Below are 114,378 nucleotides of genomic sequence, written 5' to 3'. Positions count from 1 at the left end.
ACGGTCGAGCATGATGGACGTGGAGCGAGCAGGCAGCACCGGCGCGCATCCCGGCGCCCTGCGGCCCCGGGTGCGGGCGGGCAGTGCTCGCCTCGCCGGTCTCCTGGTGGCCCTCCTCGCCGTCCTCGTGCCATTGCTGACGGCGTCACCGGCGGCCGCCGAGACCCCGGCGCCCGCGACGACGTCTGACCCGCAGCAGCGGGTCGTCCTGCTCGGCATCCCGGGCCTGTCCTGGCCCGACATCACCGCCGAGGGCATGCCGACGCTCTACGGCCTGGCCGGGTCCGAGGCGGCCGGATCGCTGACCGTGCGCACCGTCAGCGACCGCACCTGCGTGGTCGACGGCTGGCTGACGCTGAGCTCGGGGCGCCGCTCCACCGACCTCTACGACTCCGACGGCGACGGCGACGGCGACCGCTTCTGCCGTCAGCCGCCCGAGCCCACGTCGGCGCCCGACGGACCCGGCGTCGTCGTGCCCGGCTGGGAGTTGCTGCAGGAGCAGCAGGACGACAACTCCTACAACGCCGAGATCGGCCTGCTCGGTGACCGGCTGGCCGAGGCCGGCGTGTGCGCCACGGCGATCGGTCCCGGCGCCGCGATGGCGCTGGCCGACTCCACCGGGCGCGTCCCGGCGTACCACCAGTACTCCGGCGACCTCGGCGGCGGCCTGCTGAGCCAGTGCCCGGTCACGGTCGTCGACCTCGGCGGGTTGCCGAACCCGGCGCCGCGCGGCAGCGACGATGTCGCCGTCCAGGCCGCCCTCGACGCCCGGCGCGCGACCGCCGCGACCGTCGACCAGCAGGTCCGGCGCGTCATCGACCAGTTGCCGCCCGACACCGCGCTGCTGATCGCCGGGCTGGCCGACAGCGCCGCCACCCCGGTCCCGCTGCCCGACGAGTCGTCGCCGATCCCGCCGGCCGGGCTCCGGGCGGCCCTGGCGCTGGGTCCGATCGCCGACGGCGGCACGTTCGGCCCGCAGTGGCTCACATCGTCGTCCACGCTGTGGCCGGGGCTGGTCCAGCTAACCGACCTCGCGCCGACGCTGCTCGCCTACGCCGGCATCGACGAGCCCGCGCGCGACATCGTCGGCCGGCCGTGGCGGGCGGCGGGTCCGCACCCGGGCAGCTCCGCGGCCACGGTGTCCGAGCTGATGGGCGTCGACCAGGCGGCGGACATCTACCGCGACCAGTCCGGGCCGTTCTTCCAGATCCTCGGCGGGCTGCTGGTGGTCGTGTGCGCGGCGGCGCTGCTGGCGCTGCGGCGCGGCGTCTGGTTCCGGCCGGCCGTTCTGCGCGTCGTGCAGGTCGTGGCCGTCATGGTGGCGGCCGCCCCGGTGGCCTCGTACCTCGCCAACATCACCCGGTGGTGGCGCTACGACCAGCCCAACACCGTCCTGTGGATCTCCATCGTCGTGGGCACGGTGGCGCTGACGATCGTCGCGCTGGCCGGGCCGTGGCGGCGCCGCGTGTACGGGCCGCCGGGCGTGGTGGCGGGCGTGACCGCGACGGTGCTGGCGGTCGACGTCGCCAGCGGGTCGAGTCTGCAGCAGTCCAGTCTGCTGGGGCTGTCGCCGCTGGTGGCCGGGCGGTTCTACGGCTTCGGCAACATCCCGTTCGCGATCTTCGTGGTGGCTAGCCTGGTCGCGGCCGCGGCGCTGGGCCAGTGGCTGCTCGACACCGGCCGGTCCCGGCGGTTCGCCGCGGGGGCGGTCGCCGCCGTCGGCATGATCGCCGTGGTCATCGACGGTGCGCCGCAGGCCGGCGCCGACGTCGGCGGCATCCTCGCCGCGATCCCCGGCTTCGCCGTGCTCGTGCTCGGCACTTACGGCGCCCGCATCACGATCGCCCGGCTGGCGCTCGCCGCCGCCGGCGCGACGGTGCTGTTCGGGCTGTTCGCGTTTCTCGACTGGCTGCGGCCGGCCGGCTCGCGCACCCACTTCGGCAGCTTCTTCGCCGACGTGCTCTCCGGCGACGCCCTGACGGTGATCCTCCGCAAGGGCGAGGCGTCGCTGGGCACGCTGGAACGCTGGCCCATCTACGGCTGGCTGGTGCCGGCGGCGTTCCTGCTGATCCTCTGGCTGACCCGGCCCGACGGCGAGACGGCGGTCAGCCGCACGGTGCAGCAGTGGTCGCTGTTCCGGTATCTCGTGTGGGCGGCGCTGCTCACCGGCGCGGCCGGGTTCGCCGCCAACGACTCCGGCATCATCGTGCCGGCGCTGCTGCTGACGGTCGGCGTGCCGCTGGGCATGGCGGCGGTCGCGGCGGCCCAGGGCCTGACGCCGTCCCCGTCGCCCGCCGAACGCGAACTGCTGACGCCGTCGCAGTAGCGGCGCGTCAGCCCAGGACGGCGACCCGCTCGAGCAGACGGGCCTCTTCATCGGCGTCGAGCGGCACCTCGAGCGTCCGCAGCCACTCGCTCAGCTCGCCGTCGCGCAGCGGCCGGTGCTCGGTCGGCTCGCCCGGACGGCGGACGGTCACCGTCTGGTGCGTGACCATGACGTGCCGGCCGGGCAGGTGCTTGCCGAGCATGAGGCCGGACCGGAAGTGGATGCCGGGGAACGTGCTCGTGTAGTGGTGCGCCATGACGACGTCGATCGGCTTGACCTCGTACTCGTCGGTGATGTGCGCCAGCTCCCAGCCCGCCTCGCGGAAGCGCTGCAGACCCCACAGGCCGTCGCCGGTGCTGACGACGCGGTAGGGCCAGCCGTCCTGGTCGGACTCGGCGCCGTCGGCCAGCGGGATCGGCCGCAGCAGGCTCATGCCGAACCCGGGGTCGCAGAGCAGCCGCTGACCGTCCAGCACCACCTCGACGACCATGTGGCTGCGCCCCTGCTGAGTGCCGGCAGCGGGGTCACCGACGCGGCCGAGGTGCCGGCGGACGTCGTAGCCGAGCCGCTCCAGCGCCGCGGCGACGATCGTCGAGTGCTCGAAGCAGTAGCCGCCCCGGCCGCGGCCGGCGAACTTCGCCTGCACGGCGTCGAGGCCCACGCCCGGATGCTGGTCCAGCAGCACGTCGACGTTGTCGAAGGTGAACGCGCGCACGTGCGCCTCGTGCAGCTCGTCGAGCGCGTCGCGGCTCGGCGCCCGCGCCGGGATGCCGAGCCGCTTCAGGTAACCGGGCAGGTCCAGCCGGTCGATCTCCCAGGGGTCCGCAGCCATGGCGACACCTTAGGGCGTCAGACGCGGCGGAACCGGGCCGGGGCGGACGGGCGGATGCCGCGGGTGACCAGCGCCCGCATGACGTGCGCGTACTGCTTGCCGCGGTGCAGCTGGGCCTTGAGGTCGGTTCCGGTGACGCGGTGGTGGAACTCGACGTCGACCTCGACGACGCGGAAGCCGGCCCGCAGCAGGTCGATGGTGAGCCCGGTCTCGACGCCGAACCCCTCGGCCAGCGGCAGTGCGGCCTCGAACGCGGCCCGGGTGAGGCAGCGCTGGCCGGACAGCGGCTGCGTGGCCGTCCAGCCGGTGGCCCGCTCGATGCCGTTGCGGGAGAGGTCGACCACCAGGCCGCGTCCGCCGCCGTCGGTGCGCTGGGCGGGCAGCACGCCGATGGTCATGTCGGCCTCGCCGGCCAGCACCGGGCCGATCAGCGGCCCCGCGTTGCCCGCCGTCGACTCCAGGTCGGCGTCGAGGAACAGCAGCGCCCGCGGCACCGTGCGGCCGGCCTCGCGCGCCTCGATGGCGGCCAGCGCCGTCGCGCCGGTCTCCATGGCGGCGGCCTTGCCCCGGTTGCGCGGATGCCCGACGACGACGGCGCCGGCCTCGGTGGCCGTCGCGGTGGTGCGGTCGGTGGAGCCGTCGTCGACCACGACGACGAGGTCGACCCCCGGGATGGCCTTCGTGGCCTCGACGGTGGCCGCGATGCGGTCCTGCTCGTCCTTGGCCGGGATGATCGCGGCCACGCCCTCGGCGCGACGGTCCTCGGTGGTCATGGGCGCTAAGCCTATGGGCACGGGTGTCGTGGCGACCGGGCAACCGTCCCGCCGCTCGCGTAGCCTCTGGTCTCGATGACCACGCCCACGTCCACCGTCGACGCCGCCGACTCCGAGGTCGGGCGGCTGCGCACCGTCATGCTGCACCGTCCCGGCCCGGAGCTGCAGCGGCTCACCCCGCGCAACAACGACAAGCTGCTGTTCGACGGCATCCCCTGGGTCGGCCGCGCGCAGGACGAGCACGACGCCTTCGCCGACGCACTGCGTGCGCACGACGTCGAGGTGCTGTACCTCGCCGACCTGCTGACGCAGACGCTGGCCGGCGACGCGGCGCGGCACGCGTGCATCGAGGCGACGCTGGCCGACCCGCGCCACGGCGACACCCTGCGCGACGTGCTCCGGTCGCACCTGGGCGGGCTGCACCCCGACGACCTCGCGCAGGTCCTCATGGCCGGCCTGGCGCACGACGAGCTGCGCGGCGGCCGCGGGCTGCGGTACCGGCTGATGGACCCGCACGACTTCGTCGTCGACCCGCTGCCGAACCTGTTGTTCACCCGCGACTCCAGCGCGCGCATCGGCGACCACGTCGCGGTCACCAGCCTCGCCATGGCCGCCCGGCGGCGCGAGACCAGCCTGACGTCGGCCATCTACCGGCACCACCCGCGCTTCGCCGGCGTGCCGGAGGTCTACGGGCCCGAGCTGGAGAACCTCGAGGGCGGTGACGTGCTGCTGCTCGGGCCCGGCGTCGTGGCCGTCGGCACCGGCGAGCGGACCACCCCGGCCGGCGTCGAGCGGCTGGCCCGCAACGTCCTGAGCGCCGGGCTCGCGCACACCGTCCTGGCCGTGCCGATCGCGCAGGACCGCGCGACGATGCACCTCGACACCGTCCTGACGATGGTCGACCACGACGCGATCGTCATGTACCCGAACGTCGCCGACGAGCTGACGGCGGTCGCGCTGCGCTGGGCCGGCGGCGACCTCGTCATCGACGCCGAGCCGGCGCCGTTCGTCGAGGCGGCCGCGGCGGCCATGGGCATCGACGCGCTGCGCATCGTCGAGACCGGCCTCGACCCCGTCACCGCCGAGCGCGAACAGTGGGACGACGGCAACAACACGCTGGCCATCGGCCCGCGGCTGGCGGTCGCCTACGAACGCAACACCGAGACCAACGAACGGCTCGAGGCCGCCGGCATCGAGGTGCTGCGCATCGCCGGCAGCGAACTGGGCTCCGGACGGGGCGGTCCGCGGTGCATGTCGTGCCCGATCCGCCGCGACCCCGCGACGCCGGCCGGCCGCTGAGGACGTGCTTACCTCGTGCCAAGGCAGAGTTCCGCCGACGGTACAGACCAGTCGAGACCGGACCGTAACGGAGTGAATCTCAAGAAGTCGTCATTCGGTGGAACTTCTGCCCCTCGAAGACGGTAAGCTCCAAAGAGGCCCCGGTCGCTCGTGTTCCCCCGTCGTGAGCGGTCGGGGTCTTCTCTATGCGAGCCCTCGACGGCTCAGCGAATGGTGACCTGACGGTTGGCCAGACCGGCCCGCGCGCGGCGCTGATCGGCCGTCAGCGGCGCCTTCTCGGCCACCGCCTCGGCCAGCCGTTCGCCCAGCGCGGCAGCGGGTTCCTCGACGGCGTCGGCGGGCGTGCCGTCGACCAGATCCCACACCGGGACGAGCAGTCCGGCGGCGCGGAACGTGCCCAGCAGCCGGGTGCCCTCGCCGAGGGTGTCGGCGCCGGCGGCGTGCAGCCGGGCCAGCCCGTCCAGCAGCGGCTCCTCGTCGTGCGGAAGCACCCAGCGGACCTGGTCGCGGTCGCCGAGGCTGCACCAGTACGCGGCTTCGACCGACTCCAGCCGGGCCGCCGGAACGACGGCCGAATTGGCCTCTTCCAGCGCCGCGCGGGCCTCGGAACCGGTGTCCGACTCGGGGTCCAACCAGTAGTCGAATCCGTCGTGAACCGTCACCTGGAATTGCGCGTCGGTGTCGATGAGGTCGTGCAGACGCGGCGTGCTGGAGGTCCGCGGCGCCGGGTTCACCGTCGTGCCCGGCTCGGCCTCGAGCGCCGCGGCCAGCGTGTGCCCGAGGTCGGCGGCGGGGTCGCCGGTGGACGTCATGGTCTGCAGCGCCAGCAGGATCTCGCCGCTCTCGCGCACCAGCGCCGGGAACGCGCCCGGCAGCAGGGTGCACACGACGACCGAGCGGTCGTCGCCGGAGGTCAGTCGCAGCGGCGCCGTCGCGGCCGAGACGATCTCGCGCATGGCCACCCAGTCGCATTCGCCGGGCAGGCCGGCGAACGGGCGGACGACGTACTGCCGCTCGGCCTCGCGGGCCTGCTTGCCGTGGCAGACCTTGTAGCGCTTGCCAGAGCCGCACGGGCAGGGCTGGCGAGGGCCGACGACAGGGATCTCGGTAGCTGCACTCACGACAGGCGAGGGTAGCCGGTTCCGGCGCCGAGGTGGGAGCCGGACGTCGTCACGGCGTCAGACGGCGGGGTTCCACGGGCCGACGACGGCGTGCACCGTCACCCGGCCGGGCTCGGACCGCACCCGCCACTCGCGGGCGATGGCGTCGACGATGGACAGGCCGCGACCCTCGTCCTCAGTGGACGCGGGCTGGCGCACCTGCGGGCGCTCGGAGCCGCCGCCGTCGCTGACCTCGACGAGGACGTCGTCGCCCAGAACCGCCCACTGCAGCACAACCCCGGTGCGGGTGCCGCTGAGCGCCAGCGGCTGCGCGTGCAGGATGGCGTTGGTGACGAGCTCGGTCACGACGATGAGTGCGTTCTCGATGACCGTCGGCGAGACGTTGGTGTTGCGGAGATCCTCAGCGACCAGGTGGCGGGCGTGTGGCACGTTGCTGACCTCACCGGTCAGCTCGACGGAGCGTGCGCTGTTGGATCGGGCCTCACGCCTCGTGGCCACGACTCGACCCACTGGTAGATCTCCCTTCACCAGACCCACGCCACCCGCATCCAGTGGTGCCCACTGGACGACTCTGCCAAACCTCCCGACAGTGAACCATTCGCCACGCGATCACGTCCATATGTTGAGATGAGAGTTAGCGGGATCTCCGGTTTCGTGGTCGAGTGCCCTGGTGACCGGCCTTTCGTCGTCGCACCGTTGATCACCAGCGCGTTTACCTGATCTTGCGCTGCCAGCAGGCCCGCGCACCCATGATCGGGATGCCCTCATCGCACGGATATGTCCGGACCGTGACTCTTCCTTCCGTGCCGAACTGGCGGATCGACCGCTAGGTTAGAGCGGGGCGGAGAGGATGACGATGTGGACTCACTCCCGGTCTTCGGGACAACGTGGGGCGGAAGGGGATCGGACCGGGGGAGCGTCGGGCGACGCCATGGTCGACGCTACCGGCGCCGACGCGCCCGGCCTCGCCAACACGCATGCCAGCGTGTCGTGGTTCGAGCCGGGCCTGCCCGTGCCGCCGGCGTCGTCACGGAACAACGGCGAGGGCGCGGTTGCGGAAGCCGGCAGCGAGAGTGACACTCTGTCGGGTCCGGATGGTGAGGACGCGCCGTCCGCCGACGGCGAGTCAGGGGCTGAAGCGGCAGCAGGAACCGAGGCAGAGCCGGAGCGAGCACTGGAACCTCACCCAGCCAACACGACGGGGCTCGACGGCGAGGCTCTGCGCGAGAGCATGGCGCTCGTCGAGGACCACCTCGAAGCGGTCGGCGTCGACTTCTACGCGCAGCTGTTCGCCATCGCTCCCGAGGCGCGCGATCTCTTCGGCGCCGGCATGGCCGTGCAGAGGTCCCGCCTGGTGGGCGCGCTGGTGCGCATCGTCGGCAACGCCGACGACCGCGAGGTTCTCGCCCCCTATCTCGAAGGGCTGGGTCGCGACCACCGCAAGTTCGGCGTCATCGACCAGCACTACGCCCCGGTCGGCACCGCGCTCGTGCTGGCCATCCGGCGGGCGCTCGGCGACGCCTGGACCCCGCGGTTCGAGAAGGCCTGGGTCGACGCCTACGACATGATCGCCTCGATCATGGCCGGCGCCGCCCGCCGCGACGCCGTCATCTCGCCGCCGTGGTGGGACGCCGAGGTCGTCTACCACCGGCGCATCCTCGACGATCTCGCGATCATGCAGGTCCGGCCGCACACGGACTATCCGTATCGGCCCGGCCAGTACGCGTACCTGACGACACCGCGGCGGCCGAAGATCTGGCGGGCCTACTCCATGGCCTCCGCCCCGCGCGACGACGGCCTGCTCGAGTTCCACGTCCGCACCGTCGGGGCCGGCTGGGTCAGCAGCGCCCTGGTTTGGCGCACCGAGCCCGGCGACGTCCTGCACCTCGGCGCGCCCCAGGGCAACGACGTCGCCACGCCGCGGTCCGAGCACGACCTGCTCTGCATCACCGGCGGCACCGGCATCGCGCCCGTGCTGGCCACGCTGCAAGAGCTGGAGCAGCGCCAGGACGGCCGCCGCGTGCACGTCTTCTACGCCGGCCGCGACCGCGACCACCTGTACGCGCTGCCGCACCTCGAGTCGATCGGCGTGCGGTACCGCCGGCTGACCGTCGTTCCCGTGGTCTCGCCTGACGGGCCGACCGACCGCAGCCCCGACCTCATGGGCAACATCGTCTCGGCCTACGGCGACTGGCGGAAGCACCGCGTCTACGTGGCCGGCCCCACGACCATGGTGGCCACCAGCCTCGAGCGGCTGCGCGACCAGGGCGTGCCCGACGAGCAGATCGTCGTCGACGATTACGGTCTCTGGTGAGGTCTAGCGCTCTCTAGCGCTGAGGCTAGACGGCCGTAGAAGGTGCGATTCGGCCGCTCGGATCGGTGACCGCGCGCAGCGCCACGTCGACGACGGCGTGCAGGCGTTCCGGATCGGCGCCGCTCGCCGCCTGCACCGACATCCCCTCGCTCACCGTCGAGATGAAGTCGGCCAGGGCCTCGGGGTCGAGCGCACAGCTGGTGTCGCCGTCGCGGCGGCCCGCCTCGAAGCGATCGCGCAGGCGCTGGGTGGTCTGGCGGCGCAGCTGCGCCAGCGAGTCGGCGATCGGGGCGTTCTCGGGCCTGCAGCGCAGCGCGCTCTGCACCACCAGGCAGCCGCGCGGATGGGCGGGGTTGGTGATGGCGTCGACGTTGCGGTGCAGGTACTCGCGGATGACATCGCTGATGGTCGGCTCGTCGAGGGCCGCGGCCGTGTGCGCGGCGTCGCCCGCGTAGTAGCGCTCGATGGCGAGCCGGAACAGGTTCTCCTTGTTGCCGAACGCCAGATAGAGCGACGGGCGGTTGATGCCCATGGCCGCCGTCAGCTGGGCGAGCGACGCGCCCTCGTACCCGTGCTCCCAGAACACGTCGAGGGCTCGTTCGACCGCCTGCTCGACGTCGAACTCGCGCGGCCGGCCTCCTGCCATGCCAACAACATACCGATCGATACACAAGCCCTGGAGAACGCCATGGCGCAGCGCCGCCGGCTGGGAACGTTCGGCATCTGGAGCGGGGTCTGGAGCGACGCGCAGCGCGGTGTCCAGCCCTACACCGCCGAGTTCGACGAGGCCGCCGCGGAGCTCGACGACCTGGGCTTCGGCGCGCTGTGGATGGGCGGCAGCCCGTCGGTCGCCTGGGCGCGCACGGTCCTGGACGCCACCTCGCGGATCCCGGTGGCCACCGGAATCCTCAGCATCTGGGAGCACGACGCCGCTGACGTGGCCGCCCAGCGGGCCGAGGTCGAGAAGCTCCATCCGGGCCGGTTCCTGCTCGGGCTCGGCGTCAGCCACGGCCACTTCACCGACCGGTACGCCCAGCCGTACTCGGCGATGCGGTCCTACCTCGACGCCCTGGACGCGGCGGCCGAACCCGTCCCCGCCGACGCCCGGGTGCTGGCCGCGCTGGGGCCGAAGATGCTCGCGCTCTCCCGCGACCGCGCCGCCGGCGCGCACCCGTACCTGGTGACCGCCGAGCACACCGCGAGCGCCCGGGCGATCCTGGGACCGGACGCGCTGCTCGCCCCCGAGCTGAAGGTCGTTCTCGACACCGACCTCGACCGGGCCCGCGCCACCGCGCGTGGCTTCCTCGCCCGCTACCTGCTGATGCCGAACTACACCTCGAGCCTGCGGCGGCTCGGCTTCGCCGAGGACGACCTGCGCGGCGGCGGCAGCGACCGGCTGGTCGACGCGCTCGTCGCGCTGGGCGACGCCGACACCGTGGCAGCGCGGGCGGCCGACTTCGTCGCGGCCGGTGCCGACCACGTGGCGCTCCAGCTGGTCACCGACGACACATACAACGTCCTGCCCCGGGCCGGCTGGCGCCGGCTCGCCGAAGCACTCCCGCTGTGAAGGAGAAGGTGGAACAACCCATGAAGGCACTCGTGTCCGCGTCCTATGGTCCGCTCGAAGCCCTGGAGGTGACGGACCTGCCGGCGCCGCGGCCCGAGCCGGGCGAGGTTCTGCTGCGCACCGAGGCGGTGTCGCTCAACGGGGTCGACCCCAAGCTGGTCACCGGCGCGATGAAGGACTTCGTCCCCGTCCGCCACCCGTTCGTCCCCGGAGCCGACGTCGCCGGCGTGGTCGAGGCGGTGGGGCCGGACGTCACGCGCTTCGCCGCCGGCGACCCCGTCATCGCCGCTCTCGGCGCCCCGTCGGGCGGGCTGGCAGAGCTGGTCGTCGTGAAGGACGACGCCCGGCTCGCCGTGCGGCCCGCCGGACTCGACGCGGTGCGTGGCGCCGCCCTCGTCACCGGCGCGGCCACCGCGCTGACGGTGGTCGACGCGGCCGACGTCGGGCCCGGCGAGACCGTGCTGGTGGTCGGCGCCACCGGCGGGGTCGGCTCGTTCACCGTCCAGTTGGCCCGCCGGACCGCCGGTCAGGTGTTCGCCACCGGGCGGGCCGACGACGAGGCGTTCCTGCTGGGCCTGGGGGCGCACGCGCTGATCGACCGCGAGGCCGACCTGGCGGCGCAGATCCGCCGGCTCGTCCCGGCCGGCGTCGACGTGGTGCTCGACGTCGTCCAGGCGGGTCCGGCTCTCGCGTCGTCGGCCGCGGCGGCCCGGCCCGGCGGCCGGCTGGTGTCGGTCCTGGGCGGCCCGCCGGCCTTCGACCGCGGGGTCGGCGCCAGCTACGTCAGCACGCAGTTCCCGCCCGGCCGGCTGGCCGACCTCGCAGCGCAGGCCGCCGACGGCCGGTTGGACGTGCCGGTCGGCGCCACCTACCCGTTCGCCGACGTGCGCTCGGCCTACCTCGACTTCACCACCAAGCACGTCGCCGGCAAGTACGTCGTCACCTTCTGACTCTGGTCCCCGGAGCCTGTGGAGCAGCCATGACCCAGATCGACCCGAGCGAGGCGGCCAAGGCCGTCGTCCGGCGCAACACCATCGAGGTGCAGGGCGGCGGCGACTTCGCCGTCTTCGACGAGCTCTTCGCCGACGACTTCGTCGACCACACCCCGCAGCCGGGCGTGACCGCCGACAAGGCCGGCGTGAAGATCCTCTACACGACGCTGCGCCAGGCGTTCCCCGACTTCCACGCCGACATCCAGTGGCAGTCCGCTGACGGCGACCTCGTCACGACCTACAAGATCTACCGCGGCACGCACCGGGGCGAGTTCCTCGGCATTCCGGCGACCGGGCGCACCATGGGGTTCGAGACGGTCGACGCCATGCGGGTGGTCGACGGGCGGATCGTCGCGCACTGGGGCGTGGGCAACCTCTACTCGCTCGTCCACCAACTCGGCGCCCGGCTGACCGCCGGCTAGACCGTCCCCGTCAGACGGTGGCGTGCTTGCGCAGGTAGATGCCGAAGTGCGGGACGGTGAAGGCGATGGTGCCGCGCTCGGCCGAATAGACCAAGCCCTTCTTGATCAGCGAGTCGCGGGCCGGCGACAGCGACGACGGCTTGCGGCCGAGGAACGTCGCGACGTCCGAGGTGGGGACGACGCCGTGGGTGTCGTCGGAGAGGGCGGCCATGGCGCGCAGATACTCGCGCTCGGCCGGGGTGGCCCGCTCGTACCGCGAGCCGAAGAAGCCGACCGCCAGCTCGGCCTGGGCCTCCGGCGCGGCCATGCGCACGTCGTCGGCGCCGATGGGGTCGGTGGGCGCGTTGTCCCAGGTGACCTTGCCGTAGGCCTGCACGAAGTACGGGTAGCCCTCGGTCGCCGCGTACAGCGCGTCGAGCGCCGCCGGCTCGTACGTCACGCCCTCGTCCTCGGCCGGCGCCTCCAGTGCGCGGTCGGCGGCCGCGCGGTCCAGCCGGTCGATGCGCACGTAGCGGAACAGCCGCTCGGAGTACGACTTCGACGCCGACAGGACGGCGGGAAGGTGCGGCAGCCCCGCCCCGACCACGACCAGCGGCAGGCCCTGCTGGGACAGCTCGTGGCAGGCGGCGCACAGCGCGGACACGTCCGGCGCGGGGATGTCCTGCATCTCGTCGACGAACAGCGCGATGCCCACCCCGACGTCCCGCGCGACCCCCGCCGCGTCGACCAGCAGTTCCACCAGGTCGACCTCGATGTCGCCGGTGTCGGCCCGGCCCGTCGCCGCCGGCACGTCGATGCCCGGCTGCCAGCGGTCGCGCAGCTTCGCGTCGTCGCCGGCCGAGCGCAGCGCGAACGCCTTGAGCACGCCGAGGAAGCCGTCGACGCGGTCCGGGTCGCGGTGCCGCGGGGTCAGCTCGCGCACCGCCATGTGCAGGGCGCTGGCCAGCGGCCGGCGCAGCGACTGGTCCGGCCGGGCCTCGATCTTCCCGGTGCCCCACAGGCGCCCGATGGCCTGCGACCGCAGGGCGTTCAGCAGCACCGTCTTGCCGACGCCGCGCAGCCCGGTGAGGACGAGCGAGCGCTCCGGCCGCCCCCGCGCGATCCGCTCCAGCACGACGTCGAACTGCTGCAGCTCACGGTCGCGGCCGGCCAGCTCGGGCGGGCGCTGACCGGCGCCGGGGGCGTAGGGGTTGCGCACCGGGTCCATGATCGGACTCTATGGTGTCGTCTAGCGGGAGCCGTAGATTTGGCTAGACGACCGCATAGGCGTGTCGCGAGTGCTGGGTTCAGACCGGTTCGCGGAACGGGTCGTGCTCGGCGATCAGCTTGTCGACCCGGGCCTGGTCCAGCCGCTTCGTCAGCGCAGTGTCCTCCTGCTGGTCGCGGATGCACTTGGCCAGCGTGAACGCTGACGTCACGAGGTAGATCGTGCCGAGGCCGAGGAAGGCCTGGGGCCAGGGATCGATGTCGATGTACAGGATGCCGGTGACGACCGTGACCAGGGCGATCGAGAACGACAGGATCGCCTGGACGTAGAACGCGGTGGTGTTCCTCGTGGCGGGCGGCGCGGTGGTCATGACAGCACTGTGCCGCCCTGCAGCAGGCCCGTCCTGAGCGCCGGCGCTCAACCGGCCTGGGTACGCGTACTCAGACGTGCTGGTTGATCCGGATCTGGTTGCCGAACGGGTCGCGCAGCGTGCAGTTGATGCCGTACGGGTGCTCGACCGGCTCCTGGGTGAACTCCACGCCCTTGGCGGACAGCTCCGCGAACGCCTTGCGGCAGTCGTCGGTGGTGATGACGCAGGCTACGCCGAGCGCTCCCTTCGTCAGCAGGTCCCGGACCTGGCCGGCGACCTCCTCGCTGAGCGCGGGCGCGCCGGGCACCTCGAGGAGGAGATGCCGCTCGGGGTCGTTGGGCAGGGCGACGGTCAGCCAACGGGTGAAGCCCATGTCGACGTCGTTGGCGACCTCGAAGCCGAGCTTGCCCACGTAGAAGGCGACGGCTTCGTCTTGGTCGAGCACGTGGATGGTGGTGATCTTGATGGCGGTGAACATGCCACCCACGCTAAAGGCCGGCCGCGAGTGCCGCTTCTCCGAAACCGCTCGATGACGCGGGCCGCGTCCAGGCGTGGACGAAGCAGCCCGGCGCCTGTAGCGGCCGGCTCCGGGCGCGGTACGCCGACGGCGGCACGCCCACCACCGACGCGAAAGTCCGGCTGAACGTCCCGGTGCTGGCGAACCCGACCGCGAGGCCGACGTCGGTGACGCTCGCTGCGGAGTCGCGCAACAGCGCCATCGCCCGCTCGAGACGGCGGCGCTGCAGGTAGCGGTGCGGCGGCTCGCCGAAGACGGCCTTGAACTCGCGGGTGAAGTGGGCCGGCGACATCAGCGCCACGCGAGCCAGCGCGGGCACGTCCAGCGGCTCGGCGAAGTGCCGGTCCATCGCGTCACGTGCGCGCAGCAGCCGGCGGTTGGCGTCCTCGGCCGGGCTCAGCCTCACTCGCCGAGCATAGAGCCCGCCACCGGCAGCTCGATCGAGGTCGCGGCGAGGTCGACGGTGACGGTGGGCAGCTGGCTGGGTGCCCCCGACCGCCAGTAGTCGGTGCCGGCGAGGATCAGCCCGATCCGGTGACCGGCCGGCACGACGTGGTCCATGGCGGTGAGGTCGAACGTGATGGTCTGCGCTCGCCCCGGACGCAGCGGCAGCTGCCGCCACAGCGTCGCCCAGTGGCCGAGGTCGCCGGTGCCGCTGGCGACGACGTGGTGGTCGACGTCCTGGAGGGAGAGGGCGGTGTCGAGGTAGCAGGCGCTGTCGGCGGGCGTGCTCTCGCCCACGCAGGACCGGGTGCCGAGGTTCTCGATGCCCCAGCCCGGGTTGAGATAGTCGTGGATGGTCGCCGGGCCGTAGTCGACCAGCGCCGCCGACACCACCGCCTCCGGAGTCGACGACGACGCGCGCACCGTCACCGAGGCGGTGCCGGACAACCGCAGGTCCGACGCCAGCGGCGCGGTGCGGAACAGCACCCGCGCCGGCGACGGCTGGTCCGGGTTCTCGGCCCAGACCCAGCGGTCCTGCTCGGGGTCGTCGGTGTAGGCCGCGGTGTCGCCGGCCGGCGCCGGTCCCGTCGAGAGCAGACCGGGCGACGACGGGTGCAGCGCGACGGGGTGCGCCGCGGCCGCGGGCCAGTCGGCCTCGTCGGTCCACGAGCCGGGCGCGTGCTCGATCGTCACCATCGGCTCGTCGTCGATGCCGTTGTCGACGTCCAGCAGCCAGCGGTCGAACCAGCGGTGCAGGGTGCCGACCCAGCGCTCGCGGTCGAGGTCGAACGGGTCGACGTGCCCGGCCTGGGTCAGCCACAGCTTCCGCGGCACACCGGCCTCGGACAGCGCGGACCACCAGCGGGCCAGGTGGTCCGACGGCACCGCCTGGTCGGTGAACCCGTGCACCAGGAAGACGCTGGCCTCGACGTCGTCGGCGCGGCGGGTGTAATCGCGCTCGGTCCAGTAGTGCGTCCAGTCGCCGTCGTCGCCGAACCGGGTCTCCAGCTCCTGGAAGAACGGTTCGCACAGCTCGTACGCGCGCGGCGTCAGCAGGTTCGGCGGCCCGCTGCGCAGTGGCGGGTAGCCGCCCCACGCGCCGTTCGAGTTGTACTGGTGGTAGTACGAGCTGACCGCGCCGATCGGCACGACGGTGCGCAGGCCGTCGACGCCCAGGGCGGCGACGCCGTTGGCGACGGTCCCGTCGGCGGACTTGCCGATCATGCCGACCGCGCCGGTCGACCAGTCCGCGTCGGCGGTCTCGTCGCCGGTGGCCGACGTGTACGCGGTGGCGCGGCCGTTGAGCCAATCGATGACGGTCGCGCTGGCCGCCGTCGTGGCCGGGCCGCCGCCGTCCGGGCAGCTCGTCGACCGGTTCGTCCCCAGGTCGTCGACCAGCACGATCGCGTAGCCGCGGGGCACGAAGTAGTTGTCGTAGTAGAGCGGGAAGCCGGCCGGGTCGCCGTTCTCGTCGTAGGTCTTGCGCTGCGACTCGTTGCCGCGGCCGCAGCACAGGTAGTACGGGCTGGTGTCCATGATGACGGGGACCCGCTGCCCGGCCGCCGCGGGCTCGGCCGGCCGGATGACGTCGACGGCGACGCGGTCCGAGGCGCCGTCGTCGTCGAGGTCGGTGCCGAGGTCGACCCACACCGACTCGCGGATCGCGTCGGCGTAGGAGTAGACCGGCTGCGTCACGCCGTCGGCCAGCACATAGGGCGGCGGCTCTGGCGCGGGGACCGCCTGGCCGGCCGTCGTGAGCGCGGCGACGGCCAGGGCCGCCAGAGCGGGAACGGACAGACCACGCATTCGACGCGCCATCATGATCGTGGGACCTTACCGGACGTCGTCGAGGCCGTGCTCGATCGCGTAGCGGGTGAGCTGCACCCGGTTGTCGAGCTGCAGCTTGCCGAGGATGTTCTGCACGTGGTTCTGCACCGTGCGGTGCGACACCACGAGCTGCTCGGCGATCTGCCGGTACGACCGCCCGGTGGCGACCAGCCGCAGCACCTCGGTCTCGCGCGGCGTGAGGACCGGCCGCTCCGGCGTCCCCGACGCGAGCTGGCGGAACTCGCCGAGCACGAGTCCGGCCAGCCCGGGCGTGAACACCGGCTCGCCGCGGCCGGCCCGGTCGACGGCGGCCAGCAGCTCCTCGCGGGTGGCGGACTTGGTGAGGTAGCCGGTCGCGCCCGCCTTCATCGCGTCGAGCACGTCGCGCTGCTCGCCGCTGGCCGACAGCACCAGGACGTACGGCACCGGCGGCGGCCCCGAGCACAGTGCGCGGGTGACGTCGACGCCGCTACGGCCGGGCAACTGCAGGTCGAGCAGGACGAGGCCGGGCCGCGTCGCCGCCGCGACGCGCAGCGCCTGGTCGCCGTCGCCGGCGGTGCCCACGACGGTGCAGCCGGCGTCGGCGAGGTCGCGGGCGACGGCGTCGCGCCAGAGCGGGTGGTCGTCGACGACGAGGACGCGGGTCACGGCGCACCCCGCCGGGACAGGGCGGCGGTCCGCCGCGGCAGCCGGAGGGTGACCTCGACGCCGTCGCCAGGTGCGCCGGTGACCTGGGCGGACCCGCCGAGCGACCGGAGCCGCCCGACCACCGACCGCGCGACCCCGAGCCGCCCCTCGGCCGCGGCCGCCGCCAGCCGGCCGGGCGCGAACCCGGCACCGGTGTCGCGGACCACGACGGTGACGTCGGCGCCGTCGTCGTCCAGCAGGACGTACGCCCGCGCCTCCGGTCCGGCGTGCCGCTCGACGTTGTCCAGCGCGGCCGCGACGGCGGCGGCCAGCTCGTGCGCCGCGGCGGCTGGCAGCAGCACCGGCGCCGGTGGTACGGCCACCGACACCCGCGGCGTGGCCGCCGCCCGCAGCAGCTCGCCGAGGTCCAGCCGGCCGGGCGAGCGTGACGCCGCCGGTCCGGCGGTGATCAGCGCCCGCAGCGCGATCTCCTGCTCCGCCGCCAGCCCGGCCAGCTCGCCGGCGTCGCCGCCCAGCTCGCGGCCGCGCCGCGACACGTACGTCAGTACCTGCAGCACGCCGTCGTGGACCACCCGGGCCAGCCGGTCGCGTTCCTGCGCGGCCGCCTGATCCCGCAGCGCCGCCGCCAGCCGTCGCTCGGACCGCCAGGCCAGCCCGCACACGTACCCGACGGTCGCGCCGGCGACCAGCACGAGGACGGTGTTGTGCAGCAGCGCCGGGGTGACGGCGCCGCGCTCGGCCACGTAGGCCAGTCCGATGACCGCCGAGGCCGGCACCGCGGCGCCCCAGCCGTACACCAGCGCCCAGGCGATGACCGGCGCGCCCACCCAGATCACCGGCAGCGTCTGCGCGCCGGCGTCGGAGTCGAACTGCAGCGGCCGGGTCGCGACGACGGCGGCCGCGGCGATCAGCAGGTCGACGCTCAGCAACGGCCAGCGCCGGGCGGCCGGTCGCCGGTACCAGAGGTACGTCAGCACGGTCCAGACGACGAGTCCGGCCAGCACCAGCCAGCCGGCGGTGACGTGCTCGTAGTCGTCGCGCGCGAGCGCGTAGAGGACGGCCGCGTAGAGGACGGAGAACGCGCGGAACACCGCCAGGGCACGCCACCACTGCTCCTCGTACCCCGGCAGCGCGGCGTCCACCAGGTCAGCGTAGAGAGCGGTCCGGACGTTTCCCAGACCTGTCGGTGCCCGGGCCTAGGCTGATAACTCATGTCCTGGTACCGCCCGGTGGCTGTGGCACCCGAGCTGCGCGACGCGCTCGTGTGCGGCTGGTCGGCGCAGGTCGACGGCGTCGAGCTGCTGGTGCCCGACGGCTGCATCGACGTCATGTGGCTGGCCGACGGCCGGGTCATCGTGTGCGGACCCGAGACCGCGGCGTGGCCGGTCACGACGCCGTCCGGCACCGAGGCGGTCGGCGTCCGGTTCCGCCCCGGCGTCGCGCCGGGCCTGCTGGGCACCCCGGCGCACGTGCTGCTCGACACCCGGGTCGGGCTCGACGACCTGCTCGGTCCGGGTGCGAAGGAGCTGGCCGGGCGGGTCACCGACGCCGGGACGGCGCACGCCCGGCTGGCCCTGCTGACGGCGGCGGCGCGGAGTTGGCTGGCCGAGACCGACGGGCCCGACCCGCTGGTGTCGTGGACGGTCCGGGTGCTGAGCCGGCGCTCCAGCAGCATCGCCGAGCTGGCCGACGCCGCCGGGCTGACCGACCGCCAGCTGCAGCGCCGCAGCCGCGCCGCGTTCGGCTACCCGCCGTCCATGCTCCGGGTCATCCTGCGGCTGCAGCGCTTCATGGCGCTGGCCCGCTCGCCCGGCAACGCCGCCCTCGGGTTGGCCGGGCTGGCCGTCCTTGCCGGCTACAGCGACCAGGCACACCTCTCCCACGACTGCCGCCGCATCGCGTCGTGCACGCCCAGCGAGCTGCTGCAGAGCCAGGTCCCCGACTGGCACGGTCCCGGCTCGGTGGTCGACGAAGCGCCCGCGCCGGCCGGCCGGGCGGCCTGAGTCACCCCGATGTCGCATCCGTACAAGCGCGACCGCCCGCTGTCGCGGCAGGGTGGAGACATGACCGACATCGCTGACCGCTACCGCCGGCTGGCCGCCGTGCTGGACCACCGCATCGAGTCCGTCCCCGCGGACCGCTGGGAGTCGCCGTCGCCGTGCGAGGGCTGGACCACCCGCGACGTCGTTGCGCACCTGATCGACTGGCACGGCGGGGTCGCCGAGCTCGGTGGCCTGACGCTGCCGCCCGGCCCGCCGGTCGAGGACGACCCGGTCGCCGCCTGGCGGCACACCCGCGACGCCATGCAGGAGCTGCTCGACGACCCCGAGCGGGCGAACACGTCGTACGAGGGCATGTTCGGCCCGACGACGGTGGCCGCGACGGCCGACCAGTTCCTCGGCCTCGACCTCATCGTGCACGGCTGGGACATCGCCCGCGGCGCCGGCCTCGACGACACCATCCCGCCCGAGGACGTCGCCGAGCTGCTGCCGACGATCCGCCAGCTGGGCGACAACCTGCGCCGGCCCGGCGTCTGCGGTCCCGAGGTCCCGGTGCCCGACGACGCCGACGACCAGACCAAGCTGCTCGGGCTGCTCGGCCGCCGCCGCTGACCCGGGAACCGCGCAGAGGTAGACAATGGGGGCATGATCTCCGTCGAACTGGCCCGGAAGCTGCGCGAGGCGGGGCTGCGGTGGGAGCCGCGCCCCGGTGACCGGTTCGTCATCGCCGACCGCGGCATGGACGACGAGGTCTTCGTGGTCAGCCACATGGTCGTCGACGTCCTCGAGTTCCCGAGCGGCGGCCGGGTGCTCGGCTTCAACGGCACCGTCGAGTGGGCGCTGGACAGCGTCGAGCAGGAGGCCGCGCTCTGGCTGCCCGGCGAGTCGCGGCTGCGTGAGCTGCTCGGCGGCGCGTTCGTCCGGCTGGACCGCACCGGCGACAGCTACCGGGTGACGCTCGACGTCGACGGCCGGCCGGTCGAGGTCGACGACGACCAGGCCGAGGAGGCGTACGGCAAGGCGCTGCTGTATCTCGCGATCGGCGACTGACGCCGCAGGCGTGCCGCCCTCACTCCTCGATGGCGCCGCCGATGGAGCGCAGGTGGGCGCGGAACGTGAGGTCAGGCTCCGTGCGGCGACGAGCCAGGTAGTCGGCGAAGCGGAGCTGGTCGCGCAGCGTCGTGCCGGCGTGGACGAGGTCGGCCTGCTGCCGCTCGGTGTCGCGGATGGCGGCGGCCAGCACGGTCAGCTCCCCGGCTCGGTCGAACGGCACCACGACCACGCCGTCGTCGTCGGCCAGAACCGCGTCGCCGCGGGTGACGTCGAAGCCGGCCACCGCGGCCAGCACCAGCCCGCCGTCGGCCGGGCGCGGGTCGAGGCGCTGCGGTCCGGTGGGCAGGGCGCCGAGGCTGAACACCGGCAGCCCAATGGCCCGGATGTCCGCGCTGTCGCGATGCAGCCCCCAGATCACGACGCCGGACAGCCCGGCGCCGCGCGCCTCGAGCACCGCGAGGTCCCCGACGCACGCCTCGTCGCTCCGGCCGCCGTTGTCGACCACCAGCACATCGCCCGGCCCGGCCGCCTCGTACGCCTCCAGGAACACGTCGACGCTGCCGACGTGCACGCACGGCAGCGCCCGCCCGGCCGCCCGCCACCCGGGCACCACCGGCGGCACCGACGCGCAGCGCACCGGCACCCCGGCCCGCACGCACGCGTCGGCGAGATGGGCCGTCGTCAGGTTCTCGAACATCCTCTGACTCTAGTCAGAGTTGGTCAGTGACAACAGGCAGCCAGACCCGCATCGTCGACGGGCCGCGGGAGGCCCAGGAGTGGTAGGGCACGAGGCGGATCCGGGCCGGCGTCGTCGCGGTCGCCGCGCCGGCGTCGGGGGTGTAGGGCCAGTCGCGATCGCCCGGGGTGGCCAGGGCGCCGGACGCCACGACCGCGCCGTCACCGTCGGCGACCAACGGGGCGTCGACGTCCACGCGGACGGCGTCGACGTGACGGCCGGCGGGCAGGTCGGCGGACTCGGCGCACAGCACCAGCGGGCCCTGCTCGGCGGCGACGGTGCCGCGCAGCGCGTCGATGCGCGGGTCGGCGCGGACCCAGCGCGGTTCCATGGGCAGCTCGAGCCGGACCTCGTCGCCGACGGCGAACGCCGCGGTCACCGACGCGACGCCGGGACGGACCGGGCGCCGGGCACCGGACGGCTCGACCAGCACGGCGCCGTCGCCGGCCCACGCGGGCACCCGCACGGACAGCGTCCACGGCGCCGCCGACGTCTCTGTCACCCGCAGCACGACCGCGCCGTCGGACGGATAGCCGGTCGACATCTCGAACCCCGCCGGCCGGCCGCCGGCGAGCCGCGTCGACACCGAGGCGTCGGCGAACTGGTGCACCTGCAGGCCGTCCTCGTCGGCGGTGACGAGGTACGCGGCCAGGCTGGCGAACGTGCGGGCGAGGTTGTTCGGGCAGCACGACACGTCGAACCAGGGCGCCCGGACGCCGGACTCGGCGCGCGGGTGCTGCCGGTCCACCGCGGGCAGCCCGCCGATCCGGCGCCGATGCAGCGTGTTGACGTAGAAGAAGGACCGGCCGTCGTCGGCCGGTGACGTCGCGATGACGTTGTAGAGCGTCCGCTCGGCGAGGTCGGCGTAGCGCGCGTCGCCGGTGGCGAGCAGCAGCCGCCACGACAGTTGCACCGACGCCACCGCGGCGCACGTCTCGGAGTACGCGCGGTCCGGTGGCAGCACGAAGTCGTCGCCGAACGCCTCGTCCATGTGCCGGGCGCCCATGCCTCCGGTGATGTACGTCCGCCGCGCGACGGTGGCGGCCCACTGCCGCTCGATCGCGGCCAGCAGCTCGTCGTCGCCGGTCTCGACCGCGACGTCGACGGCGCCGGAGGCCAGGTAGAGCGCCCGGACGGCGTGCCCGTGGAACGCGTCGGCGGAGCGCACCGGCACGTGGTCCTGGAAGTAGGCCCGGCCGAACTCGACGTCGGCGAGCGTGCCGTGCCCGCGGCGATCGACGAACAGCGCGGCCTGGTCGAGGTAGCGCCGCTCACCGGTGACCCGGTACAGCTCGACCAGCGCCATCTCGACGACCGGGTGCCCGCAGACGCCCTGGTTGCCCGACGGCCCGAACGCCGCGCACACGTGGTCGGCGGCGCGGAGGACGACGTCGACGAGCGGGCTGTCGACACCGGCCCGCAGCAGCGCGACGCCGGCCTGGATGAGGTGGCCGTAGCAGTACAGCTCGTGGCCCCACTCGAGATCTGAGTACCGCGAGCCCTGGCCGGCGTGGCCGAACGCGGTGTTGAGGTAGCCGTCGGGCTCCTGCGCCCGCTCGATCACCTTCGACAGCTCGTCGATCGACGCCGCGGCGAACGCGTCGCCGGTGCGCGCGACCTCCCAGGCCATGCCCTCGATCAGCTTGTAGACGTCGGAGTCGGAGAACTCGCGGCCGCGGCGGTCGTGGCTCACCCGGCCCTCGACGACGGCGGCGAAGTTGTCGATCCAGCCGACCCGGCGCTCCCAGCTCAGGTTGTGCTCCAGCGTGGCCGCGGCGTTGACGGACTGCCGGTGGCCCCAGAAGCCTCCGGTGATGCGCACCTCGCGCAGTCCGAGCGGGCGCAGCCGGCCGGTGCTCGGCACCACGGGCCGGCCGCCGGTGTCGTCGCGGGTTCCGGCATCGGCGGTCAGGTCGGCGGGCACGATGCATTCACCTCCAGGAGGGATCGGTGGGACGGCGGGACGGGGAGAGCCGCGCTGCGACTCATCCCTTCAGTGCTCCGGACATGAAGCCGCGCACGTAGTGCCGTTGCAGGAGGACGAACAGCAGCAGGCAGGGCAGCGCCATGATCACGACGCCGGCCTGCGTGGCGCCGAAGTCGACGGCGCCCATCGTCTGCTGCCGCAGCGTGGCGATGGCCAGCGACAGCGGGTACCGCGAGCTGTCGTTGATCATGAACAGCGGCGCGATGAAGTCGTTCCACGCGTGCAGGAACGCGAACAGCCCGACGGTGATCATGCCGGGCCACACCGCGAACACCAGCACCCGGCGCAGCACGCCGAACGTGCCGCAGCCGTCGACCAGCGCGGACTCCTCGATCTCGCGCGGCACCGCCTCGAACGAGATGCGCATCATGAACATCGAGAACGGCAGCTGGTACAGCGTCAGCACCAGCGCCAGGCCCGTCAGCGAGTTGCGCAGCCCCAGCTCGCCCATCAGCACCCACAGCGGCACCAGCAGCGTCGCGTACGGGACCATGAGGATCGCGATGATCAGCAGGAACAGCGCGTCGCGCCCGGGGAACCGGAACCGGGCGAACGCGTACCCGCCCAGCAACGACAGCACGAGCGTGAACACGACCGTCAGGATCGAGACGTACGCGCTGTTCCACAGGTACGTGGGCAGCCCGGCGTCGTACTCGGTCAGCGTCCGGTAGTTGTTGAACCCGTAGCCCTCCTGCTGCGCCGTCGCGCCGTGCGGCGACACCGACGCGACGGCCGTCCAGATCAGCGGGACGAGGAACATGATCGCCAGCCCGCCGCCGAACACCCAGAACGACGTGCGGCCGATGGCCTGCTGCAGTCTCATCGGTCGCCCCTCAGTCGTCCGCGCCGCGGCGCAGGTAGCGGAACTGGGCGATGTTGATGACCAGGAGCACGAGCAGCACGACCACGGACAGCGCGGCCGCCGAGCCGAGGTCGAACCGGCGGAACGCCTCCCGGTAGATCATCATCACCACGGTGGTGGTGGAGTTGTCCGGACCGCCGTTGGTCAGGATGAAGAACTGGTCGAACGCCAGCAGCGACCCGGTGACCGAGATGATCAGGCACAGCGCGATCGACGGGCGCAGCAGCGGCAGCGTGATGCGGAAGAACGACTGCACCTTGCTGGCGCCGTCGACCCGGGCGGCCTCGTAGACCTCGGTCGGGATCGACTGCAGCCCGACCATGAGGATCAGCATGAAGAACCCGGCGAACTTCCAGACCACCAGCACGATCGACGAGAACAGCGCCATGTTCGGCGTCCCGATCCAGCGGATCGGCTCGTCGATGATGCCCAGCCATTCCAGGATCGGGTCGATCGGGCCGATCTGCGGGCTGTAGAACCCCCAGAACAGCAGCGACGCCGACGCCAGGCCGAGCGAGACCGGCAGGAAGTACGCGGTGCGCAGCAGCCCGACGCCGCGGCGGCGCTCCTGCACCAGCAGCGCCATCCCCATCGAGAGGACCAGCAGCACCACCACGACGATGAGGGTGTACTTCAGCGTGAAGCCGACCGCCGGCCAGAACAGCCGGTCGTCGGCGATGCCGGTGTAGTTGTGGGGCAGGTTGATGCCCTGGCCGCCCTGGAGCAGCGGCCACTCGCTGGCCGACATCTGGCCCACCAGCAGCAGCGGGACCACGAACAACAGCAGCACGAAGAGGGCGGCCGGCGCGGCGTACATCGCTCCCTGGAACGTCCGGGTGCGCCACCAGACCCGGGAGCTCGGGGTCTGGTGCGCCGGCGGAGCCGCGGGCTCGCGCAGGACTGGGCTGGCCAAGCGTCGGGTCCTTCCTCTGGCAGGGTCGGGCGGACGGGGTGCCGGTGGGGCCGCGGGTGGTCGCGGCCCCACCGGACCCGGTCAGCTCTGCAGCGACGCGTCGACCGCCTCGTTGTCCTGCTCCAGCGTCGAGCCGTCGCCGAACACGTAGTTGCGCACCAGCGGCAGCCACGGGCCCTGCGGGTCGTTGAACGTCTCACCGAACCGCATCGAGTACGGCGTCCGGCCGACGCCGGCGACCTCGTTGATGGTCACCAGCCGCGGGTCCTGGTCGGAGTACTCGTTCGACGCGAGGTCCGTGCGGGCGACGACGTCACGGTTCTGCGCGAGCACCTCGACCTGCGCCTCGTCGCCGAGCGTCCAGGCGATGAAGTTCCACGCCGCGTCCGGGACCTCGCTGTTGCTGGAGATGCCGACGGCGTCGCCGCCGACGAACGTCGACTCGCCGCCGCCGACGCCCGGGATCGGCGCGACGCCGGTCTCGAACGTGTCGGGCATGAGGCCGAGCGTCGTGGACGGCATCGGCATCACGCCGATGTTGCCCTCGGGGAAGACGCCGGTCCACGTCGGGCCGGCCTCGTCCTGGGTGCCGGGCCCGACGATGTCGTCGTCGACCAGGCCCTTCCAGATGTCGTAGACGGCCTGCGCCTCGGGCTCGGCCAGGAACGACTCGGTGCCGTCCTCGTTCATGACGTCGGCGCCGCTGGCCCAGATGCTCGGCCACCAGGTGAAGACGAAGCAGCCGCCGCAGTTGCCGCCGAAGAACGTGCCGCTGACATCGCCGCCCAGGGCGTCGACCGCGCGGGCGTGCTCGGCGAACTCTTCCATCGTGGTGGGCGGCGCCTCGGGGTCGAGACCCGCCTGCTCGTAGAGGGTCTTGTTGTAGAAGAGCACCGACAGGTCCATCGCGTGCGGCACGACGTACTTGGCGCCGTCCTGCGTGCCGACGTCGATGTGCGACTGCGCGAGGTCGTCGGCGAACGGCAGCGCGTCGATGCGGTCGGTGATGTCGAGATACGCGCCGGCCGTGGTGAACTGCGGCACGAACACGACGTCGAGGCTGAGGACGTCGGGCAGCTCGCCCGCGCCCGCCGCCGTGCCGACCCGTGGCAGGTAGTCGTCGGTCGGGATGACCGTCAGCTCGACCTGGTTCTCGTGGCTCTCGTTGTAGGCGTCGACGAGCCGCTGGGACTGCGCCTCGGTGGCCGCCCTGGTCCACATCGTGATGGTGCTGCCGTCGTCGACCCCCTCGGCCAGCGACGCCTCCGGCGAGGAGTCGCCGTCGCTGCCGGCGGTGTCGGTGTCGTCGCCGTCGTCACCGCCGCAGGCGCTCACCACGAGCGCCAGCACAGCAGCGGTCACGGCCGTCGTCGCCCGTGTCCTGGTACTACGTCGCATCGTCCGTCTCCCCGGTGGGACCGAATCTGATGGGATGCCTTCCGTTTGCCGGCACCAGGAACGAAAGTGCCGAAAAGGCTTTCTGCGAAGGTAGGAGTTCGACTGGGCGACGTCAACCCTCTACAGCGCGCAGATTCGCCCAGCAGAGCAAGGCGCCGAAATCGATCACGAAACTCGCTCTACCTGTTTTCGGGGCGCTCGGGTACGCTGTGCCGAAATGTCGTCAACGGAGGCGCTCGCAGCATGAACAACGCCGTGCCATCGTCGGCCTCGCGCAAGGTGACGTTGAACGACGTCGCCCGCCTGGCCGGTGTCTCGGTCGCCACCGCGTCCAAGGCGCTCAACGGTCGCAAGCAGGTGCGCGCCGAAACCCGCGCGCGCGTCGTCGAGGCGGCCGAGCAACTCTCGTTCTCACCGAACGAGCTGGCCCGCAGCCTGCTGGCCGACCGCACCGGCACGGTCGGGCTGCTCACGAACGACCTCGAGGGCCGGTTCTCGATCCCGATCCTCATGGGCGCCGAGGACGCGTTCGGCGCCGACAGCGTAGCCGTGTTCCTCTGCGACGCCCGCGGCGACGCCATCCGCGAGAAGCACCACGTCCAGGCGCTGCTCAGCCGCCGTATCGACGGCCTGATCGTCGTGGGCAGCCGCACCGACCCGCGGCCGTCCCTGGGCCGCGAGCTGTCCGTCCCGGTCGTCTACGCGTACGCGCCGTCCGAGGACCCCGAAGACCTGTCCATCGTGGTCGACAACGTCGGCGCCGGCCGCAGCGCCGTCGACCACCTCGTCTCGACCGGGCGTACCCGCATCGCCCACATCACCGGCGACCCCACCTACGGCGCCTCGCAGGAACGCGCCCAGGGTGCGCTCGCCGCGCTCGCCGGCCACGGCATGGAGCTGGTCGGCGACGTCCGGTTCGGATCCTGGACGGAGAGCTGGGGCCGCGCCGCGGCGTCCATGCTGCTCGGCCAGCACCCCGAGCTCGACGCCATCCTCTGCGGCAGCGACCAGGTGGCCCGCGGCGTCATGGACGCGCTGCGGGAACACGGCCGCACCGTGCCCGACGACGTCGCGGTCATGGGCTTCGACAACTGGGAGATCTTCACCAGTGGCGCCCGTCCGGCCCTGACCAGCGTCGACATGAACTTCGAACGGCTCGGCCGGGTGGCGGCGCAGCGTCTGTTCGCCGCCATCGACGGCGAGCCGCGGTCCGGGGTCGAGGCGCTGGACACCCGGGTGGTGATCCGCGGCTCGACCGTCCCCGGGTGACCCGTGCGGCACTCGGGCCGGAGTTCCACCGGCGGTGATGTGAACGCTAACAACGCCGCCGGCCGTCATGCATTTCCTGGTTCCCGATGGAGAGGACACGGTGATGTCGGGACGAACAGTCAGACGAGCCATCGCGACCGCGACCTGCGGCGTGATGGCCTGCGGCGGCCTGGTGCTGTTACCGGGCTCCGCGTACGCGGATTCGCATGTACTGCCGGGCAACGAGAGCGACGTCGGCCTCTACACCGACGGCCTGACCGACACGATGGACATCGGCGACCCCACGTACCTCAACGAGGACCAGGTCGCGACCGTGCTCGAGCCGGGCGTGCCGTACACCGCGGGGAGCATGCACCAGTCGATTTTCGACCGGGACCTCGCCGCCGGCGGGACCGACTACTACCTCGACCGCATCCTGGGCGTGCGCGGGACCAGCGGCAACGGCGTGCTGCAGACCCGTGGCCGCACGCTGTACATGCGCGGCAACAGCCAGTTCGGCACCATGGGCTTCGCGGGCAGCGCGTACGCCGGCGGCCCGAACAACCTGGGCAACTTCTACACCGTGACGGTGCCCGGCCAGACCGTCGCCGAGGTGGGCGCCGAGCGGTTCAACGCGCCGAGCCACGCGCGCGGGCGCTACACCGTCGGCACGACAGGCGTGGTCGCCGAGCAGACCAAGCTCATCACCTACGACAACGTCGCGGTCACCCGGCTCGCGTTCAGCAACCCGGGCGCCGAGGCCGTCACGTTCACCGTCCGCGCCGCCGCGCCGCTCGCCACCACGTCCACCGACGCGGCCGACGAGCTGACCGGCACCCGGACGCTGACCAGCGGGGCCAACAACGGGCTCATCGACACCCCGTGGTCGCGGGTGACGGTCGGCCTCAAGGCCGATGGTTTCACGCGAAACGGAACCAACCTCGACCGCGAGATCACCGTGCCCGCTGGCGGGTCGGTCGACCTGTCCGTCGTCGGCGTGCTCTACTCCGACGCGCTGCCGGACTCGCGGGCCAGCTTCTACGAGTACGCGGAGCTGGCGCCGGCCGAGGCCACGCGCACCGCGATCACCGAGTTCAACCGCCGCTGGGCGGCCGACATCCCCTACATCGACGTGCCGAGCCCGGCGGTCGAGAAGGCGATCGTCTACCGCTGGTGGGGCGAGCGCTACAACAGCCTCGACGCGAACGAGCCGGGCTACGTCTACCAGTACCCGACCACGATCGAGGGCGTGAACCTGTACCAGAACGCCGTCGCGCTCACGCAGCCGATGCACCTGCAGGACACGAAGTGGATCCGCAACCCGTACCTCGCCTACGGGCAGATCCTCAACATCGGCGAGCTGTCCGGCTCGTCGGCGTTCCTCGACAGCCCCGGCCACACCAGCTGGAACAACCACTACTCGCAGTACCTCGGCACCGCCGGGCTGGAGGCGTACAACGTCCACGGCGGCGGCCCCGCGGTGGCCGAGCGGTTCGGCCACTACTTCGAGTGGGACGGCAAGGGTCAGCTGGAGCACTACGACGGCAACGGCGACGACCTCATCGCCTACGACAGCAACTTCATGCCGGGCAACGACTCCGACGCGATCAGCTTCGGCTACCCGAAGGTCGGCAGCGGCGCACCGGGAGCGCGGACCATCGAGCGGCCGGAGTCGGCCTACGTGTGGGGCGACTTCGACGCGGCCCGCCAGCTCTACGCGATGGCCGGGGCGGACCCGGCGAAGGTCGACGAGATGGGCGACAAGGCCGACGAGCTCCGCGAGTCGATCCTCGGCCGGTTGTGGAGCCAGGAGATGCGGATGTTCCTCGCCGGCACCTCGCATGGCGCGACGTCGGGCGGGACCCAGAACCCGCTGAGCGCGGCCGAGCGGGACCTCATCCCGGCGCGGGAGTCGAACCTGTACGACGTCTACGCCCAGAACCTCATCCCGTTCGACCAGGCCAACACCTACGTCGACGGCTTCCGGTTCCTGCGCTACGGCGACAACTTCCCGATCTTCCCGTTCTACACCGCCAACCAGTGGGACAAGACGAAGTTCGGGATCGGCGGGTCGAACAACTTCTCCAACATCAACTTCACGGTCCAGTACCGCGCCGTCCGGTCGGCATTGCGGCACTACGACCCGGAGCAGAAGTACGTCACGCCGGAGTACGCCGCGCGGCTGCTGGACTGGATGGCGTGGAGCATCTACCCGAACGGTGACGCCCGGGTGGCGAACCAGGCCGAGTACTACTCGAACTGGAACCCGGCGACGCGCACCTACAACCGCAACAACCAGAACCACATCATGCTCGGCAACATGAACTACATCTACGTCGAGGACATGGGCGGCATCCAGCCGCGCTCCGACGACGTGATCGAGCTGTCGCCGATCGACCTCGGCTACGACCACTTCATGGTCAACAACCTGCGCTACCACGGCAAGGACGTCACGATCGTGTGGGACGAGGACGGCTCCCACTACGGCCTGGGCGCGGGCTACAGCCTGTTCGTCGACGGTGAGCGCAAGGCGACCGCGAACGCGCTGGGCGGGTTCGTCTACGACCCGAACAGCCACGAGATCGTCGAGTCCGACGAGGGCCTGACGGTCACCGTGGCCGGTGCCGAGGGCGCCGAACTCCCCGCCGCGGTCGACACCGCCATCGAGGACGAGCGCGTCGCGTCCTACCTGCGCACGGCCGGCATCGACCTCGGCGAGGACGCGCCGAACCTGGCCGACGGCGCCGAGCTGTCGTCGTCGTTCACCCAGCAGGGCGCCCGTCCGACGCCGTGGCGGCAGTTCCACACGCCGGGCTGGACCAGCGGCGCGATGAACTACACGCCGGGTGCGATCAAGGAGACCGAGCGCCCGGTCACGCTCGCCGCGGTGACCGACGGCGTCACCGTCAACGAGCCGTACTGGGGCAACTACGGCACGACGGAGCCAGGCGGTTACGTCGAGCTGGACCTCGGCGAGCCGGTCCGGTTCGACAACCTCAAGGTGTGGTTCGTCAGCGACCGCCAGACCGGCGGCTACCGCGAGCCGCAGCGCTACACGATCCAGATCCCCGACGGCAGCGGCGGCTGGGTCACCGTCCCGGACGCGTTCAAGTCGCCGAAGATCCCCGGCGCCAAGTTCAACGAGGCGCTGTTCGACGCCGTCACGACCGACCGGGTGCGGCTGGCGTTCACCAACACGCCGTCGTTCTCGACCGCGATCTCGGAGATCCAGATCTTCGACTCCGGCCGCGAGGTGCCCGACGTCGTCAATGACCCGCCGTCGGTGACGGTCACCGTCGACCGGACGCGGGACGGCAACCTGTCCACGAACCTGGTCGGGATCATCACCGACGACGGCGCCCCCGACACCGGCGAGCTGACCTACAGCTGGTCGGCGGTCTCGCGGCCGGCCGGCGCCGGGGTCATCTTCGGCAACGCCAACGCACTGAGCACGACGGTCACGGGCACGGTCGCGGGGACCTACGTGTTCCGGCTGACGGCGTCCGACGGCGAGCTCACCACCCAGCGCGACGTCGAGGTGCAGCTGACCGAGAAGCCGACCTCGGCCGAGTTCGGTGCGCTGGCCACGATCACCACCAGCGGCAGCGCACCTTGGGAGAACCCGCTCCGGGTGAACGAGCCGACCACGCCGGCCAGCTCCAACCCCGGCGCCGGCAACGGCTGGGGCTCGTGGGGTCAGCCCGCCAACGGCACGTCGCCGGCGAACGCCGCGTGGCTCCGGTACAGCTGGGACTCGCCGGTGCTGATCGGGTCGACCGACATCTACTGGTACGACGACAACGGCGGCACCCGGATGCCCCGGGCCGACACGTACGTCGTCGAGAGCTCGAACGACGGCCAGACCTGGACGCCCGTCACGCTGACCGGGACGTCGACGTACGCGGGCGCGCTGACCCGCAACGCCTACAACCACCTCGACTTCCAGGCCATCACCACGAGTCACCTGCGCATCCGCATCACTGGCGTGCAGGGCAGCGGTGCGGGCACGGGTGTGCTGAGGTGGCGGGTCAACGGCGACACCGTCGAGACGGTGGACAGCCCGGTCCTGATGCGCACGGTGGTCGGCGAGGTGCCGACGCTGCCGGCCGAGCTGGACGTCGAGTACGCGAGCGGTGCGCGCGGTTCGCTGCCGTTCACCTGGCAGCCGATCACCGAGGAGATGGTGGCCGAGACCAACGTCGACCCGTTCGTCGTCTACGGCACGAACACGACGTACGGCCTGATCGCCGAGGCGCGCGTCTACGTGCGGCCGGAGAACTCGCCGGGCGGCATCTCGATCCAGGGCGCCGAGCAGTTCGAGCAGTCCGTCGACGTGGGCGAGCTGCCGCACCTGCCGACGAAGGTCGAGGTCTCCTACAACGACGGCTCGCGCGACAATCAGGCGATCGGCGTGGACTGGAACTTCAATCCGGCCGTCGTCAACACCCCGGGCGCCTACACGATCACCGGTGACCTGATCCTGCCCGACTACGTGAGCGACGCGGGCACCCGGTCCACGACGCTCAGGCTGACGGTGGGTGACGGCGGGACGCCGCCCGCGGTGACCGTGGCCACCGAGGTGCGCTGCCTCGGGCGGCGGGCCGTGATCGATGTCCGGGCGACGAATGGTGAGCCCGTCGAGCTCGACATCACGCTCGAGACGCCGTACGGCACCCGCCAGCTGGACGGCATCGAGCCCGGTGCCGCCGCGTTCCAGCTGTTCGCCACGAGGCAGGCGAGCATCGCCGCCGGTCAGACGACGGTCACCGCGATCGACGCCAACGGCAGGACGGCGGAGATCGTCAAGCCCTACCCGGCGATCACCTGCGGGTAGCGCACCGCCACCTCCCAGCCCTCGGGTGCAGGCGCCAGGCCCGAGGGCCGCGGAGGGGGCGGAGGATGCGGAGCCGGCGTCAAGAGCGCACGCGGCATGCTTCACCGCCGCGAAGCGGAGCCGGCGCAGCATCCTCCGCCCCCACCGCTCCTCAGGACCGTAAGCCTGACGCGAGGAGACCCCATGACCGCCACTCGACGCCGCAGCCTGCTTTTCCGCAGTGGGCCGGCTGCCGTCGCCGCCGTACTCGCCGCCGGCCTGCTCGGCCCGGTCGCGCCCGCGGCCGCCGCCGACCCCGTCACATTCACGAACACCGAGAACCCGATCCTCGGCGACGGCAGCTACTACTCGGCCGACCCCGCGCCGATCGTCGTCCCGGCCGGCACGCCGGGCAACGACACCGGCGCCGACCAGCTCTACATCTTCACCGGCCACGACGAGGCCGGCCCGACCCGCAACGACTTCATCATGAACGAGTGGGGCGCGTTCGTGACCTCCGACGTCGACGCCGGCGAGTGGACGCACCACCCGTCGCTCATGCGCCCCGAGCAGGTGTTCGGCTGGGCGACGCCCGGCCGCGCCTACGCCGGTCAGGTCGTGCGCGGCGTCGACGGCCGCTACTACTGGTACGTCCCGGTGAACGAAGCGGCCAGCCCGGCCAGCGACAAGTTCGGCATCGGGGTCGCGGTCTCGGACACCCCGACGGGACCGTGGACCGACCACGTCGGCGCGCCGATCATCTCCCAGCGGGTGCCGGCCCCCAACACCATCCACAACATCGACCCGACGATCCTCATCGACGGCGAGGCGCCGAACCAGCGCGTCTACGTCTACTGGGGCAGCTTCGGCAACCTGCGCATGCTCGAGCTGCAGCAGGACATGAAGACCCCGATCGGCTCGGTGCGCAACGTCACGGGGCTGACCGGCTTCTTCGAGGCGGCCTGGATCTTCAAGCGCAACGACACCTACTACATGGCCTACGCCGGCAACAACGCCGGGCCGACGTCGCCGTGCACGCCGGCGAACTACCACGCGTGCATCGCCTACGGCACGGCCACGTCGCCGGCCGGGCCGTGGACGTACCGCGGGCGGATCCTCGCCCCGGTGTCGTCGACGACCAGCCACCCGGGCATCGTGCGGTTCGACGGGCAGTGGTGGCTGGCCTACCACACGGCCGACGCCGTCGGCGGCAACCACTTCCGCCGCTCGGTGGCGATCGACCGCCTCGAGTGGGACGACACCCAGACGCCGGCCCGCATCCTTCCGGTCGTCACGACGCCGCCGAAGGTCAAGGACGTCACGCCGCGCGCCAACGTGGCCCAGGAGGCGGCCGTCACGGTCTCGAACACGCCGGTGCCGACGCAGTACTGGGTGAAGGCACTCAACGACGAGATCGTCCGGCCCAACCCGCTGCCGCCGGACATGTGGGGCACTTGGACCGGCAACAACCCGCCGCAGCAGTGGGTCCAGTACACGTGGGACCGGCCGCTGCGGCTGACCGGCTCGCAGATCGAGTTCTGGAACGACCAGCCGCAGGGCACCGGCGTCGGTGTCGCGGCGCCCGCGTCGTGGAAGATCCAGTACTGGGACGCGAGCGGCGACGGGCAGTGGCGCGACGTGCCGAACCCGAGCGGGTACGGCACTGGCACGAGCGGGTTCCAGAACACGACGTTCAGCCCGGTGACGACGACGCAGCTGCGGGCCACGTTCGACGCCTCGACCAACGGCCAGACGTACTCCGCTGTCGCGGTCGAGGAGTGGAAGGCGCTGGCCGAGCAGCCCGGGTCCGTCGCACCGCCGCCGATGACCGTCGAGGTCGGCGAGACGGAACTGCCCGGCACGGTGCCGGTGACGTTCCCGTCGTCGGGCGAGACGCTACAGGTCCCGGCGTTCTGGGACGCACTGGACGCCGACGACGTCGCGGCGCCCGGATCGCTCACCGTGGAGGGCTCGGTCCTCGGCTACGCGGGCGGGCGGGTGACGGCCACCGTCAACGTCATCGACCCCGGGGACACCGAGGGCGACGAGACCGCGCCCACCGTCACGCTGGCGCCGAGCGGCAGCGCAGGCAGCGCCGGCTGGTTCCGGTCCGACGTCCGGGTGCGGGTCGCCGGCGCGGACGACCGTGGGGGCCGGGTCACCATCGAGTCGGTGGTCGACGGCGGGGCGCCGGTGGTCGCGGGGCCGGTGCGCTACACCGACGTCACGGTCACCGGCGACGGGCAGCACGCCGTCGTCGCGACGGCCACGGACCGGGCCGGCAACACCTCGGACCCGGCGAGCCTCGCCGTCCGGATCGACCGCGTCGCCCCGGCCAGCGCCGGGACGGTCGACGAGGCGCGCCGGTCCGTGCGCATCTCGGCGACCGACGCCACGTCCGGCCTGGCCCGCATCGAGTACGCCATCGGCACGGGCGGGGCCTGGACGCCTTACGACGGCCGCCCGGTCAAGGCGCCGGACACCCAGCGGCACCAGGTGTTCTTCCGCGCCACCGACGTCGCCGGCAACGTCGAGACCACGCGGTCGGCGGTGATCCCGGCCGACATCTCCGGGCCGCTGACCGGCAACGTCGCGCCGCTGGGCACGGCGACCGCCTCGTACACGGCCGGGTGGAACGCCGTCGGCGCGCTCAACGACGGCCTCGACCCGAACAACCCGAGCCAGGCGCAGCTCTGGGGCACCTGGTCGGGCAACCGGCCGGCCACCCAGTGGGCCCAGTTCCAGTGGGCCCGGCCGATCCGGCTCACCGGCGCCGAGATCAAGTTCTGGCGCGACCAGCCCCAGGGGACGGGCGAGGGCGTCGCCGAGCCGCAGTCCTGGGTGCTGCAGTACTGGGACGGCTCGGCCTGGCGCGACGTCGAGAACCCGTCGGCGTACGGGACCAGCTCGACCGCCTTCAACACGGTGACGTTCACGCCGGTGACCACAGACCGGCTGCGCGCGGCGATCGCCGCGAACGGCAACGGCACGACGTACTCCGCGGTCGCGGCGACGGAGTGGCGGGTCTTCGCCGACGATCCCGGCCTGCCGAAGGTGCCGGCGACGGTCGAGGCCGGCACCCGCTGCCTCGGCCGGACCGGCTTCGTGACGGTGCGGGTCACCAACGACCACGACGTGCCCATCGACGTCCGGATCGAGACCGCCTACGGCATCCGCTCGTTCCGCGACGTCGCTCCGGGCGGGGTCGCCGACCAGTCCCTCGCCGCGCGGACGGCGCAGATCCCCGCGGGCGAGGTGACGGTCGAAGCCACTGGCACCGTCAACGGTGAGGAGGTGGTGACCGAGGTCTACGCAGACTACGAAGCCGCGACGTGCGGCTGATATCCCACCGACCCTCGACGCCTGCCGGTTCCGGTGGGCGTGGAGGGCAGCACTCACCGATCGGGCCGGTTCCGTCCAGTCAGCTGGACGGGGCCGGCCCGACCTGCAGCGGCAGCGCGCCGCCGTGGTGCAGGCGGACGTCGTCCACCGCCTTGGTGAGCTCCAGGTCCGGCAGCTCGCGCGCGACGGCTTCCAGCATGAGCCGGGCCTCCAGGCGGCCGAGCGGCGCGCCGAGGCAGAAGTGCCCTCCGTACCCGAACGCGAGGTGCCGCGCGACGTCGGCGCGGTGGACGTCGAACACGTCCGGGTCGGCGAAGACCTCGGGGTCGCGGTTCGCGCCCCACAGCGACAGGCCGACCCGCTCGAACGCCGGGATCGTGCCGCCGGCGAGGTCGAGCTCGCGGAACGTGAACCGCGGCGGGACGATCTCGACCGGCCCGCGGAACCGCAGCGTCTCCTCGACGACCGCACCGGCCAGCGACGGGTCGGTGCGCAGGTCGTGCCACTGCTCTGGATGGGTCAGCAACAGACGCAGCGCGTTCGCGATGACGTCGACGGTGGTCTCCTGGCCGGCGATCAGCAGCAGCTGCACCATCGCGACCAGCTCGTCGCGGTCCAGCGCCTCGCCCTGCGCCTCCAGCGCGACCAGCCCGGAGATCAGGTCGTCGCGCGGCTCGGCCCGGCGTCGCGCGGCCAGCTCGTCGACGTAGGCCGCGAACGCCAGTGTGGCCGAGCCGTCGTAGTCCGACGCGGAGACGATCGTCGCCGACCAGTCCCGGAACCTGGCGCGGTCCTCGTCCGGGACGCCGACGAGCTGCGCGATGACGTTGACCGGCAGCGGGTCGGCCAGGTCGGTCACCGCGTCGAACCGGCCCAGCCGGCGCGCCTGCGCGACGAGCTCGGCCGCGACGTCGGCGATCCAGCCCTCCAGCCGAGCCACCGTCCGCGCGGTGAACGCGGTGCTGACCAGCCGCCGCAGCCGGGTGTGGTCGGGCGGGTCCAGCGCGATCAGCTGGCGCGACGAAATGCGCTCGGTCTCGCTCGGCGGGTACGGCGACGGCGAACGGTCGCGCTCCTGGTGCCGGTGCACCTCGTGCCCGATGTCCGGGTGCTGCAGGCCCTCGAGCACGTCGGCGTGCCGCGCGACGATCCAGAACCGGTTGCCGGCCGGGTCGTACTGCGGCACCGGGCCGCCGGCCGCGCGCACGCGGGCGTAGAACGGGTGCGGGTCGCGCCGGGTCTCGGGCTCCCACAGCTCCAACGGCCCGAAATCGTCGGTCAAGAGTCCCGCCCTCTCGTGCGGTGGTACCCGCCGGCCGGCCCAGGGACCGGCCGGCGGTTAGGGGGTGAACGTCAGACTGCCAGCTCGGCCCGCGCCTGGCCGGCGGCCGCGACGACCGTGTCCTTCTGCTCGTCGGTCAGCAGGCCCAGCGTGACGAACTCCTCGGCGGTCCGGGCGACCGTCGAGACGAACGCGCCGTGGTTCTTGAACGGCGCGTCGTCCCACACGACGTCGAGGAAGCTCAGACCGTCGGTGCCCGGCTGCGGGATGCCGGTGACCGGGACGTCGTAGTTCGGCAGCTCGTCGTTGCGCTTCACGTTCGGAACACCGGTGTCGATGCTCCCGAAGACGATCCGCGGCTCGACCCGGCGGAAGTACGCCGAGTGTGCCTGGGTGTCGCCGACGTACCACGGCCGCAGGTTGAACCCGTGCGTCGTGAACAGCTGGTCGCCCGCCGGGCTGGTGCCGGCCGCGGTGATCGCCGAGCGCGCATAGTCGCCGTCCAGCTTGAGCTGTGAGTACAGCGTCAACTCGCGGTACGTGCCGCCACCGGGGTTGCCGAGGATCGGCAGCAGCAGCGGGCCCCACATGATCGACTGGGTGTCCGGCCGGTCGATGGCCCGCTCGATCCGGATCCCGAACGGCATCGACACCTCGACGACGTCACCCGGCCGCCAGGTGCGGCGCAGCGTCGCGTAGGTGCCGGGGTCGGCCGGCTGCATGGGCGCCGGCCGGCCGTTGACGCGGACCGTGAACCCCTTCGTCGCCCAGGCGGGACGGCGCAGCTTCAGGTCGAACAGGCCGCCGCCGCTCTGGATGGTGATCCGCGTGCTGTCCTGGCGCGGGAAGGCCGTCTCCTGCGAGACGACCAGGCCCTTCTCGGCCCAGGTCAGCGTCGACGGCACGAACAGGTTCACCCACAGCGCCGAGCCGTCGGCGGACTTGAAGTACACGGTGTCCTGGTACTTCGTGTGGTTCTCCAGCCCGGTGCCGCCGCAGCAGGTGCCGGTGTTGCCGAACGACCGGTTCGCGCCGGGCGTCAGCGGCTGGAAGTAGGTGACCTGCGGGTTGCTGGTCGTCGTCGTGTCGGCGCGCGAGCCGGCGATCTGGTTGAAGATCGCCCGCTCGTAGTAGTCCATGTACGCCGGGTCCTGCGTGTGGAAGAACAGGTTCCGGGCCAGCTTCGACACGTTGTAGATCGAGCAGGTCTCCGCGCCGCCCTGGGCGATCGCGTTGGCGATGTTGTCCCGGTTCTGGAACATCTCGATGTTGTTGTTCGAGCCGGGGAAGTTGCCGCCGGTGCCGCCGTGGCTGAACATGCGGTGCGGGACGATCCAGGTGAAGAAGTGCTTCGCCGCGTCGAAGTAGTCCTGCACGCCGGTCTGCTCGAAGATCCGCAGGTAGCCGGTGAAGTTCGGCACGTGCATGTTGACGTGCAGCCGGGCCGGCCGGCGGCGGCCGATCTGGCTCGGGTTCGTCACCACGAGGATGTCGCGGTCGTCGACCGCCGCGTCGAACAGCGACTCGCGGTTGTCGAAGAGCTTGGCGGTTTCGAGGTGCTGCTCGTCGCCGGTCAGCGCGTAGATCTCCGGGAAGATCTCGTTGGCGCCGCCGAGCTCGCCGGCGATGTAGGTGTCCCACATGTAGTTGAGGTCGCTGCGGGTGATCGGCCCCGTGTACTGCGGGTGCTTCTTGTCGCCGATGGTCAGGGCGCTGTGCGCCCAGTCCGCCATCTTCGTGACGACGTCGAGCGCGGTCTGGTTGCCGGCCAAGTAGTAGGCGTCCAGCAGGCCGCGCATGATCTTGTGCTGGGTGTACCACGGCGCCCAGACGTTGGTGGCGAGGTTGCCGCCATAGACGGCGAACCGCGGCGGCGCCAGACGGATCACCGCGTCCTCCGGGATCGCGCCGAGGTAGCCGGGGTAGACCGGCGTCCACAGCGGCTCGTTGCCGCTCGGCACCGGCACGATGCCCGCCGACCGGCCGTTAGGCGACGCGTCCTGCAGCGTGGCGCCCTCGGTCTCGTCGCACCTGTACCAGGCGATGTTGCCGCCGCCGGTCGTCCCGGCGGCCGAGTCCTGCAGCGACTGCACCTCGGCCGCGCTGAGCGCCCGGTCGAAGATGTGGAACTCGTCGATCGTCGCGTTGAGCATCGGGTCGCCGTACTGCGACCGGCCGATCCAGACGTTGCCCGGGACGCCGAGGTTGGTCGGGTTGAGCGTCATGTTCGCGTTGGTGCCGGCGACCGCGCCGTTGACGTACAACGTGCCGACGTTCCCAGCGAGGCTGACGGCGAGGTGCACCCACTGGCTGGTCGGGATCGCCGACGTGCCGTTGATCTGCTGCTCGCCGCCGCTGCCGCTGGTCGTGATCGCGAACCGGGGCGCGTTGCCGGTGCTGCCGGAGCGTGCGGTCAGGAACATGTTGACGGCGGTCCCGGTGCCGAAGTCGAAGACCCGGCTCCAGCTCTGCGCCTGGGCGAGGTTGACCCAGGTCGCGATCGTGAAGTTGGTGAGCTGCGACACCGCCTCCTGGGGCAGCCGCACGTGCTGGGCGGTGCTCCCGCCGTTGAGCCGCAGGCCGTTGCCGAACCGGCCCGGTACCCGGCCGATGACCGGCTCCTCGGGCTCCTCCGGCTCGTCCGGGTTGTCGATGCGCGCTGTGATGGCGGCCTGGCAGGCAGCCAGCTCGGTGACCATCCAGTCCAGCTTGGTCTTGAAGATCTGCTCGCCGCCGTCGGCGTAGGCCTGGGCGAGGGCGCTCAGGTAGTGGCCGGCCCAGTGCCCGCTCAGCAGGCCGCCGTCCTCCCATCCGCCGGGCGTCGACACCCCGGGCGGGTTCGGCCGGCCGGCCTGGTTGTTGAAGAGCACGAGGAAGCGCCGCTCGTCGAACGTCTGCAGGAACGCCTTCATCCGGTCGCGCTTCTCCTGCAGCAGACCCGTTCCCAGGCGGACGTCGTTCGGCCAGAACGGCCGCACCGGCGCGTTGCTGCCCGCGCCGACGTACGGGGCGGCGCCCGTCACGTCGTCGGCGGCCGCGCCGCTGGTCTCTACCGCCGCTGCGGCGGCAGTGGGAATGGCCGTCGGTGCGGCGATCGCGGCCGCGCCGATGGCGGAGGCGCGCACGAACGTGCGGCGGCTCAGGCCCGGCTTCTCGATTGTCATGCTCCGTCTTCCCTTCATTGCGAGGTCGGCACTTGACGGGTCCGGGAACCCCCTGGTGAGAGGGTGTTCCCGGTAACAATGTGCGGCGGTGGTCTCCTCTTCTTCGATACGGCGGTGACAGTACTATGCCACATTTGACATGAAATTTGGCGAGCGTCTCACTGACAGCCGTTGATCATGGAGAAGGTCGGGTCCGGCGGCGCTCGGAAGCCGACCTTTTCCATGATCAACTGGGTGGGAGAGGCGGGAGAGGTGGGGTCAGAAGCCCTGGGCAAGGCGGTAGTAGGCCTGGTTCCAGCGCAGCTCGTTGGTGAACTGACGGGTCGTCGTGCCGGCGTCGATCAGCAGCAACTCGGTGCGCACCATGTCGGCGAACAGACTCAGCACGTCCGAGCCCACGGCCTGCGACAGCACGGTGTGGTGCGGCCCGCCGGCGGTCAGCCACGCCTCGGCCGACGTCGACAGGCTCGGCCGCGGCTTCCACACGGCCCGGGCCACCGGCAGGTTCGGCAGCGGCTCGTCCGGCGGCACGACGTCGATCTCGTTCGCCACCAGCCGGAACCGCTCGCCGAGGTCGGCCAGCCCGACCACGACCGCCGGGCCGGGCGCCGCGTCGAACACCAGCCGGACCGGGTCCTCGCGGTTGCCGATGCCCAGCGGGTGGATCTCGCCCGACGGCGTCGCCGCCGAGATCGTCGGGCAGACCTCCAGCATGTGCGCGCCGAGGATCTTCGGCTCGCCCGGCCCGAAGTGGTACGTGTAGTCCTCCATGAACGACGTGCCGCCCGGCAGGCCGGCCGCCATCGACTTCACCGTCCGCACCAGCACCGACGTCTTCCAGTCGCCCTCGCCGCCGAAGCCGTAGCCGTCGGCCATCAGCCGCTGCACCGCGAGGCCCGGCAGCTGGCGCAGCCCGCCGAGGTCCTCGAAGTTCGTGGTGAACGCGCGGAACCCGCCGTCGGTGAGGAACGTGCGCAGGCCGGCCTCGATGCGGGCGGCGTAGCGCAGCGACTCGTGCCGGTCGCCGTCCTTGCGCAGCTCCGGCACCAGGTCGTAGGCGTCGTCGTACTCCGCGACCAGCGCGTCGACCTCGGCGTCGCTGGCGGCGTCGACGACCGCGACCAGGTCGTTGACGCCGTACGTGTTGACCGAGACGCCCAGCCGCAGCTGCGCCTCGACCTTGTCGCCCTCGGTGACGGCGACGTCGCGCATGTTGTCGCCGAACCGGGCCAGCCGCAGCGAGTGCACCTCGGCGTAGCCGACGGCGGCGCGCACCCAGTCGGCCACCCGCCCGACGACGGCGGGGTCGCTGACGTGCCCGGCGACGGTCGAGCGGGCGACGCCGAGCCGGGACTGGATGTAGCCGAACTCGCGGTCGCCGTGAGCGGCCTGGTTGAGGTTCATGAAGTCCATGTCGAGCTCGGCCCACGGCAGCGACCGGTTCGCCTGCGTGTGCAGGTGCAGCAGCGGCGTGCGTAGCGCGTCGAGCCCGGCGATCCACATCTTGGCCGGCGAGAACGTGTGCATCCACGCGATCAGGCCCACGCAGGCGTCGTCGGCGTTGGCCTCGAGCGCGACCCGGCGGATCGCGTCGGCCGAGGTGAGCACCGGCTTCCACACCACGCGCACCGGGATGTCGCCGGCCTCGTCGAGCGCGCGGGCGACCTCCTGGGACTGCTCGGCCACCTGCCGCAGCGTGTCCTCGCCGTACAGCCCCTGGCTCCCGGTCAGGAACCAGACCTCGCGCTGACCGAACACGTCGTCCATCGTCATCTCCTCGTCACTGCCCGTAGACGTTCTGGTACCGGTCGTAGAGCCGGTCGATGTCCTCCGCCGGGATCGGCACCGGCTCGCCGAGCTGCCGCGTGATGTGCACCGTCCGGGCGACGTCCTCGCACATCACCGCGGCCTTGACGGCGGCGCGGGCGTTCGTGCCGATGGTGAAGACGCCGTGGTTCTGCATGAGCACGGCCGGCGAGCGGTGCCCGGTCAGCGTCTCGACGATGCCGCGGCCGATGGAGTCGTCGCCGATCAGCGCGAACGGCCCGACCGGGATCTCGCCGCCGAACTCGTCGGCCATCGCCGTCAGCACGCAGGGGATCGGCTCGGCCCGCGCCGACCACGCCGTCGCGTATGTCGAGTGCGTGTGCACGACGCCGCCGACCTCGGGCATCGCTCGGTAGACGTAGGCGTGCGCGTCGGTGTCGCTGGACGGCGACAGCTCGCCGTCGACCGGCTTGCCGTCGAGGTCGCAGACGACCATCGACTCGGGCGTGAGGTCGTCGTAGGACACCCCGGACGGCTTGATGACGAACAGGTCCTCGCCCGGCACCCGGCCCGACACGTTGCCCGACGTCCAGGCGACCAGGTGGTTCCGGGTCAGCTCGGCGTGCAGGTCGCAGACCGTGCGGCGCAGCTGGTCAAGCGCGGTCACCGGGCCACCGCCGCGCGCTTGATCGCCCGGAGCCGGTGCATGACGTCGTTGCCGCCGCGGCCGAAGTGGTCGTGCAGCGTGACGTACTCCGCGTAGAGCGCCTCGTAGGCCTTCGTGTTGTCCGGGTCGGGCTGGTAGACGCCGCGGTCGACGTTGCCCATCGCGGCCGCGCCGGCCCGGACGTCGGGGTACGCGCCCGCGGCGACCGCGGCGTGGATGGCCGAGCCCAGCGCCGGGCCCTGCTCGGACCCGATGACGCTCAGCGCCAGCCCGGTGACGTCGGCGTAGATCTGCATGATCAGGCGGTTCTTCAGCAGTCCGCCGGCGATGATCAGCTCGGTCACCTCGACGCCGGCGCGGTTGAACGTCTCGATGATGGTGCGGGTGCCGAACGCCGTCGCCTCGATCAGCGCGCGGTAGACGTCCTCGGGCTTGGTGGCCAGCGTCTGCCCGACGACGACGCCGGACAGCTCGTGGTCGACCAGCACCGAGCGGTTGCCGCTGTGCCAGTCCAGCGCGACCAGCCCGTGCTCGCCGACCCGCTGGTCCGCCGCCAGCTCGGTCAGGTAGTCGTGGACGCTCTGGCCGCGCTGGGCGGCCTCCGCGGCGTAGCTCGCGGGCACCGAGGTGTCGACGAACCAGCCGAAGATGTCGCCGACGCCGCTCTGCCCGGCCTCGTAGCCCTGCAGCCCGGCGATGATGCCGCCGTCGACGACACCGCACATGCCCGGCACCTCGCGCAGCACGTCGCCGTTCATGACGTGGCAGGTGGAGGTGCCCATGATCGCGACCATCTGGCCCGGCTCGACCGCCTGCGCGGCCGGCGCCGTCACGTGTGCGTCGACGTTGCCGACGGCCACGGCGATGCCCTCGGGCAGCCCCGTCCAGGCAGCCGCCTGCGCCGTCAGGCCGCCGGCGCGGTCGCCGAGCTGGCCGATCGGCTGGTCCAGCTTGTCGTCGACGAACCCGGCGAACTCGGGGTTCAGCGCGGCCAGGAACTCGCGTGACGGGTAGCCGCCGTCCTGCCTGATGCCCTTGTAGCCGGCGGTGCAGGCGTTGCGGACGTAGCTGCCGCTGAGCTGCCAGACGATCCAGTCCGCGGCCTCGACCCAGCGCTCGGTCGCCGCGTAGAGCTCCGGGTCCTCCTCGAGCAGCTGCAGGCCCTTGGCGAACTCCCACTCCGACGAGATCAGCCCGCCGTAGCGCGGCAACCAGGCCTCGCCGCGCTCGGCGGCCAGCGTGTTGATGCGGTCGGCGTGCGGCTGGGCGGCGTGGTGCTTCCACAGCTTGACGTACGCGTGCTTGCGATCGGCGTACTCCGGCAGCTCGTTCAGCGGCGTGCCGTCGGCGAGCGTCGGGACCATCGTGCAGGCGGTGAAGTCGGTGGCGATGCCGATGACGTTCGCCGGGTCGACGCCGGCCTCGGCGACCGCCTGTGGCACGGCTGCCTTGAGCACGTCGATGTAGTCGGACGGGACCTGCAGCGCCCAGTCCGGCGGCAGCTGCTCGCCGGTGCCGGGCAGCTCGCGGTCGACGACGCCGTGCGTGTAGGCGTGCACGGCGCTGCCGAGCTCCGCGCCGTCGGAGACGCGGACCACGACGGCGCGTCCGGACAGCGTGCCGTAGTCGACGCCGACAACGACCGCGTCGTCGTTGTTATCGCTCACAAGTGACTCCCTGGTGCGGTGTGGGGCGGCGGTTCGTCATGTCGGGTCAGGTCGTGGCGGGTGCGGTGCTGCTGGCGCGGGTGACGAGCACCGGCGGGACGACGATGCGCTCGGCCACCGGCCGCGGCCCGGTCTCGATGAGGTCGAGCACCAGCGCGATGCTCTTGCGGCCGACCTCGGCGAAGTCCTGCCGGACGGTGGTCAGCGGCGGCGTGAGGAACTCGGCCTCGGGGATGTCGTCGAACCCGACGATGCTGACGTCCTGCGGCACCCGGATGCCGGCCTCGTGCAGCGCGCGCAGCAGGCCGAGCGCCATCTGGTCGTTGGAGACGAAGACCGCGGTCGCCCGGCTCGCGCGGGCGTCGGCGGCGATGCGCCGGCCCGCCTCGTAGCCGGACCGCGGGCTCCAGTCGCCCGCGACGACCGGTGGGATCTCGACGCCGGCGGCCCGCAGGGTGGCGCGCCAACCGCGCTGGCGGCCCTCGGCCTCGAGCCAGTCGGCCGGCCCGGCGACGTGCCAGACCGTGCGGTGCCCGAGGTCGAGCAGGTGCCGGGTGGCCAGTTCGGCGCCGCGCACCTGGTCGACGGCGACCACCGGCATGCCGTCGGCCTCGCCGCCCTCGACCGCGACCACCGGCACGTTGCCCTGCAGCGCCGACACCGCGGCCGCGGCCTCGACCTGCGGCGCGATGGCGATCAGCCCGTCGACCGCCTGCGCGGCGAGGTAGTCCAGCGCCTCGCCGACCGTCTTCCGGTTGATCGTCTTCAGGCTCACGATGCTGATGAAGTACCCGGCGTCGCGAGCCGCCTGCTCCAGGCCGAACAGCGTGCTGGCCGGGCCGTACAGCGTGGTGTCGAACGCGACCACGCCGAGCGTGTTGGTGCGCCGGGTGACCAGCGCGCGGGCGGACAGGTTACGGCGGTAGCCGAGCTCCTCGATGGCCGCCAGGACGCGGTCGCGGGTGGCCGGGCGGACGTTGGGGTGGTGGTTCAGGACGCGGGACACGGTCTGGTGCGAGACGCCCGCGATGCGCGCGACGTCAGCCATGACCGGGCTCCGGCCGGCCGCCCCATGCGTCATACTCACCTCACCCGCTGGTCAGCAGTGTGCTGTGAACGTTAACAAACCGGACCGGTCACGCGCCAGACGAGAGCGCTGGCCCCGGTTTGCAATGAGCACCTATACGCACCGGTGCGTATAGGTGCTCATTGCAAAGGCGCGGCGGCTCAGCCAGCGGCGCGGGTGGCGACGGTGCGGGCGGCGGCCCGGGCGCGTGCGGCGCCGACCTCCGCCACGACGGCGTGCAGGTGCTCGGCGGCCAGCGGTGCCAGGACGGCGTGCGCCAGCGCGTCCGCGTCCGCGTCGGTGCCGGGCGCGGCGGCCGCGAGCAGCAGCGCGACGTGCCGATGCCAGAACCGGTACGCCCCGATCCGGTACCGCGCCCCCGGCGACGCCGTCTCGGACATCCGCACCAGGTCGAGGTGGTCCAGCACGTAGTCGAGGTACGCGTCCACGAACGCCGCCAGCCGTTCCACCGGCCCCGATTCTCCGGGGCCGAGCGGCGGCGGACCGGAGAGGATCGCCTGCTGCAGGTCCCGCTCCCGCTCGTCCAGAAGCGCGACCGCCAGCCCGGCCTTGTCGCCGAACCGCCGGAACACCGTGCCCTTGCCGACTCCGGCCGCCGCCGCGACCGCGTCCATCGTCACGCCGTCGACCCCATGCTCCGCGAACAGCCGGGCGGCCGCGTCCAGGACGGCGACCCGGTTGCGGGCCGCGTCGGCGCGCTCTCGTGGGAGCGAAGGGCCCTCGAGGGAATAACCGGACCACGGTCCGCTCTTATCGACGGGCACAAGCGGACTGTAGTCCAGAAAGGATCCGACTATGCCCTCCCTGCTGCACCTCTCCGCCTCGCCGCGCGGCGCCGACTCCGAGTCGCTGCTGCTCGCGAACGACTTCCTCGCCGCCTATCGCGAGGCGCACCCGGACCACGAGATCGCCCACTGGGACCTATGGGACGGCACGCTGCCGGAGTTCGGCCCGACGGCGGCGCACGCGAAGATGGCGGTCTTCGCCGGCCGGGATCTCGACGCCGCGCAGCGCGACGTGTGGCGCGAGGTCGTCGCCGCGTTCGCCCGGTTCGACGCCGCCGAGCATTACCTGTTCAGCGTGCCGATGTGGAACCACGGCGTGCCTTACGTCCTCAAGCAGTTCATCGACGTCGTGAGCCAGCCCGGCATGGTGTTCGCGCTGGACCCGGCCAGCGGCTACCGCGGGCTGCTGCGCGGCAAGAAGGCGGCCGTCGTCTACTCCAGCGCCGTCTACGCGCCCGGCCGCGGCCCGGCGTTCGGCGAGGACTTCCAGACGAACTACCTGGAGGGCTGGCTGCGCTGGGCCGGTGTCGCCGACGTCGAGACGATCGCGTTGCGCCCTGACGCGGCCAGCGGCGGCGTCGCGTCCGGCCGGGCCACCGCGCAGGAGGAGGCTCGCGCCGTCGCGGCCGGGTTCTGACGGACTACTTGAGCAGCTTGGACATGCGCCGGTCGGCGAGGATCTTGCCGCCGGTCTGGCAGGTGGCGCAGTACTGCAGCGAGGAGTCGGCGAACGACACCTCGCGGACGACGTCGCCGCAGACGGGGCAGGTCTCGCCGGTCCGGCCGTGCACGCGCATGTTGGTGCGCTTGCTGTCCTTGAGGTCCTTCGCGGCCAGCCCTTCGGCCCGCTTCAGCGCCGTCGTCAGCTCGTCGATGATGACGGCGTGCAGGTTGGCGACGCCGTCGGCGTCGAGGGTGGAGGACGGCTGGAACGGCGACAGCTTGGCGGCGTGCAGCACCTCGTCGGAGTAGGCGTTGCCGATGCCGGCGATGACCGCCTGGTCGCGCAGCACGCCCTTGATCTGCGCCCGGCCGGCGCTGGTGAGGATCTCCTGCAACCGGGCGACGGTGAACTCGTCGGACAGCGGGTCGACGCCGAGGCGGGCGATGCCGGGGACGTCGGCGGGGTCGCGCACGACGTAGACGGCGAGGCGTTTGCGGGTGCCGGCCTCGGTGAGGTCGAACCCGGACTCGTCGTTCAGGTGCACCCGCAGCGCCAGCGGGCCGCCCGGCTTCGGCGGCTTCGGCGACAGCGCGTCGCTCCAGCGCAGCCAGCCGGCGCGGGCCAGGTGGACGATGAGGTGGACGCCGTCGCAGTCGAGGTCGACGAACTTGCCGTGCCGGCCGATGCTCGTGACGGTGAGCCCGCCGAGCGCCGTGACCGGAGGGTCGAACGTCTTCAGCACGCTGATGGCGGCGACGTCGACACGGGTGACCACCTTGCCCACGGCCTTCTCGCGAAGGAAGGCCGCGAGCGCTTCCACCTCGGGCAGCTCGGGCATGGTCTCATTTTGCCCTGTGGCCGGCGTGTTCGGCGAACACCGGCGGCAGCGGCAGCTCGAGCGCGCGGCGCAACCGGCTGAGGTACTCCGGCCGCGGGATCTCGACGACCCCGAGGCTGGCCAGGTGCCGGGTGCCCCACTGCACGTCGAGCAGCCGGCCGACCGGCTGCTCGGTGCGCATCATCTCGACCAGCGCGACGAGCGCGACCTTCGACGCGTCGCGGCCCCACCGCTGCCGGGCGTGGAACATCGACTCGCCGGCGAACAGCCCGCCGATGGCGACGCCGTACAGCCCGCCGGCCAGCCGCCCGTCCGCCGTCCATGCCTCGATCGAGTGCGCCCACCCGAGGCGGTGCAGCCGTTCGTAGGCGCGGCGGATGTCGTCGCTGATCCAGGCGCCGGGCCGGGTCGGATCGGCGCACGCCTCGATGACGTCGGGGAACGCGGTGTCGACCCGGATCTCGAACTTGTGCGTCGACTGCCGCAGCGACCGCGAGACCTTCAGCGCGCCCATCGGCAGCACGCCGCGCGGGTTCGGCGACCACCACGCGAGGTCGGTGGCGCGGCCGAGCAGCTGGTCGACCGGCATCGGGAACAGGCCGTTGCGATACGCGGCGAGCAGCGTCCCCGGCTCGAGATCGGCGCCGAACGCGACGAGGTCGTCCTCGCCGGACGTGCTCGGCAGCTCCCATCGGGTCGGTGGTGGCTCGACGGGCACATGCCCTCCCATGGAATCCCTAAGGGTTGCGGTCCTTCGTCAGGGTAATCCGCTCGGGGCCCCGCGCACGTACAGTGGTGATATGGGTGTGCGACGGAGCATCGGTACCTGGGCGGGCACGACCGCGGCGCGCCGGGCCGCGCCGCTCGTCGCCGCTCGTGGCGCGAACCAGTTCATGTCGAAAGCCATCGAGGGCTTCCCCGGCTTCCCGGGCGCCCGCGAGGTGGCCCGCCGTCATCTCGACAAGCGCGGCGACGTCGAGCGGGCCATCCGCGACGTCGTCGAGCAGCACGTCCGGCTGGCCGGCGTGCAGGGCTTCGTCACCAACGTCGGCGGCATCGTCACCATGCCGGTGACGATCCCCGCCAACATCGCCGGCATCGCCGTCCTGCACCTGCGCATGGCCGCGGCCATCGCGCACCTGCGCGGCTACGACCTCGCCGACCCTCGGGTCCGCACGGCGGCGCTGGTGACGCTGCTCGGCCGCGACGGCGTCGAGGACTCCCTGCGCGGGCGCGACCTCCCGGGCCGGCCGTTCGACATCGCCACCGCGCTCAACGAGCCCGACCCCGCGGTCATCGAGCGCGCCGTTGCCGCCGTCACGTCGCAGCTGGTCGCCCGCATCGGCGGCAAGCACGCCACGCTGGCCATCGTGCGCCGGGTGCCGCTGGTCGGCGGCGCGGTCAGCGCGGGCATCGACGCGTTCTCGACCTACGCCATCGGCAAGTTCGCCGACCGCGAGTTCCCCGGCAACGTCACCGTCGAGCGGGTCTGAGCGCGCAGCGACATCACGAGCATCGTGATCAGCTGTTCGTAGGTCTCGTCGAGATCCTCCGGTAGCCCGAAACCGCCGGCCACCTCGATGTCGACGAAGCCGTGCGCGACGGCTCGGCAGCGGCGGGTGGCGTGCACGGCGTCCGAGCCCTGCAGGTCGTAGCCCCGCATGACGGCCAGGAAGACGTTCATCAGCCGGGTGCCCGCGGTGACCTGACCCGGGTTGTGCAGCGGGTCGAACGGCAGCGTCGCGTAGCGGGCCGGGTACTCGGTGGCGTAGGCCCGGTACTCGCGCAGCAGGGCGGCGACGGCATCGTCCGTACTGCGGCCCATGACCGCCGCGGCGAACCGGTCCGCCATCTCCTCCAACACCCGGATACCGAGCAGCGTCCGCAACTCGGGCAGGCCGCGCACGTGCTTGTAGAGCGACGGCGTGGCCACCCCGGCGCGGCCTGCGACGGCAGCCAGCGTCAGGCCGCCGACTCCCTGCTGGTCGACGACGGCGAGGGCGTGGTCGACGACACCGGCGGTCGTGAGGCCGGCCCTAGGCACCGCGGACCGTCGCCAGGAACGCTGCGACGGCCGGTCCGGTGACATCGGGCCGCTGGGCCTGCGGATAGTGGCCGGCGTCCGCGACCATAACGACCTCGGCCGGGCCGCCGCCGAGCGCGCCGGCGATGAAGTCGGCCTCGGCCCGCGGGTCGGTGAAGTCGGGGTCGCGCTCGCCCATCATGACCAGCACCGGCGCCGACACGTTCGCGAGGAGCGGCGTGACCGGCGCGTGCGACGTCTGAATGGTGCGGAGGAACGCGGACCACGCCCCCGGCCGGCGCAGCGCGGTCCGGATGCGGGCGACGTGGTCGGCCAGATCCGTTGGCCGGATGCCCGCGTTGAGTGAGCGGTAGTAGGCGCCCCACGCCGCCGCGCCCCACGGCCGGCGCAGCGCGACGGCCATCAGGATGCGGGTCAGCGGTGTCGTCGGGGCGTCGCGGACGAACGGGCCGAGCATGACGATCGCGCTGACCAGGTCGGGCTCGTGCGCGGCGGCCCAGACCGCAGCCGCGGCGCCCAGCGAGTTGCCGATGACGACGGCCGGCCCGCCGCCGAGCTCCCGGATCAGCGCGACGATGTCGTCGCCGGTCGCGGCGTCACCGTAGTCGGTGAACGTCGTGTCGCTGTCGCCGTGGCCGCGCAGATCCACGGTGGCCACCCGGAAACCGGCGTCAGCCAGTACCGGCGCCAGGAAGCGGTAACTCGACCGCAGGTCGCCGACGCCGGGGACGCTCACCACGAGCGGCCCCGCGCCGCGAACGTCGTAGCCCAGCCGTCCTTCCGGCCGGGTGAGGAACTGGGTGTGAACCGCCATAGCTCCAAGGCTAATCACATTAGTCAACACATGCAAGAGCTCATGCGTCAGGAGGGTTAGTGTCGAGCGATGACGCCGGCCCTGACCGATGCGGATCGCGAGCTGATCGACGCCGCCGCCGCGACCATCGACGCCAGCACCGATGCGGACAGCGCCGACGCGGCTGGCATCCACACGATGGGCGCCGCCGTCCGCGACACGAACGGCCGCATCCACGTCGGCGTCAATCTCTGGCACTTCACCGGCGGCCCGTGCGCTGAGCTCGTCGCGCTCGGCACGGCCCGCGCGAACGGCGCGCGCCGCATCGAGGCGATCGTCGCCGTCGGCAACCACGGCCGCGGCGTTGTCGGCCCCTGCGGCCGCGACCGGCAGATCCTGTTCGACTATCACCCCGGTATCCGGGTGCTTCTCCCCACCTCCGACGGCGTCCGCGCGGCGCTGATCGAGGATCTGCTGCCGCTCGCCGCGGTGTGGACCATCGACGGCGGGACGCAGGCCTACGACCCCGGGCGGTTCGACGGCTGAACGGCGGACCTCGTTGGGTCGCCCAAGCGCGGCTCTGAGGGGTACGCTTGTCTCCAGTCGATCCATCGCGGTGGACCGGAAGTGAACCCGGGAAGCTCCCGCTCGGAGTGGGGTCCCGGGTTTCGCGCTGTTCGGGGTCAGATCACTAGTTCGATGATCTTCTCGTCAAGGATCTTCCGGTAGCTGGCATCGCCCGCATACGCCGCCATGACAGCACCCACCGCGATGTCTGCGACCGCCAGGAGCGGAGTCGACGGTCCTGGCACGTGGTCGAGCCGGAACGGCCCCTGGATCAGCTTCTGATTGCGCAGCGCCAGAAGCAGCTCCACGTCGCGCGCGTTCTGCTTGGACTCTCGAGCCTCCGCCACGACCTGCACGACCCCGCGATCGTTCAACTCGGGGAGCAGACGCGTCAGGCAGTGCCGTCGACGCCGCTCGGGGCGAGTCCCGTCCAGAGCCGTGGCCAGCACCACGAGGATGTGCTCGACGCCGGTCAGTTCGGCGACGGTCGCCGCCAGCAATGTGCGGCGTGCGGTCTTGTGTTCGTCGTACCAGTGCAGCTTCCGCGAGCGGGGGAGCACCAGCGCCCGGATCGCGTCGGCGACCTCGTCGGCGGAGTCGTCCCCGATCAGCGACGCGGCCATGCTGTAGGCGTGGCCAGGGTGGACGGCCTCGCACTCGTCGACGTAGGCCACCGCGTTCTTGGGTGACGACGCGTGCGTGTCAGGTCGCCGGTTTGGGGCGGGAGTGGGCATGCGGCAGCAACTCATTCGGTCACGTGATCGGGCGCCCCACCGCCTCCCGAAGGTTACGACGCGACGTGCTGCCTCCGCATCTCGACCGTCACCGAGCGGGCTGGCAGCGAGGGCACCAGAAGCTGATGCGGTCCTGCGGAGCGGCGCCGATCGAGCCGGTCCGGATCGGGGTGCCGCAGCGCCGGCAGGGACGTCGCGCCCGGCGGTAGACCCAGTGCTGCCGGCCGGGGCGCGGATCGCCCGTGGTCACCTGGCGGCCGGTCTCGATGCCCAGGTGCAGCAGCCGGTGCGCCTCGTCGACGACGAAGCGCGGGTCGGGCACCGCGGACGCCGGCGCGTACGGCGACACCCCAGCGAGGAAGCACAGCTCGGCCATGTACAGGTTGCCGATCCCGGCCAATACGCGCTGGTCCAGCAGCGCCTCGCCGAGCGGCCGTGACTGGTCGCGCGCCAGCCGCTCGATCGCGGCCTCGGCGGACCAGTCGTCGCCGAGCAGGTCGGGGCCGAGGTGGCCGACGACGCCGGCCTCGTCGGCCGTCCGGACCAGTTCGACGACCGGGAGCCGGTACCCGACGGCCTCCGCTCGCGCCGTCGCGAGCACCACGCGGATCTGGAACGCCGGCCCGCCCCGCCACGGCCGGCCGGCCGCGAACACCCGCCACGTGCCGTCCATCCGCAGGTGCGTGTGCAGGGTCAGCCCGCCGTCGATGCGGGTCAGCAGGTGTTTCCCGCGCGCGACCGACTCGATCACCGTGCGCCCGGACAGGTCGGTCGTCGCCAGGCGCGGGACACGGAAGTCGGTGCGCACCAGCACGTCGCCGGCCAGCGCGTCGTGCAGGCGGCGGGTGGCCAGCCAGACGGTGTCGCCTTCGGGCATGCCTCACCTTCGCACACGGCGCCGAAAACACCTCGTCAACCGCCGCTCGGCTGGCTACGATGCTGGTCAGGAGCCCACGATGGAATCGCACTTCCACGACATCACCCGGGCGCTACGCAGGCGCTGGCCCGGCGGCAAGGCCACGCCCTGCGTCGTCGCCGATCCGTTCGAGACGCTGACGGTGCAGCTGCGGCTCAGCCGCGTCGTCGGCGAGATCCACCGGCTCGAATGCGACCAGGGCCGCTGGGCACGTGCTCACCACCTGGCCGCGGCCACCCGCGCGTACGACGACCTGTTGCTCGACGCCGCGCGGCTGACCGGGATGCCGGTGCCCGACGCCGCGCCCGCGATCCGGCGGGTGATGATCGAGAGCGCGCTCCGGCACGACGGCTGGAGCTGGTGACGCCCTAGACCTCGGCCGTCTCCAGGTCGAGCAGCGCCCGCTTGCGCTCCAGCCCCCACGCGTACCCCGTCAGCACGCCGGACGAGCCGACCACGCGGTGGCACGGGACGATGACGGAGATCGGGTTGCGGCCGTTCGCTGCGCCCACCGCACGCGACGCCGTCGGGCGGCCCAGTTGCTCGGCGATCTCGCGATAGCTGCGGGTCTCGCCGTACGGAATGGCTCGCAGCGCCGCCCACACCTGCTGCTGGAACGGGGTGCCGACGGGGCTCAGCGGCAGGTCGAAATCCTGCCGCTCGCCGGTGAAGTACGCGGCCAGCTGGTCGCGGGCCGCGGCGAACGGCGCGTCGTCCTCGACCCAGCCGGGCTGGTCGAGTGCCGCCGGGCGCTCCATGTAGAGGCCGGTCAGCGCCGTGCCGTCGCCGGTCAGCCACATCGTGCCGAGCGGACTGTCGAACGTGGTCCAGTACATGATCTGCCTTTCAGAGAGTCGACCAGACGCGCAGCAGCGCGTACGAGCGCCACGGCCGCCAGTTCTCGGCCAGCTCGGCCACCGCCCGTGGTTCGGACGGCAGCCCGAGCCTGGCCATGGCGTGCTTGACGCCGAGGTCGGTCGGGAGGAAAACGTCAGGGTCGGCGAGCGCGCGCATGCGCACGTACTTCGCCGTCCACGGGCCGATGCCGGGGACGTCCATCAGCCGCCGCTCCGCTTCGTCGCGGTCGACGCCGGTGTCGAGGCCGATCGTGCCGTCGGCCAGCCGGCTGGTCAGCTCGTGCAGCGTGCGCTGCCGGCTGCGCGGCATCGGGAACGTCGCCGGGTCGGCGGAGGCCAGCACGGCCGCCGCCGGGAACGCGTGTGTGACGGTGCCGACCGGCGCGTCCAGCGGCTTGCCGTGCTCGGCGACCAGCCGGCCGGCGACGGTGCGCGCCGCGAGGACGGAGATCTGCTGGCCGATCACGCCGCGGACCGCCAGCTCGTCGCCGTCGACCGTGCCCGGCACCCGGACGCCCGGACGCGCGGCCACCAGCGGTCCGAGCGCGGGGTCCGCGCCGAGCAGGTCGTCGACGGCCTGCGGGTCGGCGTCGAGGTCCAGCACCCGGCGGCACCGGGCCACCGCCGCCGTCAGGTCGCGCGGGTCGGCCAGCCGCAGCGTCGCCTGCACCCAGCCGTCGCGCGGCGTCAGCTCCGCGACGCCCGTGCCGTGCGGCAGCGTCAGGCTGCGCCGGTACGTGGCGCCGTCGACCTCCTCGATGCCCGGCACTGCGCGCAGCGCCAGGAAGTCCAGCACGCCGCGGAGGTCGGCCGGCTGCCGGTACGCGAGTCGCAGCTCGACCGTCCCGGCGGTCGCCGCGCGACCCCGTTTGCGGGCCCGGCCGCGCAGCTCGCTCGGCGTCAGCGCGTAGACCTCGCGGATCGTGTCGTTGAACTGGCGGATGCTGGCGAACCCGGCCGCGAACGCGATCTCGGTGACCTGGAGCTCCGTCGTCTCGAGCAGCACCCGCGCGGTGTGCGCCCGCTGTGACCGGGCCAGCCGCAGCGGGCCGGCGCCGACCTCCTCGACCAGCGTCCGGTGCACCTGGCGCTCGCTGTAGCCGAGCCGGCCGGCCAGTCCGGCGACGCCGTCGCGGTCGACGACGCCGTCCGCGATCAGCCGCATCGCCCGGCCGACGACGTCGGCGCGGGCGTTCCACTCCGCCGATCCCGGCGTCGCGTCGGGCCGGCAGCGGCGGCAGGCCCGGAAGCCGGCCGTCTGTGCCTCGGCGGCGGTGCGGTAGAAGCGCACGTTCTGGCGCTTCGGCGTCATGGCTGGGCAGCTGGGACGGCAGTAGATGCCGGTCGACGTGACGCCGATGTAGAAGACGCCGTCGAACCGCGCGTCGCGGCCCTGAACTGCGCGGTAGCACGCCTCTTCGTCCAACATGCTTACCAGTGTCACCCGCCGGCGGCCGGCTTACTAGCGGGAATCAGACATGGCCGTGAGAGGCCGGGGTCAGGGCGTGACGGCACCCTGACCCCGCACGGCGCCGCGTCGAGGATGTGCGGCCAGCCAGGGGACTGGCCCCAGGCCGACCGCGAGGTCCCAGGCGGCGGCGAGCGCCACAAGGGAAAGGAAACCAGCCCTCGACGTCGGTGGCTCCGGCCGGCGCACCTTGCCGTTCCGAGGTGCACAGTCCAGGCGGGGCCAGATGTGGGTGGGTCCCGCCCTGGGCCTGTCGAGCCACCGTGCCGCGCCGCGCCCTCACCCGCCCCCCGTGGACGGGGTGAGGTGGCACGCCACGTGGGGGTAGGTGCGTCAGGCCGTCGCGCTGTGACACGCGAATCGGAAGAATTCGACTAAATGTCGCGGAACGCCTCGATGCGGGCGCCGAGAACGGACAGCCGGGCGGCCAGATCCTCGTAGCCCCGGTTGATCACGTACACGTTGCGCAGCACCGACGTGCCCTTCGCGGCCATCATCGCCAGCAGCACGACGACGGCCGGGCGCAGCGCCGGCGGGCAGATGATCTCCGTGCCGGACCACCGCGTCGGGCCCTCGACCAGTACGCGGTGCGGGTCGAGCAGCGTCACGTTGCCGCCGAGCTTGGTCAGCTCGGTCAGGTAGATCGCGCGGTTCTCGTACACCCAGTCGTGGATCATCGTCTGGCCGTTCGCGGTGGCCGCGATCAGCGCGAAGAACGGCAGGTTGTCGATGTTCAGGCCGGGGAACGGCATCGGGTGGATCTTGTCGTGCGGCGCCCGCAGCGTCGACGGCCGCACCGTCAGATCGACCAGCCGGGTCTCGCCGTTCGCCGCGACGTACTCGCCGCTGCGGTCGTAGTCGAGGCCCATCTCTTCCAGCAGCGCCAGCTCGATCTCGAGGAACTCGATCGGCGCCCGGCGGACCGTGACCTCCGAGCCGGTGACGATCGCGGCGGCCAGCAGGCTCATCGCCTCGATCGGGTCCTCGGACGGCGCGTAGTCGACGTCGACGTCGATGTCCGGGATGCCGTGCACCGTCAGCGTCGTCGAGCCGATGCCGTCGATGCGGACGCCCAGGCGGCGCAGGAAGAAGCACAGGTCCTGGACCATGTAGTTCGAGCTGGCGTTGCGGATGACGGTGACGCCGTCGTTGCGGGCCGCCGCCATCAGCGCGTTCTCGGTGACGGTGTCGCCGCGCTCGATCAGCACGATCGGCCGCACCGGCGACGTCGAGCGGTCGACCTCGGCGTGGTAGTAGCCGCCGGTCGCCTTCAGCTCGAGGCCGAACGGGCGCAGCGCGGACATGTGCGGGTCGACGGTGCGGGTGCCGAGGTTGCAGCCGCCGGCGTACGGCAGCTTGAACCGAACCTCACGATGCAGCAGCGGGCCGAGGAACATGATGACGCTGCGGGTGCGCCGGGCCGCCTCGACGTCCATGCTGTCGAGGTCCAGCCGCTCGGGCGGGGTGATCTCGAGGTCGCGGCCCTCGCCCAGCCAGCGGGTGCCGATGCCGATGCTCTCGAGCACCTCGATGATGCGGTTGACCTCTTCGATACGGGCGATGCCGCGCAGGGTGGTCTTGCCCTTGTTCAGCAGGCTGGCGCACAGCAGCGCGACGCTGGCGTTCTTGCTGGACCGCACCTCGATGCTGCCGGAGAGCTGCTGTCCGCCGCTGACCCGCAGATGCACGGGTCCCTGCGGTGCCAGCGACACGATCTGCTTGTCCAGTGACTCGCCGATACGGGCGATCATCTCGAGACTGAGGTTCTGCTGCCCGTGCTCGATGCGGTGGATCGCGCTCTGGCTCGTGCCGAGCGCGTCGGCGAGCTGGCTCTGGGTCCAGCCCCGATGCTGCCGCGAGTCGCGGATCAAACGGCCGATCTGGCCGCGGTAGTCGTCTGCCACGAGCGGAACGATATCTCAGCTATGAGTTAACGGCTGCCACATTCGTCACATTGGTATCCAGAAGTTGCGACGTGAGCGAGCTCTCATCCGCGCCATGAGGTCTTCGGCGCAGCGTCGGGCAGCCGCCGGGAGCATAGTCGACCGTGCGGTCGTCGTCGTCCCGAGTGCACGGGATCGGCACATTCGGCGCGACCCGCCCATCCGGACGGCCGAGCTCCTTGCATGTCGTCCGGTCCTGAGACGGCGCGCGCGGCGGCTTGGTTCCCCGGCTGACTCGCACCGTGGTTTGCCGCGTTGGCGGGGGTGTTGCCGAGTTTGCCGTCCCCCTGCTGCCCATTTTCTTAGCCGTGAACGTGCGCCTCAAGTCCGCGCCCGCTGTGGTGGTTGTTCGCTGCTTGCGGGGCTTGGACATGACCCGCGCGTCCCCGGTCTAAGCCTCGATCCGTGGACGAGCGGTCTGTTGATCTCCGGATCCGATTGTTGATCTTGATGGTGGTTTGGGCGGGGATGGTCCGCTGGTCTGCCCAGCTTTTCCACGTGTCAGTCTCTGGTCGGGCCCTCGCGGGCGGGTGGTCGGGTCAGGCCGCCGTTGGCGGGCCGGTGGTGAAGACCGCGCTGCAGAGGTTGGTCCAGTGGCCGGCCCAGGGCCAGCGCTCGGGCAGGTGCAGCACGCGGCGGCGTTGCGGTCGGGCCAGCCGGGCGGGAACGGTGACGAGGTGTCGGCGGAGTGTCGCACCGCGGGCCACGGCATGCCGGTCGCCTCCGGCGAGGGTGCCGGCGGCGCGCAGCAGGTTGTGAGTCATCGCGGCGCAGATCGCCCAGGCGCTGTTCGCGGCGAACCGGCCCGAGGGCAGGTGCGCCAGCGGCCCGTCGATGAGGTCGGCGAACACGGTCTCGATGATTGCGTGCCCGCGGTGGGTGATGTCCGCGTCGGCGGTGGGCTCGGTGCTGTCGGTGAAGAACGGGTGATGGCGCCAGACCGGGAACAGTTCATCGCCGCGTGCCCGGTCGCGGACCCGGCGCACGACCAGCCGCGCGGTGACCGGGTGCTTGGTGGAGCCGAACGCGGTGAACGGTACTTCAGCGACCTGTGCGTCGGAGATCAACTCGCTGGTGTCCGGGTCGACGGCCGCGCCCGGATAGTGCACCGCCGTCCAGGCGTCGTCGTCGATGGTGGCGATCGCCCGGGCCACCGCACGGTTCTTGATCAGCACGACGGAGAACCGGGCCCCCGCCTTCTGGCAGGCGTTGACGACGGCGCTGTTGCCGAAGGCCGAATCACCGCGGACCAGGATCTGCCCGCTGGCACCGGCGGCGCGGGCGGTCCCGATCGCCTCGCGCACCATCGATGCCGCGCCCTTTCCGGAGTTGGCCTTCCCGGCGCGCAGCCGGATCCCGGCCACCACCGGCGCACCACGTTCGGTGCTGATGGTGGTGGCCAGCGGCGACAGGCCCTTGCGCATCACCTGCCGCCCGGCGATCTTGGTGTGGCCGAAGCTGGCGCCCTGCTTGGCGTGCCCGTAGACCGGGCGCAGCAGCGAGTCGATGTCCACGAACACCCGGGTGTCGATGCCGGGCAACAACCCAGTCCGCTCGACCAGGCCGACCAGGTGCGCCCGCGCGGCCGACGCCAACTGCAGGGCGTGGCCGTGGGTGAACTCGCGCAGGAACCGCCCCAACGTCGCAGGCGCATACACCTCGCCGAACAGCCGCCCATCCCGCCGGAACGGATCACGTCCAGATCGTCGATGCTGTCCGCGCCGGCCGCCATCCCCGCGATCACCGCGGTGAGCTTGCCCGCCGGGTTCACCCCAGCCGACCGCACCCTCATCGCGGTGATCTTCACCCGGTCGGTGACCAGCTCCGACAGGCCGGCCTTCTCAGCCAGCGCCATCACCGGGACCAGCCCGGCGTAGGACACCAGGCTCGGATCATCGAACATCGGCGTGGCCCGCGACCACGCATGAGATAGCCTCACTGAAAGTGCCTTCCGGGCAGCGGCGATCAGGACCTCGACAATCCAGATCCTCCCTGCACAGAAGGCACTTTCTCTGTCACCACACCGAGCGATCAGCTACCGGTCCACGGATCGAGGCTAACGACGTTGTGCGCAATAGGGATCGGGGCGTCCTCGGCTGAGGTGTCGGCTGTTTCGGCTACCGGGCGGCGGCGCGGTCGGAGACCAGCGATGCGACGGCGGCGATCGTCTCGGGTAGGTCGTCGCGGCGGCCGATCCAGCGTTGCAGGGGGCGCCAGTGCTTGAGTTCGCCGATGCCGTGCTCGACACAGATCCGGGTCGATGACTGGGCGTGGCGGGCTGCTCGCCAGGCGGCGAGGTCGTTCTCGGTGGCGTCGCCGCCAGGCTTCTTCGGTGGGATGCGCACCTGGCCAGGGTGGGCCTTGGCCAGGCCTTTGTAGCCATCGTCGAGTTCGGCTTCGACCCCCGGGTACAGGTCGAGCAGCTCGTCGATGCCGTCGGTTTTGACCGCGGTCTGGTCATGCATCCGGCCCGGCCGATACCCGCCGGCGAACAAGGTCCGCCCATGGGCGTCGGTGATCTGGCGTGAACTTGATCGTGTTCTGCCGCTTCTTCCCGGACACGAACGCCCGCCGCCCGGGCCGGTTCGCTCTCGGGCGGCGGACCTGGATCTCCGAGCCGTCGATTCGCAGCGTGACCCCGTGATGGGCGGCGTAGGCGAACACGTCGGCCAGGGTGCGCAGCCGGACCCCGGCCGGGGCGGCGTACCCGCGACCGGCCAGCAGCGGACGGACCTGACGCACCGCCCGGGTGATCGTGGACCGGTCGACCCCATACAGCCGGGCCAGCGCGGCATGCGGCAGCTGCAGCCGCAGCACGACCAGCGTGACGATCACCCGGTCGACGAAGACCAGCTCGTGCTTGCGCCCAGCCCCTTCGGCGCGGCCACGGCGTTGTCGGCCACGGCGCTGGGCCAGCTCAGACTCCCGCCGGCCCGCCCATGGCCCGGCCAGCTCGGCCACGAGGCGACCCAGGTGGTGACGGGAGATCCCGATGAAGGCAGAATGAACCAAGGCCGCACGAGCCCATGATCGACTAGACACCGCTTCATGATCTTGTGCGGCCGCCCATCAGCTCCGCAGCGACGCGCCGTGACCAGCAATCACCTGCCGTCACCTCTATTGCGCACCAAGTCGTAAGAACGGGCAGCTATCAGGGGGACGGGGAAGTGCGGGCACAGCCCGTGTGGGGTTGGTCGACTTCGATGGCGCCGGCTGGCTTCGATAGCGGTGACCGTCTTCGATGGGGTGCGAGGACGGTTTCTGCCATCGAGGACGACTGTCGCCGTGGAGGACGGTGCGGGTCCTGGTCTGGCGTTACGTCGTGGTCTGCCGTTACGCGAAACGGTGGAATCGGGGCTCGTAGCGTGACTGGAGACCAGGACGTGACGGCAGACCAGGACCCCGGCGGACACCATCCTGGGTCTGACGCGCGTCCTGGGTGTGAGTCGCGAATTCGGGCCCGAAACGGGTGTTCGGCGCACCTCACACCCAGGACGCGCCTCACACCCAGGAAGCCAACGCCGCAAAGTATTGCGAACGGTGCATATCGGGCGCGGGGCTGTGCCCGGTTCTTCCCCGTCCCCCTGATAGCTGCCAGTTCTTAGGCCGCGGACCCGCGGGTCAAGCGGTCATCGACGGCGCGAAGCGCCCATCAGTCCGCTTGAGGCGCGGCGCGGCTAAGAAAATGGGCAGCAGGGGGACGCCCAACTCGGCAAACCCTGGCGCACCTAAGCCCCTGGTCAGAGGTCGAACGCGTAACGGCAGAAGGCCTTGCGGACGTCGAGGATCGGGTGGCTGTCGCGGGTGTAGTAGAGCTTGTTGGTCAGCAGCACGGCCCAGCGGCGACGGCGGACGGAGACCCACATCGCGGTCCCGGTGAAGCCGAAGTGCGCCCACACGTCGCGCCCGCCCACGCCCTCCGGCGTCGGCGCGGGATGCCAGAACAGGCCGCGGGCCGGCTGCAGCGCGCCGGTCTGCACCTTCAGCGACTCCTTGATCCACGCCGGCCCGAAGCCGGGGCGTCGCGGCGCCTGGTCGGGCGCGAGCAGGTAGCGCAGGAATGCGGCGAGGTCGGCGACGACGGAGAACACGCCGGCGCTGCCGCAGACGCCGAGCAGCCGGGCGGAGTAGTCGTGCGGCGTGCCCCTGAGATGCTGCCCGGCCGACTCGTCCCACTCGGTCGGCGCGCACCGCGCGACGTCGGCCTCGTCGACGGGCCCGAACCGGGTCGACTCCATGTGCAGCGCATCCCAGGCGCAGGCCCGGCTCAGCTCGTCCAGTCGCAGCCCGGTGAGCCGCTCGGCGAGGATGCCGAGGATCAGCGCCGCGCGGTCGGTGTACTCGACGACCTGGCCGGGGCGGTGGCTGAGCCGTTCGCTCAGGATGCCGCGCTCGACGTCGGCGCGATCGGTGCCGTAGAGCGCCTTGAGGTTGGCCCGCGACGGGACGCCGGCGGTGTGCGTGAGCAGCTGCTGGGCGGTGACGCCGGCGAGGTCGTGACCGTCGAGGTCGGGCAGGTAGTCGACGAGGGGTCGGTCGAGGTTGAGGGTGCCGTCCTCCCAGAGCGTGCCGACGCAGGACCAGACGGCGACGATCTTGGTGAGGCTGGCGAGGTCGAACAGGGTGTCCGGGCGCATCGGGTCGTCCGGCACCGAAGGATCGAGCAGCCCGCAGGCTCCCTGGGCGCGGACTCCGTCGGGATCGCCGACGGCCCAGACCGCGCCGGGCAGGACCGCACTGTCCACGGCGCGAGTCAACAACTGGTCGATGGCTCTCGTCATGGTGCCGCCTATGAGGTTGTGGTGGCGCCCGGGGTTGCGCCACTTCTTTCATGATCGGCCGAAAATAGGCGGTTCCGGGATAGTTGTCTCATCTGGTGAACACGGTGAGACGCGGGCGGCGCACCCCGTCGTGCGCGGATCGGTCCGGACGCGGGAGACTGGGGGCGGCGATCGTCAGCCGACTCGAGGAGATCCCGTGCGCGACGAGACCATCGGCGCTTTCCTGGACGGCCTGGCCGCCCGGGTGCCCGCCCCCGGCGGCGGTGCCGTCGCTGCCCTGCATGCCGCCCAGTCGGCCGCTCTGCTCGGTATGGTGGCGCGCTACAGCACCGGCCCCAAGTACGAGCAGTACGCCGACGTCGTCGAACGGGTGCTGGTGAAGGCCGACGCGCTACGCACCGACGCGCTGGAGCTGGCCGAGGACGACGCCGAGGCGTTCTTCGCCGTCACCGAGACCTACCAGCTGCCGCAGGACACCGACGAGGAGAAGGCGGCGCGGTCCGCGGCGATCGCCACCGCGCTGGCCGCGGCCGCCGAGCCGCCGGCCGCCGTCATCATCGCGGCGACCCACCTGGTCGCGATGGCCGAGGAGCTGCTGCCCGTCGGCAACCCGAACGTGGTCACCGACGTCGCGGCCGCCGCCGAGGCCGCCCGCGCCGCCGCGACGACGGCCCGGCTGAACGTCGAGATCAACCTCGCCGGCGTCACCGACCAGGCGGTCCGCGACCGGCTGACGGCGACCGCGGGCGAGGTCGACGACCTCGCCGCCCGGGCCGATCAGGTCACCGCCGCGGTGCGCCAGCAGGTCGGCGAGTGACGGCGCGGCCGCTGACCGGCAAGGACTTCGCCGCCCGCATCCGCGCCCAGGTCGCCGACGCGGCCGCCGCCAAGCGCGCCGAGGGGCGGCCGGCCCGGCTGGTCATCGTCACGGCGACCGACGACGAGGCGAGCGCCTGGTACGTCCGCTCCATCGCGTCGGCCGCCGGCAAGGCCGGCCTCGACTGCGACGTCGCCGACCTCGGCACGACGGCGACCGCGGCCGGCATCGCGGACCGGCTGGCCGCGCTCAGCGCCGACCCGGCCGTCGACGGCGTCATGCTGCAGACGCCGCTGCCGCCCGGCGTCGCGCTCGCCGAGGTGTCCGGCGCGATCGACCCGGCCAAGGACGTCGACGGCGCCAACCCGCTCTCGCTCGGCCGGCTGGCCGCCGGGCTGCCCGCCTATGCGCCGGCCACCGCCTCCGCCGTCGTCGCGCTGCTGGACGAGTACGCCGTCGACCTCGCCGGCGCCCGGGCCGTGGTCGTCGGCCGGTCCGTCGTCGTGGGCAAGCCGCTGGCGCACCTGCTGCTGGACCGCGACGCGACGGTGACGGTGTGCCACTCGCGCACCCGCGACCTCGCCGCCGTCACGTCGACGGCGGACGTGCTGGTCGCGGCCGTTGGCCGGACCCACCTCATCGAGCCTGAGCACGTCCGTCCGGGCGCGGTGGTCGTCGACGTCGGCACCAACCCGACGTCCGACGGCGGCCTGGCGGGCGACGTCGACCCGGCGGTCGCGGACGTGGCGGCGGCGCTGACCCCGGTGCCGGGCGGCGTCGGCCCGGTGACCACGGCGCTGCTCCTGAAGAATGTTGTTGACTGAGTCAAGGGTTTCCTTGATACAGTCAACGGTATGACCGAGGTACAACGCGACCAGGTGGCCGCGGTCCGTCAGTTCAACCGCTTCTACACACGCGTCATGGGCTTCCTCGACCAGGAGCTGCTGCGGTCGGGCTACTCGCTCACCGAGGGGCGCATCGTCTTCGAGCTGGGCCGGCGCGACGTCACCGAGGTCGGCGAGCTGCGCGAGGCGCTCGACATCGACGCCGCCCAGCTCAGCCGCACGCTGGCCCGGTTCGAGTCGGCCGGGCTGATCGAGCGCACCCGCTCGGCCGCCGACGGCCGCAAGCTGCTGGCCGCGCTGACCGACGCCGGCCGCGCGGCGCGCGAGGACCTCCAGAACCGCTCCGACCGGCAGGTCGAGCAGCTGCTCGACGCGCTGCCCGAGGCCGACCGCCGCCGGCTGGTGGCCGACCTCGACTCCGTCCGCAGGTTGCTCACCGACTCCGAACGGCCGCGCACGGTCGTCGTCCGCGGGCTGCGCCCGGGCGATCTGGGCTGGGTCGTGCAGCGCAACGCCGTCCTCTACACCCAGGAGTACGGCTGGGACCGCAGCTACGAGGGCCTGGTCGCGCGCATCGTCGCCGACTACGTCGAGCACCTCGACCCGGCCCGCGAGCACGCCTGGGTGGCCGAGCTGGACGGCCGCCCCGTCGGCGCCGTGTTCTGCGTGCGCAAGGACGACACGACGGCGCAGCTGCGGCTGCTGCTGGTCGACCCCGACGCGCGCGGCAGCGGCATCGGCACCCGGCTGGTCGAGGAGTGCATGGAGTTCGCCCGGTCGGCCGGCTACACGTCGATGATCCTGTGGACCAACGACGTGCTCGTGGCCGCCCGGCGCATCTACCAGAAGGCGGGGTTCGAGCTGGTCGAGGAGAACCGCCACCACAGCTTCGGCCACGACCTGGTCGGCCAGATCTGGCGGCGCGAGCTCTGACCCGCCGGCTCACGACCCCTTCGGCGTGACCAGCCCGTGGTCGAAGGCGAAGACCACCGCGTGGACGCGGTCGCGCAGGCCGAGCTTGTCGAGGACCCGGGTCACGTGCGTCTTGACCGTCGCCGCGCCGATGTGCAGGCGCGCGGCGATCTCCGCGTTCGACAGGCCGCGGCCGAGCAGCAGGAGCACGTCGTGCTCGCGCTCGGTGAGGCGGGCCAGCCGGCGGGCGGTCTCCGGATCGGGCGGGACCGGGGCGGACCGGGCGAACTCCGCGAGCAGACGGCGGGTGACGGACGGGCCGAGCAGGGCGTCGCCGGCGGCGACGGTCCGGATGCCGTCGATGAGGATCTCCGGCGGGCTGCGCTTGAGGAGGAAGCCGGCCGCGCCCGCGCGGATGGCCGCGAAGACGTACTCGTCCAGCTCGAAGGTGGTGAGGATCAGCACGCGCGGCGCGCCCGCCCCCGCCGCCGTGATCGCGCGGGTGGCGGCCACCCCGTCCTGGACCGGCATCCGGATGTCCATCAGCACGACGTCGGGTGCCGTGGCAGCGGCCAGCCGCGCCGCCTCGCGGCCGTCGGCCGCTTCGCCGACCACGACGAGATCGGGCTGGGTTTCCAGCATCATTCGCAGCCCGGCGCGCATCAGGTCCTCGTCGTCGGCGAGCAGGACCCGGATCATGGCGTTCCCTCCAGTGGCAGCGTGGCCGCGACGCGCCATCCGCCGCCGTCAGCGGGGCCGGCGTCGAGGCTGCCGCCCAGGCCGCTGACGCGCTCCTTCATGCCGGTCAGGCCGCGGCCGCCGCCGGGCCACCGGGTGGCCGGCCCGGCGCCGTCGTCCGTGACCACCACGGCGAGGTCGCGGCCGGTGAGTGCCACGTCGACGACGGCATGGGCCGGCCCGGCGTGGCGGACGACGTTGGTCAGCGACTCCTGGACCACCCGCCCGGCCGTCTCGGCGGTCCGCGGCGGCAGCCGGCGCAACACCTCCGCCTCCGGCAGGCGGAGCTCGGCCGTGACGTGGCCGGGCAGCCCGGCCACCAGCGCGCGCAGGGTCGCCTCGAGGTCGTAGGTGTCGGTGAGCAGTCCCAGGATCCGGTCGAGATCGGTCATCGCGCCACGGCCGACGTCCTCGATCCGCGCGAGCGCCTCCTGCACCGGCGGCGCGTCGTCGGCGAGGACGAGACGGGCCGCACCGGCATGGGTGACCATCACCGTCACCGCGTGTCCGACCGCGTCGTGCAGCTCCCGGGCCATCCGGTCCCGCTCGGCCGCCACGGCCCGTTCGCTGTCGCGAGCGCGCAGCGCGTCCTGAGCCTCCCGGCGGGTCCGGCCCGCCCGGCCCACCAGCCAGGCCACGAAGTGGACGGCCACGGCGGGCACGAAGGCGGCCTCGTCGCCCGCGAGCGCCACCAGGGCGGCCACCAACGGGCAGGGCGGCGAGCTCCGCCGCACGCCAGGGCGCCCGGGTCTGGACGACCAGGGTCAGGGCGAGCGCGGTCGCCAGCGAGACGTTCGTGACCTCCGCGCCGGACGCGACCGCCGCCACCGTCGCCGCGCCGGCCGCCCAGAGCGCCCAGCCAGGCGCGAACCGCCGCCCCGCGATCGCGACGAACCACACGACCGCGCAGACCCGTTCGACCGGCGAACCGCTGAGGACGGACGCCGTGTGGTCCGACGGGCCGATGGCGATGACCGCGGAGAGGTACGCGACCACGACGTCGAGCGCGACCCACACCGGGCCGCGCTCCACCGTCCGATCGGGCCGCCAACGCTCCCACCAGCGCCTCACGAGGGACAGGCTACGGCCGCTGTTGCGTGGCTGCCGTCCCCCTGGGCGGTGACACCCGGTCCACCCGCGCGGTGACCCATTCGATGCGCGCCGGCGGACGCGCCCGCTGGTCCGGCCCGGACACGATCGCACCATGACGCAGCAGCTCAGCCCCCATGTCACCCCGACCACCACGACCCGACGCGGACGGCGGGTGCTCCGCCGCGTCGTCCGCACCCTCCTGGTCCTGCTCGGCGTGCTCGCCGCGCCGCCCGTCGGGGCCGCCGCCCTGTGGGCGACCGCCATGGCCACCCCCGAACCCACCCTCTTCACCGCCGCCGGCCTCGTCGCCATGACGGTGACCTGCGCGCTGCTCGTGTACGCCGGCCTGCGGCGCCCGCGGGTCACCGCTGCCGTCACCGTGGCGGTGGTCGCCGTGACCGCCGCACTCGCGTCGGTGACCGTCCTGCTGCCCATGGACGAGACGCCGCCCACGCCGCAGTCGCAGCCCACGGGCTACTGGACACTGCCGACCGGGTCGCGCCTGGCCTACACCCACACGCCCGCCGAAGGCGCCGCGGCGACGACCCCGATCATCGTGCTGCACGGCGGGCCGGGGACGCCGGGCGACGGCCCCGATGACGTGGACCGCCTGCTCGCCGGGCAGGGCTACGACGTCTACACCTACGACCAGCTCGGCGCCGGCCGCTCGGACCGGCTCGACGACCCCACCGGCTACACGGTCGCCCGCCAGGTCGCCGACCTCGAGGCCGTCCGCGCCACGATCGGCGCCGACCGCGTCGTGCTCATGGGCGCCTCCTGGGGCGCCACGCTGGCCGCCGAGTACACCGCCGAGCACCCCGAGCACGTGGCCGGCCTGCTGCTCACCTCGCCCGGCGTGCTGTGGGCGCCGGCGTGGGCCGATCGCGAGGAGGGCGACATCTGGGACCGGCTCACGCCGGAGCAGGAGCGGCGCATCGACGACCTCGAGGCGAGCCCGCGGCTGCTGGCCTGGGCGCTGCTCATGGAGGCGAACCCGCGCGCCGCGCACGCCGTAGTCGGCGACGCCGAGATCGACGCGGTCTTCGCCGAGCTGCTGACGATCGCCGCGCCGGCGGCGACCTGCCACCCGGACCAGCCGACCGGCGAGACGCCGCAGTCCGTCCCCGGCTTCTACGCCAACCAGCTCACCTCGGCCGACCAGCTGACCGTCCCCGATCCGCGGCCCGCCCTGCGCGACGTCGACGTGCCGGCCCTCGTCCTGCGTGGCGCGTGCGACTACAAGGACCCGGCCATCGCTCGTGAGTACGACGAGGTGCTGCCCAACGCCACGCTCGTCGAGGTGCCCGGCGCCGGTCACCTCATCGACGCCGAGCAGCCCGACGCGTACCGTCGCGCGGTCCTCGAGTTCCTCGACGGCCTGCCCTAGGCGATCGCCAGCCAGGGGTCCTCGAGCACGGCGGCGAGGTCGCGGACGAACTCCGCGGCCTGCGCGCCGTCGATGACCCGGTGGTCCGACGACAGCGTCATCGTCATCTTCTGCACGACCGCGAGTTCGCCGTCCTTGACACCCGGCTCGGGCCGCACCGCGCCGACCGCCAGGATGGCCGCCTCGGGCGGGTTGATCACGGCGGTGAAGTGGTCGATGCCGTACATGCCGAGGTTGCTGACGGTGAACGTGCCGCCGGTCATCTCGTCCAGGCCGAGCTTGCGGTCGCGGGCCTTGCCGGCCAGCGTGCGGGTCTCGGCGGAGATGCTGGTCAGGCTCTTCGTGTCGGCGTCGCGGATGACCGGCACGACCAGCCCGGTCTCGGTCGCCACCGCGATGCCGACGTGGATGCGCCCGTGCTGGACGATCGCCTCGGGCGTGAACGACGAGTTCACGACCGGGTGGTCGCGCAGCACGACCGCGACGGCCCGCACGATGATGTCGTTGACGCTGACCTTCTTCTTCTCCGCCGCGACCAGCCGCTCGTTCAGCTGCGCCCGCAGCGTCGACAGCGGGCCGGCGTCGATCGTCTTCGTCACGTAGAAGTGCGGCGACGACTGCATGCTCTCGGTCAGCCGGCGGGCGATCGTCTTGCGGATCGACGTCAGCGGGATCAGCTCGTCGGTCTCCTCGACGGCCCGGGCGGCAGCGGCCGGCGCCGCGGGGGTGCTCACCGGGGCCGCCGGAGCGGCGGAGGCCGCCTTCGCGACGTCGGCCCGGATGATCCGCCCGCCGGGGCCGGAGCCCGGCACCGTCGCCAGGTCGACGCCCAGCTCGCGGGCGTCGCGCCGGGCCAGCGGCGAGGACAGGATGCGGCCCGCCCCCGTTGATCTTGGAGTAACCGCGGAGTTGCCGTCCGATTCGCCTGATTGATCCCGCGCTTTCTCCAAGATCAACTCGGGTGCGGGTGCGGGTGCGGGTGCGGGAGCTGCGGGGGCGGGCTCGGACCCGCCGACGGGCTCGCCGGCGCCGACGAGCCGGGCGATCGGCGCGCCGATCGGGGCGGTGTCGCCCTCCTTCACCAGGATCTCGCCGAGCACGCCCTCCTCGTAGGCTTCGTGCTCCATGACGGCCTTGTCGGTCTCGATCTCGACCAGGACGTCGCCCGGGTGGACCTCGTCGCCGACCTGCTTGCGCCAGGCGCTGACGACGCCCTCCTCCATCGTGTCGGAGAGGCGGGGCATCAGGATGTCGGTCATCGCTGAAATCTCCTCAGTGCGCGCCGACGGACCGGCGGCCGACGGCGTCGAGGGTCTGGTGGACGACGGTGACGACGTCGTTCGCCGACGGCAGCGCCGCCAGCTCGAGCGGCTTCGCGTACGGCAGCGGCACCTCGGCCATCGCCACCCGCCGTACCGGGGCGTCGAGGTAGTCGAACGCGCCGTCGGAGATGGACGCCGCGACCTCGGCGCCGATGCCGTACGTCAGCCAGTCGTCCTCGAGCACGACGGCGCAGGACGTCTTCTTGACCGACTCGATGATCGTCGGCCGGTCCAGCGGGCGCAGGCTGCGCAGGTCGACCACCTCGGCGGAGATGCCCTCCTCCGACGCCAGCTTCTCGGCGACCTGCAGCGCGACGTGCGCCATGCGCGAGTACGCGACCAGCGTGATGTCGGTGCCCTCGCGGGTGACGGCGGCGCGGCCGATCTCGGCCGGCTCGTCGCCGTCGGGGACCTCGCCCTTGGTGTTGTAGAGCGCGAGGTTCTCGAGGAACAGCACCGGATCGTTGTCGCGGATGGACGCGATCAGCAGCGCCTTCGCGTCAGCCGGCGACGACGGCGCCACGACCTTGAGGCCGGGCGTGAACGCGTAGAACAGCTCGACGTTCTGCGAGTGCGTGGCCGCGAGCTGCTGGCCGCCGCCACCGGGGGTGCGGATGACCATCGGCACCGACCGCTGGCCGCCGAACATGCCGTAGATCTTCGCGGCGTGGTTGACGATCTGGTCCAGCGCGAGCAGCGAGAAGTTGATCGTCATGATCTCGACGACCGGGCGCAGGCCGAGCATGGCCGCGCCGACGGCGGCGCCGGTGAAGCCCTCCTCGGCAATGGGGGTGTCGCGGACGCGCTTCGGCCCGAACTCGTCGAGCAGGCCGGCGGTGATCTTGTAGGAGCCCTCGAACCGGCCGATCTCCTCACCCATCAAGAAGACGTCCGGGTCGCGGAGCATCTCGGCGCGCAGGGTGTCGTGCAGCGCCTGGCGGTAACTCATGACGGCCATGTCAGGCTCCTACCGGGAACAGCGGGTCAGCGGGGAGGCGGCGCGAGTCGTTCGGCACCGGGCTCGCGTAGGTGTAGTCGAACAGCGACGACACCTCGGGCGCGGGGCTCTTGTCGGCGAACTCGACGGCGGCCTTGACGATGCGGTGGACGTCGGCGTCGATCTCGGCCAGCTGGCCGGCGTCGGCCACCTTGGCGGCGACGAGCCGGTCGTGCAGGCCGGCGACGGGGTCCTGGGCGCGGACCTCCTCGACCTCCTCCTTGCTGCGGTACGCGGCGGGGTCGACGACGGAGTGCCCGCGCAGCCGGCCGCTCACGGTCTCGAGCAGGTACGGCTTCTGCTCCTTGCGGGCCCGCTCGACGGCGACCTTCGCCGCGTCGCGGACGGCGATGACGTCGTTGCCGTCGACCCGCGCAGACTCCATGCGGTACGACGACGCGCGCCTGTACAGCTCGGGCTCGGCTGAGGACATCTCGACGGTCGTGCCCATGCCGAGGTGGTTGTTGACGACGACGAACACGATCGGCAGGTCCCAGAGCGTCGCGATGTTCAGCGTCTCGTGGAACGCGCCGATGTTCGTGGTGCCGTCGCCCATCTGGCACATGACGACCTCGTCGCCGTCGCGGTAGTTGACCGCGAGCGCGGCGCCGGCCGCCAGCGGCAGCTGCCCGCCGACGATGCCGTAGCCGCCGAGCTGGCGGACGTCGGTGTCGAACAGGTGCATCGAACCGCCCCAGCCCTTGCTGACGCCGTCCTGCCGGCCGTAGAGCTCGGCCATGACCCGGCCCGGGTCCATGCCGCGGATCAGCGCGTAGCCGTGGTCGCGGTAGTTCGTGAAGAGGTAGTCGCGCTCTTCGATGGCCGCCATCAGGCCGACGACGGTGGCCTCTTCGCCGAGGTTGAGGTGGCAGTAGCCGCCGATCTTCGCCTCGGTGTACGCCTGCGCGGTGCGCTCCTCGAACCGGCGGACCAGGAGCATCTGACGGTAGTACCCGAGCAGTTCCTCGGAGTTGTTCGCCGAGCGCGCCGGACGCTTGCGACTGGTGGTCGCCACTCTTACCCGCCCTTCGTTGTCACGGGGCGCGTCCTGGACGTCGGACGTGGGACGCGCAGCGGTGGCCCGGCGGTGGCCGGGCAAAACAATGAAACGTTAGCGTTTCATTGCGTCCAAGCCTACCTCCGAGTCAGGATGGCCAGGTGACTGCACGGGGGACGGCGACGGCGCCGCGCGGGCGGCCGCGCGACGTCGACCGCGCGGCCCGGCGCGACGCGCTGCTCGAGACCGCGATGCGGCTGTTCCTCGCGCACGGATACGGCGACACGACCATCGAGGTCATCGCCGCCGAGGCGCGGGTCGCCAAGCGCACCGTCTACACGACCGTCGGCGACAAGGCCGACCTTTTCGTGGCCGTCGTGCGCCGGCTCGGCGACCGCGTCGTCAACACCGTCGCACCCGACGCCGGCGACCCGGTGAGCGACCTGCACGCGTTCGGGGTGCGGCTGGTCCGGCTCATGCTCTCCGACGAGGCGATCGGGCTGCACCGGCTGGTCACCGGCGAGGCGGCGAAGTTCCCCGACCTCGCCGCCCGGCACTACGCGAACGGGCCGCGCCGCTACATCGGCGTGCTGTCCGGCCTGCTCGCCGCGCTGCCGCCTGAGCGGATCGCCGTCCGTGCCGACGACCTCGATCTGCTGGCCGAGCAGCTGTTCACGCTGCTCATGGGCGAACCGCACCGGCGGCGGATGTTCGGCCTGGACCCGGCGCCCACCGAGGCGGCCGCCGCGGAGCACGTCAGCCGGACGCTGGAGCTGATCCTCATTCCTGGCCGGGAATGAGCACGACGGCGTCGCCGACGGGCCGCTCGACCGGGTCGCTCGGGGTGTTGACGACGCCGTCGTCGGTGACGACGGTGCTCGAGCCGCCGCCGTCGAGGTTCAGCGCCTCCTCCGCGCCGAGCGAGTGCATCAGCGCCGCGGTCTCGGTGATGCTCAGTCCGACGCTGCGGCCCGGCTGGCGCCCGTCGACGACCGCGAACACGAGCCGCCCGTCCGGCAGCACGCCGGCCGCGGTGCGCGGGTTGCGGCGCACGTACCAGCGCCAGTAGAAGTCCGCCCGCGCGGTGCCGCCCAGTGTCGCCGGGCTCCAGCCGTCGCGCACCGGGTCGAGCGCGGTCGCGCCGTCCTCGACCAGCAGCGGGCCGCCGTTGACCACGGTGGCGTCCGGCCGCAGCGGCACCCGCCGGCCGGTGTCGCCGTCGACGACCCGGGTGTCGAGGGCGAGCCGTACTCCGACTGTGCCGTGCTCGGCCAGCCAGGCCGCGGTGTCCCCGGTGCCCTGGACGACGACGGTGTCGGCCTGCGGTTCCGCGCCGCCCCGGACCGGTGCCGCCTCGACCACACGGCCGCGGCCGTCCAGCCGGACCTGGTACCCGGCGCCGGCCGGCAGCGGCGCGCCGAAGTCGGCGGTGAACGCGACCAGCTCGTGCGCGTTGCCGCAGGTGTAGTCGTGCGCCGGCGCCGCGATCGGCGTCGCCGCGCCCACGCCGCCACAGTTGAGCACGAGGCCGGGCTCCCGGTTGAGGCCGGTACCCTGGGCTGACTCGCGGCCGGCTCGGAGGGAGAGGTCGGTGGCCAGCCGACGCACCCGGCCGTCGCCGTCGCCGGTCAGCAGCAGCGCCGGGCGGTCGCCCACCGACTCCGACGCCAGCCGCCCGTCCACCACCGAGATGCCGGCGGGGTCGCCGTCGGTGCCCTCGAGCCAGGGTCCAGGGACGTTCCGGCTGCCGTCGATGGTGAAGAAACCGCCGTTGACCGCGGCCAGTGCGCCGACCCGGTCCACGATCGCGCTGGTGGTCTCGCGGCCGAACACCTCGCCGGTCGCCAGCTCGGTGCGGACCGTGCCGTCGTACACGTCCGGGTCGACCTCGATGATCGTCACCCGCCACGGGCCGTCGGTCTCGGCGCCGTCGTGCCAGGTGTCGTCGACGCGCGGCGTCAGGCCGGCCGCCCGCAGCGGCGGCAGCAGCGCCTCGGCACCGGCCGCCGTCGGGAACAGGCCCACCCGCACGGTCCAGCCGAGCGGGGCACCGGACGGCGCCGGTTCCGCGGCCGGCTCGATTCGTGGCTGCAGCCCGGCCGCGCGGACCCGGTCCGCCAGCGCGCCGGCCTCGGCCTCGGTCGTCGCGAAGCCGGCGGTCGCCGTGTAGCCGTCGTCCGGGTCGACGGCGCCGCGGACGATCCGGTACAGCGTGACGCCGGGCGCCAGCTCCTCCTGCTCGCGCTGCTCGACCAGGCCGGCCGGACCCAGCGGCAGCTCGTCCGGCAGCAGGTCAGCGGCCGCCGACGGGGCGGCGCCCGCGCCCGCGACGCCCACCCCCAGGACGCAGACGCCGGCGAGGGCGGAGAGGGCGACGCGTGTCGGCTTGCGCATGAGACGTCCCTTCTGAGGGGGTTGCCGGACGGAGACGCACGCTAATCCGCCGAGGTGGCGGGTGGATGAACGGGGCGCGAGCCGGGTCCGGCAGCCGGATGACTGTGCGATCTCCTGTCAGTCACCGGTACGGTGGCCGTGGCGCAGGGGATGGAGGGGTGAGAGCTGGTGGGCCGGGCGCGGCTTGAGGTCGCACTGCTGGGGCCGGTCGAGGTGCACCGCGACGGGGTCACGATCCCGGTGCCACCCGGCCGGCCGACCGTCATCCTCGCTGCACTCGCCGCGCGCCCTGGCACCGTCGTCCCCGTCGACGCGCTGGCCGGCTGGCTGTGGCCCGACGACGAGCCGGTGCACCCGCGGGCGGCCATCCAGACCCACGTCGCGCGGCTGCGGGCGGCGCTCGGCGACGGGTTCGTCCAGGCGGCCGGCGACGGCTACCGCCTCGACCTCGCGCCCGACGCCGTCGACGTCACCCGGTTCCGCGAGCTGGTCGCCGCCGGCCGCGACGCCGAACCGGTCACCGAGCTGACCCTGCTGCGCGAGGGCCTGGCGCTGTGGCGCGGCGACCCGCTGGCCGGGCTGAACCCCGACGACCTCGAGAAGGCGACCGCGCCGCTGCTGGTCGAGGAGCTGTTGTCGGCCACGGAGCGGATGAACGAGCTGCGGCTGCGGCTGGACCGCACCGACGAGGAGTTCGTGCCGTCGCTGCGCCGTCTGGTCGCCGCGCACCCGTGGCGGGAACGGCTCTGGGCGCAGCTGATGCTCGCGCTGTACCGCCAGGGCCGTCAGGGCGACGCGCTCGCGGCGTACCACGAGGTCGTGACGGTGCTGCGCGACGAGCTCGGCATCGATCCGGGTCCGGAGCTGACCGACCTGCACCGGCGCATCCTCGACACCGACCCGGCGCTGCTGGCGACGGCCCCCGGCGCGGGGACGGCCGGTGGCGGCGCGTCCGGCGGCGGTGCGGCCGCTGCGGTGGTGCGCCCGCCGGTGCAGCTGCCGCGGTCGACGGCGCAGTTCGTCGGACGCGAGCACGAGATCGATCTGCTGACGGCCGTGCTGTCGGAGAACCGGTCGTGGGCCCGGCTGGGACTGATCTCGGGGCCGGGTGGGTCGGGGAAGACCACGCTGGCCCTGCACGTCGGGCACGCGCTGCGCGAGGCGCACCCCGACGGCCAGCTCTTCGCCGAGCTGCGCGGCTCCACCGTCCCCGCCGAGCCCGGCGAGGTGCTGGCCGAGTTCCTGCGCGCGCTGGCCACGACCGAGGAGGACATCCCGGCGACGCTGGACGAGCGGGCCGCGCTGTTCCGGTCCGCGTGCGCGCACCGGCGGCTGCTGGTCGTGCTCGACGACGCCCGCGACGCCGCGCAGGTGACGCCGCTGCTGCCCGGCGCCGGCGGCTGCAGCGTGCTGGTGACCAGCCGGCCGCAGCTGAGCATGATCCCGTCCGACGTGCAGATCGACCTCGCGCTGTTCTCCGACGAGGACGCCAACGAGCTGCTCGAGTCGATGGTCGGCCGCGCGCGCCTGGCCGCCGAGCCCGAGGCGACCGCGCTGGTCGTGAGTGCCTGCAAGGGCTCGCCGCTGGCGCTGCGCATTGCCGGCGGGCGGCTGGTCACCCGGCCGGCCTGGCCGATCGACCACTTCGCGGAGCGGCTGCTGACCAGCCGGCTCGACGAGCTGGAGATGGGCGACCTCAGCGTGCGGGCGATGCTGACGGCGTCCGTACAGGGCCTCGACCCCGCCATCGCGTTCCGGTTCCGGCTGCTCGCGGCCGTGCCCGGTCCCGCGCTCGATGTCGAGACCGCTGCCGCCACCTGGGACGTCTCGGCCGACGACGCCCGCAGCGTGCTCGAGCACCTGGTCGACGTCCGGCTGATCGACTCCGCCGCGCCCGACGAGTACCGCTGGCACGACCTCGTCGACGACCACCTGCGCGCCGTCGCCGACACCCATCGCGTCATCGCCGCCCGCCGCCGCCTCGTCCGGTACTACCTGCGCTGCCTGCACAACCTGTGGCCGGTGCTGCGGCCGGGCGGCAACGCCGTCGAGCCCGGGTCGTGGTTCCCGCACGAGGTCCAGGGCCACGAGTTCGCCGACCGCGCCGAGATCCACGCGTGGCTGCACCCGCACACCGCGCTCATGACGTCGCTGGGCCTGGCCGGCCTGCACTCCGAGCAGCAGGACGTCGTCGACGAGTCGGCCGCGCTGCTGCTGGCGCTGGCCCGGGCGCGGTACGAATGCTGCCGCGAGGCGCACACCGAGGACCTCTCGCGCGCGGTGCTCGACGTGCCGGCCAAGCTCGGCGACCCGGTGCTGACGGCGCGGGCCTGGCACGCGCTGGCGCTGTCGCTCGGTGCGCAGAGCCGGCGCGGCGAGGCGCTCGAGGCCGGCGCTCGTGGCCTGGCGGTCCGCCGCGAGCTGGGCGACCGGTACGGCGAAGTGATCATGCTGCACAACATGGCGGTCTGGCACGAGCTGGACGGCCGGTACGAAGAGGCCGCCGAGCTGTTCGAGCGGTGCGCCGAGGCCGACGACGTCCTCTCCCCGGAGGTCCGGCGGCGCTGCCGGCGCAACCTCGCCCACGTGCAGACGAGCCTGGGCCGCTACGACGACGCCCGGCGCAACCTGGAGCTGACCGGCGAGGGCCTCGGCGACGAGCCCGGCGTCGAGCTGTTCGACCAGCTGCTGGTGCTGGCGCACCTCGCGCTCGAGACCGGCGCCGCCGACGAGGCGGTGGCCGGGTTCCAACGCGCCGTCGCGGTCGCCGTCGAGCTGGGTTCGGTGCCGCTGCAGGCCACCGGCCTGGTCAAGGAGGCGCATGCGCTGCGCCGGTCCGGACACGACGGCGGCGGCCCGGCCGCGCGGGCGGCCGCGCTGGCCCGCGAGGGTCACCTGACCGACGTCGAGGCCGAGGCGCTGGCCGAGCTGGGCCACAGCCGCGCCGGCGCCGGCGACGACGAGACCGCGCGGGTGCACTGGGCGGCGGCGCTGAAGATCTTCGAGTCGCTCGGCTCGGCGCGCGCCGACGAGCTGCGCGACCTGGTGGTGGAGCGGCCGTGACCCACACCCCGGACCTCGACGTCGGACTGCGCAGCGGCCCGGGCGGGGTCGCGGGGCCCGGCGCGCCCCAGCTGGACGTCCGGCTGCTCGGCGCGGTCGAGGTGCGCCGCGACGGCGTGCCGGTGCCGGTACCGTCCGGGCGGCCGGCGGTGATCCTGGCCGCGCTGGCGCTGCGTCCCGGCGGCGTCGTCACGCAGGGCACGCTGGCCCGGCTGCTCTGGCCCGACGCCCAGCCCGAGCACCCGCGGGCGGCGCTCCAGACGCACGTGACCCGGGTGCGCGCGGTGCTCGGCCGGTTCGCGGTCGAGTCGGCCGGTGACGGCTACCGGCTCGGCCTGCCGCCGGACGTCGTCGACGTGACGCGGTTCCGCGGACTGTTCGCGGCGGCGCGGGCCATGGACGACCTGCCCGGGCGGCTCGCGCTGCTGGACCAGGCGCTGGTCATGTGGCGGGGCAACCCGCTGGCCGGCCTCTGGCCCGACGTCCTGACCTGTCAGACGGCGCCGTCACTGCTGGACGAGGTGCTCACCGTCGCCGAGCGGGCGCACGAGCTGCGGCTGCTCCTGCACGGCCCCGACGACGGCGTGATCCGCGAGCTGCGCGAATTGGCGACCGCCCACCCGGAGCGCGAGGGCGCCGCCGGCCAGCTGATGATCGCGCTCTACCGCGAGGGCCGCCAGGGCGACGCGCTCGGAGTCTTCCACGACACCGTCCGCGCGCTGCGCGCCGTCGGCCGGCGTCCGGGGCGCGAGCTGGCCGCGCTGCACGCCCGCCTGCTGACCGGCGGCGACCTCACCGGAGCGGACGACACCGCCGCGCCGGACGCCGAACCGCCCGCGCGGCCGGTCGTCGCGCCGTCCGCACGGACCGCGCCGGCCGCGCCGTCCGCTCCGGGCGCCGGGCCGGGCACCCGGCCTGAGCAGCTGCCGTCGCGGCCGAGGTCGTTCGTGGGCCGGGACGCGGAGGTCGCCACGCTCGCGGCTGCGCTCCGCGACGGTCCCGCGCCCGAGGGCCGCTGCCGGACGGTGCTGGTGTCCGGGCCCGGCGGCACCGGCAAGACGACCTTGGCGCTGCGCGTGGCGCACGAGGTCCTCGACCACTATCCCGACGGCCAGCTCTTCGCCGACCTGCGCACCAGCAGCGACGCCGCGGCGCTCGGCACCGACGCGCTGGCCGGACTGCTCCGGGCGCTCGGCGTCGGCGGGTCCGACCTGCCGCCGTGCCCCCATGAGCGCGCCGAGCTGTTCCGCCGCCTGTGCGCCGGCCGCCGGCTGCTGGTGCTGATGGACGACGCCGACCCGGACACCGTCGCCTCGCTGCTGCCGGCGGAGTCCGAGTGCGCCGTCATCGTCACCAGCCGGCGGCGGATCCCGTCGCTGCCGGCCGATGCCCGGGTCGACCTCGGCATGTTCTCCGAGCCCGAGGCGCGCGAGCTGCTGGCGTCCGTCGTCGGCGCTGACCGGCTGGAGGCCGAGCCCGACGCCACCACGGCCGTCCTGGAACGGTGCGCCGGGTCGCCGCTGGCGGTGCGCATCGCCGCCGGGCGGCTGGCCACCCGGCCGGCCTGGCCGATCGGGCACTTCGCCGGGCGGCTGCGCGACGGCGACCGGCTGGACGAGCTGCGGGCCGGCGGGCTGGCCGTCAGCGCCATGCTCGACGCCACCTACGTCAGCCTGCAGCCCGTCCAGGCGCAGCGGTACCGGCTGCTCGCGGCCCTGACCGGCGCCACCGTCGACGTCGAGACCGCGGCCGTCGTCTGGGAGGTCGACGCCGCCGAGGCGCGCCGGCTGCTGGACCGGCTGGCCGACATCCGGCTGCTCGAGCACGACGGCGAGGGCGGCTACGGCTGGCACGACCTCGTCGGCGACCACATCCGCGCGGTGTCCGACTCGGTGGCGGCGCGGACGGCGCGCCGGCGCCTGCTCGGGTACCTGCTGCTGACGCTGCGCAATGCGCGGCTGCGGCTGCGGCCCGCCGACCGCGTCCCAGGCGTGCCGACGCCGCCGCGCGGCTGCCCGCCCGGACGGCAGTTCGCCGACCGGTGCGCGATCCACGCCTGGCTGCACCCGCGGCGGACGCAGCTGATCGCGCTGGCCCGGGCCGAGCTGGCCGGCGGCGAGTATCCGGCGGTCGACCACGCGGCCGGGCTGCTGGTCGTCCTCGACGCCGTCGCCCGCGAGTGCTGCGACAGCGGCGACGACGAGGAGACGGCGCGGACGGTGCTGCGCGCGGCCACGCCGCCGTCCGATTCTGCCTCTCCCTTGTGGGACTCGTCGCAGCCTGGGACCTCGCGGTCGGCCGGGGTGCAGCCCGCCATCACCGCAGCCGCGTGGACCAACCTCACGCTGACGCTGGCCGCGCAGCACCGGCTCGACGAGGCGCTGGAGGCGGCCGAGCGCGCCATCGAGCTGCGCCGCGAGCTGGGCGACCGGTACGGCGAGCTGATCATGTTCGACAACCGGGCCTGCATCGACGTCGAGGCGGGCCGGTACCAGGAGGCGGTGGACGTCATCGCGGCCTGCGTGGCCGACCGCGAGTTCCTGTCGGCGCAGATCCGGGCCCGGTGCCTGCGGACCCGCGCCCGGGCGTACGCCGGGCTGGGCCGGTGCGCCGACGCCCGCGCCGACCTCGCCGCCGCCGACGCCGTCGAGACCCCGGCGCCGGTGTCGTACGACGCGCACTACGCGGCGTCGGTGGCAGTGGCCGTGCACCGGGCGGCCGGCGACCGCGACGAGGCGCTGCGGTCCAGCTGGCAGGCGGTCGACATCGCCGTCGCGCTCGGCTCGACCTGGATGCGGGCGCTGTCGCTGCTCGACGCCGCTCGGACGCTGCGGCACTTCGGCGCCGACGGGCGCGTGGCCGCCGCTGACGCCGTCACCGTCGCCGTCGAGAACCGGCACGTCCGGCTGGCCGCGGAGGCCCGCGCGGAGCTCACGCTGGCCGCCGCCGGACGCTGATCCTGGTCCTTGTCCGGATTGCACCGACAAAGGGCGGCTCGTCAATTCTTCGGGGAATTGTTCCCGGAATTCATTGTGACCACTTGGTGATGAAGCTGTCACGCCGCAGTCGACTTGTGTAACGTGATCTCGCCCGGGTTTCCGCACGTCAGACGCTAGATTCCGACTGAATGGGCGATTCCGGGCAACGCCATGTCAAGTGGAGTATTTGGAGAATCTGTGAACGCAAAGCTGCCGCGTCGGCGAGGCGCGGCACGGTTCGCCGGGGTGCTCGTCGCCTCGGCCGTGGTGAGTGGTGGCGTCTTCGCCTCCAGCGCCGCGGCCCAGGCTGACGAACAAATCCCGGTCACCGTGCCGACGTTCGCCGCCGACGACTTCATCGAGCTGGCAGCACAGCTGCCGGCCACTCTGCGGGAGGCGATCGAGCGCGATCTCGGCGTCGCCCCCGAGCAGTACCTGGCGAACGCGGAGCGGGCTCGTGCCGCCTCCGACGCCGCCACGGTGCTGCGTGACCGAGGTGTCGACGTGCTCGGCGCCTCGATCGACGGCCAGGACGTCACCATCAACGTCGCCAGCGAGTCCGACGCCGCTGCCGTCGAGGCCAGCGGCGCCAGTGTCGTCGTCGGCCCGCTGGACGCTCTGAACACCGAGCGTGAGGTCCAGCCGGCCCGCGACCACAAGGGCGGCTACGGCTACGCCTACCAGATCAGCGAGCCGGACGAGACCGGCGCGTTCGACCTCAGCCGCTGCTCCGTCGGGTTCAGCGGGTACGACCCCGACGGCAACTCGCGCTACCTGACCGCCGGCCACTGCGGCGTCAGCGAGGAGACCGGCGAGCAGTTCACCTACCCGGTGCACCACATCGAGCTGGACGCCCCGATCTGGGGCACCGAGGACTGGGCGTCGGAGTTCCCCGGCCCGGAGCTCGGCGAGTTCGTGCCGGGTTCGTTCCACTACGGCGAGGAGCACGACGGCGGCCTGGTCGACGTCACCGGCGCCGACTGGACCGGCGTGCCGCAGGTGGCCGGCTGGGGTGGCGGCTCGGGCGCGCCCGACGACGCCTCGGTCACCATCCGCGGCCCGATCGACGCCGTCGCCGGCGCCCAGGCCTGCAAGTCCGGCGCCACCTCCGGCTGGACCTGCGGCGACATCCTGGTGCCGGTGCAGAGCACGCCGGTCGGTGAGCAGAACGTCACCGGCTTCATCTTCAACGCCTGCATGCTCGGTGGCGACAGCGGCGGCTCGATCGTCGTCGGCAACTACGCGCTCGGCGTCAACTCCGGCTCGACGCACGACGGCCGGACCGAGTGCGACAGCTGGAACCCGGCGCAGTCGCCCGACACCGGCGACGCCGACTTCAGCATCGGCTACTCGCTGGCGACGGGTCAGTACAACGCGCTGACGCTGCTGGGTGGCGAGTGGGAGCTGGCGGTCGCCGTCGCGACCCCGGTCGTCGCCTCGCCCGAGGACGGCGGTGAGACCGGCCCGCGGCCGACCTTCACCGGCACCGTCGAGGGTGCACGGTCGACCCACAAGGTCCGCCTGGTCATCGACGGCGAGCAGACCTACGAGGGCACCGTCACCGACGACGGCGCCTTCTCGGCCGCCGTCACCGACGAGCTGGTCCCGGGTGAGCACACCTACGAGATCACCGCGTCCTACGGCAACTTCTCCCGGTCCGCCGCGGCGGAGGGCACCTTCACCTCCACCGAGGTGCAGGTCGAGCAGCTCACGGTCGCGTCGCCCACCGACGGCCAGACCACCGGCAACGCCCGGCCCGGCTTCTCCGGCACCGGCCAGCCCGGCGCCACGGTGACGCTGACCGTCGGCGAGGAGTCGTTCGGCGAGGCCACCGTCGGCGACGACGGCGCCTGGACCCTCACCCCGTCGGCGGACCTGCCGGCCGGCGAGCGGTTCGACGCCACCGTCACGCAGTCCTTCGACGGTGACAGCCAGACCGTCACCGTGGCCGGCCTCGGCATCACGGTGCCGCCGGTCACCATCGCCGAGCCGGAGGACGGCGCGACCGTCACCGGCGACGTCGTGTTCAGCGGCACCGCCTACCCCGGCGCCGACCTGACACTGGCGATCGAGGGCACCGTCACCGAGTCGTCGGAGCGGGTTCAGACCGCCGCCGACGAGTGGGCCGGCGAGCTCGAGATCGGCGAGGACGGCGCCTGGACGTTCACCCCCGAGGAGGCGCTGCCGAACGGCGAGTTCACGCTCACCGCGTCCGCGTCCGTCGAGGGCGGCGACCCGGAGCTGACCGCGTCGGAGGCCTCGGTCTCGTTCACCGTCGCCCCCGAGTCCGAGGGTGACGACGACGGCGACGAGCTGCCCGACACCGGTTCGTCCAACACCTGGATGATCGTGGTCGGCGTCGCGCTGCTCGCCCTGGGCGGCGTCGCGATCGCGCTGCGCGCCCGGCGTAACGGCACGACGGCCTGAGGTTCGTCGCGCCTGCTGTACCACTGGCGGCCCCGGTCCCCGCACCCTTGCGGGGACCGGGGCCGCTGTGTGTCCAGACCGCCTGATTCCGCGTCCTCCTAGGGCTGACCAGCAGTGAATGCGCGATGAAAGCGATCTGAAAGCGGTCCTGCCTAGTGTTTGTCTCAGCGCAGGACACGAGGTAGTCCTCCACCGCCTCGATCCAGCGCTCGCCCACGGGCGCTTCCACGGGGGAGCTGTCCCGGATATAGACCGGCCCCGCAGGTCCGTGCCCGGCCTGCGGGGCCGCCTTATGTCCGCGTCGCGCCCGGGCCGTGCGCCTCGCCGCTGACGTGTGGCGCCGTCACTCCGCTCGCTTGGCCGCCTTCTTGGCCTGCTTGAGCGTCATGTCCTTGGTCTCCTCCGGCAGCCGCCACACGTCGATGCCGCCCATGAGGTTGTACGCGAGGATCTTGATCCGCGGCGCGCCCGCCCGCGCCGGCCGCCGGCTGCCGCGCTCGCCCGTCCCGCCCATCAGCGAGAACCCCCCGACCTCGACGTCGATGGTGTCGGGCACGTAGATGTCCATGCCGCCCATGATCGTGATCGCGATGATCGTCGTGTCGTCGGCGTCCAGCTCCGCGTGCCGCAGGTCGATGTCGTGCCCGCCCATCACAGCGACCGCGTTGATGCGCTCGGCCGCGCGCCAGCGGCCCCGCTTCTCCGTACCGCCCATGAACGCGACGATCCACTTGGTCGCCGACCGGCGCTGGCCGCCGTCCGAGCGGACCACCGGCCCGCTGTTCGCGACGGGCGCCAGCGCACTCGAGCCCGGCAGGTCCGCGGTCAACTTCGCGAGGTCGTCGCGGGTGACGGACCGGTATGCCAGCCCGATGCGCTCCTCCAGCTCGGCCAGCGTCAGCCGGCCGGTGGTCGCGTGCTCCGACAGCGCCTGCACGACCTGTTCGCGCTCGTCGTCGGAGGCGCGGACGCTGGGCAGGACGTGCGGCTCCACGGGCTGGTCGGCGGGCTCGGGCTGGGTGGTCATACCCGCCAGGCTAGTGCCGCCCGCCGCCGCCGTCGTCCACCGCTCAGTGGACCTCCCGCCTCGCCTGCTCGCCGCTCGCTCGTCGCCGTCAGACCCTCGCCGACGGGCACAGCGCGATCAGCGCCTCCACCACGGCGACGTCCGCCGGCAGCCACGGCACGTCCGCCCACTCGCCGGGACCGAGCCAGCGCAGTTCGTCGTGGTCCTCCAGCGGCGCCGGCACCCCGTCGGCGACGACCGCGAGCCACAGCCGCATCGACAGGCCGGGGCCGAGCGCCCACCGTCCGTCGAGCGGGCCGGTGATCTCCGCGCCGACCTCGACGGCGATGCCGAGCTCCTCGCGCAGCTCCCGGTGGAGCGCGTCCAGCGGCTGTTCACCGGCCTCGACCTTGCCGCCGGGGAACTCCCAGCCGCCGGCCAGCTCCGGCGGTTCGCTGCGCCGCGCGGCCAGCAACCGCGTCGGCCGCGCGAGGTCGTCGACGATCGCCGCGGCCACCACGAGTCGCTCCGGCGGCGCCTGCAGTTCGCTCATGCGAGACATCTTCGCCGACGGCTCGATCCGGTCACTGCTCTGGCCTCTGGAGTGTCGTCGGGGCGGGCATGGCCCCAGCAACGGTCGCCCTGGCTCGGCGCCTGGCACCGACGAAATCGAGGAGGCCTCCGGCCCCCTCTCACCGCGACATTCTCGTTCGATGACCGTCCGTGTTCACCTTGGTCTTCTTGATCGATGTTTGAGATGGGCGGTTCCTGGACAAAACTGGGCGATGGCTATGGAATGTCGGTTCTCAGCGATTTGACCGGGATCCGGTGCGGCGCGACCGCCCCGGGTGGAAAGGATCAGGCCACGTGAGCTCGAACCTGCCGCGTTACAGGCAACGGCGTGTCCGGGACGTTCCTCTGCTGGTCCGCGTGGGTCTCTTGGCTCTCGTCGGCTTCCTGGCGATCGGAGCGGTGGTCGTGGCCATCACGGACGGTCCGCCGATGCTGCACGCGCGCGCGGAGGGCGGGTCGCAGGTCGACGACTTCACGACCGGCGAGACCCCGTCGCCGCACACCGGCACCACGCCGTCCGGCTCGCCGAGCGAGCCCGGTGAGACGCCGTCGCCGACCGGATCCGAGTCGCCGTCGCCCGACGAGTCCGACGACTCCGACAACGGGTCCGACGACGACTCCGGCGGGTCCGACGAGAGCTCCGAGGACTCCGACGACAATTACTCCGCCACGACGCCGCCGCGCGAGCCCGACTCGCCGCGGCCGTCGGACCCGTCCGAGCCGACCGACGAGCCGTCCGAGCCGTCGGAGGACCCGTCCGACGAGCCGTCGGAGGAGCCGTCCGACGAGCCCTCCGACGAGCCGAGCGTGGAGCCGCCGTCCGAGGAGCCCTCGGACGATCCGGACCTGGAGCTGCCGATCATCGAGCTGTCCAGCTCCGAGGAGCGGATGCTGGACTCCGCGGAGGACGCCCGGGCCGAGGCCGGCTGCCCCGCGCTGCGGGTCGACCCGCGGCTCACCATCGCCGCCCGCGAGCACAGCGACGACATGCGGGAACGGGACTACTACTCGCACGTCAACCCCGACGGCGAAGGGCCGGCCGACCGTGCCGCCGACGAGGGTTACACCGCTAGGGTCGGCGAGAACCTGGCGCGCGGGAACCTGCGCAGCGCCGAGCAGGTCGTCCGTCAGTGGGAGGACGGCGGCGGCGAGCGCGACCGGCTGCTGGACTACTCGTACACGTCGGTCGGCATCGGCACGGAGCAGGGCGGGTTGCTCGGGATGACGTCGTGGTGGACGCTGATGCTGGGCGTCGACTGAAATTCGCTCGCGGTGTGAAGCGGCGGCCCCTACGGTGGCCACCGTGAGCACCGTCGACCTCGAGCCGCTCGCCGTCCGGGCCGCCGCACCGACCGACCTGCCCGCGCTGCCTGACGGCGTCGGCCTGACCTGGCGGGCACTGACGCCCGACGACCTCCCCGCCTGGTTCGCGCTGTGCGAGGTCGTCGAGGACCACGACAACGCGAACGAGCGCGCTGCGGAGTCCGAGCTGGCCGACCACTTCAAGGGCGCCTGGCGCGACCCCGCCCGCGACAGCGTCGCCGGCTTCGACGCCGACGGCACCATCCGCGCCTACTCCTGGTCGGAGTTCCGCCAGGTCACCGAGGGCACGCTCGCGCCGACGCTGTTCGGTGCGGTGCATCCCGACTATCGCCGACGCGGCATCGGGCGGGCGCTGCTCGCGTGGTCCGAGGCGCGTGGACGTCAGCAGCTCGCCGCCGCGACGGTGAACCTGCCGGCCCGCATCCGGCTCTATCTCGACGAGTCGCACGCCGATGCCCGCCGGATGGCCGAGACCGTCGGGTTCACCCCGATCCGCTGGTACGTCGACATGCGCCGCGACCTGGGCGTCGAGCTGCCGGCCGGCGACGTGCCCGAGGGCCTGCGGATCGAGCCGTACTCCAAGGAGCGCGACGAGGACATCCGCATCGCGCACAACGAGTCGTTCGCCCGCGACCACTGGGGCTCCAGCTCGATCGACGCCGAGGCGTGGGCGCTCGACGTCGTCGGCGGCGAGAAGTTCCAGCCCGACTGGAGCTTCGCCGCCGTCGAGGAGGCCACCGGCCGCGTCGTCGGCTACCTCCTGTCGGGGGCGTACGACCAGGACTGGGGGCCGCAGGGCTTCACCGAGGGGTGGACCGACGTGCTCTCCGTCCGGCGCGAATGGCGCGGCCGCGGGCTGGCCGGCGCCCTGCTCACGGCCGCGATGCGCGCCTACGCCGCCGGCGGCATGCAGTACGCCGGACTCGACGTCGACACCGACAACCCGACCGGCGCGCTCGGCGTCTACACCCGGCTCGGCTACGAGCGCAGGCTGGGCAGCCTGCTGCTGACGAAAGAGATCTGACCTGTTCGGTTAACTGCGAGCCACTGTCAATTGACGGTCGTTCGGCGCTACCATCGGCGCTGATGACCGAGCCGATGACGATGCGCCCGCTGGGCCTGCGCGAGCGCAAGAAGCTCAAGGCGATGCGCCACATCCAGGAGGTGGCGCTGGACCTGTTCGATCGCGACGGGTACGCCCACGTCACCATCGAGCGCATCGCCGCCGAGGCCGAGGTGTCGCCGAGCTCCGTCTACCGGTACTTCGGCACCAAAGAGATGGTCATCCTCTGGGACGAGTGGGACCCCATCGCGTTGCGAGCGTTCGACGAGGGGATGGCCGTCCAGGATCCGATCCTCGCCCTGCGCGAGGTGCTCAGCGACGTCGTCACGGTCGCCCTGCTGCAGCAGGACGAGCACCTCATCCGGCGCCGCATGCAGTACGCCATGACTGAGCCGGATGTCTGGGCCGGCATGCACCGGCAGGCCGACGAGATGGCGGCCGAGCTGCGCAAGTCCATGGCCAAGCACACCGGGCGCGACCCGGACGGGCTGGAGGTGCGGGTCGTCACGGCGGCGCTCGTCGCCGCGTTCATGGAGGCGATCCTCTACTGGCACGAGACCGGATACCGCGACTCCATGCGTGAGATCGTCGACGGCGCGCTGGACGTCATCGCGCGCGGGCTGCGGGTGGAGTGAGGTCGCTGCCCTCGGTCAGCGGGCCAGACGGGCGCGTTCGAGGAAGGTGAGCACGGCGGCGTTGAACGCGGCCGGCTGCTCCATGGCCAGCGTGTGTCCGGTGCCGGGGACGACCGCGCTGGCGGCGAACTGCGCCTCGGCCTCGATGCGCCCGGCGGCCGCGTGGATGTCGGCCGAGTCGAGGTCGCCGACCAGTACCAGCAGCGGTGTAGTCAGCTCACCGAGCCGCTCGAGTGCGCCGAGCTCGCGCAGTGCCCCCGTGCCCGACGCGTGCCCGTCGATGACGTCGCGGGCCATCTGCCGGCACCGCTCCCGCACCTGCTGGTCGACCTCGCCGGGCGTCCGCTGCGGGCCGTCGACCCAGGCGCGCAGGAAGTACTCGACGTAGCCGTCGACGTCGCGGGCCTGCGCGGCCTCGGCCTGCTGCTGCATGAGCGCGAGGATGGCCGGGTCGGTGAACTGCATGCCGCTCACGCCAGGACTGGCCAGCACCATCATCTCGACGACGTTCGGGTGCGCCAGCGCGAAGTCGATCGCCGTCCGCGCGCCGTACGACAGACCGACCAGTGACGCCCGGTTCACGTCCAGCCCGGCGAGCAGCTCGCGCAGGTCCTCGTACGCCGCGAAGTCCGCCTTCGGCGTCGACGACCGGCCGTGCCCGCGGGCGTCGTAGCGGATGACCCGGTAGCCGGCGCGGACGAACGGCCCGACCTGCTCGTCCCACATCCGGTGGTCGAGGGATCCGCTGTGCAGCAACACCAGCGGATGCCCGGCGCCCCGCTCGTCGAAGAACAGCTCGCCGTCGCGCACCGGGACTCGGCCAATGGTCATCGCACGCATCTCCCGTTCGGTCGTCGGTGAGCAAGGCGACCTGACGCAAGGTATGACACCACGAGACCCCCTCGGTAGCGTCGTCCATCTCTTGGGCACCCCACGGCTGCGGCCGGGCTTGCAGAACAACTGTGTCGGACCGAGCGGCGATGATGGGCGAGATTGCTCGGTTCGGGTGATCTTTTTGGATTGACGAGAGGTGGTCCGTGTACCCGCACGACGACGACCGGCGGCGCCCGGTGACCGCTGAGGGCGTGGCCGAATGGCTGCTCTCGGTGGCCGCCGACGGCGTGCGCCGCGGGCCTGGCGCCGTGGCTGCGGCCGCACGCGCCGTGTCGGCTGCCGCGCCGGGCCGCCTGGTCGACGCTGCGGTCGTCCAGCTCCTCCGTGCCCAGGTCGACCGCCTCTGGACCGCCGGCTGGCTCCCCGTCGACCTCCACGAAGTCACCCGGCGGCAGGCCTCTGCCAGCGCGGTCCTCCTTGTCCTCGACGCCATGGCCGACGCCGCCGCGCAATACCCTGCGGCGACGACGCATCCGCGCTGGCTGGCGCAGTTGGATGAGGTCGGCGCGGAGCGCTGGTGGGACCCTGCGGGCCCGTACCCGTCCCAGTGGGCGCGGCAACACGGTGTCGAGCGGGCGGCGCTCCTCGAGGCGGCGCTCGAGCTGGTCGGGCTGGCGCTTCGGCTGCCGGCGCTGCAGCTGATCCTCCCGCCGCCCGGACAAGCGACTGCTGCCCTCCATCCTGACGCCGCGGGTTCGGCCCGCGGCAGCCGAGCCTCCGCCGGCGACGACGCCCGCGGTTCGGCCGCCGCCGGATCGGCGGCCGGGGACGGGCGAGAATCGGCCGGCGGTGGTGGGTCCGGCCGTCCGCGCCCGTCGCCTGAGAAGGTGCTCGGCCGGGTGCGTGCGCTGCTGGCCAAGGCCGAGTCGACTCCCTATCCGGAGGAGGCCGAGGCGTTGTCGGCGAAGGCGCAGGAGCTGATGAGCCGCTACTCGATCGAGCAAGCCCTCGCCGACGCCGTCCTGCCCGACCGCCCGGTTGCCGTAGCGGCGGCCCGCCGGATCTGGCTCGATGCCCCGTATCTCGGGCCGAAGACCCTGCTGGTCGCGGAGGTCGGCTCGGCCAACCACTGCCGCACGGTCTCCAGCGAGAAACTCGGCTTCGTCACCGTCCTCGGCACCGACCTCGACCTCGACGTCGTCGAGGTGCTGTCGACGTCGCTGCTGGTCCAGGCCGCCCGGGCGATGCTGGCGTCGGGCTCCCAGTACAACCGCCTCGGCACGTCTCGCACCCGGTCGTTCCGGCACTCGTTCCTGCTGTCGTACGCCACGCGCATCGGCGAACGGCTCCGCGACGCCGCAGCCCAGACGGCCTCGGCCGCTGGCACCGACCTCGTCCCCGTCTTCGCCGACCGCGTGGTCGCCGTCGACACCCTGTTCGACTCACTCTTCGCCACCACCGCCCGTCGCTCGTTCTCCGCCGGCAACGCGGCGGGCTGGGGAGCCGGTCGCACCGCCGCCGACCGCGCCGTCCTGACCACCGAACGCCGCGCCGTCCGCCATGCCCGCAGGCCCTGAGCCGGCATCACCCCGTCAGGCGGCGTCCGCGAGTTCGACTCGGGCGACGAGCCAGCCACCGGCGGTGGCGTTATGGCATAGGCCGACCTCCAGCACCATGCCGGTGTCGTAGGTCAGCGTGCCGTGGGTGTGCGCCGCCGACCCCGGATCGGCCACATCGACCTCCAGGAGCTCGCCCGTGGGGATCGACTCGATCGGCACCTCGCGATACTCGGCGGCCTGCTGCGGCGTGAGCCACGACGACATCGTCGCGAACCATGCGTCGCGGCCGACGCTGGTGCGGGTGAACGCGAGGCCGAAGCCACGCGCCACCTCGGACCAACCCGCCGGCACGCCACCGTCCGTCGATGACGGTGGCGTGCTGTCGCCGGCGCCGCCAATGGCGCCGTCAGTGGCCCCGGGACCGCTGGTTGCGTGGGCCGCGGCGTCGTCCCTCAGCGAGCCGCCGATCCTGCCGTGCCCGTCGGCCATGCCGACTCCGGCGGCGTCGGTCGGAACATCGCCATGGGCATCGGATCCGTCGTCGGCCACATCGTCCCGGGCGCCGCCGGGCACGTCGTCCGAAGCGCCTGGCCCGTCGTCGAGCGGACCGTCTCGCGCCTCGTGGCCTTCGTCGGGTCTGCCGTCGCTGCCGGGAGACGCGGGGGCGATCGGGCCGGTCGGCTGGGCCAGCGGCACGTCGGCGGCGGGGGCGTCGGACGGCAGGATCGTCTCGGTCGAGGGGCCGGAGGTGAGGATCGCTCCGATGACCGCCAGACCCGCCACGGCGACCGCCGCCACCAGCAGCCAGAGCATCCGCTCGAGCCGTCGGTGCCGCTCGGCCGGATGGCGAGACTGGCCCAGCCCGGTCCGGCCGCCGTCGTCCGGTGCGGTCGCCGGGTCGGGCGGCAAGACCCTCCGCGGCGGCCGCACCGGCGCACTGGGGCGAGACGCGCCGACGTCAGGAGTGTCGGTCCCGGCCATGTCCGTGCACTCCCTTCGTCGACGCGCCTCACCTTCTATGGGTGCTTTCGCGACGGCGAATGTGACAGTGCCGGCGAAATTTCTCCGATCGATTCGGCGAGCGTCGCGTCAGTCCAGGCCAACGGCGTCGGCGAGGGCGTCCATCTCCAGCGCGAGGACGGTGGCCGGCCGCAGACCCATGCCGTTGAACAGCCCGACGGCCTCGATGCCGACGACGCCGTGCAGCCGCGCCCACGCCGTCACCACGCCGGCGAGCGCGACGTCCGGCGGCGTCGTCGCGGCGGGGCCGAGCGCGTCGCGGACCCAGTCGGCCACCGCCGGCAGCTGAGCGATCCACTCCGCCACCTCGGCGCGCAGCGCCTCCGCTCGGGGCCATGAACCACCGGTGGCCAGGATCTCCAGCAACGGCGTGAGCACGGCCCGTGCCGTGTCGGCGGTCCCGGCCGGAGCGTCGCGCTGCGGCACCGGCGTGCCGGCCAGCAGTAGGTAGCGGTGCGGTTGTGCGACCGCCCAGTCGCGGTAGGCGTGCGCGACGGAGTGCAGTCGCTGCCGTGCGGGCGCTCCGGCCGACGCCGACGCGGCGGCGCGGAGGGCCTCCGCCAGCGCGGCGTAACTGTCGACGATCAGTTCGGTCAGCAGATCGTCGCGACCGGCGAAGTACTTGTAGAGCGCCGGGCCGGAGACGCCGATCTCCTTGGCGACCCCGGTCAGCGTCAACGCCGCGGCGCCGTCGCGGGCGAGCTGCCCGAGCGCGACCTGCTTGATCTCGTCGCGGACCTGTTCGCGGTACCGCTTCCGGCGCTCGGCGGCCTCGACCACGGGCTCCTCCTCGCTCCAGATAGGCATCCTCACCGGAGTAACAGTCTCTAACTGTGGGTGACGAACCATAGCCACCGAGGAGCCGGCGTCGTCGACGCTGTCGGACCCACGCGGCACAATCCGTCTCATGGTGACGATCGACGACGTGCGGCGGCACGCGCTGTCGCTGCCCCGGACCACCGAAGGGCTCGTCCGCGACAGCGTGAAGTTCCGCATCAAGAGCATCGTCTACGCGGCGGTCTCGCCCGACGAGACCATCATGGGCTTCGGCTATCCGAAGGACGAGCGAGACGCCCTGGTCGCGTCTGACCCGTCGAAGTTCCTCCCTCCGTTGCCATCGGACGAGCGCTATCAGTGGGTGCGGGTGCGGTTGGCCGCCATCGACGATGACGAGATGCGCGAACTGCTGACCGACGCCTGGCGCATGTGTGTGCCGAAGAAGGTCGCGGCCGCCTACGACGAGTCCGGCGGCGAGGATCTCGGCTGACCGGTCAGTCCCGTGACGATCTCGACGCTGGCCTCGCCGGTCGCCTCCAGGGTTGTGATGCCCACGAGCGGCAGGATCGCCGCCGGTTCGGTCGCGTCGGCCCGCACCACGATCGTGTTGCCGTCGACGGTGACGGTGCCCCTGATGCCCGCGGCGGCGAGGTGTTCGCGCGCCGCGGCGACCGCTCGCGCGCGGTCGAGGCCCGGCGAGCCGATCAACGTCGACCCGTCGATCTCCTGGCCGGCGGCTCGGGCGGCTTCGGCGGCGACGGCGTCGGCCCGCTGCTGCGCGGTCAGCTGCCGCCGTCCGTCGTAGACGAGGCCCGCCATCGCCAGCAACGCGATGGCCACGATGGCGAAGATCAGCGTGAAACCGCCGGTCTGGTCTCTCAGCCGATGCATCGGCTCACCTCTCCCGGTAGGTGTCGACCGGGCTGACGGCGGTTGCCGTCAGCGTGATGGCGGGGACGTGCAGGGGCAGATCCGCGACCCGCAGCGGGCAACGGACGGTGACGGTGACGCGGCCACGCTGGCCGGGCGGCGCCCGCAGGCCGGAGACGTCCACGTCGATCTCGGTACGCAGACACGACAGGCCCTGATCGGTCAGCGCCGCACGGGCCACCTCGGCAGCGGCCTCGCGACCGGCCGACGGGGTTCGCTGCAGCGAGGCGGCCCGTGCCGCCTCGGCGGCGGCCTGGTCGACCGCTCCGTCGGCGATGGCGTACCGGCCGGCCAGCGCGATCAGCGCGACCAGGAGCAGCAGACCAGGCGCCAGGACGGCGAGCTCGAGCGTGGCCGAGCCACGGTCCGCCCGGCGGCTCATGGGGCGGTCCAGCGACGGATCGGTGCGGTGGCCGACTGGCTGACGTCGACGCGCCAGCCGGGGATGAGCGTGGTCGAGGAGCCGGTGACCGTCACGGTGACGGTGCCGGCGTCGGTGGTCTCGTGGATGTCGCCGACTCGCATGACGGTGCCGTCGGTCGTCGCCGTCAGGAACTCGGCCGCGCGCGCCGCGCCGCCGCTGCCGTCGTCCATGCTGGCCGCTCGGGTGCCCTCGCGTGCGGCGGACAGGGCGACGTTGCGGGCGTGGAACCAGAGGCCGGCATGCACGATGCCGAAGATCAGCAGGAACACCGCCGGCCAGAGGACGACCGTTTCGAGGGTCGCGGAGCCGCGTTCGCAGCGTCGTCGGGTCATGCCGGTCACCCGATCCGCATCGCGACCGGAGCGGCGAGGAGCAGCATGAACACGACCGCCGTGGCCGCGAGCGGCGCCGTCGCCCGCTCGGTGCGCGACCCGGCCCGCGCTTGATCGCTGGTCAGCAGCTCACTGCGCATCGCCGACGCCCGGGTGCGGAGGACGTCGTAGACGGTGGCGCCCTCGCGCGCGGACATGCGCATGACATCACCTGTGTCGGTGAGTTCGGGCAGCCGGAGGTCGCGGCCCACCGTGCGCAGCGCCTCCCAAGCGGGGACGCCCGCCCAGCGGGCGTGCGCCAACTCGTCGCGCACTCGCTGGAACGCCCACGACCGGCCGATGCGAGCCGCCGACTCCAGTGACTGCGTGGCCCCGGAGCCGGCCGCTCGTTCGAGCGCGACGAGGTCGACGTAGGTGGCCATGGCCCGGCGGAACTCCGCGCGTTTGGCCCGGGCGAGGTCGGCGACCGTGTAGAGCGGCACGTACGACAGCAGCACCGCAGTGACCAGCCCGCTCACCGCGGGCACGACGAACGGCAGCCGTACGCCGGCGATCGCGAGCGCCACGGACGCCGCCGTCGGCAGCACCAGTCCGACGGCCGCGCAGATCGCCCGCTCACCGAGGAACCACGCCACGCTGCGGCGCAGCAGGGCCAGGTCGCGGTACGGCACGTGCAGCAGCGACCACCCGCCGCCGCGCCGCAGGACCGCCCGCCCCAGGCGTCCCGCGAACCCGCCGGCGCCCGTGACGTCGTTGACGTCGGCGGCGAGGTCGGCGAGCTCGGCGCCCGGATCGGCCGTCCCGGTGAGCCGTTGCGCCGCGTACACCGGATGCGGCAGCCGGCCCACGCGTCCGACGAGTTCGCGCCAGATCACCAGGAGCCCGACGCCCACGCCCAGCCCCAGCAGCACCGCGAGCTGCGTCGTCGTCATGGCACACCGTCGGCGACGAGGATCCGCGGCTGCCGCGGCGTGGCGGTGATGCGGCGCATCCACACCAGGCAGCCGATGTAGCCGGTCAGCAGGCCGATGAGCAGCAGTTGACCGGATCCGGCGCGATACGGATCGGCGTACGGCGTCAGCAGCATGAGGCCGAGCCCGCCGGCGCTGATGGCGGTGACCAGCCGCGCCGTCGTGCGGCCGCGCGCCTGTTCGGCGTCGACGGTGCGCCGGACCCGGACGTCGTCGCGGACGGCCGTCGCCAGACCGTCGAGCACACTGCTGAGCTGGTCGCCGCGGCGGCGGGCGCCGAGGATCAGCGCCGCGGCGAGCAGGTCGCCCGTCGCGTCGTCGAGGTCGTCGGCGAACGCGCGCAGCGCCGCCTCGGTGTCCCAGCGTGCTTGGAGCCGGGCGGCCAGGCGGGCGATCTCTGGCCGGATCTTCTCCGGCGCGGTGAGCAGGCTCCCGGCGACGGCCTGCTCGATGCCGACGCCGACGCCCAGCACGGTGGCGAGGTTCTGCGCCCAGTCGCTCATCGCCTCCAGCCGGGCGATGTCTGCCTTCGCCGACGACGTCTGCAGCAGCACGGGCAGCCCCCAGACGGCCGCCGGGATGAGCAGAACGGCGAGCAGCCAGCCGGTGACCAGCCAGACCAGGAGCCCGAAGGCACCGGCCGCGGCGAGGCGGCGACGGGATCGGCGGGCGGCCGGCGTGGCGCCGCGAAGCTGCCGCAGCCGGCGGGCGAGGGTGGCCCCTCGCGGCGCTGCGGAATCGTCCGGCGTCCGGACCAGTCCGAAGCCGGCGGCGGCCAGGCCACCTATTCCGGCGACCGCGGTGACGGCGGCGACGAACGGCCTCATGACGGCCCTCCGAGTCGATCGGCGTCGGCGGGTCGCGCCACTCCGGCGGGCCGGCCTGCGCCGGTCAGCCAGGACGGCGTGGAGTCGGGCCGCAGCCGCCCGTCGGGGCCGAGGCGGAACACGTCGGTGATGGCCGGCTGTCCGCGCTCGCCCGGCTCGAGCGCGATGATCTCGGTGACCAGCCGGCGGCGCCGGGCGGCCTCTGCCTGCGTGGTGCGGCATTCGACGTGGACCACGAGGTCGACGTGCTGGGCGATCTGGCGGTAGGCGAACTCCGCGGAGACGCGGTCGCCGGCCTCCATGGCGCAGGTGACCAGGCGTTCGATCGATGCGCGGGCGGAGTGGGCGTGGATGGTCGACAGCGACCCGGCGCCGGCCTGCATCGCCTTGAACATCGGCAGCACCTCGCGGCCGCGCACCTCGCCGACGATGAGGCGGTCGAGGTTCATGCGGAGCGCGTCGTAGACGAGCTCGTCGAGCGTGATCTCACCGACCGCGCGCCCGTCGGGGCCGCGTTCGCCGCTGCCCGGGCGGGCCTCCCAGGCGACGATGCGCCGGTGCCGTTCACGCAGGTGGTGCAGGTGCAGCTCGTACTCGGTCTCGATGGTGCCGAGCTTCTCCTCCGGGTCGATCTCGTTGGCCAGCGCCCGCGTGAGCGTGGTCTTGCCGGCGCCCATCGACCCCGACACGACGATGCTGCGGCGCGACCGGACCGCCGTGCGCAGGAAGGCCGCCGCCTGGGTCGTCAGCGTGCCGCGTTCGACCAGATCGTCGAGGTCGATGTCGACCAGCCGGTGTCGCCGGATGACCACGACCGGCTGATGCGTCGTCCAGCCGGAGGCGGCCAGCCGGTGTCCGCCGTGCAGGTGCAGATGCAGGCTCGGGCTGGCGGTGGAGAACGTGCGCTCGCTGCTGCCGCCGCGCGAGGCGAGGAACGTGAGCATGTCGACCAGCTCGTCCTCGGACTCGACGACCGGTGGCCGCCGGGTGATGCGTCCGTCGCCGTCGATGACGACCACCGGCTCGGCGCCGTAGACCTCGATGTTCTCGACCGCGGGGTCGTCGATGAGCGGCTGCAGCCGGCCGAGGCCGAACAGCGCGTCGAAGACGGCCCGGGCGAGCGCGGCCTGCTGATCGACGCCGACCGGTACGCCGCCAGACGTGACCGCCTGGCGTACGTGCTCGTCGAGGAGCTGGGCGATGATCTCGCGGCCGGCGGCGCGGCGATCGGCCTCGGCCGCGGTCTCGTCGACCTGGTCGGACAGCCGGGCGGCCGCCTGCTGGCGGAACGCGCGCACCAACGCCCAGTCGATGCCCGGTTCGCGGGGTGGCGTGGCCAGCGGCAGCGCGGCGAGCGCCTCGCGGACGCTGCGCCGTGGCGTGCCGGCGGCGTCGGCGGCAAGGGCGGGTGGCGGCGAGAAGATGGGCAGTCCGGTGATCCGCGGCTCGTTCATCGGACCCCCTTGCCACTGAGCACCGTGGTCTCGAGCGGCAGGTCGACGACCTGGCGTCGACGGTCGTCGGCGGCGAGCAGTTCCGTCACCGCGCCGCGGCCGGAGCGGATCAGCCGTGACGACGTCAGCTGCGACAGGCTGCTGCGCAGGCGCTCGCGGCCGTTGATGCGTTCCGCGGCGACGGGATCCCAGTCGACAGTGGCCCACACCGGCAGCGTCGTGGCCTCGGCCGCTTCGCCCGCCCGGTGTGGACGTCCCTCGCCGACGAGCACCAGGCCGCGCCGGTCGAGAACGGTGCCGTCGCCCGCGCCGTCGGGGAGCTGGTCGACGTTCGACCTGACGGCGACGAGGTCGTCGAGGGCGGTTCGACAGACCACGGCGAGTAGGTCGGCCGCCCGCAAGAGGGCGTCGGGCCCGTGTCGCATGCCGAGCCGTCCGCCGTCGACGAGGACGTCGACGCCGTGCAGGGTGACGTTGCGCAGCAGCGATGCGAGCGTCGCCCAGAAGTCGTCGGTGAGGCTGGCCGCCTGCGCCTTCGTGGCCAGCCCGGGGAGGGCCAGCCGCGCGCCGTCGTCCGTCAGCGCGATGGTCTGCCTGCGCAGCGTGCCGAGGCTCAGCGCGCCGTTGCGATGGGCGAGGGCGAGGTTGATGAGGCCGAGCTCGTGGTCGACCTCGCCGCGCAGGTGGCCGGCCTTGATGCTGCTGCTCCCGGCGACGTCGGCCTCGATCAGCAGGACCGGACGGGGCCAGGTCAGGGCGGCGACCAGTGCGGTCGTGGTGACGCCGGGCGCGCCTCGGACCGAGGTGAACGCGAGCACCGTCATCGGTCGTCACCACCCTGCGCCGCGGCCTCGGACGAGTCGAGCACGATGGCGACCCGCCCGGTGGCGACCTTCGCGACCAGCGTGCCGGCGACGTCGTCGGCCACCACGACGTCGACCACCACGTGGCCGGAGTCGAGCACGCCGGAGACGCTGACCACCGTCGCGGCGACCGAGCGGGGCGGGTCGGACGACGGAGCGTCGCCGAGGCTCGGGGTGCCGAAGACGCGCACGTGGTCGCCGGGGACGAGCTCGGCCTGCGGCAGCTGAGCCTCGGTGACCGCGACTCCGACGACGCTCTGGCCGGCGGCCGGCACGTCGGCCGTCGTGAGGGCGGCCTCGGTGAGCAGCGTGCCGGCGGGCAGGTCGGTCGCGGCGCGCTGCCCGACGACGGCGGACAGCTCGCCGGCGGCGACCGGCCGCAGCGCAGGATCGGGGGCCGCTCGCGCGGTCGTCAGCCGGGCGGCGTCGAGCACCTCGCCCCGGTGGACGGTGTCGGTGACCGCCAGGACGGGAACGGTGTCGCCCGACGACTGCGCCAGGTAGGCCGCGCCGGTGCCGCACGTGGCCAGCAACCCGACGCCCAGCCCGATGAGCGCGGGCCGTCGCCGGTACCGCCGCACTGGTGCGCCGGGCGTGCTGAACGCCGGGTCGAGCGGCTGGTCGAACGAGTCGTCGGTGGTCTCTAGCCCAACGGTCTGCGCCATGGTGTCCCCCGGAGGGATCGTCGCGGTCGCTCGCTCGTTGATCGACTACCTGGCGAGCCGACCAGAGTCAGTGAGCGGATGGGAGTTGTCAACCTGGATCGCCTTTCTCGCTCGAGTGCGGTGTCCGGTGGTCAGGCTGCCGTGGTCAGCGCCGGTCCACGTGCCTGGACGGCGAGGGACAGCCGCTGGATGGCCCGGCTGCAGCGCTGGCGGACGGTCGCCGGCGGAAGGCCGAGCTCGCGCGCGACGAGGTGGGCGCCGCCGTGCTGCCCGGGCAGCGGGCAGTAGACGCGGACCAGGAGCTCGGCGTCGTCAGCGGTGATGATCTCCTTGCTGATGCCCCAGGTCAGCGTCGCGAAGACCTCGACGACCGGGGCCGGAGCGTGATGGAACAACGGCTCGGCGGTGTCGAGGACGGTGGCGTCCACGAGGTCGGGTGGGTCGTCGTCGAGCGCGAGGTTGAAGTGGCGAAGTGCGTCCATGCAGAGGTTCACCGCCACCTTCTGCCGTCGCCTGTCCACCGGGTAGGTGGCGATGGCGTGCCACAGCGCGGCGACGGCGGCCGCCGTGAGCTGGGGGAGATCGCCCCGGACGCCGATGGCGCCGAACCGGTGCGTGCGGCGGGCGAGGTTGACCGCCCGGCCGAGCATGACCTGCAGGACGAGGCGACCGGCGAGATGGTCGTCGCGCTCGGTGCGTTGGTCGAGCAGGCCGATCAGCAGCCCGTCGGCGACGGCCGGCTGATGTCGGCGCGTCCGCCCGATGGTGTCGGCGGCGTCGGCCAGCACCGTGCAGCCGGCGAGGTCTGGTAGCGGCCAGCGCTTCGGGATGGGCCGAGCACCGAGCCGGCGCCATTCGGCATTGAGTTGATCGGTGACGAGGACGGCCGGGCGGGCGGGGATGGCGAGCGTGTTCACCAGTGGGCTCCCAGTGCGGATCAGAGGGGTGTTGACCCGCAGCAGTCCAGCCCGACCGGTTAGCCCGGAAGTTAGCCCTAACGGTCGCTGACCCGCCTCGAGCGGTTGCCCGTTTTCCGGCGGCTGATCGATTCCGCGTGCAGGACCGTGACATCTGGTGCATCCTGGAAGGCTTTGTCCGTCCCCGGCTGTCACATTCGCCGGCCCGAGCGCACCCATAGTCAGCAGACGGGTGTGCTGGAGGGAGTTGCACGTGATCGCATCGTCGACACCGCGTGCCGTGACGCGTGGCCTGGCGGCACTGCTCGGCCTGGCGGCCCTGATGCTGGGTGTACCGGTGGTCCTGTGGGCCGCCGGTGGCTCGCCGCTGCCCGGCGAGTGGCCCTCGTTCGCCGACGTCCGCGCCGCCGCCGTCAGCCCGGACGACGGCTCGTTGTTCCTGGCGGTGCTCATCGTCGCCGGCTGGCTCGGCTGGGGCACGTTCATCCTGAGCCTGCTCGTCGAGGTGCCCGCGGTGCTGCGTGGTCGCCCGGCGCGCCGACTGCCCGGTCTCGGAGCGCAGCAGCGTCTGGTCGCCGGGCTGGTCGCGGCGGCGGCGGCGGTCGGCGCGGGCGGGCACGTCGCGTCGGCCGACTCCGCGTCGCCAGGACCCTGGGAGCCGGCGCCGCCCGTCACCACCGATCTCCTCGACGCACACCAGCGGGCCGGCACCCATGTCGTCGTCGACGGCGACACGTTGTGGGACATCGCCGGGGCCCGGCTCGACGATCCGCGCCGTTATCCGGAGATCGTCGCGGCGTCGTCGGCGACGGTGCAGCCCGGCGGCCGGCGCCTCACCGATCCGGACGTCATCGTTCCTGGCTGGACGCTCACGCTCCCGGCCGCCGGGGAACGGGTGCGCGACCTGCCCGACACCGGCCGGCCGATGTTCGCCGAGGTCGACGGCGCCGGTGACGACACGGATCGCGTGGCCGACGACGACTCAGAGTCGGGCGCGGACGACGGTGAGCTGGTGCGGACGGCGGGTGGGGTCGGGGCCGTGCTCGCGGCTGCGCTCGTCGGCCTGCTGGCGACGCGGCGCGCCCGGGTGCAGCGTCGTCGACGTCCGGGCGAACGGCTCGACGCGGGCAGCGAGGGTGATCAGCACGCCGAGACCGAGCTGCGCCAGGCCGCCGACCCCGTCGCCGTCGAGGTGGTCGATCGTGTGCTGCGCGGGCTGGCCGCCCGGTTGGCGCGAGCCGAGCGCGGGCTGCCGCCGTTGCGTGCCGTCCGGCTGACCAAGCGGACCTTGGAGTTGTATCTCGCCGCGCCGGCCGAACTGCCGCCGCCGTTCGCCGGGACCGCGCACGGCGGCGTGTGGACGGTGCCGCTCGACGAGGCGGTCGAGACCGTCGCGGATGTGCCGGCGCCGTACCCGAGCCTCGTCACCCTTGGGCACGATCACGACGAGGCGCTGGTGCTGCTCGATCTCGAGCAGGTCGGGACGCTGGTGGTCGACGGCCGGCCGGAGCTGGTGCGGTCGGCGCTGACAGCGGTCGCGGTGGAGCTGGCTACCAGCGCGTGGGCCGACGACCTGCGGGTCACGCTCGTCGGGGCGGCGGCGCTGGCCGACCTCGACCTGATCGACACCGGCCGGGTCCGGCACGTGACCGAGGTGGAGCAGCTGCTGGACGAGCTCACGGTGCGGGTCGCCGACGACCGGTTGCTGCTGGCCACGGCCGGGGTCAGCGGCCTCGGCGCCGCGCGCGTCACGCAGGTCGCCGACGCGGCGTGGACACCGGAGATCGTGGTGATCGCGGAGCCGCTGCCGGCCGCACAGTGGAACCGGCTGGAGGCATTGATCGTCACGGCGCCGCGAGTGGCGGTCGCGGCGGTGGTCGGCAGCGGCGAGCCGAGCGGGTCGCCCTCGCGCGGTCACCGGCTGCGTGGTCGCGTGCCGCACTCCGGCGGCGGGACGTGGGTGTTGCGGCTGGACGGACCGCCGTCGCGGCCGGTGGCGGTGCTCGATCCGCTGGGCGTGCCGATCCGGCCGCAGCTCCTGGACGAGCAGACGCGCGGCAGATTCGTCCGGTTGCTGCGCCTCGCCGCCGGCTCCGAGGACGCTGACGTGGAGGCCGCCGATGGGCCGGCTGGTCATGAGGGACGCCGGGCCGGCGGCTCGGTGGGTGACGGCCCTACGCGCGATCGGCAGCCGGACGGCGCTCTGGCTAGGAGCGGTGATGTGGGTGCCGATCTGGCGGCGAACGGTCGCGGGCGCGATGCGCCGGCGCGCGGCCGGGTGGACGACCGTGGTTCGGCGAACGGCGGTTCGAGGCGGCGTGGCTCGGCGGTAGGTGATCCGACGAGGCGTCAACTGACTGATGGCAGTTCGGTGGTCAACGGGACCGTGGGTCGCCGGTCGGCGCGTGGTGTCGCGTCCGGCCGGCGGGTGCTGCCGCGCCTGCTGATGCTGGGCGCCGTCGAGGTGCAGCACGCGGCCGAGCTGGGTGAGCAGACCAAGCTCGGCCAGCTGACGGAGCTGGCGATGTTCATCGCGGTGAATCCGGGGTGCGACTCGAACGCGATCGACGAGGCGATCTGGCCAGGCTCGGCGGTGACGAAGACGACGCGGGGGACGGCGATCTCGAAGCTGCGTCGCTGGCTCGGCACCGACGCGGCGGGATCGTCGTTGCTGCCGCGCACCGACAGCGGTTACACGCTGTACCCCGGCGTCCGCAGCGACTGGGACGACTGGTGTGACCTGCTACCGGACGGTCCGGCGCGGGCCAGCACCGCCGACCTGCGTGCCGCGCTCGAGCTGGTGCGCGGACGGCCGTTCTCGGGACGCGGCCGGCGCCGGTACGACTGGGCGGATCACCTCGCACAAGAGATGATCGCGACCATCGTCGACGGGTGCCATGAGCTGGCGCTGCGGGCGCTCGTCGACGGCGACCCGTGGGAGGCGCTGCGCACGTCGCTGCTCGGCCTGTCCGTCGAACCCGGTGTCGAGCTGCTGTGGCGCGACCGGCTCAAGGCCGAGGCGGCGCTCGCCGATCGTGGCCGGCTGCTGAACAGCATCGGGAAGCTCAGGGCAATCGCCGCCGAGCTCGGCGGCGGGCTCGAGGCCGAGACGGAGAAACTGATCGAGCAGTTGTGGTCGCTACCGGAACCCGCCGCGGGGGCCGGCGATCCGCCGGGCCGACCCCGGTCACCGGCAGGGAGGTGAGCACCGGCATACGCTTCTGGACATGACCGAAGAACGCGGCGTCGAGGCCCTTCGCGAGTCGGGGCTGACCCATCGCATCGTCCGTCATCCGCCGGTGAACAGCCTGGAGGAGGCCGCCACGGCGCGCGGGGTCGAGCCGGCCGCCGTCATCAAAACGATCGTGGTGCGGCGGGCCGACGACGACTACGTGTTCGTGCTGGTGCCCGGCGACCGCACGATCGCCTGGCCGAAGCTGCGCACGCTACTCGGCGTCAACCGGCTGTCGATGCCCGACGCCGGGACGGCGCGCGACGTGACGGGGTACGAGCGCGGGACGATCACGCCGTTCGGGTCGACGCGCGCGTGGCCGGTCATCGCGGACGAGCGGGTCCGCGGGCGGACGGTGTCGATCGGCGCCGGCGCGTTCGGGGTGTCGGCCACCGTCGACGGCGACGACCTGGTGAAGACGCTGGACGCCACGGTCGCGGACGTCACGGACTGACGGCGGAACCCGTCAGGACGGAGGCCAGGACCGTCAGCACGGGCGAGCAGCCGGCGTCGACCTTGACGGTGGCGAGGTCGTCGCCGCGGGTGGTGCCGCGGTTGACGATGATCACGGGCCGCCCGGTCTTCGCCGCGTGCCGGACGAACCGCAGTCCGGACATGACGGTGAGCGACGACCCCGCGACCAGCAGCGCGGCCGCCGAGTCGACCAGCGCGTACGCGGCCTCGACCCGGGGCTTGGGCACGTTCTCGCCGAAGTAGACGATGTCGGGCTTGAGCATGCCGCCGCACGCCTCGCAGTCGGCGACGCGGAAGTGAGCGGTCGCTTCGATGACGGCGTCGGCGTCGGGAGCGATCTCGGCGTCGGCGACCTCGTCGGCGAAGCCGGGGTTCAGGGCCTTCAACCGGGCGGCGACGTGGTCGCGAGGGACGACGCGGCGGCAGTCCAGGCAGAGGACGCGGTCGTAGCGTCCGTGCAGGTCGATGACGTTTCGGCTGCCGGCGGCGTTGTGCAGGGTGTCGACGTTCTGGGTGATGACGCCGACCGCGGCGCCGGCGGCCTCCAGGCGGCTGACGGCGAGGTGGCCGGGGTTGGGCCGGGTGCGGTGGACGTGGCGCCAGCCGACGTGGTTGCGGGCCCAGTAGTGGCGGCGGCGATCGGGGTCGCCGACGAACTGCTGGTAGGTCATGGGTGTGCGCGGCGGGGAGTCGGGGCCGCGGTAGTCGGGGATGCCGGAGTCGGTCGAGATGCCGGCCCCGGTCAGCACGGCGACCGGCCGCCCGGACAGCACCGCGGTCGCCTCGCCGACGGACGGCCAGGCCGGGTGGCCGAGGTCGATACGGTCGAGCACGCTTCGAGCCTATGTCGACGACCCGATCGGGTCACCTGGGCAGGCGTCAGGTGCGCAGAATTGGCGGCATGAGCGCCGTCGTGGGGCCGCGGCGGTAGAGCTGGGCCGGCCGGCCACCGCCGCGGGTGGTGGTGGCGTTGGTGGGTTCGAGGAAGCCGGGCGTGCCGGTGACCTTGCGGTGGAAGTTGCGCGGATCCAGCTCGACCCCCCAGACGGCCTCGTAGACGGCGCGCAGCTCGCCGACGGTGAACTCGGCGGGGCAGAACGCGGTGGCCAGCGAGGTGTACTCGAGCTTGGCCCGGGCCCGCTCCACGCCGTCGGACAGAATGCGGCCGTGGTCGAAGGCGAGCGACCCGGCGTCGCGTAGGAGCTCGGCGACCGGGACGAACCGGCTGGCCGCGGCGTCGGTGCCGGCGACCGGTTCGGGCAGGTCCGGCACCAGCCCGAGGTACGCGACGGAGACGACGCGTTGGCGCGGGTCGCGACGGGGGGCGCCGTAGCTGGCCAGCTGCTCGAGGTGACCGAGCGACGGCGCCAGCCCGGTCTCCTCGCGCAGCTCGCGTAGCGCGGCGTCCGGGAGATCCTCGTCGGGGCGGACGAAGCCGCCGGGCAGGGCGAGCCGGCCGCGGAAGGGATCTTCGCCCCGTTCGACGACCAGGGCGGCGAACCGTCCTGACCGCACGGTGAGGATCACGAGGTCGACGGTGACCGCGAACGGCGGGTAGTCGGAACCGACCATGCCCGCGAGCCTATCTCGTCAGGTTGACGATTACACCTGAACAGTCTTATCGTCGAAGAGACGATAAGAGAGAGGGCCCGAGATGGCAGAGATCCGCAAGTTCGGCCTCGTCCGGCACGTCCGGTCGACCCCGACCGAGCACGTCGTCCACCAGCGCGGCGACCGCGTCGTGCACAGCGGCACCAGCTGCTCGTTCTGGTTCCGGCCGCTGACCGCCGCGCTCAGCGAGGTTCCCGTCGACGATCGCGAGCTGCCGCTGCTGTTCCACGCGCGCACCGGCGACTTCCAGAAGATCGCCGTCCAGTCGACGGTGACCTACCGGTTCGCCGACCCCGAGCAGGTCGCCGGCCGCATCGACTTCGCCATCGACACGGCGACCGGGCGCTGGCGGTCCGCGCCGCTGGACCAGGTCGCGCACCTGCTGACGGAGACCGCGCAGCAGCACGCCGCCGGCCTGCTCGTGACGATCCCGATGGCCGACGCGCTCGGCGCGGGCGTCACGGCGATCCGCGAGCGGCTGTGGACCGGCCTCGTCGACGACGCCCGGCTGCGCGACACAGGCATCGTCGTGCTGGACGTGCGCGTCGTCGCGGTCCGGCCCGATCCGGACATCGAGCGCGCGCTCCAGACGCCGGCCCGCGAGCTGATCCAGGAGGAGGCCGACCGCGCCACCTACGAGCGCCGCGCGCACGCCGTCGAGCGGGAACGGGCGATCAGTGAGAACGAGCTGCAGTCCAAGATCGAGCTGGCCGCGCGCGAGGAGCGGCTGGTCGCGCAGCACGGCGCCAACGAGCGTCGCCGGGCGACGGAGGAGGCGGCGGCCGCGCGCATCGCCGCCGAGGCCGAGGCGGACCGCGTCGGGCTGGCCGCCGGCGCCGAAGCCGACCGCGTCAGGCAGACGGGCACGGCCGAGGCGGACGCGGAGGCGGCCCGGATGAACGTCCTGTCCGAGCTGGACCACCGCACCCTGCTGGCGCTGGCGCTGCGGGAGCTGGCCGGCGGGCTGCCCGACGTCGGCATGGTCAACGTGACGCCGGACCTGGTCACGTCAGTGCTGGCCCGGCTCACCGACGGCGCGGCGCGCTGATGCTGGCGCCGCGCGTGGTGGTCGTGCACCGTCGCACCGAGCTGGAGGAGCTGGTCGACCGGCACGGCACCCGAGGTCAGGCCGAGTTCTTCCTGCGTGGCCGCGGCCGCGACCTCGCCGCCGTCCAGCGCCCGCACGACGCCGACGCGGCGGCCCGGCAGCAGGTCGCGGTGTCCGTGCCCGGCGACTGGCGGCGCGGGACGGTGGAGCGGGCCGACCTGGACCGGTTCCGGTTCGAGGACGGCGACGTCGTGGTGGTCGTCGGGCAGGACGGGCTGGTCGCCAACGTCGCGAAGTACCTGGCCGGCCAGCCGGTCGTCGGCGTGAACCCGGACCCGGAGCGCAACCCGGGCGTGCTCGTCCGGCACCCGCCTGACCGGGTGGCGCGGCTGCTGGCGGACGTCGTCGCGGAGCGGGCCGGCGTCGAGCGGCGCACCATGGTGGCGGCGAAGCTCGACGACGGCCAGACGCTGCTCGCGGTGAACGAGATCTTCGCCGGTCACTCCACTCACCAGTCGGCGCGGTACACATTGACGGCGCCCGGCCGCGAGCCCGAGCGGCAGTCGTCGTCAGGGGTCATCGTCGGGACCGGCACCGGCGCGACGGGGTGGTGCGCCTCGCTCGTGCGCGGCCGGGCGGCGCCGCCGCGGCTCCCGTCGCCGGCCGACCGGACCCTCGCGTGGTTCGTCCGCGAGGCCTGGCCGTCGCCGTCGACCGGGACGAGCTGCGTCGACGGGCTGCTGGCCGCGGGCGACGGGCTGGAGCTGGCGGCCGAGACCGACGGGCTGGTGGTGTTCGGCGACGGGCTCGAGGCGGACCGGCTGGTGCTCAGCTGGGGTCAGCAGCTGCGGGTCGGCGTGGCGGACGCGACGCTGTGCCTGGTGACCGGCTGAGCCGGCTCAGTCGAGGTGGTGGGCCAGCACCTTGCGGTGGCTGTCACGGGCCTCGGCGTGCCGGGCGCGGCCCTTCTCGGTCGCCGTCACGAACATGGCGCGGCGGTCGTCCATACACAGGGATCGGCCCACCAGGCCGGCCCGCTCGAGCCGGGCGACGGCGCGTGAGAACGCGCTCTGGCTGAGGTACATGCCCTCGGCGAGCTCGTGCATGCGCAGCTTGTCCTGGCCGGATTCGATGAGCCGGTCGAGCGCCTCGAACTCGCTGAGGCCCAGACCATGCTGGTCCTGCAGCTCGCGATCGAGGTCGCAGGTGACCTTGTTGTAGCAGGTCATGAGGTCGCGCCACTTCGTGACGAGTTCACGCTCCTCGGTCCCGCTCATGGAGCGCACTTTAACACCGGGGCAACATTGATGCAAGGACATTAAATGCTTGTGCATTTGATGCGCGTGCATGTAACGTCTCGCCCGTGACTGCAACCGCCGTACCACCCTCCACCTCTGCTTCACACGATGACCAGCGCTGGACGCCGCGCCTCTGGGGCGTCCTGGCGGTGCTGTGCCTGGTGATGTTCCTCGACGGTCTCGACGTGTCGATGGTCGGCGTGGCGCTCCCGTCGATCGGCACCGAACTGGGCCTGTCGACCACGTCGCTGCAATGGATCGTCAACGGTTACGTGCTCGGCTACGGAGCGCTGCTGCTCCTGGGTGGCCGCACGGCCGACCTGCTCGGCCGCCGCCGGGTGTTCCTCATCGCCCTCGCCGTCTTCGCCGTCGCGTCACTCGTCGGCGGTCTCGTCGACGACGGCACGCTGCTGATCATCACGCGGTTCGTCAAGGGAGTCGCTGCCGCCTTCACCGCGCCCACCGCGCTGTCCATCCTGACCACGACGTTCCGGGAAGGCCACGCGCGCAACAAGGCGCTGTCGATCTTCGCCGTCTTCGGCGCCAGCGGATACTCGTCCGGGCTCATCCTCGGCGGCCTGCTGACCAGCGCCGGCTGGCGGTGGACGTTCCTCATGCCGGTGCCGCTCGCGATCCTCGCGCTGATCGCCGGCATCGCGCTGATCCCGCGCGACCGTCCCGCCGACGCCGGCGGTCACGACCTGGTCGGAGCAGCGACGCTCACGGCCGGCATGCTGCTCGCCGTCTACTCCGTCGTCTCGGCGCCGGAACGCGGCTGGGCCGACCCTGTCACCATCGTGCTGTTCGTGCTGGCGATCGCGCTCCTGGCGGCGTTCGTCCTGGTCGAGCAGCGCATCGCGCACCCGCTGGTGCGGTTCGGCATCCTGCGCATCGCCACGATCGTCCGGGCCAACATCGCGATGATCGCGCTGTTCGGGTCGTACCTGAGCTTCCAGTTCATGCTGACGATCTACTTCCAGGCCGCACTGGGCTGGTCGCCGCTGCGGATGGCGCTCGCCCTGCTGCCGGCCGGCCTGATCGTGGCGTTCGGCTCGCCGTACATGAGCCGGACGATCGACCGGTACGGCACGCAGCGGCCGATCGTCGCCGCGATGGTGTCGCTGAGCGTGGCCTACGTGTGGTTCCTCGCCTTCGGCGGGGACAGCACGCCGAACTACGCGACCGACATCCTGCCCAGCGTGGTGCTGATCGGGCTCGGGTTCATGCTGGCGTTCTCGTCGATCATGTCGCAGGCCACGGCCGGCGTGGACGACTCCGAGCAGGGGCTGGCGGCCGGCCTGGTCCAGACGTCCGGGCAGATCGGCGGCGCCGTGGTGCTCGCGGTGACGACGGCGCTCGTGACGGCCGGCTCGCACACGGGCGACGGCATGGGGGCGGCGACGTTCGAGCAGTTCCGGCCCGGCCTGATGCTGGTGACGGGTGTCGCGATCGGCGGCCTGGTCGTCATGCTGCTGGGCGTGCGCCGGCGCCGCGACGCCGGCGGCGCCGAGCCGGAGCCCGTCGAGGACGACGTCCTGGAGCCGGCCGTGCCCTGACGGGCGAGCCGCCCATCCGGTACGCCGGCGGCGACGGGGTCAACGGTGCCCCCGTCGCCGTCGCTGCGTTCAGCGAACCCGGGAGAGGTTCGGAAGGCGTTGCGCCGGGATCGGCGAGCCGCCGTCGCCGTCGGGACCACCGTCACCGCCGGCGGAGTAGTGGGCGTCCTGGATGGCAGCGCGGACCGCGCGCTGGCGTTTGAGCCGCTCGATCAGCACGGCGACCCCGAGCCCTGCCACGACCACGGCGCCGCCGACGATGGCGTCGACGATGTAGTGGTTGCCGGTGAGGACGATGGCGGCGAACATCAGCAGCGGCATCGTCGCGCCGATGATGCGCAGCACCAGCACCCGCGACAGCGCGACCCAGGCGATGCCGAGCAGCAGGATCCAGCCGAAGTGCAGGCTCGGCATGGCGGCGTACTCGTTGACGAGCCTGGACGAGCTCATGTCGCGGTAGGTCGGCACCGCGACCGAGACGGTGTCGACGAAGCCGTGCCAGGGCAGGAACCGCGGCGGCGCGAGCGGGTAGAACGCGAAGATCACCAGGCTGAACGCGCCCGACGCGAGCAGCGCGTTGCGATAGAACGGGTACGCCACCGGCCGGCGGGCGATCAGCCAGACCAGAGTGAGCACGAACACCGGCCAATAGCCGTAGATGTAGAAGCCGTTGGCGGCGTCGATCGCCCATTCGTGGTCGAGGATGAGGCTCTGCAGCTCGGTCTCGACGTGTATTCCGAGCGTCTTCTCGAACGAGATGACGTCTTCGGCGTTGCGGAACGCGGCATCGACGCGGTCGCTGGTGAGGCCGCGGACCAGCGTGTAGAGCAGCGCGGCCGAGAGAAGGAAGCCGATCTCCTTCGCGGCCGTGGCGAGTCGTGAGTTGGTATGTACGCGGCGCAGCGTGGGCGGTCGCCGCGACAGGGTGTCCGAGGCCATCGGTCCTCCATGCTGGCGACGTGCCAGGAGCGCCAGCGCCCCCTTGAAGTTCTGCCTCTACTTGTCGGCCGACAAGTGCTGTGTGTCTCACGCTACGACCGCACTTGTCGGCCGGCAAGTAGTTAACGTATTGTGTGGCCGCGCTCACTTCCCGATCAGCGAGGCGGCGACGGAGATGACAGACGAGGGGCGCCCCGGCATGGACACGGCCGGAAACATCCGCGAGGTCGCGCTCGACCTGTTCTCCCGGCAGGGCTACGAGCGCTCGACGCTACGTGAGATAGCCGACGCACTCGGCATCACCAAGGCGGCGGTCTACTACCACTACCGGACGAAGGTGGAGATTCTCGACGACCTGTTGCGGCCGATGGTCGACGGGGAGGACTGGATCATCGCCGACGCGGAATCGGACACGTCGGCGATCGACCAGCCGGGCTGGCGGCTGACGCTCGTCGAGCGCTACATCGACCTGCTGCTGGCCCATCGCCGGGTCGCGACCTACGCGATGAACGACATCGCCGGCGTGTCGAACTCGACCCTGCTCGGCCGCATGCGCGCCAACGACGCACGGCTGGCGGGGCTGCTGGCCAACGGCGATCTGTCGGTCGAGCAGCGAGTGCGGACATCGGCCGCGCTGGGCGTGGTGGTGGCGATCCTGGCGCTGCCCGACGTCTCGAACGCGGAGCTGCGACCGCAACTGCTGCAGGTGGTGCGCGACGTGCTGGGGCTGAGCGAGCACGTGGCGGACGTCGCCTCGGCCTGACCCCCTGCGACACGCGCCGGACACGACCGAGCGGCACCACCCCGGGGGGCGAGAATGGTGCCGCTCTTGCTTACGAGGCTATGTCCGGCCCCGGTCGAACGCGAAGGGAACGAGGAAAAATCTTGCCCGGTCGCGTGACACGTGGGGGAACGGGGAGTCGTGTGCTTGTCGTGACGGTTGCGGCGGCCTTGCAGCTCACGGCCTGCTCGGGATCGACCTCTGATTCGACGGATACCGGCTCATCCTCCGCCGGGGCTACTCCCGAAGACAGCCGGGCGGACCGTTCGCCGGAACCGCCGAGTGAGCCGGCCACTGACCAGTCGCCGGACCCGTCGCCCGACTGCGACAGCCCGTGCTACGGCGAGCCGGACACCGTCGGGACCCTCACGGACGACACCGTCGCCGAGGTGAGCGGCATGGCGGCGAGCGTCCGGACACCGGGCCTCTACTACGTCGTCAGCGACGAGCCCGGCACGGCAGAGGTGGCGGTGGTCCAGGAGGACGGCACCCCGGTCGCCCGGCTCGAGCTGGCCGGCATGGACACCGAGAACGCCGAGGCGCTGGCCGTCGGCCCGTGCGGCGACGACCCGGAGACGTCGTGCCTGTACGTAGGCGACATCGGCGACCACGTCGGCCGCGACCACGTGACCGTCTACCGGGCGCCGGAGCCGGACCTCGACGACCCGCCGGCCAGCCTCGACGTCGACGCCGACGCGCTGGAGTTCGACTACGAGGCCGGGCCGACCGACGCCGAGACACTCCTCGTCGACCCGGACGGCCGCCTGCTGGTCGTCAGCAAGGCGCCGTTCGACGAGGACACCGGCGAGACCGGCAGCACCCGGCTGTACCGCGGCCCGGCCGACGGCGGCGAGTTCGCGCTGCTGGGCGAGATCGAGCTGCCGGAGCCGGAGGACGGCTTCCTCGCGGGGCTGGTCGGCAACGTCGTCACCGACGCCTCCGCCGACCTCGCCGCCGGCCGCGTGCTGCTGCGGACGTACGACGAGGTGCTGGAGTACCGCGCGGCGGAGCCAGGCGCCGACATCGCGACGTTCCCGGACTGGCCGCGGCGGCGGGTCCCGGCCGGCAGTGTCCTGCAGGCCGAGACCGTCGCCTACCTCGTCGACGACTGCGGCTATCTCACGACGTCGGAGCTGACCGGCACGATCGACGCCGTCCGCTGCACCGGCTGAGTCAGGCCGTCCGGCGCGGCCGGTGCGTCGCGAGGAGCAGCAGTGCGCCGACGCCGATCAGCAGCGCGCCCGCCAGCATGGCCGCGACGCCGGATCCGGTGCCCGTGTCGGGCAGTTCCGGATCGGTGGACGGCGACGGATCCGGGCTCGCGGACCAGGTCGGCGAGGGCGACTCCGACGGAGACGGCGCCTCCGACGGCGAGGGCGACTCCGACGGCGTCCCCGTCCCGGACGGCGACGGCGTCTCCGAAGGCGACTCCGTGGGCGACTCGGAAGGCGACTCCGACGGCGTCGGCGATCCGGTCGGCGTGGGTGACGGCGTCCCCGAACCGCTGACCGTCACCCGATGCGTCGCCGAATCGTTGCCGCCGTCGCCGTCGGACACCCGTACCCCGACGTCGAACGTCCCCGCGTCCGAGAAGGTTTGCACGATCGACCGCTGCGCCCCACCCACCACGGTCTGGTCGTCCACACCGTCGCCCTCCCAGTCGACGACGTACGTGTACGACTCCACCGAGGCGCCCGGGTCCACGACGGCGACCGAGAGCCCGCCCGACCCACCCACCGCCACGGCGTCCGGCCCCGACACAGTCAGCTCCGGGGCCACGTTCTGCACGACCACGTCGGTCTCGTACTCGGTGAACCGGCCGATCGCGTTGGTGATCCGCGCCGTCACGCCGACCACCGACGGCCCGTCCGCCGTGAACGTCGCCGGGACCGGAGCCGCCGACGCGCTGCCGACCACGTCGAACACGCCGTCGCCGTCCCAGTCGTAGCTATAGGTGAACGGTTCGACGAGGGCGCCGCCGGGGTCGGCCTGGCCGGAAAACGACACCGTCGCCACCGAGCCCTCCGCCACCGGCCCGTCGTTCGCCACGACCGCCGTCGGCGTCGTCGCGACCACTCCGGTCCCGGACAGCGACACGATGTGGTTGACGCCGTCGACCACGAGCACGTCGCCCGCCGACGCCGCGCCCGCCGCGACCGGCGTGAACGCGTACGTCACCGCGCACGACGCACCGGCCGCGAGCGGGCCGCCGCAGGTCGACGTCGCCGCGAACGCGTCCGACTCGACGGCGGGCGCGCTCACGGACGGCGTCCGGGTGATGTTCGAGCGGTTGGTGACGGTGACGTCCAGTTCCGCCGTCTCGTCCACGACCACCGCGCCGAACGCGAGCGCCGCCGACGACACCTCGATCGGGGCCGCGCCGGCACCGGTCAGCGACACCGTGTACGACACGCCCTCCAGCGTGAGCGGCACGTCGATCGTGTCGGCGCCGACGGTGGCGGGCGTGTACGTGTACCGGAACTCGCAGGTCTCGTCCGGCTCCAGCTCCGACCCGTCACACGTCGTCGTCGACTCGAACGGCTCGCCCGCGGGCACCAGCCCGCCGGTCACCACGGGCGCCAGCGCCTGGTCGGCGATGTTCCGGATGGTCAGGACCTCGGTCCCGGTCTCGTCGACGAACACCGAGCCGAAGCCCATGGTCGTCGACGTCATGCTGAAGTCGTCGGGATCGGCCAGTGCCAGCGGCGCGACCACCCCGACCGCCCCGATCCCGATGCACAGCGCGCCGATCGGCCGTGCCCATCGTCCCGCCCCCATGACGTCCTCCGCCCCTACCGCGACGCCGCGGTCCCACCCTCGCCCCCGGGCCGTCCGGGCACGTCGCCTGCGACCGTAGCGACGCCGATGGGGCCTGATCATGAGACGACGCTGAGATCTTCATTACGCAATCCGGGTATACCGCGCGGCCCCCTCTGGTGTCGTTCCCACAACGTCGTACCGTTGATGCCCGGCTCGCATCGCAGTCCGTCCGACGGAGGCTGGAATCCCGCATGCACGACAACCGCGCCCTGGTCGAGAACCGTCTGAAGCGAATCCTGACCCAGCGCCTCGCGCCGGCCGTCCACCGCACGGTCGCGCCCTTATCCCTGACGGTCTGGCACGTCGACGGCGGCCAGGGTGAGCCGGTGCCGCCGCAGGCCGCGCTGCCCGGCGGCGAGGCGGTCGCCGACGGCCGGTACGTCCCGGCCGAGGTGGGCGAGCGCTGGGGGCCGCCGTGGGGGACGTCGTGGTTCCACGTGACCGGCGAGGTGCCGGCCGAGGCGGCCGGCCGCCGGGTCGAGCTGGTGCTCGACCTCGGCTGGGCCGACCACTCGCCGGGCTTCCAGGCCGAGGGGTTGGCGTACCGGCCGGACGGGTCGGTCGTGAAGGGGCTGCACCCGCGCAACGCGTGGCTGCCGGTCGCCGACCCGGCCATCGGCGGCGAGCGCATCGACCTCTACGTCGAGGCGGCCGGCAACCCGCAGCTGCTCCCCGGCGGCGACGCGATGTTCGCCGCCACGCCGCTCGGGGAGAAGTCGACCGCCGGCAGCGAGCCGCTGTACCGCGTCAACCGGGCCGACGTCGCCGTCTTCGAGCGGGACGTGTGGGAGCTCTGGCAGGACCTGCAGGCGATCGGCGGCCTGATGCCGCAGCTGCCCGAGGGCGAGCCGCGACGGTGGCAGCTGCTGCGCGCCGTCGAGCGGTCCCTCGACGCGTTGGACCTGCAGGACGTCGCCGGCACGGCCGCGGCCGCCCGGGCGCACCTCACCGACGTCCTCACCAGGCCGGCGAACGCCAGCGCGCACCACCTCTCCGCCGTCGGGCACGCCCACATCGACTCCGCGTGGCTGTGGCCGGTCCGCGAGACCGTCCGCAAGGTCGCGCGCACGACGTCGAACGTGGTCAGCCTGCTCGATGAGTACCCCGACCTCGTCTACGCGATGTCGTCGGCGCAGCAGTACGCGTGGATCGAGGAGCACCGCCCGCAGGTCTTCGAGCGGGTCGCGGCGCAGGTCAAGGGCGGCCGGTTCGTGCCCGTCGGCGGCATGTGGGTCGAGTCCGACACCAACCTGCCCGGCTCGGAGGCGATGGCCCGGCAGCTGGTGCACGGCAAGCGGTACTTCCTCGAGACGTTCGGCGTCGACACGCAGGAGGTCTGGCTGCCCGACTCGTTCGGCTACTCGCCCGCGTTGCCGCAGCTGGTCGCGCTGTCGGGGTCGCGCTGGTTCCTCACCCAGAAGATCTCGTGGAACAAGCAGAACGTCTTTCCGCACCACACGTTCTGGTGGGAGGGGCTCGACGGCACCCGCGTCTTCACCCACTTCCCGCCGGTCGACACCTACAACTCCGACCTGTCCGGCGGCGAGCTGGCGCACGCCGTCCGCAACTTCCGCGACAAGGGCGACGCCAACCGCTCGCTGGTCCCGTTCGGCTGGGGCGACGGCGGCGGCGGGCCCACCCGCGAGATGATCGCCCAGGCGCGCCGGACGGCCGACCTGGAGGGCTCGCCGCGGGTCACCATCGAGAAGCCGGCCGACTTCTTCGCCGCCGCCGAGGCCGAGTACCCCGATGCGCCGGTGTGGTCCGGCGAGCTGTACCTCGAGATCCACCGCGCCACGTACACGTCGCAGGCCAAGACCAAGCAGGGCAACCGGCGCAGCGAGCACCTGCTGCACGAGGCCGAGCTGTGGTCGGCGACGGCGGCCGTGGCGGGCCTGGCCGAGTACCCGCACGACGACCTGGACCGCATCTGGAAGCAGGTCCTGCTCAACCAGTTCCACGACATCCTGCCCGGCTCGTCGATCGCCTGGGTGCACCGTGAGGCGCGCGACCAGTACGCGCGCATCGCCGCCGAGCTGACCGAGATCGTCGGCCGCGCGCAGCAGGCGCTGGCCGGGTCCGGCAGCACCAGTGTCGCGTTCAACGCCGCGCCGCACGGCCGCTGCGACGTGCCCGCCTTCGCGGCGACCCCTGTGGCGCTGACCGAGTCCGCGCCGGCGACCGCCGTCACCCCGGCCGACGGCGGCTACGTGCTCGACAACGGCCTGCTGCGGGTGACCGTCGACGGCCGCGGGCTGCTGACGTCGGTGCTCGACCTCGAGGCCGGCCGCGAGGTGCTCGCGGGTCCCGCCAACCTGCTGCAGCTGCACCAGGACCTCCCCAACCAGTGGGACGCCTGGGACGTCGACGAGTTCTACCGCAACACCGTCACCGACCTCGTGGACGTCGACGAGCTGAGCGCCGCCGGGCCGTCCACCGTCCGGGTGGCGCGCACCTTCGGCGACTCGCACGTCGTCCAGGAGATCGCCCTCGAACCCGGCGCCAAGCGCGTCGACGTCACCACCGAGGCCGACTGGCACGAGCGGGAGAAGTTCCTGAAGGCGGCCTTCCCGCTCGACCTGCAGACGCAGCGGGCGGCGTACGAGACGCAGTTCGGGCACCACTACCGCCCGACGCACGAGAACACGTCGTGGGACGCGGCCAGGTTCGAGGTGTGCGCGCACCGGTTCGTGCACCTCGAGGAGCCCGGCTACGGCGTCGCGCTGGTCAACGACTCGACCTACGGCCACGACGTGCGCCGTGGCGGCGCGCCGGGCGGCGGCACGACGACGACCGTGCGGCTGTCGCTGCTGCGCGCGCCGCGCTACCCCGACCCCGAGACCGACCAGGGCGTGCACACGCTGCGGTACTCGCTGGTGCCCGGCGCGTCGATCGACGACGCGGTGCGCGAGGGCTACGCGCTGAACCTGCCGCCGCGCCTCGTCGAGGGCGCCGGGCACGAGGTCGAGCCGCTGGTCCGGGTGTCCGGCGGTTCGGTCGTCGTGTCGGCGGTCAAGCTGGCCGACGACCGCTCCGGCGACGTCGTCGTCCGGCTCTACGAGGCACGCGGCGGCCGGACCTCGGCGACGCTGACCCCGTCGTTCCCGGTGGCCGGCGTCGAGGAGACCGACCTGCTGGAGCGGCCGGTCGAAGCGTCAGCGCTGGTCACCGGCGGTGACGGCGTGACGCTTCGACTGCGGCCGTTCCAGATCGTGACGTTGCGGCTGCGCCGGGCCTGACCCGTCAGCCGGCCGGGACGAACTTCACGGCGCTGGTGCGCAGGTACATGCCGCCGCCGGCGGCATTGGAGACGGTGACGTCGCCGTCCGTCCCGGCGGCGAAGTCGTACCGGCCGAGCAGGATCCACTGGTTGCCGCCGGTGGTCTGGTCGACGTCGACGGTGTCCTGACCGCCGGCGTGGGTGACGGTGTACCGGGCGGCC

Annotated in this window: 97 protein-coding genes and 2 pseudogenes (1 of these 99 running past the window's edge); 37 read left to right on the top strand and 62 right to left on the bottom strand. The window is 72.7% G+C overall.

The annotated features are described in order from the left end of the window. Positions 1 to 19 precede the first annotated feature (19 nt). On the top strand, positions 20 to 2,326 hold the full coding sequence (locus tag BLV05_RS04725; protein ID WP_152690603.1) for a hypothetical protein: 2,307 nt from the start codon (positions 20 to 22) through the stop codon (positions 2,324 to 2,326). A 7-nt stretch (positions 2,327 to 2,333) separates the two neighbouring features. Here BLV05_RS04725 and BLV05_RS04720 read toward each other — a convergent pair whose 3' ends face one another. Next, positions 2,334 to 3,158: an arylamine N-acetyltransferase family protein gene (locus BLV05_RS04720; RefSeq protein WP_046767127.1), complete on the bottom strand. Its 825-nt coding sequence runs from the start codon at positions 3,156 to 3,158 to the stop codon at positions 2,334 to 2,336. 17 nt (positions 3,159 to 3,175) lie between these two features. Next, complete coding sequence (locus tag BLV05_RS04715) at positions 3,176 to 3,931, bottom strand: glycosyltransferase family 2 protein (protein ID WP_046767128.1); 756 nt, start codon at positions 3,929 to 3,931, stop codon at positions 3,176 to 3,178. 75 nt (positions 3,932 to 4,006) lie between these two features. Between BLV05_RS04715 and BLV05_RS04710 the strand changes: the two genes are divergently transcribed. After that, the gene (locus BLV05_RS04710) at positions 4,007 to 5,230 is read left to right on the top strand and encodes an arginine deiminase (protein ID WP_046767129.1); all 1,224 of its coding nucleotides are present in this window, start codon (positions 4,007 to 4,009) and stop codon (positions 5,228 to 5,230) included. Positions 5,231 to 5,433: 203 nt separating this feature from the next. Here the strand turns inward: BLV05_RS04710 and BLV05_RS04705 are convergent, their stop codons facing one another. Both BLV05_RS04705 and BLV05_RS04700 read right to left on the bottom strand, forming a co-directional pair. Continuing rightward, positions 5,434 to 6,351: a DUF5926 family protein gene (locus BLV05_RS04705; protein WP_046767130.1), complete on the bottom strand. Its 918-nt coding sequence runs from the start codon at positions 6,349 to 6,351 to the stop codon at positions 5,434 to 5,436. A 57-nt stretch (positions 6,352 to 6,408) separates the two neighbouring features. Beyond that, positions 6,409 to 6,849, bottom strand: a complete 441-nt coding sequence (locus tag BLV05_RS04700; protein ID WP_052762173.1) for an ATP-binding protein — start codon at positions 6,847 to 6,849, stop codon at positions 6,409 to 6,411. A gap of 433 nt (positions 6,850 to 7,282) precedes the next feature. Between BLV05_RS04700 and BLV05_RS04695 the strand changes: the two genes are divergently transcribed. Beyond that, on the top strand, positions 7,283 to 8,665 hold the full coding sequence (locus BLV05_RS04695; protein ID WP_052762174.1) for a globin domain-containing protein: 1,383 nt from the start codon (positions 7,283 to 7,285) through the stop codon (positions 8,663 to 8,665). A 25-nt stretch (positions 8,666 to 8,690) separates the two neighbouring features. On the opposite strand, the gene BLV05_RS04690 is transcribed toward BLV05_RS04695, so the two are convergent. Beyond that, positions 8,691 to 9,311 carry a TetR/AcrR family transcriptional regulator gene (locus BLV05_RS04690; protein WP_046767131.1) on the bottom strand — a complete coding sequence of 207 codons (621 nt, stop codon included), beginning with the start codon at positions 9,309 to 9,311 and terminating at the stop codon, positions 8,691 to 8,693. Positions 9,312 to 9,353: 42 nt separating this feature from the next. On the opposite strand from BLV05_RS04690, the gene BLV05_RS04685 reads away from it, so the two are divergent. Genes BLV05_RS04685 through BLV05_RS04675 form a run of 3 tightly spaced genes read left to right on the top strand, consistent with a single transcriptional unit; the run spans position 9,354 to position 11,646 of the window. Next, complete coding sequence (locus BLV05_RS04685) at positions 9,354 to 10,232, top strand: LLM class F420-dependent oxidoreductase (RefSeq protein ID WP_046767132.1); 879 nt, start codon at positions 9,354 to 9,356, stop codon at positions 10,230 to 10,232. A 20-nt stretch (positions 10,233 to 10,252) separates the two neighbouring features. After that, positions 10,253 to 11,182 (top strand): NADP-dependent oxidoreductase, encoded by a 930-nt coding sequence (locus tag BLV05_RS04680; RefSeq protein ID WP_046767133.1) that lies wholly within the window; start codon positions 10,253 to 10,255, stop codon positions 11,180 to 11,182. 29 nt (positions 11,183 to 11,211) lie between these two features. Then, positions 11,212 to 11,646: an ester cyclase gene (locus tag BLV05_RS04675; RefSeq protein ID WP_046767134.1), complete on the top strand. Its 435-nt coding sequence runs from the start codon at positions 11,212 to 11,214 to the stop codon at positions 11,644 to 11,646. 10 nt (positions 11,647 to 11,656) lie between these two features. Here BLV05_RS04675 and BLV05_RS04670 read toward each other — a convergent pair whose 3' ends face one another. From BLV05_RS04670 to macS, 7 genes are all read right to left on the bottom strand, one after another. After that, positions 11,657 to 12,853 (bottom strand): AAA family ATPase, encoded by a 1,197-nt coding sequence (locus BLV05_RS04670; RefSeq protein ID WP_046767135.1) that lies wholly within the window; start codon positions 12,851 to 12,853, stop codon positions 11,657 to 11,659. Between the two features lie 79 nt (positions 12,854 to 12,932). Then, complete coding sequence (locus tag BLV05_RS04665; protein WP_046767136.1) at positions 12,933 to 13,223, bottom strand: YiaA/YiaB family inner membrane protein; 291 nt, start codon at positions 13,221 to 13,223, stop codon at positions 12,933 to 12,935. Between the two features lie 70 nt (positions 13,224 to 13,293). Then, positions 13,294 to 13,701, bottom strand: a complete 408-nt coding sequence (locus tag BLV05_RS04660) for a VOC family protein (protein ID WP_046767276.1) — start codon at positions 13,699 to 13,701, stop codon at positions 13,294 to 13,296. A 10-nt stretch (positions 13,702 to 13,711) separates the two neighbouring features. Then, the gene (locus BLV05_RS04655; RefSeq protein ID WP_046767277.1) at positions 13,712 to 14,089 is read right to left on the bottom strand and encodes a helix-turn-helix domain-containing protein; all 378 of its coding nucleotides are present in this window, start codon (positions 14,087 to 14,089) and stop codon (positions 13,712 to 13,714) included. Positions 14,090 to 14,142: 53 nt separating this feature from the next. Beyond that, positions 14,143 to 16,005: a CocE/NonD family hydrolase gene (locus BLV05_RS04650; protein ID WP_082154974.1), complete on the bottom strand. Its 1,863-nt coding sequence runs from the start codon at positions 16,003 to 16,005 to the stop codon at positions 14,143 to 14,145. A 12-nt stretch (positions 16,006 to 16,017) separates the two neighbouring features. Then, complete coding sequence (locus BLV05_RS04645) at positions 16,018 to 16,659, bottom strand: response regulator (RefSeq protein WP_046767137.1); 642 nt, start codon at positions 16,657 to 16,659, stop codon at positions 16,018 to 16,020. After that, positions 16,656 to 17,801, bottom strand: a complete 1,146-nt coding sequence (gene macS, locus BLV05_RS04640) for a MacS family sensor histidine kinase (RefSeq protein ID WP_197683531.1) — start codon at positions 17,799 to 17,801, stop codon at positions 16,656 to 16,658. Before macS ends, BLV05_RS04645 begins: the two co-directional genes overlap by 4 nt. A 69-nt stretch (positions 17,802 to 17,870) precedes the next feature. Here macS and BLV05_RS04635 point away from each other — a divergent pair, with 69 nt between their 5' ends. From BLV05_RS04635 to BLV05_RS04625, 3 genes are read left to right on the top strand one after another with little or no spacing between them, the layout of a single operon-like run. After that, positions 17,871 to 18,662, top strand: a complete 792-nt coding sequence (locus BLV05_RS04635; protein WP_046767139.1) for a helix-turn-helix domain-containing protein — start codon at positions 17,871 to 17,873, stop codon at positions 18,660 to 18,662. Between the two features lie 60 nt (positions 18,663 to 18,722). Continuing rightward, positions 18,723 to 19,271, top strand: coding sequence for a TIGR03086 family metal-binding protein (locus BLV05_RS04630; RefSeq protein WP_046767279.1), 549 nt, complete (start codon positions 18,723 to 18,725; stop codon positions 19,269 to 19,271). 33 nt (positions 19,272 to 19,304) lie between these two features. Further along, positions 19,305 to 19,709, top strand: a complete 405-nt coding sequence (locus BLV05_RS04625) for a hypothetical protein (RefSeq protein WP_046767140.1) — start codon at positions 19,305 to 19,307, stop codon at positions 19,707 to 19,709. A gap of 19 nt (positions 19,710 to 19,728) precedes the next feature. Here the strand turns inward: BLV05_RS04625 and BLV05_RS04620 are convergent, their stop codons facing one another. From BLV05_RS04620 to BLV05_RS04600, 5 genes are all read right to left on the bottom strand, one after another. Further along, on the bottom strand, positions 19,729 to 20,409 hold the full coding sequence (locus BLV05_RS04620; protein ID WP_046767141.1) for an RraA family protein: 681 nt from the start codon (positions 20,407 to 20,409) through the stop codon (positions 19,729 to 19,731). 13 nt (positions 20,410 to 20,422) lie between these two features. After that, positions 20,423 to 22,372 (bottom strand): glycoside hydrolase family 127 protein, encoded by a 1,950-nt coding sequence (locus BLV05_RS04615; RefSeq protein WP_197683530.1) that lies wholly within the window; start codon positions 22,370 to 22,372, stop codon positions 20,423 to 20,425. Positions 22,373 to 22,433: 61 nt separating this feature from the next. Beyond that, positions 22,434 to 23,258, bottom strand: a complete 825-nt coding sequence (locus tag BLV05_RS04610; protein WP_046767142.1) for a carbohydrate ABC transporter permease — start codon at positions 23,256 to 23,258, stop codon at positions 22,434 to 22,436. Between the two features lie 10 nt (positions 23,259 to 23,268). Further along, a complete protein-coding gene (locus BLV05_RS04605; protein WP_052762176.1) occupies positions 23,269 to 24,210 on the bottom strand; it encodes a carbohydrate ABC transporter permease in 942 nt (313 codons plus the stop codon). Positions 24,211 to 24,291: 81 nt separating this feature from the next. Continuing rightward, positions 24,292 to 25,608: an ABC transporter substrate-binding protein gene (locus BLV05_RS04600; protein WP_046767143.1), complete on the bottom strand. Its 1,317-nt coding sequence runs from the start codon at positions 25,606 to 25,608 to the stop codon at positions 24,292 to 24,294. 243 nt (positions 25,609 to 25,851) lie between these two features. Between BLV05_RS04600 and BLV05_RS04595 the strand changes: the two genes are divergently transcribed. From BLV05_RS04595 to BLV05_RS04585, 3 genes are all read left to right on the top strand, one after another. Beyond that, positions 25,852 to 26,877 (top strand): LacI family DNA-binding transcriptional regulator, encoded by a 1,026-nt coding sequence (locus BLV05_RS04595; RefSeq protein ID WP_046767144.1) that lies wholly within the window; start codon positions 25,852 to 25,854, stop codon positions 26,875 to 26,877. A 103-nt stretch (positions 26,878 to 26,980) separates the two neighbouring features. Continuing rightward, on the top strand, positions 26,981 to 31,690 hold the full coding sequence (locus BLV05_RS04590) for an Ig-like domain-containing protein (RefSeq protein ID WP_197683528.1): 4,710 nt from the start codon (positions 26,981 to 26,983) through the stop codon (positions 31,688 to 31,690). 183 nt (positions 31,691 to 31,873) lie between these two features. Further along, positions 31,874 to 35,011, top strand: a complete 3,138-nt coding sequence (locus BLV05_RS04585) for a family 43 glycosylhydrolase (RefSeq protein ID WP_046767145.1) — start codon at positions 31,874 to 31,876, stop codon at positions 35,009 to 35,011. A gap of 79 nt (positions 35,012 to 35,090) precedes the next feature. Here BLV05_RS04585 and BLV05_RS04580 read toward each other — a convergent pair whose 3' ends face one another. The 7 genes from BLV05_RS04580 to BLV05_RS04550 form a co-directional block, all read right to left on the bottom strand. Continuing rightward, positions 35,091 to 36,293 (bottom strand): cytochrome P450, encoded by a 1,203-nt coding sequence (locus BLV05_RS04580; protein WP_046767146.1) that lies wholly within the window; start codon positions 36,291 to 36,293, stop codon positions 35,091 to 35,093. Positions 36,294 to 36,364: 71 nt separating this feature from the next. Beyond that, the gene (locus BLV05_RS04575; protein WP_046767147.1) at positions 36,365 to 39,457 is read right to left on the bottom strand and encodes a beta-L-arabinofuranosidase domain-containing protein; all 3,093 of its coding nucleotides are present in this window, start codon (positions 39,455 to 39,457) and stop codon (positions 36,365 to 36,367) included. A gap of 258 nt (positions 39,458 to 39,715) precedes the next feature. Continuing rightward, positions 39,716 to 41,224, bottom strand: a complete 1,509-nt coding sequence (araA, locus tag BLV05_RS04570; protein WP_152690604.1) for an L-arabinose isomerase — start codon at positions 41,222 to 41,224, stop codon at positions 39,716 to 39,718. A 13-nt stretch (positions 41,225 to 41,237) separates the two neighbouring features. Continuing rightward, a complete protein-coding gene (locus BLV05_RS04565; RefSeq protein ID WP_197683527.1) occupies positions 41,238 to 41,891 on the bottom strand; it encodes an L-ribulose-5-phosphate 4-epimerase in 654 nt (217 codons plus the stop codon). Further along, positions 41,888 to 43,558, bottom strand: a complete 1,671-nt coding sequence (gene araB / locus BLV05_RS04560) for a ribulokinase (RefSeq protein ID WP_046767149.1) — start codon at positions 43,556 to 43,558, stop codon at positions 41,888 to 41,890. The genes BLV05_RS04565 and araB overlap by 4 nt, the downstream gene beginning before the upstream one ends. 46 nt (positions 43,559 to 43,604) lie before the next feature. Next, positions 43,605 to 44,606: a LacI family DNA-binding transcriptional regulator gene (locus BLV05_RS04555; RefSeq protein WP_231948740.1), complete on the bottom strand. Its 1,002-nt coding sequence runs from the start codon at positions 44,604 to 44,606 to the stop codon at positions 43,605 to 43,607. A gap of 179 nt (positions 44,607 to 44,785) precedes the next feature. Next, positions 44,786 to 45,409: a TetR/AcrR family transcriptional regulator gene (locus tag BLV05_RS04550; RefSeq protein ID WP_046767151.1), complete on the bottom strand. Its 624-nt coding sequence runs from the start codon at positions 45,407 to 45,409 to the stop codon at positions 44,786 to 44,788. Between the two features lie 31 nt (positions 45,410 to 45,440). On the opposite strand from BLV05_RS04550, the gene BLV05_RS04545 reads away from it, so the two are divergent. Beyond that, positions 45,441 to 46,067, top strand: a complete 627-nt coding sequence (locus BLV05_RS04545) for an FMN-dependent NADH-azoreductase (protein WP_046767152.1) — start codon at positions 45,441 to 45,443, stop codon at positions 46,065 to 46,067. 4 nt (positions 46,068 to 46,071) lie between these two features. Here the strand turns inward: BLV05_RS04545 and BLV05_RS04540 are convergent, their stop codons facing one another. After that, the gene (locus BLV05_RS04540) at positions 46,072 to 46,932 is read right to left on the bottom strand and encodes an Fpg/Nei family DNA glycosylase (protein ID WP_046767153.1); all 861 of its coding nucleotides are present in this window, start codon (positions 46,930 to 46,932) and stop codon (positions 46,072 to 46,074) included. A gap of 4 nt (positions 46,933 to 46,936) precedes the next feature. Continuing rightward, positions 46,937 to 47,662: a leucyl/phenylalanyl-tRNA--protein transferase gene (gene aat, locus BLV05_RS04535; RefSeq protein ID WP_082154978.1), complete on the bottom strand. Its 726-nt coding sequence runs from the start codon at positions 47,660 to 47,662 to the stop codon at positions 46,937 to 46,939. Positions 47,663 to 47,732: 70 nt separating this feature from the next. Here aat and BLV05_RS04530 point away from each other — a divergent pair, with 70 nt between their 5' ends. Beyond that, positions 47,733 to 48,425, top strand: coding sequence for an EcsC family protein (locus BLV05_RS04530; protein WP_046767155.1), 693 nt, complete (start codon positions 47,733 to 47,735; stop codon positions 48,423 to 48,425). On the opposite strand, the gene BLV05_RS04525 is transcribed toward BLV05_RS04530, so the two are convergent. Beyond that, the gene (locus BLV05_RS04525; RefSeq protein WP_052762178.1) at positions 48,362 to 48,976 is read right to left on the bottom strand and encodes a TetR/AcrR family transcriptional regulator; all 615 of its coding nucleotides are present in this window, start codon (positions 48,974 to 48,976) and stop codon (positions 48,362 to 48,364) included. The two genes, BLV05_RS04530 and BLV05_RS04525, sit on opposite strands and share 64 nt — an antisense overlap. After that, positions 48,969 to 49,790: an alpha/beta fold hydrolase gene (locus BLV05_RS04520; RefSeq protein ID WP_046767157.1), complete on the bottom strand. Its 822-nt coding sequence runs from the start codon at positions 49,788 to 49,790 to the stop codon at positions 48,969 to 48,971. Before BLV05_RS04520 ends, BLV05_RS04525 begins: the two co-directional genes overlap by 8 nt. 69 nt (positions 49,791 to 49,859) lie before the next feature. On the opposite strand from BLV05_RS04520, the gene BLV05_RS04515 reads away from it, so the two are divergent. Next, complete coding sequence (locus BLV05_RS04515; protein WP_046767158.1) at positions 49,860 to 50,315, top strand: cytidine deaminase family protein; 456 nt, start codon at positions 49,860 to 49,862, stop codon at positions 50,313 to 50,315. A 137-nt stretch (positions 50,316 to 50,452) separates the two neighbouring features. On the opposite strand, the gene BLV05_RS04510 is transcribed toward BLV05_RS04515, so the two are convergent. Further along, positions 50,453 to 51,010 carry a hypothetical protein gene (locus BLV05_RS04510; RefSeq protein ID WP_052762179.1) on the bottom strand — a complete coding sequence of 186 codons (558 nt, stop codon included), beginning with the start codon at positions 51,008 to 51,010 and terminating at the stop codon, positions 50,453 to 50,455. Between the two features lie 148 nt (positions 51,011 to 51,158). Then, a complete protein-coding gene (locus BLV05_RS04505) occupies positions 51,159 to 51,947 on the bottom strand; it encodes a DNA-formamidopyrimidine glycosylase family protein (RefSeq protein WP_046767159.1) in 789 nt (262 codons plus the stop codon). Positions 51,948 to 52,026: 79 nt separating this feature from the next. On the opposite strand from BLV05_RS04505, the gene BLV05_RS04500 reads away from it, so the two are divergent. Further along, positions 52,027 to 52,350 carry a hypothetical protein gene (locus BLV05_RS04500; protein WP_052762180.1) on the top strand — a complete coding sequence of 108 codons (324 nt, stop codon included), beginning with the start codon at positions 52,027 to 52,029 and terminating at the stop codon, positions 52,348 to 52,350. A 4-nt stretch (positions 52,351 to 52,354) separates the two neighbouring features. Here the strand turns inward: BLV05_RS04500 and BLV05_RS04495 are convergent, their stop codons facing one another. The 6 genes and pseudogenes from BLV05_RS04495 to BLV05_RS04470 form a co-directional block, all read right to left on the bottom strand. After that, positions 52,355 to 52,822, bottom strand: a complete 468-nt coding sequence (locus BLV05_RS04495) for a methylated-DNA--[protein]-cysteine S-methyltransferase (RefSeq protein WP_046767160.1) — start codon at positions 52,820 to 52,822, stop codon at positions 52,355 to 52,357. A 10-nt stretch (positions 52,823 to 52,832) separates the two neighbouring features. After that, positions 52,833 to 54,272 (bottom strand): DNA-3-methyladenine glycosylase 2 family protein, encoded by a 1,440-nt coding sequence (locus BLV05_RS04490; RefSeq protein WP_046767161.1) that lies wholly within the window; start codon positions 54,270 to 54,272, stop codon positions 52,833 to 52,835. Positions 54,273 to 54,685: 413 nt separating this feature from the next. Beyond that, entirely contained in the window at positions 54,686 to 56,215 is a 1,530-nt protein-coding gene (locus tag BLV05_RS04485) for a helix-turn-helix domain-containing protein (protein WP_046767162.1), read from the bottom strand. Between the two features lie 578 nt (positions 56,216 to 56,793). Next, positions 56,794 to 58,193: pseudogene (locus BLV05_RS04480) on the bottom strand (IS1380 family transposase). 178 nt (positions 58,194 to 58,371) lie between these two features. Next, positions 58,372 to 59,296 (bottom strand): annotated as a pseudogene (locus BLV05_RS38490) (transposase family protein). A gap of 698 nt (positions 59,297 to 59,994) precedes the next feature. Next, positions 59,995 to 61,035: a serine hydrolase domain-containing protein gene (locus BLV05_RS04470; RefSeq protein ID WP_046771924.1), complete on the bottom strand. Its 1,041-nt coding sequence runs from the start codon at positions 61,033 to 61,035 to the stop codon at positions 59,995 to 59,997. Positions 61,036 to 61,231: 196 nt separating this feature from the next. On the opposite strand from BLV05_RS04470, the gene BLV05_RS04465 reads away from it, so the two are divergent. The 3 genes from BLV05_RS04465 to BLV05_RS04455 are packed head-to-tail and all read left to right on the top strand — an operon-like array spanning position 61,232 to position 63,630. Further along, positions 61,232 to 61,852 carry a cyclodeaminase/cyclohydrolase family protein gene (locus BLV05_RS04465; protein WP_046771925.1) on the top strand — a complete coding sequence of 207 codons (621 nt, stop codon included), beginning with the start codon at positions 61,232 to 61,234 and terminating at the stop codon, positions 61,850 to 61,852. Further along, positions 61,849 to 62,676: a bifunctional 5,10-methylenetetrahydrofolate dehydrogenase/5,10-methenyltetrahydrofolate cyclohydrolase gene (locus tag BLV05_RS04460; RefSeq protein ID WP_046771926.1), complete on the top strand. Its 828-nt coding sequence runs from the start codon at positions 61,849 to 61,851 to the stop codon at positions 62,674 to 62,676. Before BLV05_RS04465 ends, BLV05_RS04460 begins: the two co-directional genes overlap by 4 nt. Before the next feature lie 30 nt (positions 62,677 to 62,706). Continuing rightward, on the top strand, positions 62,707 to 63,630 hold the full coding sequence (locus tag BLV05_RS04455; protein ID WP_046771927.1) for a bifunctional helix-turn-helix transcriptional regulator/GNAT family N-acetyltransferase: 924 nt from the start codon (positions 62,707 to 62,709) through the stop codon (positions 63,628 to 63,630). Between the two features lie 9 nt (positions 63,631 to 63,639). On the opposite strand, the gene BLV05_RS04450 is transcribed toward BLV05_RS04455, so the two are convergent. Further along, complete coding sequence (locus BLV05_RS04450; RefSeq protein ID WP_046771928.1) at positions 63,640 to 64,308, bottom strand: response regulator; 669 nt, start codon at positions 64,306 to 64,308, stop codon at positions 63,640 to 63,642. Beyond that, on the bottom strand, positions 64,305 to 65,051 hold the full coding sequence (locus tag BLV05_RS04445) for a sensor histidine kinase (RefSeq protein ID WP_052763010.1): 747 nt from the start codon (positions 65,049 to 65,051) through the stop codon (positions 64,305 to 64,307). Before BLV05_RS04445 ends, BLV05_RS04450 begins: the two co-directional genes overlap by 4 nt. Before the next feature lie 500 nt (positions 65,052 to 65,551). On the opposite strand from BLV05_RS04445, the gene BLV05_RS04435 reads away from it, so the two are divergent. After that, positions 65,552 to 66,826, top strand: coding sequence for an alpha/beta fold hydrolase (locus BLV05_RS04435; protein ID WP_052763011.1), 1,275 nt, complete (start codon positions 65,552 to 65,554; stop codon positions 66,824 to 66,826). Here the strand turns inward: BLV05_RS04435 and BLV05_RS04430 are convergent. Genes BLV05_RS04430 through pdhA form a run of 3 tightly spaced genes read right to left on the bottom strand, consistent with a single transcriptional unit; the run spans position 66,823 to position 70,160 of the window. After that, a complete protein-coding gene (locus BLV05_RS04430; RefSeq protein ID WP_046771930.1) occupies positions 66,823 to 68,085 on the bottom strand; it encodes a dihydrolipoamide acetyltransferase family protein in 1,263 nt (420 codons plus the stop codon). The genes BLV05_RS04435 and BLV05_RS04430 overlap by 4 nt on opposite strands. Before the next feature lie 13 nt (positions 68,086 to 68,098). Beyond that, positions 68,099 to 69,106: an alpha-ketoacid dehydrogenase subunit beta gene (locus BLV05_RS04425; protein ID WP_046771931.1), complete on the bottom strand. Its 1,008-nt coding sequence runs from the start codon at positions 69,104 to 69,106 to the stop codon at positions 68,099 to 68,101. 1 nt (position 69,107) lies between these two features. Further along, the gene (pdhA, locus tag BLV05_RS04420) at positions 69,108 to 70,160 is read right to left on the bottom strand and encodes a pyruvate dehydrogenase (acetyl-transferring) E1 component subunit alpha (protein ID WP_046771932.1); all 1,053 of its coding nucleotides are present in this window, start codon (positions 70,158 to 70,160) and stop codon (positions 69,108 to 69,110) included. A gap of 143 nt (positions 70,161 to 70,303) precedes the next feature. On the opposite strand from pdhA, the gene BLV05_RS04415 reads away from it, so the two are divergent. Continuing rightward, positions 70,304 to 70,942, top strand: coding sequence for a TetR/AcrR family transcriptional regulator (locus BLV05_RS04415; protein WP_046771933.1), 639 nt, complete (start codon positions 70,304 to 70,306; stop codon positions 70,940 to 70,942). On the opposite strand, the gene BLV05_RS04410 is transcribed toward BLV05_RS04415, so the two are convergent. After that, positions 70,923 to 72,536 (bottom strand): phosphodiester glycosidase family protein, encoded by a 1,614-nt coding sequence (locus BLV05_RS04410; RefSeq protein WP_052763012.1) that lies wholly within the window; start codon positions 72,534 to 72,536, stop codon positions 70,923 to 70,925. The two genes, BLV05_RS04415 and BLV05_RS04410, sit on opposite strands and share 20 nt — an antisense overlap. A 168-nt stretch (positions 72,537 to 72,704) precedes the next feature. On the opposite strand from BLV05_RS04410, the gene BLV05_RS04405 reads away from it, so the two are divergent. From BLV05_RS04405 to BLV05_RS04395, 3 genes are all read left to right on the top strand, one after another. Continuing rightward, positions 72,705 to 75,599: an AfsR/SARP family transcriptional regulator gene (locus BLV05_RS04405; protein ID WP_046771934.1), complete on the top strand. Its 2,895-nt coding sequence runs from the start codon at positions 72,705 to 72,707 to the stop codon at positions 75,597 to 75,599. Further along, positions 75,596 to 78,556 (top strand): AfsR/SARP family transcriptional regulator, encoded by a 2,961-nt coding sequence (locus BLV05_RS04400; RefSeq protein WP_046771935.1) that lies wholly within the window; start codon positions 75,596 to 75,598, stop codon positions 78,554 to 78,556. The genes BLV05_RS04405 and BLV05_RS04400 overlap by 4 nt, the downstream gene beginning before the upstream one ends. Positions 78,557 to 78,775: 219 nt before the next feature. Continuing rightward, complete coding sequence (locus tag BLV05_RS04395) at positions 78,776 to 81,004, top strand: Ig-like domain-containing protein (protein ID WP_152691028.1); 2,229 nt, start codon at positions 78,776 to 78,778, stop codon at positions 81,002 to 81,004. Between the two features lie 343 nt (positions 81,005 to 81,347). Here BLV05_RS04395 and BLV05_RS04390 read toward each other — a convergent pair whose 3' ends face one another. Both BLV05_RS04390 and BLV05_RS04385 read right to left on the bottom strand, forming a co-directional pair. Continuing rightward, on the bottom strand, positions 81,348 to 82,031 hold the full coding sequence (locus BLV05_RS04390; RefSeq protein ID WP_046771937.1) for a DUF1707 SHOCT-like domain-containing protein: 684 nt from the start codon (positions 82,029 to 82,031) through the stop codon (positions 81,348 to 81,350). Between the two features lie 88 nt (positions 82,032 to 82,119). Then, complete coding sequence (locus tag BLV05_RS04385; RefSeq protein WP_046771938.1) at positions 82,120 to 82,563, bottom strand: (deoxy)nucleoside triphosphate pyrophosphohydrolase; 444 nt, start codon at positions 82,561 to 82,563, stop codon at positions 82,120 to 82,122. A gap of 377 nt (positions 82,564 to 82,940) precedes the next feature. Here BLV05_RS04385 and BLV05_RS04380 point away from each other — a divergent pair, with 377 nt between their 5' ends. From BLV05_RS04380 to BLV05_RS04370, 3 genes are all read left to right on the top strand, one after another. After that, positions 82,941 to 83,843, top strand: a complete 903-nt coding sequence (locus BLV05_RS04380; protein WP_152691029.1) for a CAP domain-containing protein — start codon at positions 82,941 to 82,943, stop codon at positions 83,841 to 83,843. A 43-nt stretch (positions 83,844 to 83,886) separates the two neighbouring features. Further along, entirely contained in the window at positions 83,887 to 84,930 is a 1,044-nt protein-coding gene (locus BLV05_RS04375) for a GNAT family N-acetyltransferase (protein ID WP_046771977.1), read from the top strand. 62 nt (positions 84,931 to 84,992) lie between these two features. Then, positions 84,993 to 85,604 carry a TetR/AcrR family transcriptional regulator gene (locus BLV05_RS04370; RefSeq protein ID WP_046771939.1) on the top strand — a complete coding sequence of 204 codons (612 nt, stop codon included), beginning with the start codon at positions 84,993 to 84,995 and terminating at the stop codon, positions 85,602 to 85,604. A gap of 15 nt (positions 85,605 to 85,619) precedes the next feature. Here the strand turns inward: BLV05_RS04370 and BLV05_RS04365 are convergent, their stop codons facing one another. Further along, a complete protein-coding gene (locus BLV05_RS04365; RefSeq protein ID WP_046771940.1) occupies positions 85,620 to 86,435 on the bottom strand; it encodes an alpha/beta fold hydrolase in 816 nt (271 codons plus the stop codon). A 206-nt stretch (positions 86,436 to 86,641) separates the two neighbouring features. On the opposite strand from BLV05_RS04365, the gene BLV05_RS38110 reads away from it, so the two are divergent. Continuing rightward, a complete protein-coding gene (locus BLV05_RS38110) occupies positions 86,642 to 88,015 on the top strand; it encodes a DUF2786 domain-containing protein (RefSeq protein WP_052763015.1) in 1,374 nt (457 codons plus the stop codon). A 15-nt stretch (positions 88,016 to 88,030) separates the two neighbouring features. On the opposite strand, the gene BLV05_RS04355 is transcribed toward BLV05_RS38110, so the two are convergent. Then, entirely contained in the window at positions 88,031 to 88,978 is a 948-nt protein-coding gene (locus BLV05_RS04355; protein ID WP_152691030.1) for a hypothetical protein, read from the bottom strand. A gap of 108 nt (positions 88,979 to 89,086) precedes the next feature. After that, positions 89,087 to 89,824 (bottom strand): TetR/AcrR family transcriptional regulator, encoded by a 738-nt coding sequence (locus tag BLV05_RS04350; protein WP_046771942.1) that lies wholly within the window; start codon positions 89,822 to 89,824, stop codon positions 89,087 to 89,089. A gap of 100 nt (positions 89,825 to 89,924) precedes the next feature. Here BLV05_RS04350 and BLV05_RS04345 point away from each other — a divergent pair, with 100 nt between their 5' ends. Next, complete coding sequence (locus tag BLV05_RS04345; protein WP_046771943.1) at positions 89,925 to 90,284, top strand: MmcQ/YjbR family DNA-binding protein; 360 nt, start codon at positions 89,925 to 89,927, stop codon at positions 90,282 to 90,284. Here BLV05_RS04345 and BLV05_RS04340 read toward each other — a convergent pair. The 9 genes from BLV05_RS04340 to BLV05_RS04300 form a co-directional block, all read right to left on the bottom strand. Further along, positions 90,251 to 90,685 carry a pilus assembly protein TadG-related protein gene (locus BLV05_RS04340; RefSeq protein WP_046771944.1) on the bottom strand — a complete coding sequence of 145 codons (435 nt, stop codon included), beginning with the start codon at positions 90,683 to 90,685 and terminating at the stop codon, positions 90,251 to 90,253. The genes BLV05_RS04345 and BLV05_RS04340 overlap by 34 nt on opposite strands. Before the next feature lie 4 nt (positions 90,686 to 90,689). Further along, entirely contained in the window at positions 90,690 to 91,106 is a 417-nt protein-coding gene (locus tag BLV05_RS04335) for a TadE/TadG family type IV pilus assembly protein (protein WP_046771945.1), read from the bottom strand. Further along, the gene (locus BLV05_RS04330) at positions 91,103 to 91,480 is read right to left on the bottom strand and encodes a TadE family protein (RefSeq protein ID WP_046771979.1); all 378 of its coding nucleotides are present in this window, start codon (positions 91,478 to 91,480) and stop codon (positions 91,103 to 91,105) included. Before BLV05_RS04330 ends, BLV05_RS04335 begins: the two co-directional genes overlap by 4 nt. A 5-nt stretch (positions 91,481 to 91,485) precedes the next feature. Then, a complete protein-coding gene (locus BLV05_RS04325) occupies positions 91,486 to 92,412 on the bottom strand; it encodes a type II secretion system F family protein (RefSeq protein ID WP_046771946.1) in 927 nt (308 codons plus the stop codon). Then, entirely contained in the window at positions 92,409 to 93,278 is an 870-nt protein-coding gene (locus tag BLV05_RS04320) for a type II secretion system F family protein (protein WP_046771947.1), read from the bottom strand. The genes BLV05_RS04325 and BLV05_RS04320 overlap by 4 nt, the downstream gene beginning before the upstream one ends. Further along, entirely contained in the window at positions 93,275 to 94,732 is a 1,458-nt protein-coding gene (locus BLV05_RS04315; RefSeq protein ID WP_052763017.1) for a CpaF family protein, read from the bottom strand. The genes BLV05_RS04320 and BLV05_RS04315 overlap by 4 nt, the downstream gene beginning before the upstream one ends. After that, complete coding sequence (locus tag BLV05_RS04310) at positions 94,729 to 95,556, bottom strand: hypothetical protein (RefSeq protein ID WP_052763018.1); 828 nt, start codon at positions 95,554 to 95,556, stop codon at positions 94,729 to 94,731. The genes BLV05_RS04315 and BLV05_RS04310 overlap by 4 nt, the downstream gene beginning before the upstream one ends. Then, positions 95,553 to 96,260 carry an SAF domain-containing protein gene (locus tag BLV05_RS04305; protein ID WP_046771948.1) on the bottom strand — a complete coding sequence of 236 codons (708 nt, stop codon included), beginning with the start codon at positions 96,258 to 96,260 and terminating at the stop codon, positions 95,553 to 95,555. Before BLV05_RS04305 ends, BLV05_RS04310 begins: the two co-directional genes overlap by 4 nt. Before the next feature lie 131 nt (positions 96,261 to 96,391). Further along, positions 96,392 to 97,177 (bottom strand): hypothetical protein, encoded by a 786-nt coding sequence (locus tag BLV05_RS04300; protein ID WP_046771949.1) that lies wholly within the window; start codon positions 97,175 to 97,177, stop codon positions 96,392 to 96,394. A 280-nt stretch (positions 97,178 to 97,457) separates the two neighbouring features. Between BLV05_RS04300 and BLV05_RS04295 the strand changes: the two genes are divergently transcribed. Together BLV05_RS04295 and BLV05_RS04290 are read left to right on the top strand one after the other, a co-directional pair. Next, positions 97,458 to 100,382 (top strand): LysM peptidoglycan-binding domain-containing protein, encoded by a 2,925-nt coding sequence (locus BLV05_RS04295; protein ID WP_046771950.1) that lies wholly within the window; start codon positions 97,458 to 97,460, stop codon positions 100,380 to 100,382. A 22-nt stretch (positions 100,383 to 100,404) separates the two neighbouring features. Continuing rightward, the gene (locus BLV05_RS04290) at positions 100,405 to 100,863 is read left to right on the top strand and encodes an aminoacyl-tRNA deacylase (RefSeq protein WP_046771951.1); all 459 of its coding nucleotides are present in this window, start codon (positions 100,405 to 100,407) and stop codon (positions 100,861 to 100,863) included. Here BLV05_RS04290 and BLV05_RS04285 read toward each other — a convergent pair. Beyond that, a complete protein-coding gene (locus tag BLV05_RS04285; protein WP_231948737.1) occupies positions 100,853 to 101,716 on the bottom strand; it encodes an NAD-dependent protein deacetylase in 864 nt (287 codons plus the stop codon). The genes BLV05_RS04290 and BLV05_RS04285 overlap by 11 nt on opposite strands. Positions 101,717 to 101,762: 46 nt before the next feature. Next, on the bottom strand, positions 101,763 to 102,455 hold the full coding sequence (locus BLV05_RS04280) for an NUDIX hydrolase (RefSeq protein ID WP_046771952.1): 693 nt from the start codon (positions 102,453 to 102,455) through the stop codon (positions 101,763 to 101,765). 82 nt (positions 102,456 to 102,537) lie between these two features. Here BLV05_RS04280 and BLV05_RS04275 point away from each other — a divergent pair, with 82 nt between their 5' ends. Beyond that, positions 102,538 to 103,542, top strand: coding sequence for an SPFH domain-containing protein (locus BLV05_RS04275; RefSeq protein WP_046771953.1), 1,005 nt, complete (start codon positions 102,538 to 102,540; stop codon positions 103,540 to 103,542). Further along, entirely contained in the window at positions 103,539 to 104,435 is an 897-nt protein-coding gene (locus tag BLV05_RS04270; protein ID WP_046771954.1) for an NAD(+)/NADH kinase, read from the top strand. Before BLV05_RS04275 ends, BLV05_RS04270 begins: the two co-directional genes overlap by 4 nt. Before the next feature lie 6 nt (positions 104,436 to 104,441). On the opposite strand, the gene BLV05_RS04265 is transcribed toward BLV05_RS04270, so the two are convergent. After that, positions 104,442 to 104,819 carry a MarR family winged helix-turn-helix transcriptional regulator gene (locus tag BLV05_RS04265; RefSeq protein ID WP_046771955.1) on the bottom strand — a complete coding sequence of 126 codons (378 nt, stop codon included), beginning with the start codon at positions 104,817 to 104,819 and terminating at the stop codon, positions 104,442 to 104,444. 86 nt (positions 104,820 to 104,905) lie between these two features. Here BLV05_RS04265 and BLV05_RS04260 point away from each other — a divergent pair, with 86 nt between their 5' ends. Continuing rightward, positions 104,906 to 106,396: an MFS transporter gene (locus BLV05_RS04260; RefSeq protein ID WP_046771956.1), complete on the top strand. Its 1,491-nt coding sequence runs from the start codon at positions 104,906 to 104,908 to the stop codon at positions 106,394 to 106,396. 69 nt (positions 106,397 to 106,465) lie between these two features. Here the strand turns inward: BLV05_RS04260 and BLV05_RS04255 are convergent, their stop codons facing one another. Continuing rightward, positions 106,466 to 107,335, bottom strand: a complete 870-nt coding sequence (locus BLV05_RS04255; protein ID WP_052763019.1) for a phosphatase PAP2 family protein — start codon at positions 107,333 to 107,335, stop codon at positions 106,466 to 106,468. Between the two features lie 199 nt (positions 107,336 to 107,534). Here BLV05_RS04255 and BLV05_RS36850 point away from each other — a divergent pair, with 199 nt between their 5' ends. Then, entirely contained in the window at positions 107,535 to 108,098 is a 564-nt protein-coding gene (locus BLV05_RS36850) for a TetR/AcrR family transcriptional regulator (protein WP_052763020.1), read from the top strand. Between the two features lie 416 nt (positions 108,099 to 108,514). Then, a complete protein-coding gene (locus BLV05_RS04245) occupies positions 108,515 to 109,288 on the top strand; it encodes a hypothetical protein (RefSeq protein ID WP_152691031.1) in 774 nt (257 codons plus the stop codon). A gap of 1 nt (position 109,289) precedes the next feature. Here BLV05_RS04245 and BLV05_RS04240 read toward each other — a convergent pair whose 3' ends face one another. Then, positions 109,290 to 110,894: a choice-of-anchor D domain-containing protein gene (locus BLV05_RS04240; RefSeq protein ID WP_046771958.1), complete on the bottom strand. Its 1,605-nt coding sequence runs from the start codon at positions 110,892 to 110,894 to the stop codon at positions 109,290 to 109,292. Between the two features lie 233 nt (positions 110,895 to 111,127). Here BLV05_RS04240 and BLV05_RS04235 point away from each other — a divergent pair, with 233 nt between their 5' ends. Continuing rightward, positions 111,128 to 114,175, top strand: coding sequence for an alpha-mannosidase (locus BLV05_RS04235; protein WP_046771959.1), 3,048 nt, complete (start codon positions 111,128 to 111,130; stop codon positions 114,173 to 114,175). A gap of 4 nt (positions 114,176 to 114,179) precedes the next feature. Here BLV05_RS04235 and BLV05_RS04230 read toward each other — a convergent pair whose 3' ends face one another. Beyond that, positions 114,180 to 114,378 carry the final stretch of a golvesin C-terminal-like domain-containing protein gene (locus BLV05_RS04230; protein ID WP_046771960.1) on the bottom strand. Its footprint extends 2,444 nt past the window's final position, so 199 of the gene's 2,643 nt are visible here — the last part of the coding sequence; the start codon falls outside the window, past its right edge — the gene reads right to left on this strand; its stop codon occupies positions 114,180 to 114,182.

The organism is Jiangella alkaliphila (assembly GCF_900105925.1).
In the GTDB taxonomy this organism is placed as follows: Bacteria; Actinomycetota; Actinomycetes; order Jiangellales; family Jiangellaceae; genus Jiangella; species Jiangella alkaliphila.
Note: the sequence above shows the minus strand (reverse complement) of the source record. Positions and strands in the feature narration are given on the sequence as shown.

Excerpts from the sequence above, each read along its gene's own strand:
- BLV05_RS04720 (WP_046767127.1), bottom strand. The coding sequence starts at position 3,158 with ATGGCTGCGGACCCCTGGGAGATCGACCGGCTGGACCTGCCCGGTTAC.
- BLV05_RS04715 (WP_046767128.1), bottom strand. The coding sequence starts at position 3,931 with ATGACCACCGAGGACCGTCGCGCCGAGGGCGTGGCCGCGATCATCCCG.
- BLV05_RS04710 (WP_046767129.1), top strand. The coding sequence starts at position 4,007 with ATGACCACGCCCACGTCCACCGTCGACGCCGCCGACTCCGAGGTCGGG.
- BLV05_RS04695 (WP_052762174.1), top strand. The coding sequence starts at position 7,283 with ATGGTCGACGCTACCGGCGCCGACGCGCCCGGCCTCGCCAACACGCAT.
- BLV05_RS04690 (WP_046767131.1), bottom strand. The coding sequence starts at position 9,311 with ATGGCAGGAGGCCGGCCGCGCGAGTTCGACGTCGAGCAGGCGGTCGAA.
- BLV05_RS04685 (WP_046767132.1), top strand. The coding sequence starts at position 9,354 with ATGGCGCAGCGCCGCCGGCTGGGAACGTTCGGCATCTGGAGCGGGGTC.
- BLV05_RS04680 (WP_046767133.1), top strand. The coding sequence starts at position 10,253 with ATGAAGGCACTCGTGTCCGCGTCCTATGGTCCGCTCGAAGCCCTGGAG.
- BLV05_RS04675 (WP_046767134.1), top strand. The coding sequence starts at position 11,212 with ATGACCCAGATCGACCCGAGCGAGGCGGCCAAGGCCGTCGTCCGGCGC.
- BLV05_RS04670 (WP_046767135.1), bottom strand. The coding sequence starts at position 12,853 with ATGGACCCGGTGCGCAACCCCTACGCCCCCGGCGCCGGTCAGCGCCCG.
- BLV05_RS04665 (WP_046767136.1), bottom strand. The coding sequence starts at position 13,223 with ATGACCACCGCGCCGCCCGCCACGAGGAACACCACCGCGTTCTACGTC.
- BLV05_RS04660 (WP_046767276.1), bottom strand. The coding sequence starts at position 13,701 with ATGTTCACCGCCATCAAGATCACCACCATCCACGTGCTCGACCAAGAC.
- BLV05_RS04655 (WP_046767277.1), bottom strand. The coding sequence starts at position 14,089 with ATGGACCGGCACTTCGCCGAGCCGCTGGACGTGCCCGCGCTGGCTCGC.
- BLV05_RS04650 (WP_082154974.1), bottom strand. The coding sequence starts at position 16,005 with ATGATGGCGCGTCGAATGCGTGGTCTGTCCGTTCCCGCTCTGGCGGCC.
- BLV05_RS04635 (WP_046767139.1), top strand. The coding sequence starts at position 17,871 with ATGTCCTGGTACCGCCCGGTGGCTGTGGCACCCGAGCTGCGCGACGCG.
- BLV05_RS04630 (WP_046767279.1), top strand. The coding sequence starts at position 18,723 with ATGACCGACATCGCTGACCGCTACCGCCGGCTGGCCGCCGTGCTGGAC.
- BLV05_RS04625 (WP_046767140.1), top strand. The coding sequence starts at position 19,305 with ATGATCTCCGTCGAACTGGCCCGGAAGCTGCGCGAGGCGGGGCTGCGG.
- BLV05_RS04620 (WP_046767141.1), bottom strand. The coding sequence starts at position 20,409 with ATGTTCGAGAACCTGACGACGGCCCATCTCGCCGACGCGTGCGTGCGG.
- BLV05_RS04610 (WP_046767142.1), bottom strand. The coding sequence starts at position 23,258 with ATGAGACTGCAGCAGGCCATCGGCCGCACGTCGTTCTGGGTGTTCGGC.
- BLV05_RS04600 (WP_046767143.1), bottom strand. The coding sequence starts at position 25,608 with ATGCGACGTAGTACCAGGACACGGGCGACGACGGCCGTGACCGCTGCT.
- BLV05_RS04595 (WP_046767144.1), top strand. The coding sequence starts at position 25,852 with ATGAACAACGCCGTGCCATCGTCGGCCTCGCGCAAGGTGACGTTGAAC.
- BLV05_RS04590 (WP_197683528.1), top strand. The coding sequence starts at position 26,981 with ATGTCGGGACGAACAGTCAGACGAGCCATCGCGACCGCGACCTGCGGC.
- BLV05_RS04585 (WP_046767145.1), top strand. The coding sequence starts at position 31,874 with ATGACCGCCACTCGACGCCGCAGCCTGCTTTTCCGCAGTGGGCCGGCT.
- BLV05_RS04575 (WP_046767147.1), bottom strand. The coding sequence starts at position 39,457 with ATGACAATCGAGAAGCCGGGCCTGAGCCGCCGCACGTTCGTGCGCGCC.
- araA (WP_152690604.1), bottom strand. The coding sequence starts at position 41,224 with ATGGACGACGTGTTCGGTCAGCGCGAGGTCTGGTTCCTGACCGGGAGC.
- BLV05_RS04555 (WP_231948740.1), bottom strand. The coding sequence starts at position 44,606 with ATGGCTGACGTCGCGCGCATCGCGGGCGTCTCGCACCAGACCGTGTCC.
- BLV05_RS04545 (WP_046767152.1), top strand. The coding sequence starts at position 45,441 with ATGCCCTCCCTGCTGCACCTCTCCGCCTCGCCGCGCGGCGCCGACTCC.
- BLV05_RS04540 (WP_046767153.1), bottom strand. The coding sequence starts at position 46,932 with ATGCCCGAGCTGCCCGAGGTGGAAGCGCTCGCGGCCTTCCTTCGCGAG.
- aat (WP_082154978.1), bottom strand. The coding sequence starts at position 47,662 with ATGGGAGGGCATGTGCCCGTCGAGCCACCACCGACCCGATGGGAGCTG.
- BLV05_RS04530 (WP_046767155.1), top strand. The coding sequence starts at position 47,733 with ATGGGTGTGCGACGGAGCATCGGTACCTGGGCGGGCACGACCGCGGCG.
- BLV05_RS04520 (WP_046767157.1), bottom strand. The coding sequence starts at position 49,790 with ATGGCGGTTCACACCCAGTTCCTCACCCGGCCGGAAGGACGGCTGGGC.
- BLV05_RS04515 (WP_046767158.1), top strand. The coding sequence starts at position 49,860 with ATGACGCCGGCCCTGACCGATGCGGATCGCGAGCTGATCGACGCCGCC.
- BLV05_RS04505 (WP_046767159.1), bottom strand. The coding sequence starts at position 51,947 with ATGCCCGAAGGCGACACCGTCTGGCTGGCCACCCGCCGCCTGCACGAC.
- BLV05_RS04500 (WP_052762180.1), top strand. The coding sequence starts at position 52,027 with ATGGAATCGCACTTCCACGACATCACCCGGGCGCTACGCAGGCGCTGG.
- BLV05_RS04495 (WP_046767160.1), bottom strand. The coding sequence starts at position 52,822 with ATGTACTGGACCACGTTCGACAGTCCGCTCGGCACGATGTGGCTGACC.
- BLV05_RS04490 (WP_046767161.1), bottom strand. The coding sequence starts at position 54,272 with ATGTTGGACGAAGAGGCGTGCTACCGCGCAGTTCAGGGCCGCGACGCG.
- BLV05_RS04470 (WP_046771924.1), bottom strand. The coding sequence starts at position 61,035 with ATGACGAGAGCCATCGACCAGTTGTTGACTCGCGCCGTGGACAGTGCG.
- BLV05_RS04455 (WP_046771927.1), top strand. The coding sequence starts at position 62,707 with ATGACCGAGGTACAACGCGACCAGGTGGCCGCGGTCCGTCAGTTCAAC.
- BLV05_RS04450 (WP_046771928.1), bottom strand. The coding sequence starts at position 64,308 with ATGATCCGGGTCCTGCTCGCCGACGACGAGGACCTGATGCGCGCCGGG.
- BLV05_RS04435 (WP_052763011.1), top strand. The coding sequence starts at position 65,552 with ATGACGCAGCAGCTCAGCCCCCATGTCACCCCGACCACCACGACCCGA.
- BLV05_RS04430 (WP_046771930.1), bottom strand. The coding sequence starts at position 68,085 with ATGACCGACATCCTGATGCCCCGCCTCTCCGACACGATGGAGGAGGGC.
- BLV05_RS04425 (WP_046771931.1), bottom strand. The coding sequence starts at position 69,106 with ATGGCCGTCATGAGTTACCGCCAGGCGCTGCACGACACCCTGCGCGCC.
- BLV05_RS04410 (WP_052763012.1), bottom strand. The coding sequence starts at position 72,536 with ATGCGCAAGCCGACACGCGTCGCCCTCTCCGCCCTCGCCGGCGTCTGC.
- BLV05_RS04390 (WP_046771937.1), bottom strand. The coding sequence starts at position 82,031 with ATGACCACCCAGCCCGAGCCCGCCGACCAGCCCGTGGAGCCGCACGTC.
- BLV05_RS04385 (WP_046771938.1), bottom strand. The coding sequence starts at position 82,563 with ATGAGCGAACTGCAGGCGCCGCCGGAGCGACTCGTGGTGGCCGCGGCG.
- BLV05_RS04370 (WP_046771939.1), top strand. The coding sequence starts at position 84,993 with ATGACCGAGCCGATGACGATGCGCCCGCTGGGCCTGCGCGAGCGCAAG.
- BLV05_RS04365 (WP_046771940.1), bottom strand. The coding sequence starts at position 86,435 with ATGACCATTGGCCGAGTCCCGGTGCGCGACGGCGAGCTGTTCTTCGAC.
- BLV05_RS04355 (WP_152691030.1), bottom strand. The coding sequence starts at position 88,978 with ATGGCCGGGACCGACACTCCTGACGTCGGCGCGTCTCGCCCCAGTGCG.
- BLV05_RS04350 (WP_046771942.1), bottom strand. The coding sequence starts at position 89,824 with ATGCCTATCTGGAGCGAGGAGGAGCCCGTGGTCGAGGCCGCCGAGCGC.
- BLV05_RS04345 (WP_046771943.1), top strand. The coding sequence starts at position 89,925 with ATGGTGACGATCGACGACGTGCGGCGGCACGCGCTGTCGCTGCCCCGG.
- BLV05_RS04340 (WP_046771944.1), bottom strand. The coding sequence starts at position 90,685 with ATGCATCGGCTGAGAGACCAGACCGGCGGTTTCACGCTGATCTTCGCC.
- BLV05_RS04335 (WP_046771945.1), bottom strand. The coding sequence starts at position 91,106 with ATGAGCCGCCGGGCGGACCGTGGCTCGGCCACGCTCGAGCTCGCCGTC.
- BLV05_RS04330 (WP_046771979.1), bottom strand. The coding sequence starts at position 91,480 with ATGACCCGACGACGCTGCGAACGCGGCTCCGCGACCCTCGAAACGGTC.
- BLV05_RS04325 (WP_046771946.1), bottom strand. The coding sequence starts at position 92,412 with ATGACGACGACGCAGCTCGCGGTGCTGCTGGGGCTGGGCGTGGGCGTC.
- BLV05_RS04320 (WP_046771947.1), bottom strand. The coding sequence starts at position 93,278 with ATGAGGCCGTTCGTCGCCGCCGTCACCGCGGTCGCCGGAATAGGTGGC.
- BLV05_RS04315 (WP_052763017.1), bottom strand. The coding sequence starts at position 94,732 with ATGAACGAGCCGCGGATCACCGGACTGCCCATCTTCTCGCCGCCACCC.
- BLV05_RS04310 (WP_052763018.1), bottom strand. The coding sequence starts at position 95,556 with ATGACGGTGCTCGCGTTCACCTCGGTCCGAGGCGCGCCCGGCGTCACC.
- BLV05_RS04305 (WP_046771948.1), bottom strand. The coding sequence starts at position 96,260 with ATGGCGCAGACCGTTGGGCTAGAGACCACCGACGACTCGTTCGACCAG.
- BLV05_RS04290 (WP_046771951.1), top strand. The coding sequence starts at position 100,405 with ATGACCGAAGAACGCGGCGTCGAGGCCCTTCGCGAGTCGGGGCTGACC.
- BLV05_RS04280 (WP_046771952.1), bottom strand. The coding sequence starts at position 102,455 with ATGGTCGGTTCCGACTACCCGCCGTTCGCGGTCACCGTCGACCTCGTG.
- BLV05_RS04275 (WP_046771953.1), top strand. The coding sequence starts at position 102,538 with ATGGCAGAGATCCGCAAGTTCGGCCTCGTCCGGCACGTCCGGTCGACC.
- BLV05_RS04265 (WP_046771955.1), bottom strand. The coding sequence starts at position 104,819 with ATGAGCGGGACCGAGGAGCGTGAACTCGTCACGAAGTGGCGCGACCTC.
- BLV05_RS04255 (WP_052763019.1), bottom strand. The coding sequence starts at position 107,335 with ATGGCCTCGGACACCCTGTCGCGGCGACCGCCCACGCTGCGCCGCGTA.
- BLV05_RS36850 (WP_052763020.1), top strand. The coding sequence starts at position 107,535 with ATGGACACGGCCGGAAACATCCGCGAGGTCGCGCTCGACCTGTTCTCC.
- BLV05_RS04245 (WP_152691031.1), top strand. The coding sequence starts at position 108,515 with ATGGCGGCGAGCGTCCGGACACCGGGCCTCTACTACGTCGTCAGCGAC.
- BLV05_RS04240 (WP_046771958.1), bottom strand. The coding sequence starts at position 110,894 with ATGGGGGCGGGACGATGGGCACGGCCGATCGGCGCGCTGTGCATCGGG.
- BLV05_RS04235 (WP_046771959.1), top strand. The coding sequence starts at position 111,128 with ATGCACGACAACCGCGCCCTGGTCGAGAACCGTCTGAAGCGAATCCTG.